This window comes from Paenibacillus sp. V4I5 (assembly GCF_030817255.1).
GTDB lineage: Bacteria > Bacillota > Bacilli > Paenibacillales > NBRC-103111 > Paenibacillus_E.
The window spans coordinates 5,273,700-5,389,042 of sequence record NZ_JAUSZB010000002.1 but is presented as its reverse complement, the minus strand read 5'-3'; the positions used below and the strand labels follow the sequence as shown (position 1 = coordinate 5,389,042).

Below are 115,343 nucleotides of genomic sequence, written 5' to 3'. Positions count from 1 at the left end.
TGATCGAGTAGAGATTCTAAAGAGACAAGAAAAAAGGGAAGTTGTCTTACCCTAAATGCTGCTTTTGCCTCTTTTAAAAAATCAATCAATATTGTTGGTAATTTTGTCAATGACTCAAGTTCCTTCAAGGGAAGTTCCCTACTAATAGTATAGAATTTTTCCTCTTTAATAGTACTAAATACCTTTTCATGTCTAATAATTTCCTCAGAATTTGATTCTTCATAATAACGAGTACTTTTTTTCAATTCTGATGCAGTTGAAGAATAGAATGCAATTTTCATATACTCCTCCAATAAATACTCTTAATTAATACTTTATGCCCGCCATCAAATACATTTATTATTATAAAGCAACTTCCTTAATTTGTATTTAAAAGTTAAAGCTCTTTATGTTACACAAAATAAGAGGCATAGCCAATCAAGGCTCGCCCCATGGGAATCTCAGTCATCACAAAGATCTGTTACAACTCAACAATCCATTTTATAACATCTTCTATTTCAATTGGTGTTACATTACTTAAATCGGAATTATACTCCGTATTTGAAACGCCTTCTGGCTGAGGTTCTAGAAATCTTGGGACATCCTTCGCAGAATAGAATTTTACATTACGTTTTAAATGATCCTCATCAAATTTAATTTGCTTCAAGTAATCTAACGGTATATTTTTTATTATTTTTTCAATAATCAAAAGCGATACGTAATTTAAATCTATTAAATCTCTAACAGAATTTATTAGTTCATAAAGAGACAAACCTCGGTCATCTCTTTTTAGTAAACATGACATAATTGTTATTTCATATAAATCTGACAACAACTGTTCATGTTTAAAATGATGTATTCTATTCTCATTTTGAGTGGATTTGATTTCCATTCTTTTACTATTGGAAAATGAAAAATCAAATCTCATTTTCTCCTTACTCTGCCACGCTTTATGTATTGTTAACCCCGATACTGCAAACAACTTAATTGCATATAACTCGCAGTATAAACCCTGTAACTCTTTAAAAGAAACTTCCTTTTCTGATGAAAACAAATTGGAGAGCGATGCGAAAAGTTGATATATTTCTTTAGTATTACCTTGACCAGATAATGATGGGATAAAAGCTTCTGTTAGTCTAATAAACGCCGTTCTCTCTATAGTATTTTGACTTAAACATGTTAATACATGTACCACCTTTTCACTTTTTTCACCATCTACATTCATTAGAGATCTTATATTATATCTAAATATTAACTCTTTCGTTTTCTGAAATGTAGGAACCAGGCCAGGATTATCTGAGCATACAACAAAAACATAGCATCCTGCATCATCAACACCATAATAAACATCATCAGTATAAGTAAACAATTTATACTTTGCATCCAACTCTACATTAGACAACCCATTCAATCTTATCAAGACGGATTCGCTGCTCATTACTGTTTCACCCCTCGGTTACTTTATGCTCTTGTTACTAAATCAGTCAAAGCTGCAGAATATACATCTGGAATGAACAAAGCTATCATTGGGCTGATATGGTTCACATTATTATTCTTAGGCTGAACATAGTGTATCTGTAACTGCATTACATCTCTTCCATTTGCCATTGCACTATCACCTGCATAGTAAGTAGGACTATTTTTATTTGGATTATGGCCTTGAAATAACTGTGTAATTGTCTCGTCATCATTTATTGTCCGTGTTTCGCCAACGCCTTCTCTGATCCACATTACATCAATTAAAGGAACAAAGTTGCATTTGTGGAACAATTCTTCTACAGTATTAAAGAATTTTCTATTAATTTTACTATTATTAGGGAATTCAATCTTATCCAAGATATCACGTTTAAAGTCAAAGAAATTAATATTCCTGATTACTTTATGCTTATTAACACCATTATGATTAACTGATTCCAATTTATCTAACCAACTATTCTTATAATCTTCCAGAAGAAGAAGGTTATAATTCGATTGTGATTCATTTGATAGAAACTTATCTTGCTTAGTCCATTCGGAGAACTGATATCCATTTGTTGTCCTTGCCACATTCGTTCTAGTCAATCTCAACATTTCGTTAGCGAGTTTAAATATTCTAGGAATCTCTTTAAACGGAGTTCCTTTTTCTTGAGCTCTTTCAATTGTTGCCCAGAGATCTTCATCATGTTCAAGGATAGACTCAAAATCTTTTTTTATTACTTTGGTTGTATAAACCCTACATACATCCAAATATTCTTTTTTATATCCAAACCATCTAGCTCTTTGTTCGGTATTATCTACATTACTGATCCCCTTGGCTCTTCTTGTAATATAGGTAACAGCTAGACCCTTGATCGTAATACCACGCTCAATCATGTTCCCACCTACATAAATATTAAATTTGTAATATTTATCATTATCGTTGGCGGGCTCATCACTATTGTATAAGTGTACAGGCGAGCAATCTAATATATTCTTCATAATAAACATTTCAATATCTTCAAACTTTGGGAGATTAACACCCTCATTTGTTAGCAAGGAACAAGCATTAATGAGATGTCTTTTTAACACTTGATAATTAATATCTTCAATACCTTCTACTTTTATTGAAGCCATTGTTCTCCAGTCATCAAGAACGCTGGTAACCTTTTCAATTACAATCTTATGATCATACTTTTTTTGACTAGGATGTATTAACATAGAATGAGCTGAATGATCTCCTCTATATTGTCTTAATGAACCTCCAACAAAGTACACAGCAAGTGCTTCGAAAAAAGTACTTGGAAATTCATCATCAAGTAAAGAGGGTTCCTCATCGGGTATTTCTTTTATGTACTTATCTTGATCTTCCCCATGGAATGTTAATAGCCCACAATAGTTATCACCTGGATAAACAAGAACACCAAAACTCGGAGACAACAGATCTGTTATGTCGATTAATATATTGGCCTGGGGAGTGGCTGTTACAGATATAAAGCAATGGAGAAAAATCTTTTCTTTCAATTTTATTATCGATCCATAAACAGGACTTATTTTATTTCTGAATGCTTGTGTATTTAAAGACGCTTGATCTCCTTCATCATCAATGATAAGAGTAGGTACTTGCTTTAAAATGTTATCTTCAAATAATTCAGCAATAAAGTTAATATGCTTCTGATGCTTTAGACCCATAATAATTACTTTGCTGCCACGATCAAGAAATCTTCTTATAGTCGCTGGATTGAGAAGAGTTTTATTCCGATTTGTATCTAAGACAACTAATCTGTCGGATTCTCCGAAACTTTGTTCAACTCTAGCAGTATTTTGTGCTAGAAGATTGATTTTATTGCCGCCAAGAACAATCATAATGTCATAGTTATTGTCAAGCGCTAATGCCATTAGCGAGATGAAATTAGATGTTTTCCCACTTTGAACCTTACCAATTACAATACCTGAATTCCCTTTAGAACTTTTACTTTTAGGATCAGGACACTGCGAAAGTATATCTACAGCATTTAAAAAAATTGAATCAACAGCATCTTTAGGTATGTCATTATCAATTAGAAGCGATGAAATTCTATTTCTAAAATAACCATCGCTAACTATTGGCCACACTTCATTGTCAGACAATATTTCCATAGAAATAAGGGGCTCCATACTAATTATAATCCTCCATTTTGAGCTATGACCTCTAAGATTTTATTCATTTTTAATCTTATTGCGCTCGACTCAATTTTTCCATCTATATTAACTAAACTTGCTTCGATTTCAGCTAATGCCAATGCTACGACAAATCTTGTCATTAATACAACAAAATCACTTTTATCAATGTATGGTTTGAAAAAAGGATGCTTCATATTTAAATTTATTCGATACTGATTATTTTTTTCTAAAGAAATTATAACCCATTGAGATAAAGGATTCTGAGTTTCTAGTTCAATCACAAAATCATATCTTTTACCATTATGTTGGAAACTCGTATTCCATACTACAGGCCCTTGAACAATTATTCCTGTCTCAAGAGCATCTTTTGAATGATTTTGTGGTTGATCTGATTGAGGGTCTATTTCTTTGGTTTTTCGAAATTGTTGCTGATCGATACTCTCTTCATTTCCATCTTTTATTGCATCTTCTGCTGGGTTATCTTTTACTACATAATCTGCCGATGTATCAACATCAACTACAGAATCTTCAATTATACCTGAGTTTTGCAATCCATTTAGTGCCTGTGATATTAATTGATTTGTATCAATAATTGGTCTGACACGTATAACCTCTGCCTTGTCTCTATATGGTTTAGTGAATTCTTTCAACTTCTCAATAAAAATCTCCTCTAAACCACTGTTATGCCAGTCAAAATCATCCTTTGCCTGAGTGACAGGCCAGCTATCCATATGTAATTCACCAAATAGCCTCTGATATGCATAAGAGTTAGATTCACCGAACAGTTCAAAAGGACGGTAATTTTTTTCAGGTCCGCCAATTATTACTCTTCCTCTTCTTATTAAAGTGAATCCTGCTTCTTTTACGCTTCCAGGTATTCGTATTGCAATAAAGCCACTAATCCCTAGTTGCTTTCCTTCATGCTCAATATCAAATTCAATATGTCTAATCCATCGCTCTTTTGTTCCATCGGCGTTTATCTCTTCATATATTTCAGGATCATTAAACTTTAGCAGTTCGCCATTGTAAACAATTTCTATTTGGCCACTCCTCAAGTCTTCTCTATATATACTACGAAGTAAATCCTTCACTTTCATTTTGGTTCTAGAACCTCTAATTTTCTGGTTAAGCCTCTCAATTTTTATTACTGTATAATGCTCATTTTTCTCTGCTTCATAAAGATCAACATCAATTTCTTCATCTTTATCATTTTGGAGTTTATCAACGTCAACAGAAGCTTTATACAGGTTCTTTGATCCATATTGCGTTGATTCAACAGTCCAATATGAACCAAACCAACATGCAGCTGTCTTCAAACCCATTCCGAATTCATTTCTACCTCTCTTGTTAGCAGGGGGTTTATCTAGTATTATGGCTCTCTCAAATTCATCTATTTCCATTCCAAATGCATTATCTTTAATAGTGAGTACATCCCCGCCGCTAGCATGTTCCTCATAATGAATTTCGATCCTTAACTTATTAAAACTAGGCACATTCTTTAAGAGATCAATATGATCAAAAAAGCTTTGAGTTGAATTATCAACAAATTCTGCAATTGCTGACCATGGTTGATAACTCAATCTCTTATAAGTAGCATAAACTCCACTAGTCGGACGTATATTTAATTTTTGTCTTTGTTTCATCATTACACTTCACCATTCCATTCTATCAACTATATTATTCAATTAGATTGCAGATAATGTAGGTTCTTTTTCATTCTTTCTATTATTAACTGCCCCTTCTAAAAGCGCCTTTGCTATCAGCGAAACCACCTCTACATTTACCGCGTTGCCTAATGCTTGGTATGCTGCGGTAGGGGCAAAGGGAAGGTGTCTTAATTCATCCATACTTTGTAGACGTGCACATTCACGAGGAGTCATATACCTGTTTTCCCAAGAAATTATTGGCACTTGTGTTGCCGTCATTGCTACAAGTGATGGAGCAGTTGTTGGTCTCTTAGCTCGTAGTCCTGATGCACGACATTGGAGTACTAATTTACGCAAATCCCTTTCTGCACCTTTGCAATTCCACTCAAACTTTTGAAAACTTGAAGGAAAGGGCAAAATTTCAGGTAACCAGGAATTCATCCATTCCAAGTTCTCAGCATAGAGAGCACGATTCTGTTTAATAAACCTTATTTTCCAGTCAGGGAATTTGTCCTGTTCTGTCCGAGCATATGACGGTAACGATTGGAACACTTCCTCATCTGTTAATCCATCTAATGATTTTCCATGTGACCCTAAATATTTTCTTAGTTCAACTGCCCCTAGTTTCCACGGTGTTATTTCTTCATACGGATATGTAGCTCCAAACTCCATAGACCATATCGGGAAAGATGGAAGTTGCCTTTCTTTCGGGAAATGATTTAGAAAATTTTGCCACACTTCGATACATCTTACTACTTGATCTGATACTTGCCTAGCATCCGTTGGATTGGGATCTAATACTTTATTAATAGTAATTTCATTTTCATCAACTAATAGATCTGGCCATTTTTCATCAGGCCATATAAATCCATCAAGCCCTTTCTTTTTACCAACAATAAACACTCGTTCTCGGATTTGTGGAATTCCAAACCTATGAGGTGATAATTTTTTCAATTGAACATCATATTCTAGATCTCTTAGGAGTTTTTCTGCTATTCTCCAAGTCCTACCTTCGTCATGCTTTGCAAAGTTGGGTACATTTTCTAGAATTAAGTACTTTGGATTATGATGTTTCAATACCTTAAGTATGTGATGAAATAAATCACCAGACTTTTCATCTTCAAATCCATTTTGTTCACCAGCTTTTGAAAATGGTTGACAAGGAAAACCTCCACAAAGAATATCATGCTCAGGGATGGTTGCTGCACCGATATCCCTTATATCTCCACGTGGTCTTATTTTGAAATTTTCATAATAAAGTTCCCGAAGTTTTGGATCGAGTTCTGATGCAAATACACATGTATGTCCAAGACTGTTTAAGGCTAAATGAAAACCGCCAAGCCCTGCAAATAGATCTATAAATCTCATAATATTTTAACCCCCCATATCGTAGTAGCTCGAATTTTATGTTTATTATTTTGGGAGTAATGGATACATACGTTCTATATATTAACACTAGTTTACTACATTACATCCCCATTGTGGATAATAGATTTGGTTAATAATGGCTATGCATTAAAGTGATCAAATATCAGCACATCATCGACGGCAGGATTTATAGTGTGCGTACATTCTTTTAAGAAATATTAGGTATGGAGTTAATAATAGTTAAGTTTCATATCTTCATTCGACACTAGGTAGGGCTTCATAATTCTATTTATAAAGACTTTATGTCACATGTTATTCAATGCTTGCAGTTGTTCTGAATAGGAAGGGTCAATGTAAATCGCTGTTGTTGCAATACTTTCATGTCGTGCCAATTTTCTGATCTGTTCAATCTTAGCCCCCCCATTTGCTAAATTCTTGCAGAAGCTATGCCTAAATCGATGTGGCGTTATGTCTTTCATGTTTGCCATTTCTGCGTATTTTTTTAACATCACTTGTATTCCTCTTGCACCAAATTTGCCTGATCGTTCAGATATAAACAGATACGAAGATGTAGTATATTTCTCATAGCCTATTGATTGTCGGTATGTTAACCATTGTCTAAGGTGCTTTGAATGTTTATTTAATAGCGTTACAGCAGCATACTTTCCTTGTTTTCCTTCCCTAATTGTAATTATAATATTTCCATTAACCTTTATATCCTCAATTTTTAAATCCTCCACCTCTGATACTCTCAGACCACAGTAAAGCATCAAGTTAATAATTGCTATGTTCCGAAGTCGCTTAAAATTGTTATTTTCCATTTCAACATAGCCTACAAAACGCTCCTGCTCTGTTTTCGTTAGCCATTTAGCTACGCTTGATTCTCCGACTGTCTCATTTATTTGGACTTTTTGAATTTTTATTCGAGTCATTGGATTATCTTTGGTTATTCCTTCGTCCACGAGGTAAGCAAAAAAAGTTTTTAGGGCGGCTATAGACTTATTAACTGTAGCCTGTTTCCGATTCTTGATGTGTTTCATATATGAGATAAATTCTTTAACTGTAACAGGTTTAACATCACTTAAATTAACTTGACCTGTTGTTCCTATGTACCATTCGATAAACTGTCCTAATATCGTTCTATAAGCTTTGACTGTTTTTTCATCCCTTCCTTCATATTGCAACCATTTGAAGAACTGGTCTATCTGTTTCATAGCCAACGCTCCCTTATAAAAAGTGTTCTACGACTAATATACTACCATTTTCATGGATTATCAACGCAGAATAATAATTCTACGAATAATTAATTAGTTCAGTATTTATCGCAACTTATCTATGTACCCGAACGATAGTGAGGATGAAAATGTAAGAATTTAGTTCTTTCGTTTAACTACCACACTTGGAGGAATCGAACATGGCAATTTTTTTCAGAGCTACTATCTATTCAGAGAGTAGCCGACAATTCAGATGTAAGCTACTCATACGTTTTAGGATGTATTGAAAGGGGTAGTTACCCGCCAAGAAGTCCGGTGGTCGATGGAAGATACATATTGATGTTGCAAAAGAGCTTCACTATCACTACCAAGTTCTACCTGACGAAGAGTAAATTACGAATAGTATCCTTGTAAAACACAGGGATACTATTATTTGTAAAATTCGAGTTAAATTACCCTCGCCGCCATTGGTGGCGAGATTGCTTTATATGGATTGAATATTCTCTTGTAATTATTAATTGTTTCTTTAATAGTTATTCTTTAAGTACAATTTTACGTGGATATCTTATAGAAAATAAAAATAACCACGGGGTTTCATTTAAAATACCCATGGTTATTTTTATTGATTATCTGGTTTTTCCAGAGCCAGTGAGGATTCTACTTACTCAATAATAATCTCAACTTTAACCTATCTTTAACTTTTTGAATGACATATTCAATAAATTTATTCTGCACGTTACTAACCAGGTCTAGAAGAGATGTATCTTCATCAAGTGGTCCATATTTCGTCAAGGATAACGTTGATACCATCCGTTCCTAATCCTCAAAGATACATAGTTATTTAAGAAAACCCCGACATTATTGTGTCAGGGAAAATTCGTTCTCATAATAACAAACATGCGTTATTGCTTGACTTTTCATCTTATTGGAAAATAGGTGAATCTCTTTTCTAGCCATGTTTTAATGCTGCACTCAACCCGTGAATGTGTGATTCCAAGTATTCAATGTCACCTTGATAATCGTTTGCATTAACAATCTGATTAAGATAATCATTTTTAATTTTAGTGCCGTCAATTGCTCGCTTAAAAGTATTATTATCAATAATGGCCTCTCGAAAATATTTCTCCGTACAAACTTTAATATCTTCTCTGGTAATATGTTGGAAATGAGAAACTCCATTTAACTCAGCCAATGCTTGCTTTCGAACATCATTTCTAAACTTTCGTAACTCTGCCGTTATGTTTTCTTCATATCTTTCTTTAAGTTTAAACAGTTCTATAAAATTAGTAATCTTGTTCTTTAATAGTTTTGGAATTCCTTCATTTATCTTTATTTCAACCTTATATTTCATAAAATCGGTTTCATCAATAATAAATGTTATGTAATTTGATATCTCTTCATAATATGGGTGAGCTATAGGGATCTTAATATTTTCACCCTTTATAGTCTCATTACATCCCTTGCATGCAACGATCAAATTCTCTGGGTAAATCGATAATACTGGGAAATGTGCCTTTGGGAGAAAATGGTCAACGGATACTAAATCTTTTCTTGTTTTAGTCAAATCACAATACGGGCAAACTTTATTAAGGGACATCATAGCTCTAAACTCCGCCAAGGAACTTGATGTTTGAAATAAAGCTATATTAAAAGTTTTATAACCCAGCAATTCTTCATAAAAAGATATAAAGATATCTTTGAATTCAGTATGTGACTCACCAAGTAATTCACTCTTTCCCTTCCACTTTCCGTTAAGCAGAGATTTATATCTGCTGGCAAACTTCCCATATTCTTTGCACAAATTAATAGGACAATCTTTTAGCTTATAAATTTTTTGAAGGAAATTACCTCTGTTGATGAAGCTTTTAACGTTTGGATTAATCTGTGTTAGATTGGTAGCTAATTCATCCTTTGTATAATTCACATTCTCTCTAAATGATTTTCTCATTGCCTTTAAAATATCACACATAAAGCCATGGTATGGCTTTAGAAAATCAGTATTCTCTGTAACCCTATACATATTACTCTCTACTCTTTCTCTGTTCGTAATATTTTTTGATTTTTAGAAACAATTCATATTTTGTAGGACTATTCCCTAGTTGATCATATAATTTTATAGCGGAATCTAGATCATTTTCTTCCAAACATCTAACAATTTTTTGTTCGTATGTTTCCAGAACGGTACCATTTTTCTCGTCAACGTCAAATATCTTCTTTAGAATATCCTCATATTCTAGGCCAACTGTTTCTTCTTCAATTTGATTTTGGTTTATTAAATGTCCTTCTTTTTTTAATAAAATTATATTTTCTTTAGGAATGTCTGAAACTATTAGCGGAGCATGAGTAGCAATTATCACATGACAATTCACTCTAATAATACTCTTCAGTATTGAAATATAACTTTTAATCCATTTAGGATGCAGATGAGTTTCTGGTTCATCGATTAAAAGTAGGGAGTTCTCAGAAATTGAATCACTTATTTCTGAAAGTCTTAGAAATAAACTTAATTCACCAGAACTCCATAAAGATAAAGGAACGAAATCAGTTGTACCATCTGACATAAACCATAAATCATTAATTGCATATCTATCTAATTTCTCCAGAAAATGTAAGTCGTTTTCAAATCCATCTTTTCCAGTAAAATAACTGTTTAAGTCAAAAAGTGAAACAAGCCTTTGATCGCCACCTTTATAATAAGTTGTCATGCTATTAGAGAACCTGTTAGAAAATGACTTCATTTTTAAATTTGCATATAAATACTCAATATATATGCGTTCAATTTCAATTTTCGATAACCGTGAGCGATGATTGTGGTCATTGATCACATCAAGTTTTTCAAAGTAGTGAGATATAGTTCTCCGTAATCTGCCATAATCTCTTAACACATTTTCATATTCAAAAACTAAATTCCATGGATCAATGTTAAGGTCTAAATTTCTAAGGATACTCTCTGAAATATCATCATATTTGCCAGAATATAATCTCCTTAGAAATGTATCTAGAGATGAGCTATCTACTCCCTCATTAAACTCAAGGTACAATTGGTTAGGGTTATAACCAATATATCTTACGATATTACCTAGATTTTTACTTTCTCGAGTACTCTCAGTGACATATTTCACGATTATATCTTTTAATTTACTCACGCCCATCTGAGAATAAAAAACAGGACATATGGCAGCCTTCGAAAGCTTAGCTTGATTGTAAATCTTCTCGACAGGTGTAAAGGACGATATTATCAATTTACTAGGTAATTGTTCGGGTACGTTGTAATTAGTCAATGTATACGAATTGTCATTGATTTTATATTTAATAAAAGAATTTATCATTTTATCTTTTTCTCTAGATCTTGATAAAATGTTTACAATTAATTGTAAAATTGTTGTCTTTGATGTCCCATTTTCACCAATTAATACAGACAAGTTAAAATCCTCATTATCGATCTTATTAAATTTAAGTACAAAATTATTTAGCTTCTTGTACTTTTCAACTTTTATCTCTTCTATAAACATTAAAGACTCCTCGCTTTTAAGATCTCAATTATTGCTTAAAGTAACCGTAACATTTGCTACTATAGATTAATTGTTACACGCATTATTTAACAGCATTAGTTATTGAAGGAACACCTTATTTTTAATTTTCCATTTTTCCATCTAAAAGAATACACATTTTATTTTATAGTTCCTATTAGTCACTACACATTTATCGTAAGCTCTTCCTTATTTCGATGTCATCTCGATATAAGTACCATTATTTGGAATATTTGTGATAATATAAATGTACATTTCTGCAATTTTATATACTATTTTTTTGTTTTTAATCAAATAATCATATGTGTTTCTAATTTTCCTATCAACATTCATATTATTAGGTAATAATTCATCTATGATATCTTTCTTTTTATCTTTATAAAACTCGTGAACAATAACATTACGAGTTTTTCGAAGCTCATTGTCGACTAATTTAATAATCTTCAATTCTTCTTGATCGAATTTATTAATGTTGTCGTTTTAACTTTAATCACATATCGGAAATCCGAATATTTCTTCTTCCTATTTTCACTTCTTTTTGCTTGGATTAAAACCACCTCTAAGTTAAGATCTTTAATTAATTTCAATGTACTTGTCTCAATAAATACATAAATGTTAACATATTCTTCAGATAAAGTTCTATTAATAACTCCACAAATGCGATGATATCTTCTTTAATTTCTTTGTATTCTTCTTCGGAAGCAGCTATAAAATAAGTATCTATAACTTGTCTACTGTGCCAATCAATTTCTACTCCTCCTGGAATTACATCTGTTAAAGCATCAAGTTCACTTTCAAGATTTTTGATTTTAAAGTTAATGTTATTCAACAAGATACTTTAATTATCTAAAAAACTTTTTTCAATTATCTTCTCCTTTTTAAACATGTTAAGCTGAATTATCTTATTTAATAATACTACATATTTTTACAAATTCCTCTGTAAACAAGTAGTCACTGATAACTCAATCACTACTTTATTAGTTTTTAATAATAGTGAATATCCTGTCTCCACACGCTTAACATAAGGGCTTTCGTTTTTTCCGCGTGCCATTACGCCATTTCCCAAATTTCAAGTCCAAGAGTATATGTGAAAAATATCCCTTTATTTTTCTATCAAGATACCTAGCTAAAAAAAACAAACACCCGTATATCAGGTGCTGTCTACTAATAATCTATTGATTTCGTCAACAATCAGCCAACTCTGTTATTTTCTTACCTCTGTTTCACATTTCCATACTACCTGTATTACTCCCCAAACCCGCTTCACCACTGCAATCTCAGCCTTCTGTACCATCTCTTACCAACAAAGCTATCGATTCTACGTGCACGGTATGCGGAAACATATCCACCGGCTGCGCCTCGACGACGCCGTAACCGCCATCGACGAGCACGCGCAAGTCGCGCGCAAGTGTCGATGCGCTGCACGACACGTACACGACGCGCCGCGGCTGCAGCTCGAGGATTGTCGCCAGCAGCGCTGGGTCGCAGCCCTTGCGCGGCGGGTCCACCACGATCACGTCGGGCCGAACGCCCTGACGTGTCCACTCGGGGAGGACCACTTCCGCAGGGCCTGCCTCGAAGTGCACGTTCGTCATGCCGTTTAACTCGGCATTCTTCCGTGCATCCGCGATCGCCTCCTCGACGATCTCGACCCCATACACCTGTCCCGCCTTCTGGGCGAGGAACAGGGAAATCGTTCCGATGCCGCAGTAGGCATCGACCACCGTCTCGCCGCCAGACAGCGCGGCGTACTCCAAGGCCTTACCGTACAAGACTTCCGTCTGCACGGGGTTCACTTGATAGAAAGATCGCGCGGAAATTGCAAATTTCACATCGCCGATATAGTCATAGATAACCTCGCTGCCCCACAGGACGCGAGTCTCATCCCCAAAAATAACATTGGTCTGTTTCACATTAATGTTATGGCAAATGCTCTTCACGCCGGGCAGTGCAGCCCGAATGCCCGCAACCCACTCGGCGACGCGAGGAATCTCAGCGCCATTCGTAACCAGCACGACCATGATCTCTCCCGTGCGGAAGCCGACTTTGACGACGACGTGGCGAAGCAGACCGTCATTACGCTCTTCATTATAAGCGCGAATACCGAGCCGTGCGCCGATCTCTTTCACACGAGCAACGACTTCGTCGTTCGACTCATGTTGGATCAAACACTCATCCATATTGATGATGCGATGGCTTCCCTGCGCATAGAATCCACCGATGAGTCCGCCCTGCTCTTCCCCAAAAGGAACCTGCGCCTTGTTCCGATACCGCCACGGATCGGTCATCCCCAGCGTAGGATGAACAATAATCCCTTCATCTGAAGCACCAGCATCAAGATGACCTATTGCCGGCTCACCCGCAACCTGCAACTTCCCAATCCGCTGCAAATTATCCACCACCTGCTGGCGCTTCACGCGAAGCTGTGCCTCATAACTAAGGTGCTGCAGCTGACAGCCGCCGCATTCCTCATATATCCCACAATCCGGAACAACCCGATCCGGACTCACTTCCAGCACTTCCACAAGCGCAGCATAACCATACTGCTTCTTCAAATGCCCCACCCGCACAAGAGCACGCTCACCTGGCAGCGCACCAGCGACAAAAAGGGTAAAGCCGTTCACACGGCCCACCCCTTCGCCATCATGGCTGATCCCAATGATCTCAGCCTCATATTGCTGCCCGATCTGCACCGGCAGATCCGCCATCCAAGCCGGAGCCGCCTTCGCGACGGAATTCCCTATCTTTCCAGAATTCCCTATCTTTCCAGAACTCCCTGACTTCCCAGCCCTTACGGAATTCCCAGACTTCGCCGTCTTCCCAAAATCCCCAGTTCCTCTATGTTTACCTGACACTGAGCCAGAACTACCTTTTGCTTTCATATGACCCTCACTTTACTAAATCCCTGTTTCTTATTCTACCTAGGATGGCGTAGCGCACAGGGTAAGGGTTTTACCCCACCCTACTCAAGCTTCTCCTGCTCCTCATCCCCATGACCCTGCCCAGTTCCCTTCAAATGAAACGGCGTGGTCAACGTCTCTAGGAACGTCTTCTTATAAATCGACTGCCCCGACTGATCCACAACAATCTGCAAATGACTCTTCAGATTCGTCATCACACAAGGCAGCGTGCCCCCGAACTCCCCATCCAGATTCAACTGGACGTAGTCCGGCGAATTAATCTCGATATGATTCGTTTGGAAATAGATCAGATTCGGATCGCTCAAATGTTCGCCGCGCAGTGCGAGCGTAACCACTCTTATGAACTCAGCAAGATTACACTTGCGCAGAATGAGCACATCGAACAGTCCATCATTCATACTCGCTTCCGGAGCCAGCTTCTCGAAGCCGCCGACGGAGTTGGAGTTGCCGACGAGGAACATCATAACTTCTTCATGAAATTCCTTGTCGCCTGCCTTGACATACAGATCTATGGGCTTCAGCCTAGGCAGCTTCTCGAGTCCCTTCATATAATAGGCCAACTGGCCGATCATGGTCTTGAGCTTGCTTGGGACTTCGTACGTCAGCTCGGTCAGCGAGCCGCCGCCGGCGATATTAATGAAGTAGCGGTTGTTGATTTTGCCTACATCGATGTCGGTTGTGTACTGCTGAACGATCAGGTCGCAGGCGTACTCCAAATTCTTAGGAATGCCTAGCGCTCTGGCAAAATCGTTAGTCGTTCCCAGCGGCAAAATGCCAAGCGGGGGCCTGCCTTCCCTCTCGGCCATGCCGTTGACGACTTCACACAGGGTGCCGTCTCCGCCTGCGGCGATAATCAAATCAAAGCCTCGACTAACGGCATGTGCCGCTGCGAGTGTTGCGTCGCCTTCACCGATGGTAGCGTGCGTGGATGTTTCGAAACCACCGCGCTCCAGGCGCTGAAGGATCTCTGGCAAACGCTTTTTCATTTCTTCCCGGCCAGAAGTCGGATTATAGATCAGTCTTGCTCTTTTGACCATTGTGTCTCATCACCTGTTTCGCCTTCTGCGATTTCTGAAGCAATCTGCTTCTCGATCCATTTGGAAATTAGCGGACTAGGCAGCAGCGCCCGTCCATTGTACCGATATTCGAACCCTTCCATGCGGGAAGGGATGACTTGCGTCGTGAAATAGCCTTCACTTAGAAAAAGCGGTGCAACGACGACTGCATGGTCAGGCTTCTTCTGAGCCCACCCTGTCATCTTCTGTTTCACTTGATCTGGCAAAAGCATAGCGATATCCGCCTCGTCGTAGCCGCCTAACGCCTTCAACCGCTCTGCGAGCAGCTCTAAGCCTTGGCGCCACTTGAGATGGAAGCCCTTCTCTTTACTTCCGTGACCGATAAGCAGGACGATTTCCTGACTTGGCGATTCGGAAAGCTCTTTGATTTTCGCATAAATAATCTCAGCAATAACGGGGTCGTCATCAATTGGCGATGTGAAATGAATGCGCGCCTTGATATCAAAAGGTTCCATATCTGTCTCGAGCAGTGGCTCCTCAATCACACCTAAGGCATAGCTGATTTCATCAATATGTGTACTCCCAGAAGACACGAACAGTGGAACGACGATAATATCCGTCACGCCTTGCGCCTCTAAACTGTAAATACCATCTTGAATTAATCGGCCTTCCACCAACTCTAAATAAGAAGCGTAGATCGGAACATTCATCGGCATCTTGACGGCAGACACGGCCTCATCGACCAGCTGAACCCAGCCCTCATCCCGAGATCCATGGCTTATGACTAACACACCATACTCACTCATTTTGTTCTCCCCACCCGTTCTAACCATGCCTATAAATCCTATGCTAACGAATGTGTTCACACATGTCAATTGACCTGCAAATAAACAGGAAAAATCCCGCATTACGCAAGGTAACGCAGGATCTTGAATTCTTTTTTCGAACAAACATTAATTAACGACCTAAACGATCCAGCGTCAGCACATAGCCGTCGTTTCCGTAGTTCAGGCATCTTTTGACACGAGAAATGGTTGCTGTTGATGCGCCCGTCTCGGCTTCGATCTGGTTATACGTACAGCCCTTGCGCAGCATGCGAGCAACCTCAAGGCGTTGGGAAAGCGATTGAATCTCGTTCACGGTGCATAAGTCATCAAAAAAGACATAGCACTCTTCAATATCTTTGAGCGTCAGCACGGCTTCAAAAAGCTGGTCTATTGCTTTATCATTTAATTTTTTTAATTGCATAGGTTGTCAACTCCCGGTAGAAAAGCATTTAAGCTTATAAGATCTGTTTAAGCTCCTGTGTATCATTCGACACGTCACGTATAAATCCTTCCTTTAGGATAGCGAAACGTTAAAATTTCTATGCGTTAATGAGGTGAATTGTGACATTTAACTAGACCCGTGACATTCGTCCATACCAACGGTAGGCAAGTGACATATCCTGTAGGAGACAAATCTGATAAAAAGGATCGTGAATCCTAGTGAGCAACCAAAGACAAATCATTGGTAATGGCGGTAATCGTCCTGAGGTTTATACAAGAAGCTTAACTCTACCTACCCAACTCGGGGATGGCGGCTTCGGGCAATATCCGGGCTTAGGCGGTGGTGGCGGCAATCCGTTTGCACAAGGCGGAGGAGGATTTCCTACTCCTTTCGAAGGAGGCGGTAATCTCTTCGGTAGCCCTAGCGGTGGTAATGCTGGCGGCGGATTTTTTGGAGGCGGCAGCGCGAACCCCAGCGGTGCTGGCGGAGGTGGCGGAGGGAATTTCCTCAGCAACCTCTTAGGTGGTGGCGGTGGTGGAGCTGCAGGCGGTGCCTCGTCTAACCCGCTTAGCGGCTTGAATTTGAAGCAAATCTCCGGCTTCGTTGAACGTATGGGTGGTATTGACGGCATCCTCGGCACAATGGGCAAGGTTCAGAAGTTCATGAGCACCTTTCAACAAATGGCACCTATGGTGAAAACCATTTTGAGTTCGATTGGCAAAGGAAAAGTGAATTCATCGGATGACTTGGAAGAAATATTAAAACCAAAACGCAAACGCCGGAAGAAATCAAGCTCAGGCCCTAGAAGAAAAGGAGCTTCCAAAACCTCCTTAACCAAACGCAAACGCCGATAAGATTATCCTACACAGATCACTCTCAGGTCAACCTCTAGTCATACGCAGGTCAAAATAATTCCAAAAAAGCGCACGAGAAAGCCGCCTCGTCTTGGTTCTAAACCCAAGAAGGGCGGCTTCTCTGCGCCTATCTATTGCTATTCCATTTTCACCGCTGTGCCTTCCGGTACAATCTGAACCCAGGTGTTGCCTGGCAGCAGCGGCACTTCCTTGCCACCCTCCTCATAGGCGCGAAGCATGCCACCTTTGCGTTCCCAAGTGATTTGCTGAGATTTGCCCTCTTGCAGGATGAGACCTTTACCAGGTCCAAAAACATCCACCGTCCGGCGCCCCTCTTTGTCCACAATCTTATGCTTGCTCTCGAGTACGAGCAGATTTTTGGTTTGCAGCTGTTTGCCGGTCTCCTTGTCGAGATGCGGCTTGCCCTCCATACTGCGCTTGTACACACCTTCAGCGGCATTGTATTCATAGGAAGCGAAATACCCTTGGATATAAGGAATTTGAATATAGTTCACGGCTGCGCCGGTAAGCTTATTTTGACCATCCTTGGTAAAAGCGAGCAGCGGTCCGTTCCATTCGGAGCGGAATTTGCGCGCCTCGGCGCCCTGCTTCATTTTATCCACAGAGGTATAAAGATTGTGCGGTGCCTTACGATCCGTCGCGCGCCAGTAGTAGGCGCCATCGCCGTACACCTCATCGAGATGGGCCAGCTTACGGCCTGCCATCATATCCATCGCTTCCTGACTCCAGCCGGCATGGACGATAACCGCATCGAGTGCGTCGCCGATCTCCACGAAATAAGGGCGTATGCTGCGCACGGGACCAATAGCCTTCGCTGCTTGGCTCTGGAACACGGAGACGAATCTCGTAATCTCGCCTTCTGCGAGAATCTCATAGACGATGTCCGCCTGATCTAGGCCGGTTTGGGGCCTGGATTGCGGGGCATTTTCGACCATGACCATGAAGGGCCGGCTCTTCACTTCTTTATCGGTAGGCAAACCCGTTAGCGGGAATTTGAACGGCAGCTCCGTCTCCACAGCTGTGGCAGCAGGTTTGGTAGCTGGCGATGCGGCGGCGGACGTGGCTTCAGCGGTATTCGGGCTGGTCGATGGTAAGGAGGCAGGCGTATCGCTGCAACCGACAATGGCTATGACAGAGCATCCAAGGACGAGCCAGGAGCTAAGGTTTTTTTTACGGAATAAAGGCAATGATTTCAACAGGGCTGCACCTCTTCTCTTAATCGTTCTAGTAAATATATATGCTAGTGATGCGATAGGTAGAAGACTTTTTGTGCTAGAGGGTCAAAAGGTAGTTGGACCCGCGACTGTGATTAGGTATAGTAGGGAGAGAGATGCGTGATGAGTATGTTTAAAACAAGTTCATGCATTTTGTGCATCAAATTCTGCTCAAATAGGCGTTTCAGTAGATTTGCTTGCAAAAACTACAGCTAATTTGTCCAAAACAAGTTAAATTGACTAAAATGGGCCATTTTTGCTGCACTTTTTTGCAGCTTCTACCGTTATAGACGGCTGACCACCGGAATTGTATGCACTTTTTGCATCAACTACTCAACTATTCCCTACTCGCCATTAAGGAGGCAATTTCATGACCAAGCTCACCGATGACCAAGCCATCGTATTGTTCGACGGGGTCTGCAACCTGTGCAGCGGTGCTGTTCAGTTCATCCTACGGAACGATAAGAAGGGAATTTTCCGCTTTGCTTCCTTACAATCGGATAGCGGTCAAAAGCTGCTCGAGCAGCACAACCTGCCTACGGATATCATCAGCACGATCGTCCTGATCGAGGGCGGCCGCTTCTATACCCGTTCGACCGCTGCACTGCGCATTGCCCGGCGGCTGCGTGGTGCTTGGCCTCTGGCGTATGCGGCCATCATCATTCCCGCTCCGTTGAGGAATCTGGTCTATGCCTTCGTAGCGCGCAACCGCTATCGCTGGTTCGGCAAAGCCGAGCACTGCATGCTGCCGAAGCCTGAGTACAAGGCACGATTCCTAGAGTAGTGATCAGCATGATTTTCGCGCAGTTTTCGTTCGATCTCCTTACGGTTCGCTCTTAGTGTTCCACTGTTCCCCACTCATATCTGCTCGGCTCTTGCTTAGTTTTCCGCTGCCGCTCAGATCCCTTTCCGCTATACCCACTCAGATCTGCTCGGTTCTCGTTTTCCGCTACCGCTCAGTTCTGCACGTTCTTATACGCTTCTCGCACAGCTTTGTTCCAGCACGATTTGCGTAGCCCAATTTTGTCCCTAAGACTTCCTCATCCCGCCAAACATCCAACAGCACAGGCTCAGCGTGCCCATCTGAAAGCTATGATGCAACAGCTTCGCCCTGCGAGTAGTGTCAGCCGCACCTAGTGCAAGCAGCAAAGGCACAAAATGCTCCGGCGTCGGAACCGCCTCACGCGCGTTAGGCGCTCTTTCATCGTATCGAACTAGCGCGTCTAAATTCCACGTCTCCAGCTGCTCCGCCAACCACTCATCGAATTCCACCGCCCACACCTGCGGTACAGGATTATTCCGATCCAGCCTGCGCAAGTTGTGAACCGTCCCTCCGCTGCCGAGGATAAGAACATCCTCTTCTCGCAATGGGCCTAATGCCGCACCGATGCGATAATGCTCTTCCGCCGTCAAACGTGGATTCACCGAGAGCGCCACCACCGGTATCTGCGCATCTGGATACATAATGTGGAGCGGCGCCCACGCCCCGTGGTCCAAGCCTCGTTCATCATCGAGCTCACAACGAATGCCCTCTTCCTGAAACAATCGCTGTATATGTAAGCTTAGCGTCAAATCCCCTTTAGCTGGGTACTTAATATCATAAAGCTTTTCCGAAAAGCCTGAGAAATCATAGATCGTTTCCAGATGAATCGCCGTGCTAATCTTCTGCACGGGACTTACCCAATGTGCGCTGAACAGCACGATGGCTTTGGGCGCAGGAATGCTCTTGGCCAGCTTCTGCAAAAACTCGGTGTAAGCATGCTGCTCGATCGCCAAACTCGGTGCTCCATGGGCAATGAAAAAAGATGGCAGCATAGCAGATCCCCCTTCTTCCTAAATGGTAACTTTTTACCAATATACTATACATTATACGCCTTTGGGCACAAATAAAACCTGGCCGATGGCCAGGTTCTTGTCTAAAGCCTATGTTGGAGCATGGGGACGAACTTCTCTTTGCTATCACTCGCTCTTTTAGATAATCTTCTCGGCTGTAAAGATGAAATATATGGTTACAGATACGATTCCACATCCCCTCGCATCTGTAACGATGAAAAACATCTTTACAGCTTGTGCACTGGCTATAAAATGATAAGGGTGGCCGGCTTCAATATTAACACTTGTGCCTCATCGGCTGTTCAAAAACTGCTCAATCCCGTCTGCGATACCTTGGGCCAGCTTCTTCTGATATTCCGCTTCGGACATCAGCTCATCTTCTTCCGGATTGGTCATGAAGCCAAGCTCGACCAGCACGACTGGCACTTTGGACCAATTGAAGCCTGATAAGTCGCTGCGTGCTGATAGTCCTCTTCCAGCCATTTCGGTCGCGGCCTTCAGATGCTCTAGAATAAAGCCAGCTGCTTCATGGCTTTCTGCTGCGATGGGCTTTACCGCTGCTAAGGAAGCCGACGGATACAACACCGAAAACCCTTTGGTCTTCGGTGAACTATCGCCATCCGCATGAATGCGTACAGCCAGCGCTGCTCCTGCTTCGTTCGCCATTTCAGCGCGCTGCTTGTTGCTGATATCGACCTCATGCGATTCGCGGGTCATCGCAACCTCTATGCCGCGACGGACCAGCTCGTCCTTGATCAGCAGAGATACCTCCAGATTGAGCACATATTCCGGTTTTTTCGTACGTACACCGACCGTACCAGAGCTGACCTTTGGCTTGGTTTCCCGCGTATCTGGACCTACAGACTCAAGAGCATTATTCCCATAACGCTGATGTCCGGGGTCCAGCATGACGAGTCTTCCTTGTTGAGGCTTGGCTGCCGTTTTGGAAGCCTCGATCTCTGCTGTAGGCTTTGTTGTAGCCACTGGCGTAAGCTCTGATGTAGCCTCTGCTGCAGGCAACGGCAATGCTTTCTCAGCGGCAGGACTTTCCGCTAGCGGCTGCATGGTCGCGCTACTCGTGACCGCAGACGTTTCCTTCTTTACTGTTGGCGATTCCTGAGGTATAGCCAGTCTATCCAATACCTGCGACGTACAACCAGCCGCGATGAGTACAAAGACCATCCATACGGCAACACTCATGAAAGCCATCCACGGCTTCCGATTTTTTGCTACTTTCAATGCTCTCCGCCTTTCATGGTGCTGCTTCACAGGGTTTTTTCGCCTTTCAGGAGCTGCTTTCACAAGGTTCTCCGCCTTCATTTTACTGGTTCTTTGCCCTGCGCGAATCACCCGATGCATGAAACAAACATCTCCTGCCAAAACTATCCTTTATATAAATAAAATAGAAGGAGGTACTCACATGAATACCCTCTGGAGCTACATTTCTAACCACTGGTTACCGATTGCTTTGATCGTAGGTGTCCTTCTTGCCTTATGGTACGTTTATAAAAATAAGGACAAGTATATCAGGGGCAACGATGACAAATAACTTCGAACTGTCAAAACTTATTATACCTTAAATACTTTGACGACCTCTTGCAGCTCGTCAGCCATTTTCGACAATGATTGAGATGCTGCGCTAACTTCCTCCATGGAAGCAAGCTGCTGCTCAGCAGCTGCGGCTATGCTGTGAGTGCTCTCTAGCGATTTACTGGAAATGGCACAAATTTGCTCGACAACCTCAACCATATGTTTCGAGTCGGATTGAACGAAGACAGCCGATTGAGACACTTCTTTCACATGTCCAAAGTCAACTGGTTAGGTGCAAACTCAACCGTCCTGGCAACCACTTCTCCCACTTTACGATGCACAACAAGCTTTCCATTAATGCTGCTGGTCACACTTTCTAGCTGCTGCTGCATTTTGAGCCCAATCTCGTTATTAATCAATCCTTTACTATTCACGTATGCGAGCGCAACGATGCCAAACAGAGTAGCAACAATTAGAGGAACAAGCAGCAGCATAAATTTACTTTGAATACTTTTTAGCTTCAATATCTTCAACGCCCCCACTTATCTCTATGATTACAGATTATGAATAGAAATTTCGCATCATATCGACAAAAACCTCTTAATATCGACATTATTCATGTGAATTTTTAGTTCACTAGTAATCGACCTCGTTAGAAGTGGTTTATCACAAGATAAACTTAGTCTGTGACTATTACGAATCAAAATAAGCTTACTCAGATGAAGCTATTACGACCTGCTTCTGGTACAACTCGCATTCGCTCTTACCAGCTGTCTTGCACAACCCGGGCCTTCTACGAATAGCGGTTTAGCTAGAAATGAATAAGCAAGCTTACCTTGCTTATTCGTTCTAATATCGGAGCATCTCGTCAGATAAGACCACAGCGCATGCTTATTAGCTGTAAACGAGACTTCCATGGTGTATTAGCCAACAATAAGCAAGCCTAGCTTGCTAATGCAATCATAGCCGGGGTCATTAAGACAAATAAGCAACTTCAGTTGCCTTATCCGCACAATGAACTGCATAGATTACTCCAAAACCCAAAACATATAAATTCTTAATCTATTGAAAAAACAAAAAACACAGCCTTTTACCATGCAAAAGGTTGTGTTTCTGCTTTCAATCTATTTCAAGGTTTTCATCGCGTCGCGGATGCCGATATCCTTTTACTAGTCAAAATAAATCGGGTTCGTTAGCGCAGCCATAAGCGTCATGTTGACCTCATCGAAATGCCGCCATACTTCGGCGCGTACAAACGTTGTTCCCTGTGCGTCAAAATGGATGGCGAGCACCCCGTCTGAGGACACTAGTACTTCCTTTTCCAATCTAATGTTGCTAAACAGTTTGATCTTATCTCCGGCCATCAAATCCTCGGCGTACAAACACACTTCTCTGCTCCGCTCTCCTGCTGGAACAATATCTCCAACCCTATAAGAACCGCAGTTTAGCTCCACAAAAGGCCCGTTTGGCGCATAAGTAATCAGTACGTGACCAAGCCCAATGGCGCTTAAAATGCCATCCACGGTTTTCTCAGAAGCGTACACCCAGGTACATGGCATCGCATGCTTCACATACGGATCTGGACGATGGGTATCGCTGCCGCCAACAGCAACAAGCCTTCTGCCGGAGACGAGTTGACTATGCCACCAATTCAGCGCTCTAACATTCCGCTCCGTAAAGGGGCCATTCCATACTTCTACCCAGTCGTGATCTACACCCAAATCCCATTCCCACGGGCAATACTCGCAGTGCGGATGATTGATCACGATTTTGGCTCCATTAGCACGGGCTTCGGCAATCTTGGCGTTGACGTCTTCCTGACTCTTCACCCGAAAATCTCGGATCGGATCGATAACACCCAAGAAATTACTGTGTCCGAAATTCGTTGTAAATTCCATCCCCGGTATCATGACAACGCTCGTATGGCGCGGATAGGTCATGTTTTGGCTGACCGTATTGTGATCCGTCATGGCGATAAAATCACAGCCGAGTTCCTCTCATCCTTGCCGCATTTTCTTCCAGTGTAAAAGTACCGTCGCTGTGCACGCTATGTGTATGCAGATCGCCTTTTAGCCAGCGAGGTGTCTTATAAAGAAATTCGATCGTAACGGTAACGGAACAACCTTCGCTCGGTACCTTGTAGGCGTTATGCAGAACCGCCCAGTTTCCCGGCGTTAAATCACCCGATAAATAGCCTGGAGTTGATTGTTCCTTTCCAAGTCGAAATGCTTTGCGAGCTCCTCCGCTCCAGCCTCTCACTCTGCCGGTATCCCTCAGGCCCAAGTCGATCACGGCCTTCTGTTCACCGTGTGATTCGATCACGTAAGTGACCACAATTTCCTCAACATGCTCGGGCATTTCAAAAGGGACTTCGATATAAGTGCTTTGCTCCGAATTAGCAATTCTTTTCGTCATTGTCGTAACTGAACGTATTCTTTCCACATGTTTCATCTGTCGCTCTCCTTGATCTGCTCGGTTTTAAGTTAAGCGCAAAGAAGCAATAATCGGATAATGATCCGACGGGTAGCCCCCTTCAATCTGCCCTCTATCGACGATCGTTTCCAGTAGTTCCACCTCGGGAGATACGAAAATATAATCAATTGGCGCCTCGTCTGCTCCACCTTTGAAGTCGTGCGCAGTTCGGCCTACATGTCCTTCAATAGCGGTATAAGCGTCTTTCAGCCAGCCGTTCGGTCCTTCGTCCCCAGCTTCCCCCCTCAAAAAACGGATAGGCGGGTAGCTCGGATGGCTGTTCATGTCCCCCATTAAAATAGCGGGTAAAGAAAGCTCGGACTTATGCGACCGAATATAATCCCAAATCACTTTAACGCCATTTTCTCTAGCTTCTTGACTATGATGATCCAAATGGGTGTTGTACACGATAAATGCTTTCTGAGTGTATTTGTCCAGGAATCGAACCCACGTACACATTCTAGGGAACATGCTGTCCCAGCTTTTGGATGCCGTTACTTCCGGCGTTTCCGAAAGCCAGAAGTGGCCTTCCTCTAGCACCTCAAGTTGATCCTTCTTATAAAAAATAGCGCAATGCTCATTTTCATGTTCGCCAAATCGGCCCTTGCCGATCCAATTGTACGCTTCCAGCTCCCCATGAAGCTCGGTCAGCATGTCATAGTAGCCTTCCTGTGTGCCGACCAGAATGGGGTCGTGCTCTTGGATTGTATGGGAAACGCGCCTCACACGATGAGGCCATGCGTTGTCTCCATCCTTTGGCTCATTGTATCGCAGATTGAAAGTCATGACCTTCCACTCCATCGTATATGCACCTCTTCTTTGTTTATTCTTTTACAGAACCGAGCATGATGCCATGTATAAAATACTTTTGCAGAAACGGATAAACGATAAGAATCGGCACCATCGAAACTACGATTTTGGCAGCGTTAAGTGTCTTATCCGATACTTTCATCAGTAACTCAAGCTTCGTCGAATCAAGCTCCAACAACGCGTTCTGGTTGACGACGAGCTGCTGAATATACGTTTGCAGCGGATAATTTTCCGCACTGCGCATAAAGATCATACCGTCAAAGAACGAATTCCAGTGACCAACAATACTGAATAATGTGACAGTAGCCATCGCTGGCAGCGAAAGCGGCAGATAGACTTTGACCATCATATACCAAGGTCCTGCACCGTCCATGTAACCCGCGTCGCTCAGCTCCTTCGGCAAGTTTCGGAAGAAGTTCATTAACAAAATAACGTTAAAAACCGGCACCGCACCCGGCAGCACAAGAGCCCACATGGTGTTAAACATCCCTAATGCCTTGACGGTCAAATATAACGGAATAATCCCGCCGCTGAACAGCATCGTAAACAGCATGAACCACATATACACGTTCCGGTACGGGAATTCCTTGCTGCTTCTCGACAACGGGTACGCCATCATAACGGTCAATACGAAATTGATTCCCCCGCCCAGCAAAACCCGTTTGACGGAAACTAAAAATGCATTGAGAAAATGCGGTTCTTCCATAATTTTACGATATGATTCCAATGAGAAACCAACAGGCCAAAATTTAACGAATCCCCCAGCCGCTGCCGCGTTGTCGCTAAACGAGACGGAGAACACGTGCACAACAGGCGCAAGCGACATGGCTGAGATGACTAGCATCACCAAGATTAGAGCTGCTTCGGCTATACGAGCCGAAATCGTTTTATTGCGTACCACTGGCATTCACCTGCTTCATTAGAAAATTCTGTAATTCGCATACGTATAGGCGACTCTGTACGAAATAAAGATGAGAAGGAATCCGATTGCTGACTTCAACAAACCGACGGCCGTAGCTAAGCCATATTGAGCCTGTACAAGTCCTACCCGGTACACATACGTATCGATAATATCACCCGACTCGTAGACAAGAGGATTATACAAATTGAAAATTTGATCAAAACCTGCATTCAATATATTGCCTATGCTCAAAGTAGCCAACAAAACAACAGTAGTAACCAAGCTCGGCAGCGTAATATAAACCAATTGCTTCAATCTAGTAGCTCCGTCCATTTCGGCCGCTTCATAGAGGGAAGGATTAATGCCAGCTAATGCAGCTAAATAAATAATGGCAGCAAATCCGAATTCTTTCCAAATGTCTGTACTAACGACAATCCCGGGAAACAAGCTGTTTTTGGCCATAAACATAATCGGCTCGAAACCTAACGCTTTCAACGTATTGTTGATAATGCCGTCCAACGACAGCATATCTATCACAACACCCGCCAAGATAACCCATGAAATAAAATGAGGCAGGTACACAACTGTCTGCACCCATCTTTTGAATATGCTGAATCTAACCTCATTGAGCAAAATGGCAAAGGTAAGCGGAATGATGAGATGCGCGATAATTTTGCACACGGCAATAAATACCGTATTAAAGAAAATAACTTTGCTATCTCTCAGTTGAAACATGTACGTGAAATTTTCGAAGCCGATCCAGGGGGAGTTCCATATTCCTAAACCAATCTTGAAATCTTGGAACGCAATTGCGACTCCGAACATCGGCACGAGATGGAAAATAATGAGAAGCACGATACCCGGCAGAAGCATCAAATGGTAGTGCTTGTAAAACGATTTTATGTTCATGAACGATACACCTCTGTTCAACTTATCCGTTTTTGATTGTAGAAAGAGCGCACCACCATTCGGTCAGGTGATGCGCTCTTTACATGTACACGTTACTTTTTGGACTTACTGATTTCATCCGTTACTTCTTTCGTGATTTCGTCGCCGCCTTGCGCTTTCCAATCTGTAACGAACTTATCAAACGTATCAAGCGGCTTCTCGCCCATTACGATGCCGAAGAAAGTTTCAGTTTCTAACTTTTGTAGATTAGCCCATTTTCTTTCCATCGTCTTCGTATTCGCTGTAAATTCGCTGTACACCTTATTCATGTTTTGCTTCAGCAAATCTGCTGGAACGGTGTACCCGAAATATCCTGACCAATCTTTCAGATCTGCTTTCGGATTAGCTTTGTCGCGAGTTGCCTTTGCAAACATTTCTTTCATTTCCGGATTCAGCTCTTCAGGCTTGATCTGTCCGCTCATTGCCTTCTTCAATGTGTCTGATTTTCTTTCCACAGCATCCGCATAATCGTAAGTGGAGTTTCCGATCGGCCAATACTCTGCGCTTACCGTGAAGTCTAACTTCAAAGCGTCAGGATCTACTTTACGCTGAGCATTGATAAACGTGTTCGCATAAATCATAGCCGCTTCAGGATTCTTCATCCCTTTCTTCACAACAATAAACTGGTTACTTACCGGCACCATCATCGTGTTCACAGTCCCTTTGGCATCAGGGATCAAATAAGGCACGAAATCAACCTTCGGATTGAGCTTCATAGCATCAGCAGCCAACCCGCCGGACCACCATGGACCGAAGAACATACCCGCTTTGCCGGATACGATGTTCTCGTTCGGGTCTTTGCGCAAAGCAAATTCCTTATCAATTGCACCTGCCGCATACATGTCACGCAGCTTGCTGAGTGCTTGCTTCGTTTCAGGAAGGATCGAAGCGTAAACGACCTTGCCGGAGCTATCCTTGATCCAGTTGGAAGGATAAGCGCCGAATGCTTGGAAAATACCTTTAAAGTCCCCTCGCTGCGCTTTACCGCTTACCGTTAATGCTTTCTCGTAACCGGCGATGCCAATGGTATCCGCTTTGCCACTACCGTCTGGATCTTTCTCTACGAAAGCTTTGGCGATCGCAGCGACATCGTCCATCGACTTTGGCGGCTGAAGTCCCAATTTATCCATCCAGTCCTTGCGTACCCACGCCATACTTGAAGCATCCGCTTGTACGCTAATATTGGGAATACCCATCAATTTACCTTTATAGGTTGCTTTCTCAATCGCTTTGTTGTTCGTTGATGCATACAATTCCTTGGCTAATGGAGACGCGTATTTGTCATACACTTTGCTTAAGTCCTCAATTTGTCCGGCTTCGGCGAGGGCAAGGAAGATTTGCTCGTTTACAAGCATGACATCAGGTAGATCGTTGCTCGCGATGGCCAGTTTCATCTTTTGCTCATAGTCCTGTGAAGCTGCATACCATAAAATTTTAAAGTTGATATTTGTTTTTTCTGAGATATATTTCATATACTGATTGCTTTCTACGGTATCGCCAGCAGGTAACTTTGCACCTGGGCTCAAGCTTTTGAAGGTGGTAACTTCTATCGGATTCGGCATCTTAAACGGGTCCACCTTAACGTTCGGATCTGCAGCTTGCCCGCCGCCGTCCTTGCTGGCCCCTCCGTTATTGCTCGAACATGCCGTCAGCAGAACAACCAATACCATCATAGAAATTAGAGCTTTTTTCTTTTTCATATTGCCCCTCCTCATTAATTACCCTTCACTTACATCTTAAAGAAAATGAGAGGCATTCGGGTCAGTTAATGTCTTACGTTTAGGAGCAAATCGTCTCCTAAATCGGCATTCTGGGAACGATCAGGAGACAAAAGTGCACTTCTTTGGAGACGATTTGTGTTACTGTCTTTGGGTGAAAGCCCAATTTTAACTCTTGCTCTTGCGGAACTCACCGGGCAGCATCCCCGTCAACTCACGGAATACTTTGCCAAAATATTTTTCATTCGGATACCCAGCTTGTGCGGCGATCCAACTAATCGTTTTCCCTGTTTGACTAAGCAGATCTTTCGCGTGATTCACTCGCACTTCCCGGATATAATCGTTAAACGTTTTCCCGGCAATATCCCGAAAACAGCGGCTGAAATAACTGCGACTCATGTTGACCCTTTTCGCGATGTCCGGCAAAAGAAGCTCATTTTGAAACTCATGGCGAATAATATCTACTGCCTTCCAAATACTTGCCTTCACTTCGGGCGAATACGGCCCATCTTCCTCTTCGGCAAACGCAGGAACGCCATGGATCTCCACTTTCGTTTCCCTTGTTCGTACATTTTGCTCCTGCATTTTACCTACAATTCTTCTTAATATTTCGTCCATCTGCTCATGTTCAAGCTCGACCTTGGTCATATAATCCAGCGCCCCTAGGCGAAGCGCTTCCTGTATCAATTCAAAATCCTGATGAAACGTCAATACGACCATGCTAATATCCCGATAACGTTCTTTCACACACCTCATTAAATCTATACCTGACATGACAGGCATCGCTAAATCGGTAATGAGCAAGTCCACCTGATTATTCTCCAGAAACTCTAACGCTTTTTTGCCGTTACCCGCTTCACCTACGACCTCTAGATTATGCTCACGCCAAGGCATCATCGCGATGAAGCCTTTACGCACCAAGTGATCATCGTCCACAACCATAACTTTTATCATCCGAGTATACCTCCTATTGGAAGACGAAGTATGATCGTCGTCCCTGAGCCGATTGTGCTTTTTATATGAAAACTCGCAGCTGCTCCGAATTGAAACTTCACCATACGGTTTACATATTGCAGCCCGATTCCCATGCCTACCTTCTTTTTCTCTAACGTGTTCTCGCTCATTAATTGATCAATTTCTTCTTCTGTCATCCCGTCTCCATTGTCTCTAACTTCAATAATGACATGCGATTCACCGTCTTCGATGACACTAACTTCAATTACACCTTTATCCTCCAAGCCGTGATACAACGCATTTTCAACAAGCGGCTGTAGAATGAACCTTGGAACCGGCAGCTCAAGCGCCTCGGAATCGGCATGGATTTTCACATCAAATTGAAAGTTATAACGGATGCCCTGCAGCTCCACATAATTTTTGAGAGCCTCAATCTCATCTTTAATTCTGGCCGGTCCGCCTTTACCGAGATTATAGTAGAGCACTTTGTTCAACGTGGAAACCAAGCGGTCAATATCCTTCTGCCCATTGGCACGAGCCAGCCAGCGAATGGTATCGAGTGTATTATGAATGAAATGCGGATTGATTTGCGTCATTAATTTCTCAACTTCGAGAAATGCTTTGCCTTGTTCCTTCTGCTCCACCTCGCCGATTAATTCAAAGATGCGGCTTCTCATTTCTGCAAACTCTTTATAAATAACGGCAAACTCCAAGATCTGAGATTGTCTTCTCGGGAAAACCTCGTTGTTACTTTTTACATTACGAATATCCGTACTCAGCAGCTTGAGCGGACGGTATACCGTTCGCCAAATCAACCAGGCAATGAAGAAGCTTGCTATAAGGGTTAAGATAGCAAAGAAGGCGAACTGCTTGATCCACCTATTTACTTCGAGGTTGTATACCGATTTGGGGACGGCGGCCAGTACCTTCCAAGATTGATTGCTCGTCTCCTCAAACATCATATATTTGCCCGAAATGTCTTTATTCGATTGGTTATTGGCATGCAGCATGCCTACAGGAAAATCCGTTGAATTCTCGCTATAAACAATTTGTCCATGATTATCGACAATAAGATGTACCAAGTTGCCACCGAATTGATCGTTGTCTTTGAGTATGCTTTCTGCCAATTTAAAATTAGTTTCAATATAGACATACGCATCGTCACGATCCGGCAGCTCGACTTTGCGCAGGATGGACAGCACTTCATTGCCGTCGATCGGGTTTAAAGAAAGATGCGGTCCCATATAAGTAAGTTTATCGAACTTGATAAGTACTGGCAGCTGCTTAAGGTCATAATCTTCACGAACGTTAAAATTTTCAAATAATAGCTGCTTGTCTTTCTCAAAGTAATAAAACATTAATCCAAGCGTCGGGTTCGTAAAATGAATCAAGCCTAACTCGCTTCTGATCTCGTCGTTTAATCTTTTCTTTTCATATAAATCAGCTGATAAATAGTTCTCTAGGCTTTTGCCAACCCTCCCGTCAAAGGCGAGCTGTTGAGACGTGTGATTTAACTGACCGAGGGTATCTTCAAGCAACAGCCTTACCTGATGCAAATTGCTTTGGACCCCGCCCTCTGCTTTATTTTGTAAAATCGCATACATCGAGAAATAGGAAATACTCCCAATGAGAATTAAGGGTGCGAGTGAGCTGATAAACAGGATGAGAATGAGACGATATTTCAAGGAATGCGGCTTCGGTTGTAAACCCATCATTTTAAGTATTGTCATGATTCAGCCTCGCTTTGCTACTTGCCTAATACTGCCTAGTATACAAAACAAGTAAAACGCTTACAACGGTCAATTAATTTGAGAAAAATGAAAAAGCACAACCCTTTGATGAACAAAAGGCTGTGCTTTATACAATTAAGAGCAATCTTACTATTTCAAAGCTTTCATTGCAATATCCGTACGGTAATGCTTCCCGTCAAAATGGATCCGGTCCGCATCCGCATAAGCTTTCTGACGAGCTTCAATGATATCTTTGCCAAGGCCTGTGATTCCTAGAACGCGTCCGCCATTGGTGACAATTTGTCCGTCTTCGATGGCTGTCCCCGCGTGGAACACTAGCGAATCTTGCACTTGATCCAGTCCTGTAATCGGCAGCCCTTTTGGGTAAGGACCTGGGTAGCCTGGTGAAGCTACAATGACACAAACTGCCGCTTCCTCACTCCACTCGATCGACTGCTCAGCCAACGTTCCGTTGTTGATAGCTAAGAAAATATCAAGAAGGTCAGTCTTGAGGCGAGGCAAAATAACCTGCGTCTCTGGATCACCGAAACGTGCGTTAAACTCAATGGTTTTCACGCCATTCGGGGTCAAAATCAAACCGGCATAAAGGACGCCTTTGAAAGGACGGCCCTCTTTTACCATCGCATCAGCTGTAGGTTGAACGATGTTCACAAGTGCTTCCTGTACGATTGACTCAGGGATATGCGGCAGCGGGGAGTACGTCCCCATTCCGCCCGTGTTTGGCCCCTTGTCGTTATCAAAAACAGGTTTATGATCCTGTGATGGCACCATGAGGCGAACCGTGGACCCATCAACAAAGGCTAACAGTGACATTTCTTGTCCGGTTAGGAACTCTTCAATGACTACGCTAGCTCCGGATTTGCCAAACACTTGATCCACCATAATATCGCGAAGCGCGGCTTCCGCTTCCTCCATCGTTTGCGCAACGGTAACACCTTTTCCAGCAGCTAAGCCGTCCGCTTTAATAACAATTGGCGCCGACTGACTGCGCAAGTATGCAAGCGCTGGCTCATAAGCGTCGAAAGACTCGTAAGCTGCCGTAGGGATACTGTATTTCTTCAATAGCTCCTTCATAAACACCTTGCTGCCCTCAATAATCGCCGCATTCGCGCGAGGTCCGAAAGCCTCGATACCTTTGGACTCCAAGTGATCAACCAATCCAGCTGCAAGCGGATCATCAGGTGCTACCATCACGAGGTCAATCGCCTGCTCCTTCGCAAATGTACTGATCTCCTCGAATTGCAGTTCTGTAATCGGCACACATTCCGCTAAGCCAGCAATCCCGCCGTTCCCTGGTGCACAGAACAATTTGCTGATCTTCGGGCTTTTGCTGAGTGCCCATACAATCGCATGCTCGCGCCCGCCTCGTCCAATAACTAATACACGCATCGCTATGGAAACCCCTCTCATGGGGAATGCCCACGGTCTGGAAATCGAACGTGAGCATTCTCAATTGTTTTAGTGTTTAAAGTGACGAACGCCTGTCATGACCATGGCAATGCCATTTTCGTTCGCTACGCGGATAGATTCTTCGTCTTTAATGGAACCGCCTGGCTGAATCACCGCTGTGATTCCCGCTTTTGCTGCCATTTCAAGTGTGTCGCCCATTGGGAAGAACGCATCGGAGGAAAGGACAGATCCTTTCGCCTTGTCGCCCGCTTGCTCAATGGCGATTTTGGCTGCGCCAACACGGTTCATTTGACCCGCGCCAACGCCAACCGTCATATCGTCTGCAACGAGTACGATTGCGTTAGATTTAACGTGCTTAACTACTTTCCATGCGAAAAGTAATTGCTTCATCTCTTCAGCCGTCGGTTGACGCTCAGAAACGACTTTCAGATCAGCCTCAGTCAGCTGGTAAGCATCGCTAGCTTGTACGAGCATGCCACCTTCAACCGTTGTAATCACTGGCTCCGATTTGCGACCAGCTACTGTATCTAAGCCGCTTACTTTGAGTAGGCGAATGTTTTTCTTTTTAGAAAGGATATCAAGCGCTTCCGGTGTAAAATCAGGCGCAATGACGATTTCCAGGAAAATCTCATGCAGCAGTTGAGCTGTCGCTTCATCCACCGCGCGGTTCGCGGCTACGATGCCACCGAAGATGGAAGTCGGGTCTGCATTGTACGCTTTCGTGTAAGCTTCAAGCACATTTGTACCGATACCTACGCCGCAAGGATTCATGTGCTTAACAGCTACAACCGCAGGCTCGCTGAACTCTTTGACGATTTGTAGAGCTGTATTCGCATCATTAATATTGTTGTAGGATAATTCTTTACCATGTAGCTGCTCAGCCGTTGTAATGTTACCGGCAACCGCATTCGGCTTACGATAGAAAGCCGCGCTTTGGTGCGGGTTCTCTCCATAACGAAGCTCCTGCATTTTCTCATAAGTCACTGTATAGCGCTCTGGGTAAGGCTCGCCTTGCAGACCAGTCAAGTAGTCACCAATCAAAGCATCGTAAGCCCCTGTGTGACGGAACACTTTAGCAGCTAGTCGTTTGCGCGTTACCAGCGTTGTGTCGCCAGTCTCTTGCACTTCTTCCAGCACCTTCGCATAGTCGGTTGTATCCACGATAACGGAGACAAACGCATGATTCTTAGCTGCGGAACGAAGCATCGTCGGCCCACCGATATCGATGTTCTCAATCGCATCCTCGTAAGTCACATCAGGCTTCGCAATCGTTTCAGCAAAAGGATACAAATTCACGACAACCAGATCAATATACTCCAAACCGAGCTTCTTCATGCTCTCTTGGTGCTCCACGTTGTCACGAACGGCCAGTAGTCCGCCGTGAACATTCGGGTGCAGCGTTTTGACGCGGCCATCCATGATCTCCGGAAACCCTGTAACCTCGGAAATGCCGATAACCGGCACCCCTTTATCCTTCAACAAACTAAGCGTACCGCCCGTAGAAATGATCTCAACGCCCAGCTTCGACAGCTCGCTCGCGAATTCAACAATTCCCGTCTTATCGAAAACGCTGATCAGTGCTCTTTTGATTGCCACTATGCTTCCTCCCAGAAAATAATATTTGTAACTTCTCCCGCTCATCCCAACTTAGCGATGAAGAACAGCCTTAACTTCGATCAAGCTCACTCATATAGGGTAAAACCGTCGCGGTAACGATGTAAAACATCCTTACAGTAGCTAGTTCTCTCGCTCAAGCCACCCTAGTGATGAAAAACATCCTTACATACTCTCCGGTCGCGATCCACGCCACAGAAAAGTCTAATTTTTTTAAATCCCTCGCGCATACTGAAGAGTTATCCACAGATGACCTTATTTTGCGTGGTGGAGCTATAGCTCAAAACCCTACGACCGCACGCTAACCCTGCGGCCATCCAAGCTCACGCGATCCTCGCGCAGCCAGCGAATCACCTGCGGCAGCAGTACGTGCTCAGCCGCATGGATGCGCTCCGACAGCGAGTCCGCAGTCTCGTGCTCGTGGATCTCAACGGCACGCTGGGCGATGATCGGCCCGGAGTCCAACCCGCCGTCCACGAAGTGAACGGTCACGCCGGTCTGCTTCACGCCGTACTCGACGGCCTGCTCGATCGCACGTACGCCGGGAAACGACGGCAGCAGTGAAGGATGAATGTTGATCATGCGCCCGAAATACGGCTCAACAAGCACATTCGTAATAATCCGCATGTAGCCAGCCATTACGATCAAGTCAACCTGACGATCGTGCAGCTCTTTAAGGATAAGAGCCTCATAAGCCTCACGACTCTCGTATTCCTTCGGAACAAACGCGAATACTGGCACCTTCGCCTCTACAGCACGCTCCACCACATACGCTTGCGGGCGGTCACAGACAAGAAGCTCGATGCTGACATCAAGCTTCCCCTTCTGTACCTGATCTACGATGGCCTGGAAATTCGAGCCGCTGCCCGAAGCGAAAATCGCAATTCGGTAAGGCTGCATTAAACTTCAGCTCCTTGGAACGTCACTACACGCTCGCCTTCAGTAACAACACCTAAACGGTAAGCTTTCTCGCCTTGTGCTTCTGCTGCTGCAATAGCTTTCTCAGCATCGTCCGAACCAACGATAACAACCATCCCGATACCCATGTTGAACGTACGGAACATATCGTTGTTCGAAATGCCGCCCTCACGCTGCATCAACTCAAAAATCGGAAGGATCGGCCACGATCCATATTGGATTTCGACGTTCACGCCATCAGGCAGAACGCGAGGAATATTTTCGATAAAACCGCCGCCTGTAATGTGTGCCATTCCTTTGATCGCAACATCTTCAAGCATCGCAAGAACTGGCTTCACATAAAGCTTCGTTGGCTCAAGGAGCACGTTACCAAGCTTATCGCCCAACTCATCCACATGACCTTGAAGCGTATAACCGCCATCTTCCAGCAAAAGCTTGCGCACAAGAGAGAACCCGTTACTGTGTACACCGCTCGATGCCAGACCTAGAACCACGTCTCCAGGACGGATCGTTGTACCATCGATGATCTTTTTCTTGTCGACGATTCCAACCGTAAACCCGGCAATGTCATACTCCCCTGACGCATACATGCCCGGCATTTCCGCTGTTTCGCCACCGATGAGTGAGCAGCCAGACTGCGCACAACCGTCAGCGATCCCTTTAACGATAGCTTCAATTTTCTCTGGAATTACTTTGTCACAAGCAAGATAGTCGAGGAAAAAAAGCGGCTCCGCGCCTTGAACGATAATATCATTCACGCACATCGCAACAGCGTCAATCCCAATCGTATCATGCTTATCCATTGCAAAAGCGATCTTCAGCTTCGTGCCCACGCCGTCCGTACCAGATACGAGCACAGGCTCCTCGTACTTGTCTTTGTTCAAGCTGAACAGCCCGCCGAAGCCACCGAGGTCCGTTAACACTTCAGGACGGAAAGTCCGTTTGACGTGCTTTTTCATCCGTTCTACTGCTTCGTTCCCCGCCGCGATATCGACTCCAGCCTTTTTGTAAGCATCCGACACTTAGCAATCACTCCTTAGTTTGTCTATGTATCGGGCAGGTCGTCCGCCTAAGCGGGACCCACCCGTTGTGTCTATTTCAATTTATTCCATTTCCTTATCTATTAACCAATTAATCGCAAGCACAACCAACCTTAGTAACATCCACAATTTCTGTTGGATAACTGTTATCGAAGCATGCCGTACAGTAGCCGCTCTCCGCCCCTGCCGAACCTTGACCGATCGAATCTAACAGCCCTTCTTTTGTCAGAAAATGCAGGGAATCCGCGTTGATCGCTTTACGAATCTCTTCGATCGAATTCATCGCAGCGATCAGCTCTTTCCGATCCGGTGTATCAATCCCGTAGTAGCATGGATTCATAAAAGGCGGCGAAGAGATACGCACGTGCACTTCTGTTGCTCCAGCTTCTCTTAGTAAATTGACGATTCGAAGTGACGTTGTCCCTCGCACGATGGAGTCATCAATCATGACGACACGCTTGCCTTCAACGACTTTACGAACGGCGCTCAGCTTCATTTTAACACCTTGCTCACGAAGCTCTTGGCTTGGAATGATGAACGTCCGGCCTGTGTAGCGGTTCTTGATCAGTCCCAGCTCATAAGGGATACCCGTTTGTTCCGCATAACCAATTGCAGCCGAAATACTCGAATCCGGCACACCAGTCACAATATCAGCGTCAACGAAAGCTTCCATCGCCAGTTTCTTACCCATCCGCTTACGCGCGGAGTGAATATTCACCGTATCAATGTCACTATCTGGACGAGCAAAGTAGATATACTCCATCGCACAAATCGCGCGTCGGCCGCTTTCCGTGAACCGCTCCGAGCGGAAGCCGTCGCGATCAATCACGATGATTTCCCCTGGCTGCACATCACGGAAATACGTAGCTCCCACCGCATCGAAGGCGCAGGACTCGGAAGCGAACAAGTAAGCATCTCCCAGACGGCCGATCATGAAGGGACGAAGTCCGTTCGGATCGAGCGCAGCGATCAATTTGTCCTTGGTGACGATCAGGAAGGCAAAGCCGCCGATAACTTGATTCATCGCATCTTTAACCGCATCCACAATATCGTCGTGCTCCGAACGGGCAATCAAATGCGCCATAACCTCGGTGTCGCTCGTCGTTTGGAAGATCGAACCCTTCTTCTCAAGCTCGCGCTTGATAATATGCGCATTATCAAGGTTGCCGTTCGTCGCAATAGCAAGGTCGCCCTCACGGTACTTGAATACGAGTGGTTGTGCGTTTGCCAGCTTGCTTTCGCCTGCTGTTGAATAGCGCACGTGGGCGATCGCGGTAGAACCTGTCAGAGGATGCAAATTTTCATTGGTGAATACCTCTTTGGCAAGTCCCATACCGCGATAATAGTTAAACTTGCCGTCTTCCACCGTGCAAATGCCGGCACTTTCCTGTCCGCGGTGCTGCAGGGCATGCAGCCCGTAATAGCACAGAGAGGAAGCTTCGGGATGACCATACACCCCGAAAACCCCACACTCCTCATTCAGCTTATCAAACAATCCGCCTTGGCCGCCTACACCTTCGTTGAAATACTCGCCTGTCCAAAGTTCATGCTGTTTATCCCCTAGTTGAACTACGGGAGCAGCAGGGAGCTTTAGGGCCTTGGTTTTTTTCATGCCATTAGACATGGGATCGCATCCTTCCAGACTTTCGCCAGCTCGTTTACCGGAGACTGGAGACGCTGTTCGTTATTGATTTTAACGGTCAGATCTGAACCTGTTACTGTTCCAATTTCTTGATAAGGTACGCCTTGTGAAGCAATCCAGTGTTTCAGAGCGTCCGCTTTATCAGGAGAAGCACTGAGCAAAATACGGGATTGTGTTTCACTGAATAGCGTGAAGTCGGGACGAAGGTCAGACGCCACATTAACAGCTGCGCCCACTTTACCACCGATACAGCTTTCAGCCAAAGCAACGGCCAAGCCGCCTTCGGATAAGTCATGCGCAGAAGCAACAAGACCTTCTTGAATTGCTTTTAGAACCGCATTTTGCAGGCGTTTCTCTGTAGCCAAGTCCAATTCAGGAGGACGGCCTTCCGTTACACCGTGAATCACATATTGGAATTCGCTGCCGCCGAGCTCCGCTTTCGTCTCGCCGAGCAGGATGATGATGTCGCCTTCTTTTTTGAAGCTTTGCGTCGTGATGTGGTCGATGTCATGAACAAGACCAACCATCCCGATAACCGGAGTTGGGTAGATCGCACCTTTGGCATTCTCGTTGTAAAGCGAGACGTTACCGCCAATAACCGGCGTATCCAAGAAGCGGCAAGCTTCTGCCATACCGTCTGTGGATTTCTCCAGCTGCCAGAAAATTTCTGGCTTGTCTGGGCTGCCGAAGTTCAGGTTATCCGTAACCGCGAGCGGCTCAGCACCGGAGCAGACAACGTTACGCGCTGCTTCCGAAACTGCGATTCGTCCGCCTACTTCCGGATCCAAGTACACATAGCGTCCGTTGCAGTCGGTTGTCATCGCGAGGCCCTTACGGGTACCGCGAATGGTTACAACCGCTGCGTCCGAACCCGGACGCACTGCCGTATCTGTACGAACCATGTGGTCATACTGGTTGTACACCCACTCTTTGCTCGCTACCGTCGGAGACGCGAGCACCGATTTCAGCGCATCCGTCAATTTCGTTACCTCAGGGTAACGAGTCGTGTCGATCGATGCGCTAGCTTCGTAATAAGCCGGCACTTTGCTCGGCTTATTGTACACCGGGCACTCGTCGACGAGTGCGCCGACAGGCATGTTCCCCACGACTTCACCGTGGTGGATCAGCTTCAGGTAACCGTCATCGGTTACCTTGCCGACTTTGGCGCAGTGGAGACCCCAGCGCTCAAAAATGCCCTTAGCTTGCGCCTCATGCTTCGGCTCAACAACGAAAAGCATACGCTCTTGAGACTCAGACAGCATCATTTCATACGCTGTCATGCCTTCTTCGCGCTGCGGAACTTCATCAAGGTAAAGCTCCATGCCGTTGCCCGCTTTACTAGCCATCTCTGCGCTGGAGCAAGTTAGCCCCGCAGCACCCATATCTTGAATTCCGAGCACGATGCCGGAATTGATTAACTCTAAGCACGCTTCCAGCACAAGCTTCTCCATGAACGGATCGCCAACTTGTACCGCTGGGCGCTTCGCTTCGGACTCCGCCGTAAGCTCCTCGGATGCGAATGTCGCACCGTGGATACCGTCGCGGCCAGTCGCTGGTCCGACGTAGAAGACTGGGTTGCCAACACCTTTGGCAACACCGCGTTGAATCATGTTGTGGTCGATAAGACCCACACACATCGCATTAACGAGCGGGTTCCCCTCGTAGCTCTCGTCGAACATCACTTCGCCGCCGACTGTCGGAATCCCGATACAGTTCCCGTATCCAGCGATTCCGGATACAACGTGCTCGAACAAGTACTTCACGCGGTCGTTTTCCAGCTTACCGAAACGCAAGGAATTCAGAAGCGCTACCGGGCGTGCGCCCATTGAGAAAATATCACGAATAATACCGCCCACTCCTGTCGCCGCGCCTTGATAAGGCTCGATCGCTGAAGGGTGGTTATGACTTTCAATTTTGAAAACAACCGCTTGGTTGTCTCCGATATCTACTATCCCTGCGCCTTCGCCAGGTCCCATCAAGACGCGAGGTCCTGTCACTGGGAATTTACGAAGTACAGGTTTGGAATTTTTATAAGAACAGTGCTCGGACCACATAACGCTGAAAACACCGATCTCTACATAGTTCGGGTTGCGTCCAAGGAAGCCGCAAATTTTGGCAAACTCTTCGTCCGTTACGCCCATTTGCTTGTAAATTTTCTGCTCCGCGATTTGCTCGGCTGTTGGTTCATTAACGGATAGCTGCTGCGTCATGTTTCTCCCTCCAAGCGCTTAGAATTGATGTGAACATTTTCTTACCATCTGCGGAGCCAAGAATCTCATGAACGGCACGCTCCGGATGAGGCATCATACCAACGACATTACCAGCTTTATTGCTGATTCCAGCGATATCGTCAAGGGATCCGTTCGGATTGTTGCCCGCTTCATAACGGAATACGATTTGATTGTTTTCTTGCAATTCTTTTAGTGTAGCTTCGTCACAATAATAGTTACCTTCGCCGTGAGCGATTGGAATTTCAATCAGCTCGCCCTCCGCGTAATCACGCGTGAAAGCCGTCGTGTTGTTCTCCACTTTGAGGATCGTTTGGTGGCAGCGGAATTTCATTCCGTTGTTGCGCAGCAAAGCACCTGGCAGTAATCTTGCTTCCGTTAACACTTGGAATCCGTTACAAATACCTAGAATGTACTTGCCTTCTTCCGCAGCCTTAACCACAGCTTTCATGACGTTCGTAAATTGGGCAATCGCTCCGCAACGCAGGTAATCCCCATAAGAGAATCCACCCGGCACGAGGATGCAGTCGTATTTGGACAAGTCGCCATCTGTATGCCAAACATACTCAACCGGCTGACCAATGGTATCTTCGATTGCTTTATACAGATCGATGTCGCAGTTCGATCCCGGAAATACAAGAACCGCAAAATTCATGACGTTTTCCTCCTTATTCTGGTTTATTACGCCAACTCGTAGCGGTAGTCTTCGATAACCGTGTTCGCAAGCAGCTTCTCGCACATTGCTTTTACGCGTGCTTCCGCTTCTGCTTTATCCGTTGTATCCAGTTCTAACTCCAAGTATTTCCCGATGCGCACCTTGCCAACTTCCTCAAAACCCATGGAATGAAGCGCTCCTTGCACCGCAGTTCCTTGAACATCCAATACGTTCTGCTTGATCGTTACGTAGACCGTTGCTTTCATTTCAAATCTCCTCCTCGTATATGCTTGTCAAAATAGAAGTCCTTAGAGCCTCTTATAAGTCGTTTATTTCACTAAAATGGGAGGATAGAAGCCTCTAAAGGCTCTTATTTCTCCTAAAAAAGACAATTTGACCGATATTCCGGTAAATAAGAGACCTTAAAGGCTCTTATTTGCCGGAATATCGGCGATTCCCATGGAATAAGAGTCTCTAAAGGCTCTTATTCCTTTTGTCGCAGCCTAAGCTGCGGGGAGCCGGGGGAGTGGGGGAACCTCCCCTAATCCACCAAACGGTGTAAAATTTCTTTATAACGGTTCGAAGTTTCTTCTACAACGGAAGCTGGCAGCTCATCCGGCTCACTATTTTTATCCCAACCCGATCCCGCTAAGTACGTACGAACGGGCTCTTTGTCCATCGAATCAATCTCGATATTCAGGGCGTATTTATCTTCTGACCAGTAACGCGAGGAATCCGGCGTGAAAATTTCATCTATAATAATAAGTTCACCCGCATAAAAGCCGAATTCAAACTTGGTATCTGCTAAAATAATACCCTTTTGCTCACAAATCGCATGAGCCAGTGTGTAAAGCATAATGCTTCGCTCTTGCAGCTCATAAGTCAGCTTCTCACCGACTAATTCAATCATTTGTTCCACGGAAATGTCTTCGTCATGACCGACATCATTTTTAGCCGCAGGTGTGAAAATAGGATCTTGCAAGCGCTCGTTTTTGCGCAGGCCTTCAGGCAGTTTGCGACCGTTAATCTCGCCGGTTTTTTCGTACTGTCTCCAGCCGTTGCCTGTGATGTACCCGCGAACCACGCACTCAATGGAGATGCGCTCCGCTTTTTTCGCTACAATAATACGTTCCTTTAGAAGCTCTCTATCTTCCGCACTCGGAATAATCGCGTGAAGCTTTTCCACATCCGTATGCACAATGTGATTGCTCATGTAACCGCTAGTTATGCCGAACCAGTATTTACTAAGCGCGTTCAGAACGTACCCCTTATCAGGAATACCAGGCTTCAACATATAATCAAAAGCCGAAATCCGATCCGTCACCACAATAAGGAAATGTTCGCCTAGATCATACAGTTCACGTACTTTACCCTTATGAACCAGGGGAGCGTTAATCATTTCAACGGCTGAATCCACGATATTGCTTGCCACGAACCACACATCCTTTCCTGCTAAAAATGTTGTTTTCTATTTCAAGCCTAAGCGGTTAAAGATCGTGTCAACATGTTTCAAATGCCAGCTTGGATCGAAGCAATCTGCGATTTCTTCTGGGCTTAACACTTCTGTAATCACGGAAGCATTCTCTACGATTTCGCGGAACGAACGCTGTTCTTCCCATGCCTGCATCGCTCTTGGTTGAACCGTATCGTACGCTTGCTCACGAGCAAAGCCTTTGTCGATCAGCTTCGTCATAACGCGGCCAGAGAAAGGAACGTCATAGGTGCTGCGCATGTTGCGTTTCATATTTTCAGGGAACACAGTCAAGTTCTTGATGATGTTGCCTAGTCGGTTCAGCATGTAGTTAAGCAGCTGCGTCGCATCCGGCAGGATAATACGCTCAACGGAGGAGTGCGAAATGTCGCGCTCATGCCAAAGCGTTACGTTCTCGTAAGCGGAAACCATGTGCCCGCGAATCACACGGGACAGACCGGAAATGCTCTCGCAACCAATCGGGTTACGCTTATGCGGCATGGCGGAGGAACCTTTTTGACCTTTTGCAAATGGCTCTTCAACCTCGCGGAACTCACTCTTCTGAAGCGCGCGAATTTCAGTCGCGAATTTATCAAGGGACGTAGCAACCAACGCCAGCGTCGCCATGTACTCAGCGTGACGGTCACGCTGCAAGGTTTGTGTAGAGATCGGAGCTGCTTTCGTGCCCAGCTTGCCGCACACATACTCTTCAACGAATGGATCGATGTTCGCGTAGGTGCCTACTGCACCTGAGATTTTACCGAATTGCACGCCATCAGCAGCAAAGCGGAAACGCTCCAGGTTACGCTTCATTTCTTCGTACCAAAGCGCCATTTTCAAACCAAACGTCGTCGGCTCTGCATGCACACCATGCGTTCTGCCCATCATGGCTGTATCTTTATGTTCGATTGCTTTATTGCGAAGGATTTCAATGAAATTCTGAATGTCTTTGTCCAAAATCTCGTTTGCCTGTCTCAGCAAGTAGCCAAGTGCTGTATCGACAACGTCTGTCGAAGTTAAACCATAGTGAACCCATTTGCGCTCAGGTCCCAGCGTTTCGGAAACTGCTCTAGTGAAGGCGATCACGTCATGACGCGTCTCTTGCTCGATTTCATAAATGCGGTCAATGTTGAAGCTTGCGTTCTCGCGCAGTACTTTCACATCTTCCTTAGGAATAACTCCGAGTTCTGACCATGCTTCGCAAGAAAGAATCTCGACTTCAAGCCAAGCTTGGAATTTATTTTCCTCTGTCCAAATGCGTGCCATTTCTGGGCGTGTATAACGTTCAATCATGTTAGCCGTTCCTCCAATGAGTTCATTTACTTACTTTCCCCAAATGCTTGTCTGTTCTATCCAAGTTAGTGCTTTCGCGACATCGCTTGTAAGGAGATTGATGTGTCCCATCTTGCGTTTTTCTTTCGCTTCTTGCTTGCCATATAAATGAACCTTCGCAGAAACGCCTAATTCACTATGTTCCAGGAAATCGGGTCGGTCGATCAGTTCTTGCAGCGGTTCGATATGCTCACCAAGCAAATTAACCATCACAACAGGTGTCAGCAGCTCAGTAGAACCAAGCGGCAGGTTGCAAATCGCGCGAACATGCTGTTCGAACTGTGAAGTTCGGCAGGCTTCCATCGTGAAGTGACCTGAATTGTGCGGGCGTGGCGCAAGCTCATTAACGTAAAGCTGTCCATCCTTCGTCAGGAATAACTCCACTGCGATCAAACCAATCACACCGAGCGATTCTGCGATGCGCACGGCAAGCTCTTCAGCTTCCTTTTGCACCTCTACAGGAATTCGCGCTGGGACGATCGATTGATGCAGGATGTTATGTACATGTATATTTTCAGCAGCGGGAAAAGCCTTCACCTCGCCGCGTGGACTTCTTGCCGCAATCACGGATAATTCTTTGTCAAAATGAATGAATTGTTCGAGAACCAGCTCTGTTTTGGCGCGGCTGAGCGTTTCGTAAGCTTCCTCCACCTCGTCCAGCGAGCGAAGAACCCATTGCCCTTTGCCATCGTAGCCACCGGTTGCTGTTTTGAGGACACACGGTGTCCCGAAGCGCAGTACCGCTTCTTTTAGTTCTTCTGCACTCTTGATTTCAGCATATGGAGCAACAGGTACGCCCGCTGCTTCAATCGCTTTCTTTTCACGCAGACGATGCTGGGTCGTGTATAAAAGCTCACTTCCTTGAGGAACATAGGACTCATTCATTAATATGTTGGTCACATGTGCATCGACGTTCTCGAATTCGTAGGTGATGACGTCCGACAAGGCTGCGAGTCTTCTCGCCGCTTCAACATCGTCAAAGTCCGCTTGAATTTGCTCATCTGCGACTTGACCGCAAGGCGCGTCATCCGTAGGATCGAGCGTCACGAAGCGATACCCCATGTTGCGTCCTGCCAAGGCCAACATGCGGCCTAGCTGCCCACCGCCCAAGATGCCGATGGTACCGCCTGGCTTGATGACCTTATCGCTTAAGTTTGAGGTTTCGCTCATAACAGGTCACTGCTTTCAATCACGGTCTGTGCAATGCGCTCGCGACGCGCTCTGACCTTCGCTTGCAGCTCCGGCTCGAATGCGCCCAGAATTTGCGCTGCCAAGAGGCCTGCATTCGTTGCGCCCGCATGTCCGATTGCCACAGTCGCGACTGGAATGCCACCTGGCATTTGCACGATTGAAAGCAAGGAATCAAGCCCGTTCAGCGTCGACGTTTTGACCGGAACACCAATAACCGGAAGCTCCGTTTTGGCTGCTACCATCCCTGGTAGATGCGCCGCCCCTCCTGCTCCGGCAATAATCACTTGAATGCCGCGGCCTGCCGCCGAGGCTGCATATTCGAACATAAGGTCCGGCGTTCTATGCGCAGAAACCACCTTTTTCTCATAAGGCACTCCCAGCTCTTCCAACATGTCGCATGCGTGCTTCATCGTTTCCCAATCCGATTGGCTTCCCATTATTACACCAACACGTACCGTCATCACTTCAAACCTACTCTCATCTTATATGGTAGTGTTAAAACCATGTTTACAAATACATCATCTATAACCTTAAACCCAAAAAACGCCCAGAGCTAGAATACATGATTCTATCCGCTGGACAGCAAAAGAACCGAATGCAAAAAGACCATCGTCTTCCTATGGTTTCCCTCATTCGCTTCCTCGTAGTCCAAAAATTCATGGTTTTTGGGTAGAAACTTTCAGGCCTTATCCCTGATTTTATACGAGTTGATTCGACATTTTCAATTAGTGCGGCTTCATTTCCCGCTTCCCTAGTTTACTACCAACTAACGTGCGATGTCAATTTCAAAAAACGAACAATTTTCGGATAATTCTTTTAAATAGTTCGCTTTTTGGTGCATTTTCTATCTTTTAAACGGTTTGCGACCTAAGATGCGATTCTCATCTTCCCTGAGACCACATCTGTCAGCAATAATTACTTTCGATACGCAGACGTTTATTGTGCTAATATTTTTCGACAAGACCTTTATATATGACTTATCAGCATAAAATAAACGTCTTACGTTGTCCTTTGAATGAATCCATATTCGCGGTTGAATGATGTTGTAGAAAGTGCAACAATTTCTGCCTATACCTCGCTTTCTCCCTTTGTTGTTGCATCATGTACAACAATTTGGTCCTGTTCAGGCCATTTCGCAACAAATAGGCTCAAAAATGTTGTACAAACTGCAACTTCAAGTTGCGATATAGCCTTTAGGCGTGTGAATTGTTGTAGAAAATGCAACATTGGTAACCACTATAGCCCATATGCCCTCGCGTAAACTGAATGACTCTCAAATCGGATTTTGGAGTTTTGAATACCAGTTGTGAGGAGGCATAATGAAACAATCGACAGTCTCCAACATACAGCATCCTTAGCGTGCCCAGAGAAATCAAGGGAATTGTTGTAAAAAAAAGGGTATTCCATTAAATGGAATACCCATAGCCAATTTACTTTACACAGCAGAAACTTCTTTCACAGATCCCGTTTGCAGCGACATATCTGTTTCTTCTTGATTTGATTGATTCGGATTAAACTGCTTCTCACTCTTGGCAATAACTATTGTCGCTACGCTGTTGCCGATAATGTTTGTAATCGCTCTCGCTTCGGACATGAATCGATCCACGCCAATGAGAAGTGCCATACCTTCGACGGGAATAACGTTATTCGGAACTGCAGCCAGCGTTGCAGCCAGTGTTACGAAGCCAGACCCGGTAATTCCTGCTGCGCCTTTAGAAGTCAGCATGAGTACGCCCATGAATGTCAATAATTGCACCCAGTTAAGCTCAACACCGTAAGCTTGCGCAATAAACAATCCCGCCATAGACAGATAGATGGAAGTGCCATCCAGGTTGAACGAGTAGCCGGTAGGAATTACAAGACCTACGACCGGCTTGGAAGCGCCGAACTTCTCCAGCTTTTCCATGACGCGCGGCAGCGCAGATTCTGATGAGGAAGTTCCCAGAACGAGCATCAATTCTTCCTTGATGTGACGCAGCAGCTTGAGAAGACTGAATCCGTAGAACTTACAAATAGATCCCAGCACAATAAAGATGAAAAGCGCCATCGTAATGTATACAGAACCCATCATTTTTCCAAGGGAGAACAAGGAACTAACGCCGAACTTCCCGATCGTATAGGACATCGCGCCAAAAGCGGCTATCGGAGAAAACTTCATAATAATTCCCACGAGGCGGAAGAATATTTCGTTCGCTAGCTCCAAAAAGCTCATGACTGGCTTCACTTTGTTGCCTATACCCGCCATCGCCAGTCCGAATAATATGGAGAAGAATAGGATCGGCAGCATATCCGCTTTGGAAAAGGCCGCTATCACGTTATCTGGAACAATGCCCACGAGGAAATCCATAAAACTATGGCTCGTTGCGGCAGCTTGCTTCGTAAATTTGTCTACATCCCCTGCCTTCACGCCGCTTGTGCTCATGCCCGCGCCCGGTCTGAAAATGTACATCACGGCGACTCCGATGACCATGGCAAGGGTCGTAATAATTTCAAAGTAAAGCAATGCCTTGCCGCCGATACGACCGATTTTCTTCATATCGCCCATACCTGCAATTCCAATCACGATCGTAAAGAAAACGATTGGAGCAATCACCATTTTAATCATTTTAATAAACACATCGGAAAGCACCTTTAACTCGGCTGCTTGTGAAGGAAAGAACTGCCCAAACGCGATCCCCAGTACAATCGCTATCAACACCTGCAATGTTAGGTTTTTTCTAAGTTTCATCATCGTAAAATCCTCCTTCTTTCTATATCTGAACTAGGCTTGGACTTTCTCTCTGCGTCTTCTGGCTACCCCGTCTTCATATGCTGCTTGGACGACCGCATCTCTCACGCGTTCTGCGACCGATTGATTAAAAACACTTGGAATAATGTAAGACTCATTCAACTCATCCTCTTGAACAACCGATGCAATCGCCTTGGCTGCGGCAAGCTTCATATTCTCTGTCACCCTGGACGCCCTGCAATCCAGAAGCCCCCGGAACAAGCCTGGGAAGCACAGCACATTGTTGATTTGGTTTGGATAGTCCGAACGGCCGGTAGCCATAACCCGTACATAAGGCTCTGCCTCTTCGGGGAGAATTTCTGGCGTCGGGTTTGCCATTGCAAAGACGATCGGATTCTCCGCCATTTTGGCTACGTCTTCCCTTTTAAGTACGCCTGGACCCGATACGCCGATAAAAATATCTGCTCCTTCAATAACTTCCGAAAGCGATCCTTGAATCTGCTTCGGATTCGTATGTTCTGCATACCATTGCCAAAACGGATTGTCGTAAACGCCTTCACGTGTGATGGCTCCCTGCCGATCGACACCAATAATATTTCGAACACCTGCCGCCATCAGCATTTTGGTGCAAGCCGTTCCTGCCGCACCAATGCCGCAAAGCACGACTTTGCAATCCTCAAGCTTCTTGCCCACGATCTTAACGGCATTAAACAATCCTGCCAAAAGCACCACAGCTGTACCATGCTGATCATCATGAAATACGGGAATATCCAGTTCCTCGATAAGACGCTGTTCAATCTCAAAGCATCTAGGTGCAGATATATCCTCAAGATTGATTCCGCCAAACGTCGGAGATAGCGCTTTCACAATACTTACAATTTCATCTGTATCCTGTGTAGCCAGACATATTGGGAATGCATCGACACCAGCTAACTGCTTAAACAACATTGCCTTTCCTTCCATAACAGGCATCGCTGCTTCTGGTCCAATATTGCCCAGACCAAGTACGGCAGTTCCATCGGATATGACCGCAACCGTATTCCGTTTGATTGTCAGCGTATGGGCAAGGGATGGCTTTTCGTGGATCGCCATACATACCTTTGCAACACCCGGCGTGTAAACCCTGGAGAGGTCATCTCGATTTTTAATGGGATACTTTGGACTCATTTCAATTTTCCCGCCCAAATGAAGCAGAAACGTTTGATCCGAAACATGAACGATTTTTACTCCCGACAATGTGCGGATGGCCGCAGCAATCAGTTCAGTATGCTTGTTATCGTATACATTGATGGTGATATCTCGAACCGTGATGTTTTTGTCCGTTCTAACGACGTCAATGGCGATAATATCCCCACCTGCATCACTAATGGCCGTAGCAACACTGCCGAACGACGCTTTCTCCTTATCCAATTCCAGTCTCAAAATAATACTTGTATTAACTCCCGAAGGGATTGACATAATTGCACCTCAAGCGATATCAGACTTTGTCACATCTATTTCTGTTTTCATGATATCGCTTTCAAAAGAAGACGTGAAGAATTTGACCATATTGGTACTTATGGTCTTTTTGGTCTTCACTTTGACTTATGATCTTTTATCCTCTGTCATCCATACATACCTATTGATCGGACGCCCTATCCCGCCGTATTCAAGGTCTAGCTTCACCTGCTTATTCTTCTCCAAAAACTCCAGATACCTTCGTGCCGTAACTCTTGCCAATCCTACGCCCTCGGCTACTTCTTCAGCGGATAAAGATTTGTGCTGCTGCATTAGAAATAGCATGACTTGTTTCATCGTCAGTGCTTGCAGACCCTTGGGCAAATCCATTTGCAAGCTGACGGCAGGTGTTCCAGGAATCGATTCTCCCACGGTTCCATGTAATAATTGATCCAATTCAACTTGTGATAATGTCGATTCCTTACCTAATCTCCGTTTCATCATTCGGTAATTTTCCAATGCCTCTCGGACTCTTTCAAACTTAAAAGGCTTCATGATATAGTCCACTGCCCCCTGATGAAGCATCCGCTGGATCGTTGGAATGTCATTAGCGGCCGTAATTACAATCGCATCTGTATGTAACTGTTCATTTCGAATTTGCTGCAGCACTTCGGTTCCATTTTGTCCCGGCATATAGATATCTAGAATTACGAGGTCTGGCTTCAAATCACGAACTTTATCGATTCCATCTACACCGTTAGCGGATGTCCCTACAATTTCAAAGCCGGGAACCCTCTCAATAAACTGCCTGTTCACTTCAAGAACCATCGGATCGTCCTCAATCAGTACGACTCTGTACATGAGTTTCTTCCTCTCTTGTATGCATAGGGAAAGTGAGAATAAAGCTCGTCCCCACGCCAACCGTGGACTCCACTTCCAGATGAGCACCGCATTTGTTCACAATATTATGGATTAAATACAAACCAATGCCCCTGCCTTCGTCAGCATTTGTTGAGAAGCCTCGCTCAAAAAGGCGTTGTTTGGTTTCCTCCCCCATGCCTTTCCCATTATCCTCGACCAAAATTGATAATAGGTCATCATCCTGCTCGATACTGATAAAGATCTCTTTCTTCCCATCCTTCTCCTTCAGAGCATCAAAAGCATTCTCAATCAGATTGCCCAAGATGACCACAATGTCGTGCTGATCCATATTTTCCGGAAATCGCACCAACCTGCTTGCCCGGTCCAAACGAACATCGATGCCCAACTCTCTGCCGCGGCTGATTTTCCCCAAAAGTAAACCGGCCGCGCTTTCATTCGCGATCTTGCTCGAGACAAAGCTGCTGAGCTCGGATTGAGCTTCCATCGTTTCGAACAAATAATCCAGCGCCTTCTGCTTATGATCAAGTTGGATCAAACCGCCGATGGTGTGCAGCTTGTTCATATATTCATGATTCTGCACACGAAGTGCGTCAACAAATGCCCTTACGCCGGTCAACTCTTCAGCGATTTTCGTCACCTCCGAGCGATCTTGAAAAATAGCTACGGCGCCAACCGTTTGATGGCCTACTTTAATAGGAACCCGATTACTCAAAATATCAGCAGGTCCTATATGCAGCTCTTGGTTGTAAATAGCATGATTAAGCTGCAAAATTTCTGGAAGTCTCGTGTCCGGCAGTACTTCTCGAATAGGACGTCCAAGTACGTCCCCTTCGATTTGCAGCATTTTTTTGGCTTTATCATTAAATACCGTTACGTATTCCTTACTGTCTATCGCAATAACCCCTTCATGCATCGCATTGAAAGTAGCCGTTCGTTCAACGAGCAGCTGCGCAATCTCAACAGGCTCTAAACGAAACATCTGCTCCTTAATATGCCTAGAGAGCATCCACGAACCTAGAATACCAAAAAGCAAAGACAAGAGGACCGTTACATAAATTTGCCCCCTCATATCAAGAATAATTCCTGTCAATCCCGGAACCAGCTTTCCCACCAACACGACACCAATTTGCTCGTGCTGCTCATTCATAACAGGTACAAAGGCTCTGAGAGCTGTCCCTTGCTCTCCTTTTGCCCTGGAAAGATACGTATGCTCGGCAAATGCGGAATGCTCGTCCTCTCCCTGAGAAAGCTCCCCTATTCGGGAGGATGATGGGTGAGACCAACGAATGCCGTTCATATCCATGACAACAATATAGTCAACGTCATTAATGATTCGAAGACGTTCAGTAATTGGATTAATTTCCTGCCTTCGGCTCTGTTCCGTCAGCCCGCTGAGAATAGAAGGCAATTGTGTAACTGTACGCGCAGTCACAAGCAGTCTCTGTCCTAGTTCTTGTTCCTGGAGGTGAATAACACGGCCTATTAAATTGATACCGCCGATACAAATCGCAAATAAAACAATGCCGAACGACAGGATCGTAATTTTCCAATTCATGCGAAGTCCCTTGATCCTCAAAGCCGATCACCTACTTTCTAGCCTAACGTTTATTTCTAAGATTATCATACATTATGTTACACTGAATTTATTATCCATAACAAATGGGGGTCCATATGAGAACGTTTATCGGTATCACTATGTTTCTTTTAATCGGCCTCCTAACAGCGGTAGGATTCGGCTTTTCCTGGCAATTTAATAGCGGACCGCTCGTTAATGATGATGAGCAGATCGGACTCGGTCGACAAACGGTCATTCGATTCAGCTTTAGTGTAGCGGAGAATACACCCAAAGGATTAGCGGCTCAAAAGTTCGCCCAACTAGTCAAAGAAAAGACTAACGATACCCTCAAAGTAGAGTTGTTTCCGAACAGTACTTTATACAATGAAACGGAAGAAGTTGCTGCTTTGCAGGGAGGCAGCATTCAAATGATTGCTCCTAGCTTCTCTAACATATCCGAAGTCGTTCCCGAATGGATGGCAATGGACCTCCCCTTCGTTTTTCAAAACGATGAGGATGTAGCAAAAGCTTTTCAAGGCAAGATCGGGAACATTTTGATGCGTAAATTAGAACCAAAGGGCATCGTTGGTCTCGGTTTTTGGGCCAATGGCTTTAAGCAAATGACGTCAAACCGCGGTACTCTTGCTCATCTGGAAGATTTTCGGGATTTGAAGTTTCGAATTCTTCCAAGCAAGGTTATTGAATCCCAATTTCGTCATCTGAATGCGAAGTCCGTCCCTATTCCTTTTAACCAAGTATACCGCAGCATGGAATCCGGTCTGGTAGACGGTGGAGAGAATACAATTTCGAACATCTACTCTAAAAAGATGTATCAAGTCCAAAAATATCTAACCATAAGCAATCATGCTTATCTAGGTTATGGTGTGCTAATGAATAAAGTATTTTGGGAGAAGTTATCCGCCGATCAGCAAAAAACGATCAATGAAGCCATGCAGGAAACAACGATCTGGGCTAATCAAAATGCGATTGAGATCAACCGCAAACAATGGAACGAGTTACAGAAGATTGGACAGATGAACGTTCATATCCTAACCAATGAGGAACAGGATGAATGGCAGCAGGCGCTTGAGCCTGTTTATGAAGAAGCTCGATCCTACATTAGTAAAGAGCTCATGGATGCCGTGTACGAGCTTAGACGGGAATACGAATATTACGAACCAGATCGGACATAATATCTTTCGACGGTGAAAACAGCGAGGTGTAGTGTCAAAGATCATTCAATGATAAAACACCAGGGAAGTTGTTATTGAATCGATATTGAAGCGAGGCGATGTGCCGTGGGCTCATTAATGTAGTCATGTACTGCAATAGTGTGTTAAGGTAAAGACCGAGCAAAGTAAGGTTCAAGGCAAAAGTACCATCAATCTATTCACCGTCGAAGAGGACTCCGAAAGGAGTTCTTTTTTAGTTTTGATGTAAGCGTCAAAAACCCTTGCCTTAGGAAAAATCAGTGCTTCGAAGCAAATCCATTTAATCACTGTTGATATATACGATTTTTCGAACATAATTTGCGGGATTCATGCAAAAAGACAAATTATATACGATTTTTCACATAGATTTTTCACTTTAGCTATGGCCGCGTTTCAGAGCATCCAGACGTTCCCCTCTTCTTCGCCTAAGATGATCACCTATCCATTTATCGTGTTCGATCTCAAAACCCATTCCCTGATCACCCGCCTCTTCATATTCGTTTTAAAAAACACAAAACCCCGACTCCTTTCCGATTTAGAAAGGAAGCGGGGCATTCTTTGCTACTCGGTTATTTCGTGATATCCATAGTGTGCCACAATATTGTCAGAGAGCGCAACAGGAAAATAGATAACTACAAAATCCGACTGAACAAGCCCATGATCGCGAAATACTTGCTTCAGCTCTAAGATGGAGTGGCCATGAGTAAGGAGGTGTCCGAGCTGCATATCGCCTTTTTCCATTTGGTACGGCCTCTGAAAGTTATGGAAAAGATCAAGCACAACAGCGGGAGTCAGTGGAACCCTTGTTGTCGTTACAGGGATGTCTTCAGGATCAATGACGATGTTGTTTCCGTTTATCGTTACAAAACCCGGACCGGACGCAGCAAATCCCTCCAGCAATGTAGTCATGGCATTGTACAATTCGACCGAAGCCGGAACTTCGGAGCGAGAGAGCGCAGCCAGCATGTAATACGCATAGATCACATCATGACCCAATGCATGGCAAGATTGATCTTTTTTGACGAGCAAGCTCAAAATACCATTACGAAAGCCTGCGTATTCCTTGTGGGCACGATACTGCTTATCGTTTGGGTGTTCCTCCACCGTTTTTTCGAGATGTTTGCGAATCGTGGCTTCCAGCGTTCCCGGTACCAGGTTTTCTTCCAAAACTCCAATCAAGGCTAAAACCGCGCACGCCCAGTGGCCTTCCCAAATGTTCGTCTGCGATGATTCAATCATTTTTTGGCATGCCCATTTCTTGTAAAAATCGATACCCAGAGCGGATCCCCTCCATTTTACCGTCAGCCAGTCAAAGTATCATAGCAATAGTAAACATACTTTGTTCTATAGATAGTGCATCGTTATCTCACTTCTGACTAGAAATCTTGCATTAATACCCGTCTGCCCAATCCCCTTAGATATGTAGTAAGTGCCAAATCGATTTTTATGGAGACCCTTATAAATCCCCATCCTAGGCAATTTACCCGCATTTTTGATTCTAAAGAAAAATGGAACATTAAATTGTTTACCATGTAGATGCCCAGCCACTAAATAGTCATATTGTATATTTAAATGTAAGACTACGTTAGGATCGTGGGTAATAACGATTTTAGTTTTACTATGATCAACATTTTGAAACGATCTTTCTATATTGCTCTTGCCTGAATCAAAATCATCAATTCCAATTAACTCAAATTGCTCTAAATGTACCGATTCATTAGTTAACAAATGCAAACCATATTTTCTTAGTAGATTGATTAAATCCTGTACATTTTTTTGCTGATAATCATGGTTTCCGAGAACACAATAAATGGGTACGTTACATATAACCAAAGCTCTGAGATACTTTTCTAGTTTAAAGAGACTTTTTCGATATTTGGTAAAATCACCTGTAACAAAAATATAATTTGGTTTCTCACGATTAATAATAGTTGTAATTTTAGATGGACTTATCCTTAATCGTTCTACATGCATATCACTAATCTGTAGGATTTTCAATCTTAAATCCAGAGGGTATTTAATCCGCTCAACTTTTAGCCATTGTGTAGGTAAAATGAAAATTATATAAAATAAGAGTATTAGAATCAATATGGATAAATAAGTCAAATAACTTCACCATCCTCCTCTTAGAAATTTATTTTGTCGAAGTTAACATATATTCTAGATATTTCGGAATATTCCTTTACAGTTAAAAAAGGCGCTGCAGTGGTGCTAAGAAGTAAACACTTCCCACCCTGCAGCGCCTTACTATTTTTTTACGAACAAATTGCGGCTTCATATCGTAAGGAGGCACCGATAACAGCCAATTCATTAACCAATCCTAACTGCTTGAATACGTGCAAGCTGCTGTTAACTGTCATAGCATTAATATGAGGATATTTTACACTGAGCGCTTCACATATGTCTTTGACCGTTGTGTAACTCCCCTGTGCATAAAGATATTCCAATAACGCACGCCGCTGCGGTGTTAAGGTAATATTTTTGGCCCGCATCTTCTGCAGCGCTAAATTCAGATCATGTTGTATCATCATGGAAACCTCCTCTACGATTTATTGACATTTATTTATGATGACCTTTAACGTTTCAAATGTTGTAAGTAAGTCGATATGTCCACGTTCAAGCCTGCCGCCAAACTTTCTCCCAACTTCGCATCAGCTCTATAAAAGTTACAAATCGCAAGCAATTTCGATTTCTCATGTACAGAGGAGAGATCGCCTACCAGATTGGAAATGAAGTTTGCTTGCTCCTGTTCAGTGAAGCTGCGGAATGTGTCTCCGGCTTGTGCGAAATCATTGGTTTTCGCGATTTTTTGTCTAACAACAGTTCCGCCCAGTGGTGCGCTGCTATCGCGGAATTCAGGCGCTTCTTTTGGTGCATCAGCATGACGAGTCGGCTCATAATTTACACTGCCAGTCTGCTGCTTCATTTGCATAGCGCCATCGCGTTGGTTATTTTGCACGGTTGCATAAGGGCAGTTCACCGGAATTTGCAGGTAGTTGGCACCGAGACGGTGTCTTTGTGTATCTGGGTAGGAGAAAAGTCGGCCTTGCAGCAGCTTATCTTCCGAAGGCTCGATCCCTGATACCAACACACTTGGCGCAAAAGCTGCTTGCTCCACATCTGCAAAAAAGTTCTGAGCGTTGCGGTTTAACGTCATCGTCCCTACTTTTTGCAAAGGTATCAGATCTTCTGGCCACACTTTTGTAGGATCCAGCGGATCAAAATCGTAAGCATCCAGATCTTCTGGCTGCAGCAGCTGCACATGCAGATCCCATTTCGGGAATTCACCGCGATCGATGTGGTCGTACAAATCTCTTGTCGCATGGCTGAAATCCTCGCCCTGAATGACTGATGCTTCGGCTTTGCTCAAATTGCGAACGCCTTGATGCGGTTTCCAGTGATATTTCACATACACATAATTCCCTACGGAATTGATCCATTTAAACGCATGGACACCAAATCCATTCATTTCACGGTAATTCGCCGGCGTTCCGTAGTCTGAGAATACCCAAGTCAGCATATGCGTCGATTCCGGTGTCAGTGACATGAAATCCCAATAGCGGTCAGGTGTCTGAACATTTGTGTCAGGCGCGGGCTTTAAGGAGTGAACCATATCAGGGAATTTCATCGCGTCGCGGATAAAGAAAACAGGAAGATTATTGCCAACTAGATCGTAGTTGCCTTCTTCTGTATAAAATTTAACCGCGAATCCACGTGGATCGCGTGCTGTTTCAGGTGACCCTTGACCGTGAATAACGGTGGAAAAGCGTACGAATACCGCCGTTTCTTTGCCCGCTTCAGCTAGGAATCCTGCTTTCGTATAGCGTTTCATGGAATTCTCGACCGTAAAGGTTCCAAAAGCTCCCGCTCCACGCGCATGAACCACACGCTCCGGAATACGTTCCCGATCAAAATGAGCGATCTTCTCTAATAAGTGGTAATCCTCCAATAGCGTCGGGCCGTTCTGGCCTGCTGTCCGTGAGTTCTGGTTATCGCCTACAGGCGCACCCTGGTTCGTTGTTAAGTGGTTATGGGACATCTGTATTCTCCTTCGTAGGTAAAATTGTAATAAAATAGCACATCACTTATTTAGAATAATTATTATGTAATACCTATTTTATTTTAATTGAGAAGAGTTGTCAATAACGCTTTCTACGCTTGTTAAACCTGAAATTGCTGTAATCTACAGAGGTGTGATCTTTAAAGGGAACGAGAATCTGCTATTTGTGCGGAAACACCCGAATTCAGGATTAAGAGGAACGTAGATCCTCTATTTCACAGTTACTCCCCCCTGTAAAGATGAAATATATCGTTACAGACACGACTCCACATCCCCTCGCGACTGTAACGATGAAAAACATCTTTACAGCTTGTTCGCTGGCTGTAGGTTATTGCACGCTTTGCAACAATATGAATATGAATTGGCTACATCCACTCCCATTGGGAAATGTGCAGTATTCTAAGGAATGGGTATATCATTATGAGGTGTAGATTGGATTATGTGCAATGGAATCATCTCAATCTCTCATGCCTCAGAAAACTTATACTTTCTTATTCTTAAAAAAAGCCGTTAAGTCCCACCGCACATGCGGACGAACTTAACAGCCTTCAAAACTAGTGATTACGCGATTATCTTCGAATCCATTCTGCAATTGGAAATCCTAATTCCTTCATACCATCTACAACTAAGTTAGCCACTTCAACCGCACCGGCTTCTGAGAAATGTGTATCATCTTTGAGCCCATCCGGATAATTGGCATATTCCGCAGGATTAAGCCAAAGAAACAACGATTTCGTCCGTTCTGCTCCCCATTTTATGAAAAGCTCTTTGCTCTTTTCCGCTAAATCTATAACGGCTACCTCGCATTCCTCCGCTAGTCGCTTCATAGCAGCCGGATATTCACCGTGCGTATCGGTGAATATTCCCTGCTCGTCAAAGCTGCGCCTTTGAACAGAGGTGATCAGAACCGGTGTGGCCCCTTTTGCCCTAGCCCCCTCCACATACTGCCGCAGATGATCCAGATAACTTGTCTGGGGATTGGTTTGTCTTTCTTTATCGGGTTTCTGATCATTATGACCGAATTGAATAAAGAGGTAGTCCCCTGTACGTATCCGTTTTAATATAGCGGCCAAACGCCCCTCATCGATAAAGCTTTTGGAGCTTCTTCCCGAAGCGGCATCATTGCTTACAGCTACACTGTTTTCAAACAAACGTCCCAGCACCTGTCCCCATCCAAGACGCGGATAGTAAGAGGACGCATAGCTCGACATGGTCGAGTCACCAGCCAAATAAAGGGTAATCGGTTGTATATCCGATGTCGGATTCCAACCGTCATGGCCCGCTAGAATATGCTGGGCAGTAAGCCGCTGCGCTTCCATGTGAGTGGGTGCCTTGGACCATTCTATGCGTCCTTGGTTAACAGCTCCAGGACCAACGCTTCCGTATTCCATGAATTCAAGCGCATCCACACTCTCCCGTTCGTTCCATCTGTCCCATCCTTCCACCTTGATATGGGGTCCCAACCAGCAGTTAATGAAAGCAACCTTTGCGTAATTCCTCCAGGGTCTTCCCAAACCAACCGATTGCTCAGGCGCATCACCGGTTAATTTACATCCAATAAACACATACCCAAATTGCACATCCTCTGGTGTTGATGCTGCCGTGATCCACCCCCGTCCAGACGAAGAAATTTCACAATCCTGAAAGACAGCCGTAGCCGATCCGAAAATAAAATCAACATCCCCTTGGATATAACAGCGCTCATAATATTGACGCACTGGGCGTGTAGGGACGCCATCTCTAGGGCCCCCGAAGCTAGCACGGTCTCTCGGTTTGGGTGGCAAAGGCCCCGTAAACAACGTATCCTGATGACCAAGAAATTTGCAATCTTTAAAGGAGACCCGATCACCGTCGACGTAAGCAGCCAGCGCTTGCCCGACGATTTCCCCTTTTCCGGCTGAATTCTCGAACGTGATGTTCTCGAACGTAACATCATCCCCACTAATAAATACAGTGTAAGAATGAAAGGTGTTGTAAAGCTCTCCGTTCGGGAACGTCTTATTGGCATAATCATCATAGGTGATGATCGTCGTCTCCGCTGATTCCCCGATCAAACTGATAAGCGGTTTATGGATGTGAAGCTTTTCTTTGTAAATACCGCTTTTTATGTAAATGATCATCCGTTCTATCTGTCCATCAGGAATTTGATTGACTGCCTCCTGTATGCTAACGAAATCTCCACTTCCATCTGCTGCTACTGTAATCATGATTTATCGCCCTTTCTGGTCGCTCTGTAGGCATCAAATTGTTTTTGAATTTCGGTCATGACATGATTCATACCTGCATCCTTCAACTTCGCTCTAAATCTCTCCATCGTTACTGCCCAATCTACCTTAGCGTCATACAAGAGAGGCAGGTACTCCGTAATAATAACGTTAAGCTGGGCAATCTCCGATTTGATTGGAGCCAGATCGGGTACAAAACCCAGCGTTGGCGATACTATCGCTTCCTTATCCCAGTTACGCAGCTGGTTGCTGTATTCGGGTGAGATATACTTACTGAAACGAACATATCGGATATCGTTCCAGCTCCAACTGATCGGCGTATATTGATGTTTAGGCTCAATCCCGTCATAATCGATGGCGCCGTCCTTCAACTTATAATTAACATCCTTAATCCCATAGGTGAACAGATCATAGTTTTCCTGACTGCTCCTCAGCCAATTGATGAAAGCTACAGATTCATTTACATGCTGACTCGTTGAAAAAACGGAAAGAATATTGTCCGCTCCGGTGAACAGGTACTTGGGTTTTTCCGGATGTAGATACACATTTTCCAGCTCTCCCTCTGGGTTCATTGCTTTAAAAGCATCGATTCTCTCTGTTTGCTTCAAAACAACGCTCCAAGTAGCGGCAACTTTACCCGAGTTAAAGGCAATTTCAGGGTCCGGATAACGAGAAGTATCTGAAGGTCCATACGGGATATATCCCTTCTTCTGCCAGTCATGCATCTTCTCCATGATATTCTGGAAAAAGTCCGATTCATACGTATTTCTGACCTTAAGCTGCGGATCCGCAGGATCAATATAAACGGGAGCATTCAGGTATCCGCCGGCAAAAAAAGCCACATCGCCATATTCTCTAAGCAAGAATCGGCCAGTATCATAAAAATAGGGTGTAATCGCCGGCTCATTCTTATGAATCGTTTCCAAATATAAATCCATGTCTGCTACTGTCTTGATTTCCGGAAGACCGTACTTCTTTCTCAAATCACCTCGGATCTGTACGAAGCTTTGAAATTCCGAAATCGGCATCACACGAGGAATACCGTAGATATGACCGTTAATCGTCACACCTTGAAAAGCGTAATCCGGTGTGCTTTTGACGATATTCTGACCATAATTTTCGAGTGCAGCATCAAGGGGAGCAAGCACTTTTTTGGAAACAAAATCCGATATATTGGAAAATGCCGATAAAGCTATGTCATAAGGCTCGCCACTCGCTGCGATCAGCCATACTTTATTCCAATACTGGTCATAAGGGATATACGTAAACTCCAGCTTAATCGGTAAACCATCCTTAGCCAGCTTAGCTTCAACAGCTCGAATGACTTCTTCCTGAGCAGCCGGTTTGTCCAAAGGAAACAATAGTTTAAGTGTTGTTGGCTGTATGTCCGATTTAGCTGGTGCCGGTGTGGAAACCATCGATGACTTATCAGGATTCGCCCTGCAATAGGTGATGATCATAACGAATAAAACTGTAGTTAATACGAAAAGCAATACATACATGGACTTTCTCATCTCGATCTCTCTCCTCCAGCCACCTTGAAATCGATTACAATTATGCCTTAGGCTGATCGGCTATCCCCCTATTTTAAGATAAACACAGCAGCCACGTAAACGGCTGCTGTGTTATCATCACTAATTATTTCTTACCAGCCGCTTGGTAACGGTCATATTGCGCCTGTCTGCCTTTAATAACATCTTCAGCACCCATACTCTTCAACGTCTTCAAGTAGCTATCAAATTTATCCAGGCCTTCTTTGCCTGTAATAAATTTAATATTCATTTCATTCACATACGTCGTGATATCAGGCATCACGGTATTTTCAGTATCCGCTTCAGCTTTCAGTGCGTATACGAAGGGGAACGGAGCTTTGATATATTTCTCCATCTCTTTATCAATCTTCGCATGCCACGGGGCTACCAGAACATCCGTTGCGTCAACGGACTGCTCGATAGGTAAATTAACCGGGTTGATGCCGAATTTCTGGATGAAGTCGTTATCTTTGCCTTTTTCGGTAAATTGCTTTTTACCATCGACAACGTCATAGGTTTGACCTTTAAGTCCCCAAACATAAATCTCTTTCGCTTCCTCACTGCTCGCGTAATCCAGATACTTAAACGCCAGATCCGGATCCTTTGCATTCTTGGAAATACCGAATATGCCAGTGATCGGGTTTCTGCCTGTGTAGAATTGATCGCCATGAGGTCCCTTGAATGGGGCAATCCCCTTAATAAGCGGTTTCGTTGGATCATAGTCCTTGAATAGCTTGCTGTATACCATTGACGTGTACCAACTGAAATTGAAAGTAGCGCCCGTGATATTTTGAGAGAACTTCGACGTAATCTGATCCCCTGTTACACTGGCGAAATCCGACTCTAACAATCCTTCCTTATAAAGTCCGTTTAAATACGCGAGGTACTCCTTATAGTTGGGTTCGTAGTAGGAATAATGCACTTTGCCATCTTTATCTGCATAGAAATTATTCGCTAAATCCAGACCAAATACCGGGCCGAAAGCATTCGCCAATTGATTGGGAGCAACTGAGAACGGGATTTCATCCTTCTTGCCATTCCCATTCGGATCATCGGACTTAAACTTGCGAAGCATATCCGTGAACTCCTCCAGCGTTGTTGGGTCTTTCAAGCCGAGTTTCTCCAGCCATCTCACGTTAACCATAAAGGTAGGCATATAATTTTTGGTCACCGCCAATTGCGGAAGATAATAAATCTTCCCGTCCGGTGTGGTCAAGCTTGCTTTGAGAGCAGGATATTTTTCAAATAACTTTTTGATATTCACGCCGTACTTATCAATATAGTCATTCAGCGGTTTGAATAAGCCGCCCTGAATATTTTTCATCGTCTGATCCTGATCAAGCTGGTAGATGACATCCGGCAAATCTGCTCCAGCCGCTAGACGTGGGCTAATCGCATCTTGATACGTAGATGGCGGCAGCAGCTCCCAATTGACGGTAATGCCCGCTCTTTTACTGATCTCCTGAACAATGGGAGCTTGGTTAAGATCCACATTATTCGTCCAGGCATTCGTAGCGAGAATTTTGAGTGTACCTGTTTTATCTGTAATCGGCCCAGTTCCTGTGTAGTTGAAGCCTGACGGTGCAGCTGTTGTGCCAGCATCCGTTTTCTTTGCTCCTGTATCTGTTGAGCTGGCAGTCGGCGTGCTGGAGCCTTCACTAGTACATGCTGCCGCCACAAGTGTAAATAGTGCAGCGGCCAGTGTCATACTTGCCGTTGTTTTTAGCATTCTTTTCATATTCATAACCCTCCCTAGTTTTAAGAAACTCGATTCTCTATCCAGCAAAGGTATCGCTACCCTTTTACTGCCCCCAGCGTAATGCCTCTCACGAAGTATTTTTGAATGAATGGATAGATCGTAATAATCGGTAAAATACTGACGACAATCGAGACATAACGAACTTGCAGCGTTGATACAGCGAGCGCTTTGGCCGCCGTCTCTCCGCCCATTTTCTGCAAAATTTCAGGTGAGGCCATAATAAGCACCCTGCGCAGGAAGATTTGCAGCGGCTGTAGTTCGGCTTTTCCTAGATATAAAAGGGCATTGAAAAAGTCATTCCAATGTGCGACCGCATAATACAAAGTCAATACAGCCAGCGTTGGTTTAGTAAGCGGTATGGCAATGCGGAACAATAAGGTGAAATCTTTGGCCCCATCGATATTAGCGCTTTCAAAAATCTCATTCGGGATATTCTCAAAGGCAGAACGTAGAATCATCACATTAAACGTACTGATAAGCACAGGAAGGATCATGGCCCATCTCGTGTTATAGAGGCCCAATTCCGTTATAATCATGTAAAGCGGGATCAGCCCTCCGGAGAAATACATCGTAAACGCAATGTAGAAATTGAGCTTCCTTCTAAGAAAAAACTTCTTTCTCGAAAGCGGGTAAGCCGCTAGGCAGGTAGCCACGAGATTGAAAATCGTCCCCACGACTGTGTACCAAACCGTATTGTAATAAGACCTCCATAATTCCGAGTAGCCAAGCACCATCTTGTAGCCATCAAAATTGATATCAACTGGAAACAGTGTAACCAGCTTATTATCAATTGCTTCCACCGAGCTCATCGAGATACTCACCACATAAATGAAAGGGTACAAGGTCACAAGGATCGCAATAATGACGACGCTGTAAACGAGCACATAGAAGCTTCGATCCACCCATGGTTTAACCATAACGGCCTCCTTTCTTGGGGCGCCATTACCAAAGCGACATATCGTTGACACGACGGCTCGCCTGGTTGGCAGCATACACTAATATAAAACTGATAATGGAATTGAACAGCCCTACTGCTGTGGCGAAACCAAAGTTTTGCGACTCGATCCCTTGTCTGTACACATAGGTGGAGATGACATCAGCAGTTTCATAGGTCGCCCCGTTGTAAAGCAGGTACACCTTTTCAAAATTTACGCTCATAATGCCTCCTATGGACAATAGCAGCAGGATAACAATGGTCGGCTTGAGACTTGGCAGTGTAAGGTGCCACACCTCCTGGAATTTGTTAACGCCATCAATTTTGCCCGAGTCATACATTTCCTGATCAATTCCCATAATAGCGGCGATGTAGATAATGGAACTGAAGCCGAAGCTCTGCCAGATCCCCGACACGGTGAAGATGGAACGAAACCATTCAGGAGCCATCATGAAGTTGATCTTTTCCATACCGAACGACGTGAGCATCGTATTCACTATTCCGTCTGTCGGCGATAGGAAGTTAATGATCATCCCTGCGATAACAACGGTCGAGATAAAGTGAGGCAGGTAGGTAACCGTTTGAGCAAAACGCTTGAAGATACCGTTCTTAATTTCAACTACACAGATTGCGAACAGGATCGGTATCGAGAATCCGATAACAAGCGGATAGAACGCCAGTAAGAAGGTATTCCTGAGCAGTCGCCAGAAATAACGGGAATGTACGAACTGGTTCAACCATTTGAGGCCAACCCACTCCCCTCCGAAAATGCCATGTCCTGGTGTGAAGTTTTTAAAAGCAATCAATATTCCCGGCATCGGCAAGTAACAGAAAATGAAATAGTACAGAAAAACCGGTAAAAACATGAGCAGAAGCAGTTTATCTCTGCGGATCAGCTTGATCAGCGGCGGTTTCTTATCCCCCAATATGTCCAACTCCTTTCGATCAGCAGCCCTATAACTGAATTTTAGCAAAAGCCCGACTCGGCAAATATCCAACATTTTTTCGATATGTAACACTTTCTTACGGATGTGTTGATTCGCAGGAAAATAAAAAAACACCTGCATCAGTCAGGCATCATCGCCTAACAAACAGGTGCTGCTTCTTCTGCTCGTGGATCGAGATCTTCCCACAATTACTCAAGCGAGGTCAGGTTTATATTTGCAAAACCAGTTTTCCGACCGTGTTCTTCTCTTCCAAAAGAGCAAGTGCCTCTGCGGCATTTTCCAGAGGATACACGCCTTGAATCTCCGCATGTATTTCTTTTCTTGCCAGCATACCTAACGCTTCTCGCGCCGCTTTCCCAGTCTCCACAGGATTACTGTCGCTGTATCCGCCTAATGTAAAACCTGCGAACTGTTTGTTGGAAAACCATATTTGATTATAAGAATGTATAACATCCTCTTCTCCGCTTGCGTTTCCAACTACAACCAGTTGGCCTAACGGACAAAGCACCTCTAAGCTTTGTTTGCGCATATTCCCCCCGACAGGATCAAAGACGGCATGAACGCCTTTTCGTCCGGTTGCCTGAAGGGTTTGCTCCACAAAATCGGATCGGATAAATAATTCATCGTATCCGAGGGATTCAGCCAGCTTTACTTTCCCGGCGCTTCCGACGGTTCCCAATACCTTGCCTGCTCCCAAACGTTTTGCCATTTGCCCTAGAAAACTGCCCAGCCCGCCAGCCGCTGCATGAACGAGTACACTGTCACCCGTTCTCATTCTATAAACATCTTTTATAGCCAGATAAGCGGTTGTCAGATTTACAATGGAGGCTGCGGCTGTCGCTAAGTCGAGGTCGGCTCCTAATTGATCTAACGGAACCGTCAGATCTGGTCGTACATTCGCCATTGATGCAAAGCCGTTAAGATCATGCAGTGTCATCGAGGCAACGGGTTGACCAACGTAGAAGCCCTCTACTCCTTCACCGATGGCACGTACATATCCCGACACTTCCAAACCGGGAGTAAGCGGCATCGGAAAAGCGGAAATGAAATCACCGCGGCTAAGCAATACTTCGAAATAACCTACTCCAGCATAAGCAACGTCAATGGTCAGCATACCGGGGACTGGTTGAAGATCCGGCTTTTCTCGCAGCTGCAAATTTGCAGGTCCTCCTGGTCGATCAATAATGATAGCTTTCAATTTCTGTATCCTCCTTGATTGCGAATAAGTCCATTATATTTGACGACCAAGGAGGTAACCAGTTTGCAGTTATACAGGTATCCAGACTAACAGGCTTATTTTCGAATATACAATAATTTTTGCTCAGTGTCGGTACCTGCAATGGGAGTAAATATACAGCAGTGTAGGTTTCCATTGCCGTTAAAATTAGAAAAGGAATTCAATTGAAAGTATAATCGCCCTCCGACGAGGTGATCAATTGTGAAATGTATGGCTTTCTTTTGCTGCACATCATGCAAACGCCATAGCGTTAGAAACTCCTCGTTTTCCTTGCACATCTGCAGCACGAATTCCTCAAACCAGGGATCGTCCGCCTTTTGGTCAAAATTCAAACGAAATACCCCTAACGTGTAATCGGCAAATTCCTTCCAATTCGCCAGCTGATTGCGTAGGTTTGGATCGGTAAATATCAATCGTGTCATCACGCGTTTCTCAAATGGAATCGCATGGAAATCCGCAATGATTTCAGAAGCCATCCGATTGTAGGCCAATACCTCGGTTCGATTGTTCGCGATGATCGCCGGATAGTGCAATTGGTCAATAATGTTCTGAAGGTCCGGATATATTTCCTTAGCGTTCGGGTAAGAGACTCCCCCTCCGCCATAATTTGCCAAACGAAGCAAATGAAGATGTTCTTCTGAAGATAATTGCAAGGCTTTGCCGACGCTCTCGATCACTTCCCTTGAGGCGGTGACGGCCCTGCCTTGTTCAAGCCAGGTATACCAAGTGATACTTACCCCCGCAAGATGGGCAACCTCTTCTCTGCGTAATCCCGGCGTTCTCCTTCTGCCAAACCGACCGACAATGCTGGCATGATCCGGCTTGATCCGTTCCCGGCGGGATTTTAAAAAGTCTCCGAGTATTTTAACTTTTTGATTTTCTGAAGACATTCCACAGCCTCCTTCTTCGCGATCAATTCAATTTATCAGCATGAACATTCTGAATCTACAATCTCTACGTGTCAGTTTTTATTATACAGATATTAATAAAAAAACGACATCTCTGTCGTTTCGCTTGTATCTCATTTATTGATTCAGAACCATCAATTTTAAGCACTCCGCATGTGTCGAGTAGACAGTGACAACAAACGTGTATGTGTCCGAAGGAATAGTGTTTGCTCTGAGTTTTTAGTAATAACAAAGCGCTTGCTATTTATTTGATACGGCGGTCAACGTACTGCTTTGTTTGATTTTTTGTATGGACAGATTCAAACTGTAGTTCCCATAATCGAGAAGTTTATTAAGAAAAAGGTTCAGTTGATCTGGGGATGAAACTTTTATCGTTAAATGATAACAGCCTTCACCAGAAATTCGGTGTGCTTCTACTACCTCATTTTGATCGGTTATAAAACGAATAAACGAATCGTGATTTGCTGTTTTCATATGAATAATTACAAATGCTGTAAAAACAAGTCCTAGTTTCATTTCATCGATTATAAGGGAGTAGGCTGTAATTACACCGCTTTCCTCAAGTTTTTTGATACGATTGCCTACTGCTTGTCCAGTCATATGAATTTGTTCCCCTAAGTCTTTCCATTGAATCCTTGAATTTTCGGTTAGTAACCGAAGGATCTGATAATCAGTTTGATCAAGTTGCATATAATAATCCTTTCACCGTGAAATGAAATAATGAAAAAGTGTTTCATTGAAGCATCGAATTTATTCAAGATGTCATTTATCATTTAATTATACATTAACCCTTATCCCAAAGTTGAGAAAGGGAACATGTATTTGATACTGACCGTTGAGCAAACTATACCCAAATCAAAAAGGAGTCCATTACACATGAAAATACAACTGATTCGAAATGCGACACTTGTTGTCCAGTATGCAGGGAAGAAGTTTTTAATCGACCCTTTTTTAGGGGAAAAAGGTATTTACCCACCTTTCCCTAATTCGTTGCGACAAGATCAAAACAATCCTTTGGTTAGCTTACCAATCTCGGTTGACAATATTATCAGCAACTTAGATGCTGTGATTGTTACTCATCTACATTTAGACCATTGGGACGACACGGCTAAAGAGGTCTTACCAAAAGATATTAAAATGTTTGTACAAAATGAAGAAGACGCAACAGAAGTAAGAAACTCTGGTTTTCAAAATGTAGAAGTGCTACAAGAAAATTCAGCCTTTGGAGATATTCAATTAGTTAAAACAAAAGGCGAACACGGAAGAGGAGAAATATTACAACTTGCTGGACATGTTTGCGGTGTTGTCTTTAAGCACCCAAGTGAGAAAACATTGTATATTGCTGGAGATACGGTTTGGTATGAAGCTGTTCAGGAAGCAATCGATAAACACAAACCGGAAATCATTGTTGTAAATGGAGGAGATAATCAATTCCTTCAAGGTGGTTCTTTAGTAATGGGGAAAGAGGATATCTACAATGTTTATACAGCCGCCCCTGAGGCGAAAATTATTTCTGTCCATATGGAAGCAGTTAATCATTGGACATTATCAAGGGAAGAATTGAAAAGTTATACAAACGAAAGAGGAATTTCCTCAAATGTCCTGATTCCAAATGATGGGGAATCTTTTGCGTTTTAGTGTTAGGTTAATGAAACCAAAACCCTACAAGACCCTAGCCTTCTAGGGTCTTGTCATTCTTTCCAGAGATTGATTACTTATCTATTAACCTGATCGTTCCTTTCAGAAGCCGCCCTGTACGTACAGCCTAAATGCGATAAAATTTTCTCGTAGGTAAAACGAGGTTAAACTCTAATGTTGCAATAAAAATTGAATGGCTAGGTACTGGGATAGGGTCTAGTTGTAATCTCGTACTTACCCGCAGACATACATAGAAGAGCCGCCCTATCCTTGTGGGTTGCTCTCACTAATATCAGTCCTCAGGCTCTCAAACTGTCTCTGTCACATGCGTTACTTCTTCTTGCTTCCTTCGATTAAGTTCACGATAAAGCGAACCCTTACTTACTCCTGTCATTTCCTCAATTTGCGTTACCGTAAACTCTTTACTTTCATGCAGCTTGATTGCTTTGTCTAGCTTCTTCTTATCCGTCATAGGGCGACCGCCCTTGCGTCCACGTGCTCTAGCGGCTTCTAGTCCTGGTAAAACTATTTTTCAGTTTTAGACTGCTCTTTATTAGCATAACTAAGTCGGAGTAACTACTGCCGTATAGGCAGGAAAAGTCAGGTAAACTTTCGTACCTTTGCCCACTTCACTATGAATTCGCAACCCATATCCTTGGCCAAAACGAATCTGGATACGGTCATGGACATTTCTCAACCCATACCCGGTTGTATGCATCCGAAGAACCTCTTCGGCAAGCTCCTCGTTCATACCCGGCCCGTTGTCTTCAATGCTAAATTCCAGATCTTCTCCAATCATGTAACCTCGGAGCACAATTCGGCCTCTTTCGCTTCCCTTGCGCAGCTGGTCGATGCCGTGCTCCAGCGCATTTTCGAGAATCGGCTGAAAAATAAGGTTAATCATGTCATAGCGCAGCAGCGCTTCCTCGACTTCACAACTAAAATCAAAATTATAATTGTGCATAATGCTTTGAATATGCATGTAATCCTTGGCATTCTCGAGCTCATTTCGGACAGGAATAAAGTCTCTCCCTTTATTTAGCACAGTCCGATAAAATCTGGATACGGTATTTGTAATTTGGCTGATTTCCATGGCATCGATTTCTAGCGCTTTCCAATTAATGATGGACAACGTATTATACAGGAAGTGCGGATTAATCTGAGTCTGCAGCGCCTTGAGCTCCGCCTCTTTTTGCGTAATTTTGCTTTGATAAACCTCTTCGATAAGTGTGTTAATATTGGTCAGCATGTTGCCGAAACGGTTGGTCAGCTGGCCGATTTCATCCTTGGACTGGCTGGTCACATCAATCTTTAAATTACCATTTTCAACGATCATCATTTTTTTATTGAGCTTAATAATCCGTTTGACGAATGTGTTGGAAAACATCCAAATAATAAGCAGCAATATCGCCAAACAAATCACGGTAATCAGCGCTGTCGCACTGACAATACTCTTGGCATCCACTGAAATCCCGTTCTTGGGTGTAAAATAAACGAGTTTCCAGCCCGACTCCGGGATGTCCGCCGTGATGTACATATAATCGGTATGGTTCATAGTAAATGAGCCCACTTTATCGCTTAACTGTTTTGGCATCAAAGTTGTTATAGGGAGCTTGGCATCCATTCGGACATTTTTGGACAGAATCGGATTTCCCTGTTTATCTAGGATCAAGACCCCGTAGGCGTTCGTTTTAATGTCATCCAAGTCTTGAAACATGCTATCCCCATCAATGCTGAGAAATAAAACAGCCGGAGGCTTCCCTACTTGCACACCCTCTTCACCAACAAACGCTCGGGTGGCAAACAGCTTGCCATTCCTAATGTTCCACTGAGTTTCTTGCGGCTTAACCTCTCGATTCACCCACTGCAAATCATTCGTCAAACCCAGCGGCAAGATATACTCCCCGCGCAGAATGGACGGATTATCGGTAAACACAGAAATTTGTAGAAGATCTGTATTAAAATCAAGAATATTACTAAAAAACGGATCCACATAATCGCGATACAGCACTGGAAAATCACCATCATTTGCGATGAAAATCCGCTTAAACACCACATTTTGCGTAATCGAATTAATGATCGATTCATGCTGCTTCGCCCGATAGTTTATCGTCTCGGCAATTTGACTGATCGCCCCGTCTAAATTTTGTTTTGCTTGCTGCAATAGAAAGCTGCTGGCTTGATGGTAAGAAAACAGCCCTAGCACGAGAACGGGAATAATAGAAACAATCATATAGGAAATAAACAGCTTTTGCTTGAACCTCAAGTTTTGAAAATAAGCAAGGAATCTTCTCATCATGAGCTCTTCATCTCACGGAATTTGGCTGGACTTTGCCCATGATACTGTTTGAAAATTTTGCAGAAATACGAATTATTCATGAAACCGACTTGGTGACTAATATCCGCAATCGTCAAATTCGTCTTGCGTAAAAGCTCCTCTGCCTTGTGCATGCGAACAAGCGTAATGTACTTAACAAGCGTTTGCCCCACTTCCTTACTGAACAAATAACTAAGATAGGTCTGGGTGAGGAACACCTTATCCGCAATCCATTTCAGACTGATATCCGACATATAGTTGTCATCAATAAGCTTTAAAATATCCTTAATCACTTTCTTACTAAACTCCGTACTATGCACATCAGTTTCTCTGCCTATCAAAGCCATAACAGATTGAATCTGCCCCTTCAATTCGGTTAAGGATTTACACCCAAAGATAGCCTCAACGACGGATTTAAACGCATGGTTGTCACTTTTTCCAGCCGTTTCCCACATTTTCTTGGCCAATTCAATGCACATGTACTTGATATAAATAGCTGAATGCTGCCCGCTGCCATCAATGGTCTTAAAAAACAGCTCAACGCCTTTGCGAAAACCAAAGTCATCCTTCATATCCAAATGCCAATAAACTGTTTCCATCAGCTTCGGGATGGTGTCGGACAAATCTTCTTTGCCCTGACTTTCATCCGTATATAACACCGTGCTTTCCTGAAAGAAAAACTTATATTCGAGCACGCTCTCCATCAGCCTAAACTCTTGCGCTAGTTCGCTTTCCGAGCATACATGTCTCCCCACAACAAGCGTGACCGTATCATCATACAAGCCCGTAATGCTATCTTTGAGCTTGCTCCCTAGAAGCTGCTGCTCTTCCCCATTCCATGCATTCCTATCATATAGAACGAAGAGTAAGCTCTGATGTTCATTCAAATTGACATATTCGATAGGTGCAGAAATGACTTCCTTAACCCTGTCTGGAAGTTCATCATGCTCGGCATCAAATACAGGCTGGGTAAAATCAATCAGAATCATCTGGATATGCTTCTGTCTAAAATCAATGCCTGATAAAGCAAGCTTCTGTGTTAGCCATGCATGTTGCTCACCGCTATTAATTAACTCCAGCAATAGATGTTCCTTCTCTTGCTCTTGGTCTTTTTGGCAAAGCTCAATCACATCGGTAAACTCACGAAGGAAGTCATTTACGTCAATCGGCTTAAGCAGATAAGCAAAAATGTGATAATGAATGGCTCTTTGCGCATATTCGAACTCCCCGTACGCACTGAAAATGATAATTTTCAACTCGGGAAACTGTTCCCTTGTCCTTCTGCATAATTCAAGCCCATCCATAAAAGGCATCTTGATATCTGTTAACAAAATATCGATGGGATGCGATGCCAGAATGTCCAATGCCTCTTCGCCATTCTCAGCTTCCATCACTGATAAGGGCAGCTTATATTTATGAATTAATAGCTTGATACCTTCTCTTTCGATGTGCTCGTCATCAACGATGAGGATCTGAAACACTGGATTCCTCCATTTCCAGGCATGCCATCACGAAAGGAGCAAACCCTTTAGGGTCATCCCTACGCACAGGCTCGCTGATATAATAGGCGTAAGAGCCATCACGGTAAGGTGTTCCTCCTAATCCCGCGACGCTGCAAATTTGGTTCACATGCAGTGAGCCGTCCGCATCCTTTTCCACGCAATGAGTTAACAGACCTTGGAAACCATTGCGCGCAACATGTAAAAAGGAATCGCTCAAATACCCTTTTCTAGCGCCCTTGGCTAAGGCGTACACGAACATCGCAGATCCCGAGGCTTCCAGGTAATTCCCCTCCCGCTCCCCTTCATCAAGCACTTGATACCATAACCCGGATTCCGGTTCTTGGACACGAGCAATAGCTTCCGCCAGCCGATAAAAGAGCCCTATCACGCGACCCCTTTTGGGATGATCGATCGGTAAAAAGTCCAACACATCCACAATCGCCATCACATACCAGCCGAGTGCCCGCCCCCAGAAGTGAGGTGAACAGCCCGATTCCTTGTCTGCCCAGGACTGTTCTTTGCTCTCATCCCAACCGTGATACAGCAGGCCAGTCTTTGGGTCTCGTGCATGTTTTTCCATCAGAAGAATCTCATGGGTCACGTCATCGAACCATTCCGAAGCGCCAAAGGCTTGGGCATACCGCGCTAGCAGCGGTGAAGTCATATAGACGCCATCCAGCCACATTTGGTAGGGATAGATCTTTTTATGCCAAAGCCCGCCTTCCGAGGTACGCGGATGGCTTTTCATCTGGGTCACCAATAGTTCTAGCGCTTTGCGATATCGCTCGTCACCTGTCTGCTCCAAAAGCAGGAACAGAGACTTACCTTGATTAATTTGGTCTACGTTATATTCTTCGAGACGATACGTCTCGATACTTCCATCTGGTTTAATAAATAAATCCATATTCGTCTTGATATAATCGAAATAGCGATAATCCCCTGTCTTGCGCCATACTTGTTCAAATGCAGTCAGCATACAACCGTTTTCATAGTTCCAGCATCTTCTTCGCTGAAACGGCATATCGGATACGAGCGGATATTGCTGCATGAATGATTCGGACATTTGAATTGACCATTTCGTAGACATATGAACTCCTCCTAGAAGAAACCGACTCCATCTAAATTTTATCAGACAATGCCAGCGATTGAAATTTAACATTTTTTCGTTCCGTGTGACTATTTTATGATTGAAAGGCGCTGCAATGTGCGAAGAGGCGAACTTACCTCTTGGCACCCTGCAGCGCCTTTCTTATTACCAAACATTGGCGCAAATGCCGCCTGCTCCATTGACCACTTAATCAGCATCCAAAAAATTCTCGTACGTAATTTGCTTAAACCTTTCTTTCCAAGGAGAGATAGCTTGCAAATTCTCATAAATCTCTTCCGCCTTTTGAATGCAGACGGATTGAACAATTCGTGCATATTCCATACATCCGGAATCATGAATCATTTGCAAAAAATCATCTTTCTCTTCCAAAAGGAAGTCTGCCGTAATTTCACCATCATAATACGCCTTCAATTGGCTAAATGCCGCATCTTCAATGGATAGTAAATACAACACAGGAAGCGTTTCGTTTCTTTCCAATCAAATCGTTTTTCACATCAAACCGAATTAGATCTCTCATATCATTTTGAATTTGATGAATAAGGCCAATACAGTCAGCTAATTGATGAAGCTGTTCAATGGTTTCCTCCGAGCACGCTAAAGAGGAATAGCCCATGAAACAGGCAAACCGGAATAAGGAACCTGATTTCTCTTGCGTCATCATCAAATAGTCATCTACCGTTGATATCGCATTGGTTATATCTTTTTGTTGACCATTAATCGATCTCGAAATGATTTTACTTACCTCGACTAGCATCTTATCTTTGACCTGCAAGTGCCCTAATTCACCTATAAATCCCATGAAAAGCGCCATAACAGCATTCAACGTAATGGCTTGTGGGCATTGCATCCATGGCTTAGTCCCTTGATCTTGATCCTGCAAATCATCCATAATATCCAAGGTTAGAATGACCAGTTCCGTCACCGCAGCAATGCGATGAATGTGAGGCGAATCTCCTCCTAACATCTTGTGTGCGCAAATCGTGATCTTAGACCATGTACAGTTTTCCTTTTCTTTATCGTCAATAAAAGATTTAAGATGAGCATTTAAATCTTCTACATAAATATAGTCATCAATAATACGGTGCATATGTTCCTTGATGTCCTGCATCATTTCCTCCCTGAGCTTATGTGTAATATTTGCTTTTAATAAACTTTTCTAATGCTTCCGTTCTCGATTTGGCGCCCCATTTGTCATAAATCTTGCGTAAGTAATTATCGACGGTTCGCTTACTCATAAAGATCCGTTCCGCAATTTGTTCGTGAGTCGCTCCCTTAACCAACATGTTCATCATGAGTACTTCTTCCTCTAGTAACACACAGTCATCCTTCGTATATTCCCCACTTAATTGCATCTGATGAAAGAATGATAACGGCAGCATCGTATGGCCATCCAACATACAATTCACCATATTTTTAATCGTTCGTTCACTCGACTCCTTCGATAGAACGCCGCTTACTTTGATTTCGATTAGTTTATTCAAGATGCCCGACACATCGATTCCCGTAAAAATAACAATATGCATATTCGGATACATGTCCTTTAACTGGGCAGCGACTTCTGTGCCGGATTGATCAGGAAGTTGATAATCTAGAAATACGAGACCCGGCTGATGCAGCTCCACTTGTTCCAAGCATTGCTTGGCATTAGAGACAACGCCGATAACTTCAATACCATCTATCTCTTCTAACAAAGATTTGGTCGCACGTGCAAATAAAGGATGGTCGTCTACAACTAATGTCTTAACGACTTCAATCATGCAGAAATCATCTCCTCGGTGGGTATCGTGATGATAAACTTCGTTCCACTTCCTTTTTGCGTGTTGAGCTCAAAGCGTCCACCCACGTGCAAGACTCTGCTTCTCATTTGTTCGATCCCCATGCCTGATGCGCCAATTTCCGGGTGAACTCCGTCTCTGTCATGAAATCCCACACCGTCATCCTCATAAATTAAACGAAAATTATTGTCTCTTTCCACGATCTGAAAGGTAACTTTAGTTGCCTGAGAATGCTTTTTTGCATTATTAAGCAGCTCTTGGACGATTCGAAATATATGCCGTTTAGTAAGCAAATCTTTGGTTTCGATGACAGCAGCATGTCCTGCTTGAAATTCAAGCTCAAATGGCGTTGTATAGGACTCCTTTTCCAAGTACATTTTCAACGTTTGAATCAGACCTACCTCTTTTAGCAAATGGGGATTTAACTCAAAGCAGCTTTGGCGCAGGCTAGCATTGATCATTTCCACAAAATTATTCATATTTTTCAACTGCAACTGATCTTCTTGATGCATCGTTGACTTATCTGCAAGAGAGGAAATTCTTCTTTTGAGAAAGAAAAGATCCTGCATCGTCGTATCATGAAGATCGTTAGCAATTCGAATTCGTTCCTCTTCCTGAAGTTCAAACATCACCTTACGAAACCATAAAATATCATTCGCAGCCGTTTCATGAGGGAGCTCGGAAGCAAATTGCTGCAGCCTGACCGTCAACTTGCGGATCAAGTGGACATTTTCCAAACTAACTTCCAAATAGGATGTAATTAAATGCAGCCATTGAATTTCTTCTTTTGACAGAAGTGTGTTCGTCTTTTTACGTGTCATAATCAAATAGCTCGTATACTCTTCATGACTATTCATCACCATGCATGTGTAAGATGGATGGTCGAGTATGGATGACGATTTGATAAGCTGCTGAACTTCTGAGGTATCTATTTCCCCTTCGTAAATGATCTCGTTATCATTCTTATACTGGAACACAATGGCTCCACCCATCACCTGAAGTGTCCCCACAATATCCACGAGAATAATCTCTTTCAACTCACGGAAACTGGAAATGGTTCCAAGGTTTTTGGAAATTTTCTTCAAAGCCGACTGCAGGGCGAATTTTCTCGGGAACAAAAAGGGTTCCAGTCGTGTAATCCCATATTCAGCTGCATACAGTACCGTGGAAACTAGCAGCATCAATCCGACGAAAATGAACAGAATTTGCTTTTCTTCCACGATATGGCGAAATAAGAAAACATAGGCCCCTGTAAACAGGCTTACCGGTAAAATGGACAGCAGGCCAGCGAACAAGAAGCGCCGGACAACAAGACCGATATCATACAACTGGTTGGAGGCGATCAAGTACGCAAAAGAGATGGGAAAAAATAAAATAATCCAGCTTGTGTATATCGCATTTAAAATGCGTTCTCCCATAATTAATTTTGGAAGAATAGAGAAGCAGATCACCGGTAAAAAAGAAATCAATAATGACAACCATACGCTATTGATAATACTGGACACGTAGGATTGTTGTTTCCGAACTTTAACATACAGGAATGTTAAGACACTCATATTAATAACAAAGCCAATAATGAAAAAAATCAAGGTTACAGAGCCATCATATTGGAAAAACGTGACCATCGAAGGGTAAAAGTACCCGCTCCTTAAACCAAGGGCAATAATTGCAATGGCATACAAATATTTTAAAATTCGAGTTGGTAATTCGATATCGCCTTTTTCCTTGAAAAAGACAATTAAGAAATGCAAAAAGACAATCGGCAAAACCATCATAAAGCTGGCGATCAACAGCTTTCCAATAGCATCCCCTCGAATAGAAGCGCCAAGACTCATAAAAATGATAGCCATAGTCAGAAAAACAGCCGAAAGCATCCTGGCTGATGGAGAATGGCGCATTTTCATAACAAGCAAACCAGCCATGAACAGACAAACAAATTCCTCTATTAGTGGAATCATATCACGGGCAATAGGGCTATCCACGTTCACTTCGACTTTATGCTCACTTCCGCCTCTTGAAATCAGCAAGTTTTGAGCACGCTCTGTAACTTTCCACTTTTGAACGTATAAGAATTCATCGGGAAGCTTGCCGTCCACCTGCTTGACGATATCCCCAACCTTGACATCAAGCTTCGAACTAGCGCTTTCGTGATCGATCTCCTTGATAACCCATTGCTGCTCTGGCGTATTTTCCAGATAAATACCGATATAAGGGAAATGAAAGGTAATGAACGAGCACCAAATCTGCAACACTATGAAAATTGACACGCACAAGCCTATTGCATATTTATTTCTCATCCTCCAACATCCTCCATTTATTTGCTATAATACTTTTGTAGTCCAATCGCTCGGGAAAGGAGTGACCCTATGCCTATCATTCAGTTAACCCCGCAATTGCAGCAAAACGTTCGCATGATGAAACGCGTTGATCGTCGCGAAGATGCAAACACTTTGTTAACTACACACTCATTATCATTATCTAAAGAAGAATTTTCCGCAGCGGTAAGAACATTTAACCGTCCTGCACATACTAGGCAGAAAGAACTAGTGGAACCCAAATGTGAATGGTGGTAGTTCCTAGTAGTATTTTACCAAATTAAAAAAGGATTGCATAATTAGCCTTCAGCTAATCATGCAATCCTTTTTTCGTTTTCTTGCAAAGATTTTTGCGTGTTTTGCACAAGAATGAAAAATAGGTTGAAATCAGTGAAATGATTTATGTGATGCCCTTACAACAAGTTAACTTTATGATAATAAGTATATATATGGAAAATGGCACTCGATTCTTTGAATGGATGAGAAGAAAGGAGTTCAAGGTATGAAAGATAAAATAATGAACCGATGGAGTACCTATGAGCCCTTCTATATCGAACTAGCTGATAAAAAGATCGTCGATATTGTTATCACGCATCATGCCCATAGTCGATGGATCACTCGTGTGGAAAGTGAACAAACACAGCTTGAGGAGATATGTAACTATTTATGGGATAAGCTTAAGAGTGGCAACATAGCGCCCTACTACCGCAACGAAGAAGAAGTATACGTTATCGATGATGATTTACTAATGGTTGTCCAATTTATTGAGGTAGAAAATGAAACGGATCTGATCGGCAAACCCTTACACAGAATGATTGTCATCACCTTCCTCGGATTTATGTCTAAAACCATGGAATTGCGTGACTTACGATCCTATTATTCTTGGTTGCGTCATTCCAGAAGAATGACGCTAATTAAGAATAACAGGAAGAAAAGATAACGAGGAAAGCCATCATGCCGAAGCGCGCACCTGCTTTCACGACCCTACAAGAATAAAAAACGCTGCGGCGCATGGGATAACCACTCCGGTTATTCTCCCATGCGCCGCAGCACTCCATTTAATCCTAAGCCGTCCCGAAGGTGACGCCCAGTTCCCGAAGCCGCTTGCGGTACGCGATACTCAAGCGATCTGTATTCAGATGCAGCTCCGCCTGAAGATCGAGCGGTAGCAGCTCTGGCTTCTGGTTTTCGACCATCTCACGATCCTGCTCAATGAGCAGATCCTGGAACTGAACGAAAACCTCGTCAGGTTCCTCATACGCATAGTTCCTCTGCTTCAACATGAACGCTTTGCTCATCTGCTCCGTTTCCGGCAGCACCATCAAGAACAACCGGAAGATATGATCCGTATCGCGATCTCTTTTGGTAAAAGCGACACTGAGCGGACCGAACACTTCGTATACGTATCGGCTATGTATGCCGCGCCCCATTCCATCCGGATCGGGTTGATAGACAACGATTTCCTCTGAAGTAAGGACTCCTTCCTCCTCGTAAACCTGATAATCCCCAATTTCGGCATATTCACTATCACCTAGCAAACCCTCATGTACAAACATCAAGTGGGATACGTCGAGGAAGTTCTCTATGATGCGAGGTCCTGCAGCCTGCAAGGTGTAAGGTCCCATGATGACTTCTTTGAAACCGTCAGGGATAAACGCATTCACTTTTGGCAGGGAACTAGTCGGTGTACCTAAGCTCACCCAGATGAAACCGTGTGCCTCTACACATGCGTAGACGAACGCTTTCGCCTTCGAGGGAATCGCTCGATCAGCGGGCAGAGACGGAATTCGCGTACATGTACCGCAGCCGTTGTATGACCAACCGTGGTAAGCACAGACGAGTTCATCCCCCTTCACTTTGCCCAGCGATAACGGTACACCCCGATGAATGCATAAGTCTTTGAAAGCGTGGACGCCTTGCGAGGTGCGGAATACAGCCACTTTTTCACCTAATACGATCACAGGTACCGGTTTATCTATCAGATCTGACGATAACAACACCGGATGCCACTCGTCCATCAAAGCAATATCTTGTATCGCCATCGTCCTAACGTCCTCTCGCGCTTATTTCGGAATGACACCTTTAATGCCCTTAACAAACCAGGTTGTACCCAGAATCTCTTCGTCCGTCATCTTTTTACCCTGTTCAAAACGTATCTTGCCATCTTGATCCACAATAGGTCCTTGGAAAACTTCGAAGGTACCCGCCAATATTTCCTGCTTCTTCTTCTCCACAAGAGCCTTGACGTCAGCTGGCACATTTTTACCTAGAGGAGCGATATCGGTAATGCCTTCTTTCATGGTTCCGAAATACGCGCTGGATTTCCAAGTTCCATCCATGACACTTTTAACCGTTTGTACATAGTAAGGTCCCCAGTTCCATTTCGGGTTCGAAATATAGGTCTCAGGCGCAAATCGTCCCATATCCGAATCGTTTCCGATCCCCCAAACCTTGCGTTCTGCTGCCGCTTGAATACTTGCAGGTGAATCTTGGTACGCAGCCAAAACGTCGACGCCTTTATCCAGCAAAGAAATCGCAGCTTGCTTCTCTGTCGCCGGATCGAACCAAGTATTACTCCAGACCACAGACACATCAATATCCGGATTAACGCTTTGAGCGCCAAGTGTAAAAGCATTAATGGTATAAATAACTTCTGGAATTGGGAATGCACCGACATAACCCATGTGATTGTTCTTAGTCATTTTACCGGCCGCCATACCTACGAGATAAGCACTTTGATATTCGCGCCCCATGTATGTCCCTAGGTTAGGCAGTGTTTTATAGCCAGTTGCATGTAGGAATGTGACCTTCGGGTGCTTTTGAGCTACATTGTACATCGGGTCCATATAACCAAAAGACGTTCCGAAAATAATATCGTTTTTCTGAGCTAACTCTTCAAAAACACGCTCCGCATCAGGACCTTCAGGAATATTCTCAACTACTGTGGATTTGATCCCGAACTCTTTTTCCATCATTAGACGGCCTTGATCGTGCTCGTAAGTCCATCCTCCATCACCGGGAGTTCCAATATAGACAAAGGCGACTCTTGGCAGTTTTTTCTCTGCTTGTGGCGTTATATTTGCAGCTTGGGTTGAAGCAGGGGATGTACTAGGTGCTGTCGTGGTGCTAGTCGTAGTTGATTGTCCGGAGCAAGCGGTTAGGAACATAAGTAAGATAGCTGTTAAGGAAAACATTAGTTTTTTGGTCATAATGGCTTCTGCCCCTCTCTTTTCATCGACAAACCACATTTTTCCACAGCTCTGAAAATGCCTTCATAGCCCGTGCATCGGCATATATTGCCGCACAGTGCCTCTTCGGCCTCCGCCCTAGTCGGGGTAGGATTCGTTTCCCAAAGTGCCGTTAGCGTAACGACCATCCCAGCGGTACAATAACCGCACTGCAGCCCCCCTTCCTCTAACATAGCTTGCTGAACGGGATGCAGCTCTTCCCCCGCCGATATCCCCTCAATAGTCGTCACTTCCTTACCCGCCGCTTGATAAGCCATGAGCAGACAAGAATTAACGGGTTTACCATCAAGCAGTATCATGCAGGCGCCGCATCGTCCAATCTCACAAGAAACTTTTGTTCCTGTCAAAAGCAAGTCATCGCGCAGGATATCCGACATCCGCTTGGAAGCAGGGACCGGTACCGCGACAGCCTTACCGTTAATGGAACATTCAAGCACATAAGTTGTATTAATCAATGGCCTCCACCCCTTCTAACCAATCGATGGACTGCACGATGCTTTCCGGTGAAATCGGAAGTCGATTCACCCAAATACCCGTTGCTTGCCGGACCGCTGCGGTAATGGCTGGAGCCAATCCGACGGAACCGATTTCGCCAACCCCACGCGGGCCAAATGTATCACCATCGGGCAAATCTTCGATCGCTTCTACCCGAATGGTATGAGGGCTATCTTTGAAGGTTGGAACTAGGTACGTGTCCAAATTATGCCGGACGTAATTGCTTTCCTTCATGACGGCATCCTCGGTCAACGTATATCCCAGCGCCATGACGCTGCCGCCCTCGATCTGTCCGAGGAACCCCATCGGATTAATGATAGGACCAGCTGCAATGACGTGATCGGTTTGCAGCACCTTCACTCGCCCCGTCAGCATGTTCACTTCCACTTCCACGATGACGGAGGCATAGGAGTATAAATAATGAGCGCCGACAAGCCCTTCCGGTGTCGTCGGATAGTCGAACTCCGTATGCGCGATGATCGGCTTGGCCGCTGCCTCAGCAGCCTCCGCCAACTCCGCATACGTCACAACCGGCATGCCCGATTCATCGCCCTTGCGATGAATCCCGCCTGCGCCGGTTGCCAGCTCTTCGGCTGCAAGGCCAGCGAGTGCAGACGCCTGCTGAAGCAGCGCCTGCACGAATGGCGGCTTCAGCCGCTGCAGGGCGCGCCACATCATCGTGGTGGCGCGCGAAGCGGTGCTGGATCCGCTGCTTGGCACGCGATCCGTATCGCCGATGACGATGCGGATGTCTTCGGCGGTGCAGCCGAAAAAGTCTTGCAGCATCAACGTCAGCGCTGCGTAAAGCCCTTGCCCGAACTCCTCGAAGCCGAAGGAGGCCTGGATCTTGCCCTCCGGCGTAAGCTCGATGCGGCCGCCGGAGTGATCCGGGATGCCTAAGCCGAGCCCGGCGCCGTGCATCACCATCGCTGCGCCGACGCCTCGGCGGATCCATGGGACTTGATCTTCGCACTTGTCATCCCGCTCTTCAGCCTGCAGCCTCTCCGCATGATCCTGCTGCTCCTCGCTCTCGCCTCCCCGCTTCAACTTCCCGCGCTTCGCCCAGAGCGGCGACTCCTTCACCTTGCTCCACACTTGGTTCGCGCCCTCGGTTTGCACAATCTGCTGGCCCATCGGCCCCGGGTCAACTGGAGCGCGCAAGTTCAACTTACGCAGCTCCCAGGAGTCCATACCGAGCTTCTCTGCTAACCGCTCGATTTGGCTCTCAACGGCAAAAATCACCTGATTGCCGCCAAAGCCCCGAAACTCACCGGATACGCCGTTATTCGTATATACACTCGTCCCCTGAACATCTACATTCGGGATATTATAAGGTCCTATCGCATGTTCCGTAGCAAAATTCAAAACCTCACAACCCAAAGTTGCATAGGCGCCTGTATCCGCAAGAATGCTGACTTGATGCGCGACGAGACGTCCCTCTTGATCCGCGCCGGTCTTCATCTTAATCCGCATCGGATGGCGTTTGATGCCAGATATGACCGATTCACGCCGTGAATTGTGCATTTTGATCGGAGAGCCTGTCTTCAATGCCATCAGAGCACCGAAGGGCTGCACATTGAGCTCATCCTTACCGCCAAAAGAGCCGCCAATCGGACTGGATACGACCCGAATCTGCTCCTCAGCCATCCCTAGAATCCTTGACAGCTGCATCCGATCCTTGTAACCATGCTGCGTCGGCGAGTAAACCGTCAATCGGCCATCATCCTCGGGGATAAATAAGCCGCCTTCCGTTTCCATATAGGTGTGCATTTGACGAGGCGTATAGTACGTCTCCTCTACAATATGTGCACACCCCTCAAACGCCGTTTCTGCCTCCCCATGCTTCAAGCTGGTTCGATGAAGCAGATTGCCATCGGGATGCAGCTTAATCGCACCCGCTTCTAGCGCTGTTTCTGGATCATCTACAACTGGCAATGGTTCATAAACAACCTCGATTAGGCTAAGCGCATATTCAGCGATCTCTTCGGTATCCGCAGCTACCGCCGCCAAAGCATCCCCAATATAACGAACGCGATCATGACAGAACACAGGCTGATGAGGGAAGGCAATGCCGAATAAATTCATCCCAGGCACATCCTCTGCCGTTACCACGACGCGCACACCTGGTGTCATTATCGCCTTGCTTGTATCGATGGAAAGAATCCACGCATGGGGGTAACGGCTGCGAAGCACCTTACCATGCAGCATGCCTGGTGCTGTTAAATCTGTGAGATATCGGAGCTTTCCGGTTACCTTCTCTTCACCGTCAGGTCGGATAATCCACTTTTTTGCATACGTATCACGACCTAGGAGCATCCGCTCCGCCCCCTTTTTGCCACGCTTTATAGCACTCAGAAACGATGAGATTGGCCGCTGTCTGCTTGCGATAAGTAACACCGGCATAATCATCAGCCACAGCATCAAATTCTGCGAACACTCCTTTATGCAGATACTTCAGAAGCTCCTTGGATAAAGGCTGACCCATAGCAGCGGCTTCCAGATCCTTAAACCTTGCTGGAACAGCGCTTCCTCCACCCGCAGCAAACGCAATACGAGTAAGGGTTCTATCCTTTCCTAGACACAGCCTTCCAGCTACCGTTACAACCGAAGGGGTGAACGCTTCTCTTCGTCCCACCTTTAGATAAAACTCAACCTTACTCTCCTCTTCCAACTGAGCCGGCGTTGGTACTACGATCCCTGTCATTATTTCGTTCTGAGACGAAATCGGACTTTCCAGCCACTCCGCCAGCGCCAGTGAATGTTCATTCTGTCCATCCGAGCAAATGATTTGGGCATCCATTACAAGCAATACAGGAATGAGGTCCCCCGTTCGCGACATTACGTTACCTCCGATAGAGGCTAAATTCCGTACAGAAGGCGCTGCGATCTCAGCGCAGGCTTGCACTAGAAGCCCGCATCTTTGCCTTACCAGCTCATTTTTCATCAAATCTGCTAAACAAAGAGCTGGCCCTATATGAATGTGACCAAGAGAATCAACCTTTAATCCCGATAGAGATGAGATATTCCCAAGGCTAATCAGATGCTGTGGGAGCGGTGAAAGTCCGTTTTCCCAGCGAGTGCGGAGCCAGGTGCCCCCAGCAATGAGTACCGATTCATCTCCCCATTTATGCTTCATCCGCATGGCTTCCGCTACGCTCGTAGGCTGCCATACTGAAGGCTGCTGCTCTGGCAGCTGATACAAAGGAACTGACATGAACAACCCTCCTAAGCGTTTTTCATTAGAAAAAACTTATTTCGTAAGCATTCCTGCATTTTTCGTAAAAAAGCTTACTTCTTAATTACTATTGTATTTTCCATATGAACTCTTGCTTCATAATCATTATTGAATATTTTATTGGAAGACATTGGATAATTCCAATAGAAGATGTAATCATGTAAGACGATTCATTCATCCAATCTTACTCTACATGGAGTTGTCTTAAATCGGGGTCAATCGTCATATAGGCATAATTGATGTTTCTGGATGAGTGAATCTCTAATCGCGGTTGAATGATGTTGTAGAAAGTGCAACAATTGCAGCCTAAATCTCACCTTTTTTCCTTCGTTGTTGCATAATGTACAACAATTTGGCCCTATACAGGCCATTTCGAACAAATGGGTTCAAAATGTTGTACAAACTGCAACTTCAAGTTGCTATATAGCCTTTGGGCGTTTGAATTGTTGTAGATAATACAGCATTGCACATGGCAGTTCATTTCAATTATTACTTCAAGCTGTTGCGTTTCAAAAAAAGCCATCCGCATATAAATTAGATCTACTATAAACAATTTTCAAAAACTGCGTCAACTTACTTAACACCATTTTGTTTTTTTGTATAAAAAAATAGCGCATTATTAGTAATAATGCACTCATTCCCTCTTTTATGTTATTTAAGTTCACATATATTTGTGCGAAAATACTTTTTTAGCCTGTTCATAACGATCCAATGTGTCAACATCCATAAATTTTAACTGGTTTTCCTCTTCCACAATTTGACCGCGGTACGCTGGCAAGTGAAACAAGGATCGCGCTCCGGCATCCCCTTCCAAAGCAGCCGCTGCCGGCCACATCCCTCGCCCCAAAATAACAGGAGGCTTCGGCATCCCCTGATCCCCGCTGGCGATATAATCGTAACCCGATTCCTTATTAAACGTATTCGTAAGGCGATATAGCATCTGACCATCTACGAAAGGCTGATCCGCCAACAGGACTAAGATGCCCTCTGCACTCATCTCTTCTGCCACTTTGATCCCTGTGCGCAGCGAGTGCGCCATCCCGTATTCAGCGTCTGCACATATCTCAATACGACATCTGCCTACTAATATATGCATGTGAGCTTCTTTCGGTAACCAATCCAAGGGATCCCCAACACGCACGACAACAACCACACTATGCAGTTCGGAATGAAGGGCTTGCCGCAAAGCAACCCCGCCAAGCCGTACGCCTTCAGCCATTTCTAGTGACTGCTTCGCTGTCCCCATTCGTCTGCTGCTGCCTGCCGCCAAGTACACGCCAATGATCTTCTTCTTCGCAGCGCTCACCATGGGCGGCAGCTTTGGATATCTTGCCCCATGGCTGCAGAGGAGCCCCAGTCTCCAGTCGTGCGAACACCACGCTTAATACGTATCAATTCAGCTACTATGCTGACTGCATTTTCAACAGGGCCTTCTGAACCAATGTTTAATCCAACGGGATAGTGCAGCCAATCCGGCCGCTCTAGTCCTTCAAGCATCTTCTCCGTTCGATCCCTTGACCCCATGATACCGAGGTAACGCAGGCTTGACACCATAGCTCCTCGTACGAATGCTGCATCCTTCTCAAACTGGTGACTCATGACAATGACATAATCCTGCGCATTCAGCTTTAGTTGTTCCACCAATTGCTCTGGAAAAGCCACGACCGTCTCCGATTCCGGAAAACGCTCCGCATTGCAGAAAGCTTCCCGCCAATCCGCTACCACCACGCGAAACCCAACACTTACCGCCATTTGGGCTAGCGGAATCGTATCTTGATTCGCACCAAACACAATTACCCTCGGCTTCGGCGTAAATAGTGAGGCATATACAGAGTGTCGGTCTGAAGACATGCCCTCGTCAGGATCACATAACGTATAGGTTATATTCGAATACCCATCCAAGAATGTACGCAGCAGCTGCATAGCCTCCCCTCGATCCAAGCTAGCTTTCACCACCAGCAGGTTAACAAGCAGCTCCCCGGTAACAGGCTCCAGCAGGATACGAATCAACCCGCCGCACCCAATCGTTTCACCCCAGCCGAAATCGTCTGCAGGTCTCATGTCGTACTCCACCATTTGCGGTTTTTGCGACTTCCATACAGCAGGTAAGTAGGCAGATAGATCCGCTTCCAAACAGCCTGGAGAAATACTGCCTAGCGAGCTTTCATCCGCCATCAGCAGCATAACTGCCCCTTGCTTGCGATAAGCATGGCCTTCCACATGAATAACCGTCGCTAATACACGCGCATGCGCATTACTCTCCACTGCTTGCAAAATGTCATAAGCCTCCATCACTCATCGCACCTCGCTTTATGGATTTATCGTCCTACCATCCAATGGCTAAACCGTCACCGCGAGGGTCCGCAGCACCGCTCATGAAGCCTTTCTCATCAATCACAATGCCCTGCGCTTGCCCCATAATCCCATCCCAAGGGTTCACAGGCTCAACACGATGTCCCCACCTTTTCAAACGTGCATATACCTCGCCATCCAGACGGTGCTCGAGCTTCAATGCATCGCCATCTTCCCCCCACGTACGGCCGTATACCCAACGCGGTAGCGAGATAGCTTCTTGAATGGACAAACCATAATCCAACACGCCTGTCAGTATGGAAAGCTGTGTTTGCGGCTGACCTTCTCCACCCTGCGTACCGAAAAGCATGAAAGGCTTCCCCTCTTTGCTCACCATGGCAGGCATTAAGGTATGAAATGACCTTTTATTCGGCTCTAGAACGTTCGCGCATGCGGGATCCAGTGAGAAAAAAGAACCTCGATTTTGCATAATAATGCCCGTATCGCCTGGTACATAAGCAGCACCGAAGTCGAAATATAAGCTTTGGATAAACGAAACCGAATTCCCTTCATCATCAACAACAGCCGCATAGGCCGTATCCTGCCCAATCGCTGGTGACAAGTGTTCACTCACCTTGAGCGGCTCTGCTTGAATCTCATTCCAGAGCTCCGCAGCGTAGGCTTTAGAAATCAGACGCTCCAGCGGAATTTCCCGAAAATGGGGATCCGTCAAGTAAAGATCTCGGTCTTTGAATGCCTTTTTGATCACTTCGGACATCAGATGATAAAAATTCGCGGAGGCCCGCGGAACCGCACTAACCTCTATATTTTCCAGCATATTCATCATCATTAGCGCTGTGAATCCTTGTGAATTCGGCGGCATTTGATAAATTTCATACCCACGGTAGGTTGTCGAAAGCAATTCCACCCATTCTCCCGAGTAAGTACGGAAATCATCTTCCAGCAGCAATCCACCATCCCGCTGAATGCTGTCAACAACTGTTTGCATCAACGAACCCTTATAAAAGGCATTCCTACCTTCACGTTGAACTAAACGTAACGTTTGGGCCATGTCTTTCTGAACAAGACGATCCCCTTCCTTCAAAAGCTCGCCGCCCGCCATATATAAGGCACTCAGCTGCTCAGAAGCCCGAATGAAAGCCTCGTCCTTACGCATCCAAAAAAGCAGATTACGCGATATAGGAAAACCCTTTTCCGCATAAGCAATCGCCGGATCGAGCAGCTTCTCCCACGGCAGCTTCCCGTACTTCTCCCATACTTGCCACCAGGCATCGACCATTCCCGGAACGGTTATCGCGCTTAGAATTCCTCTTTGGGGAATCGCATGTAACCCTTTATCTTTGTAAAAATCAAGCGTAGCCTGCGCAGCTGACTTCCCGCTTCCATTAAAGCCCGTAAAGGTGCCCGTCGCAGCATCGTGCATGAGGAAAAAGGCGTCCCCGCCAAGCCCCGTCATATGCGGGTAGACGACTCCAAGTGTCGCACTGATCGCAATCGCGCTATCAAACGCATTGCCTCCCTGCTGCAAAATGGCACTTCCCACACTGCTAGCCAAATAATGAGGCGTAGCAATCATGGCGCGCTCGGCTCGCGGCATGATATTTAACATGGCAGCTCCTCCTCATTACGAGCATATAACGTTAACGCTGCTTGCAAAGCCTTACCGACTGTAATATCGGCGCCGTGCCATAGGAGAACCGCCTCCAGTGCACCAAGCACGTGGAGCACGTTTTTCTGATTACAGCTAAAGCCCATCGTACCGATTCGCCAAATTTGACCCTTCAGAGGTCCGAAAGAACTGGCGATTTCAATGCCGAAACTGTTTAACAACATCGAACGCACAGATTCACCAGCGATTCCATCTGGAATATGGATGCAGGTCACAACCGTTAACTTACATTCAGGATTCCCGTACAGCGATAACCCCATTGCCTGAAGGCCTGCAACTAACGCAGCCTCATGACGCTGATGACGACGGTATCGATTTTCTAGGCCTTCCTGCAGGACAAGTCGCAAGCCCTCGCGCAAAGCGTACAACATCGAGGTTGCCTCCGTATGATGATTGAGCCGTTTCGGACTCCAGTAGTCCTGAAGCTGGCCGAGGTCGAAATAGTTGCTCGAAACTGGCTTCCCAGCCGATACTGCCGAACCTTTCTCACGCAGTCCCCGCTCAATCGTTTTGCGCCGCATTACCTTGGCTTCAACACGCTCGTTATACGTAATTGGCGACATGCCGGATGGGACGGATAAACACTTTTGCGTCCCGCCGATAACAGCATCGAGCTGCCACTCGTCTGTCTTAACCGGAACTCCGCCAATCGTAGCGACGGCATCAACAACAAGCAGTGCATCCACTTGGCGGCAAGCAGCGCCGATGCCATCAAACGGTTGGATACAACCCGTGGATGTTTCGCCGTGAACGATCGCAACAATGCTCGGCTTTTCGCGGTGTATGGCAGCGATGATTTCCTCTGGATCGAACACCGTTCCCCATTCTCTCTCCAGCAGGACGACCTCTGCACCGCAGCGCTCAGAGATTTCCACAAGCAGATGGCCAAAGCGCCCATAAATAGGAACAAGCACCTTGTCCCCCGGCTCAATCACACTTACTAGAACAGCCTCAATGCCCGAACGCGAGGTGCCATCTATTGGAAAAGCCCATTGATTTTTTGTTTGAAATACATCACGAAGCATTTCCATCGTCTCATTCATCAGTTCGGTGAATTCAGGATCGAACTGTCCCAGAATCGGATAAGACATCGCCCGCAGTACCCGCGGGTCGACCTCAACAGGTCCTGGGGTCATTATCGTTCGCAGCGAGGGCGACAAGTCTTTATAAGATTTCATCTACTTTCCCCCCATAGCCATATTGGTATAACACATGCACCAGTACTTGGAACCCAGCGACCAGTTCGGCCGGTTCCGTAAACTCATCAGGACTGTGGCTAATGCCCGCGCGGCTTGGAACGAAGATCATCGCTGTCGGACATATCGACCCGAACAACTGCGCATCATGCCCTGCCCCGCTAGGCAGCCGCATACTCTCGAACCTATGGGTATCACAGGCAGCTTCAATTTCTGCCGAAATCCCTTCATGCATAGCCACAGGCGAAGCATGTAAATTTAGGGTCGTATCTATTTGAAGATCTCTTCGCTTCGCGATTACTTCAAACTCAGCTAGCAATCTCGCACGAAAAGCATCCATCTTCCACTCGTCAGTATGCCGAATATCCAGCGTAAATTCAACTTCCCCCGGTACCACATTCGATGTTCCCCGCTTCACTTCCAAACGCCCAACGGTAGCAACAAGCGGTTCACCCTGATCCAGCGCCATCCGTTCTGTCAGAGCCACCATTTCTGAAGCTCCTGCAAGAGCATCTTTTCGCATTGTCATCGGGGTCGTACCGGCATGATTTGATGTGCCCGTTACCACTACCGTCAACCTAATTTGACCAACGATTGCTGTTACTACACCGATCTGTTTCTGCTTATACTCCAAAACAGAGCCTTGTTCGATATGAATCTCAATATACGCTCCTATATCTTCGCGCTTTGCAGGGTGTTCACCTACACTTGCAGTGTCGAAGCCAGCTTGCTGCATTGCCCCAAGCAGAGTCACACCTTCAAGATCAGCAATCCCCGAAGCTCCCGTCAGCGACTTCACACCGGTCACATGACCAGAGCCCCAATAAGCGGGCGGGAAGCGACTTCCCTCTTCCTCACAAAATGAAACCACTTCAAGTGTTCGTTTCGGCGTCCCATAAACCGACTTCAAATAACCAAGTGCCATCATGGAGGCAACTACGCCGTAAGCCCCATCGTATTTACCGCCGTTTTTCACCGTGTCTATATGAGAACCTGTGAGAACCGACTTCAAAGCAAGGTTACTCCCTTGCAGTTTTCCAAATACATTACCAACGGCATCGAAGCCAGCTTCTAGCCCCAACTTGTGCATTTTCCGGGTAAGAGCCTGCTGCGCCTGCAGCCATGGCTCCGTATATAGCAAACGAGTGACTCCTCCGTCTGGGTCAGCCCCATAAGAGGAAAGCCACTCCAGTACTTCCAGCATCTGCTCTGCGTATTTTGACAGCAAATCCAGCGAGTTCGGTGTCATTTTAGCCACCTTCCTCACCCCCGATCACTGCTGCGTGGAGCATCCAAATCCCGTCTGCTTTCTCCTCTACCCCTACACCAAGCTCATACACCTTAGCACCTCGTAAGAAGGTCGCCTTCACCCGACATCCGAACGCTTTCCCTACATAAGGGCTATGTTTATGGCGGTAAAGCAAATCACTCTCCTGAAGAGAGTAGCCCAGCTTCATATCCACTAGAGCTAAATCAGCATCCGCGCCTAAAGCGATTTCACCTTTGCGGGGATGCAGGCCAAACCGCTTGGCTGGCTCAAGGGATAGCATCCGCGACAACATAGGCAGCGGCACCTCTCTGCGTAGGTAGCCTTCGTCCAGCATAAGCTCCAGCGAGCTTTGTGCGCCGGATATCCCGCCCCACGCCTCGAAGAAATCCCCTTCCTTCATATGAGTAGGGCATGGCGAATGATCTGAGGCGAGAATGTCCAATTGCCCATCTGCCAGCACCGCCCACAGCCGAGCTTGATCTTCCGATGTGCGCAGCGGAGGCGCACACTTGGCAACCGCACCAAGCCGCTCCAAATCGGCGCTAGTAAGCACTAAGTAATGCGGGCACGTTTCTACCGTGACGTCCAGCCCTTTAGCCTTCGCCTCCGTGATGGCCTGCACAGCTTCAACGCTGCTGATATGCACGAAGTGCAGCTTGCAGCCCGTTTGCTCAGCGTAGAACAGTGCGCGGTTCACCGCCTCAAGCTCAGCTGCAATCGGTCTCGTCGCAACGAAGTTGAGCGCCCCGCGTCTGCCTTCCGCAAGTGCTTGCGCAGCCAGCTTGGATACGATCTCATCGCTTTCGGCATGAAGTGCAAGCACTAGCCCCAAGCGGGAAATTTCCTTCATCCCTTCGTAAAGAGTCAGGTCGTCCACCTCAACGAAAATATCTTCCCCTTCTCCGCCAGGACAAGACATGAACGCCTTAAATCCAATGACGCCAGCTTCCGCCAGCTCTTGAAGATTGCCCACATTGCCGGGAACAAGTCCGCCCCACAGGGCATAATCCACTACAGATTCGCCTTCAGCTGCTGCCAGCTTGCGTTCAAGTGCGCTCAAGCGAACGGTGGGAGGCACGCCATTCAGCGGCATGTCGATATAGGTCGTGCATCCGCCAGCCGCAAGCGCCGCGGATCCGGTAGCAAACCCTTCCCAGTGACCAAGTGCTGGTTCATTGAAATGAACATGTGCGTCAACCATCCCCGGCATAATGTGCAAATGCTCCGCATCATAGACAGGTGTATCCTCCGAGTATACGAGGTTTTCGCCTAGCGCAGCAATTTTGCCACCTTGAATACCGATGTCTAACTGGCGTACTTCATCTCTCAGGACTACAGTACCTTTCCGAATTACGAGGTCAAATTGATTAGTCATACGAATCCTCCCTCGGAGTCATTCATGCTCAGCCATCCTGTCAGCGTTAACTTCCTCGATATGTGTTATATCCCCATGGTGCGATTAGCAGCGGCACATGATAATGAGCATCTTGAGTCGATATACCAAAACGAACCGGTACTTGATCCAGAAACGCTGGCTCTGCAAGGTTAGTCGAGATTCTTCTGAAATAATCACCTATATGAAAGACCAGCTCGTAAACTCCCGGTGTCAAATCATCCTCACTAAGCATTGGCCCCTGAAGGCGACCATCCGCATTCGTAACCTCCGAGCGAAGCAGTTCTGAGCGCCCGTCTTGGAGGCGAAACAAATCAATCCTCACTCCACTAGCCGGTCGTCCACTGCTAATATCCAGTACGTGCGATGTTAAACCAGCGCTCATAGGCCCTCCAGGTCACTCTTTGTCATGGAAAAGCCTTGGAAACCATAAGGCGGTCTAGGCTCTGTAAACACCTTGCCCTCACCAACGGATGCTTGCTCCAAAATCGTTTCCCACGTACGATTATTAGATTCAAAACGAATTTCTTTTAATTGAGGGAAACGAATGAGCGAGCGCTGCCCAATTCGATAAATAAGATTTTGGATCGACGGTGAATGCTGCTCATGGAATACGGTATGCGCAATATCACGAATTTGCTCAGCAGCCACATAGCGTCCGAGGTCAGAGTCTAGGGCATCCGCCACTTCTTCATAACTCCAAGCAATATCTAAGAAAATAAATAAAGGACGGTCAAAAGATTCCGGAAGCGTCGTATACTCATCTCGAACGAAGCCCGCGAAGGAACTTCCTTTTACTTTAATCAGCTTCAAATCAGCGATGCCGCCCGCATGTTCCACTACAGCAATCCCCTCATCCATGCGCACGACTTCAACCAGTGCGGTCGGATGTTCATTTTGCGAATAACGGTAAACCAGATCACTGCCGGCGAATCCTTTTACCCCAGGAACAGGCAGCACTTCAAAAGAAACTTGATCTGCTGTCATCCTCACACCCGTCATTTGTGGGTACGTCTCTAGGAAGCGGCGGCCGGTGAACTCCAGAAACCCTTCAGCTGTAGCGCCTTCATATTCTCCGGCTTTGCGCAGAATGAAATTTTTCATCGAATCCGTAGCAACAACCATCGAGTTGTCCCCTTCGGTAAAAGAAGTGAAGAACTTCTCACCGCTAACCGCCACTTTGATATTCATTCCGAACAACACATTATCTCGTCCGGTGAAACCCGATTCCGGTATTAACGTCAGATTCGTCAGCGGCTTCGCATAGGAACGATATACCCATACATCACCTTTGCCGTAATACATGATTCTCTCTGATCCGTTCGCTTGTTTCATCGCTTTCGCCTCCGCTTCATTGATTAACACAGCTTCTAGGCGAAACCGCCCAATTTTACAAACCTCCTGCAATGCTTTCCCCAGCTCTTCTTCCTTATCTCGGTGTATCCGAGTGCGAATCGCTTCTCGAATGGTCTCTTTGGTCTGGCCTTTGATCGCCATTATAAAAGGAAATTCAAAGGCATCCGTATACTGCTTGTTGTAGGCTAGAAATTGCTCATATTCTTCAGCTGTTAATTGGTTCAAACCGGCCCCGGACTGCTCCTGAACAGAATGATCGGTCATCCGCACTCGCGTTCCTAAATCTGGATGCGCTCTAAGCAATGCTAGCTGCTCCATCCGATCAGCACGCCAAACCTCTCGTTCCAAAGCACTGATCAACTCCTGCTCCGTTGCAAAAGGCTGCGAGCTCCATGCCCGCTCTGCCACCCAAGGTGAGTGTTCAAATAGAGGGCCGAACATATTAATGAAATCTTCCTGATTCAATTCATTCACTTTATGCAGCGTCAGCTTCACTACCCGTCACCTCTATTTCTATGAAAATCTAACCATTCATTATCAAGATTTGTTTCATTGTAAATCCGCTGTGTATCATGGTCAATTTATATGAATAAAGTTTGTAAACTTTCATAACATCAGTAACTTTTTTTGTGAGCTTGCACCTTTTCATATCATCATGCAAAAAAATACACCTCGGCTCTTTGGTTCATAGGGCAGCTTAACGCTTCCATTTGACCATTTTCAGCTGAGGTGCATGCTTGTTATCATTACTTGGCGATTACGAATGCATGGTTCCTTCTTTGCGGTACTGATTTGGCGCTATGCCTACTACTTTTTTAAATGCTGTACTGAAATAATGTTGGGAGTCATAGCCTACTTTTTCGGAAATCTCAATAATCGTCATATCCGTTGTGCTCAAGTAATGAATTGCATGATTAATTCGCGTATGAGTAAGTAAATTCACAAAAGGAATACCTAATTCTTGTTTAAATATTCTTCCCAAATAGACAGGTGATACCTTCATTTCATTGGCGATCATTTCCAACGTGATCTCAGGGTTGCTATATCTCTGTGCAATGAAATCCTTCGCCAGACGAACAAAAGGAGACAGATGGGCTTCTTTATATAAGGAAGTTCTCGCTTGCTGGTACATGTTAGAAACACCTGTAACGCCTTCTATGCCCGTCAGGAATTGAGAAGCTATGGTTATTTTCAAATACGTTTGCACAGCTGCATCCATTTTCTCGATAGCATCGGCTGGCACCGGATCCCATAATAGTACAACCAGCATCCCCAAATGATCTCGAAATTTGACCAGCGTGTAGGGAGATAACAGCTCTTCAACGATATTCTCAATGGCAAACAAGTATAGCTGACGGTCTCTTTCTGATAAAAGCTCCTTACCTCTTGAATTCCCGGACCATTGAATAACGCCTAGCGTACTCGGCGCTCGATCGGGTATTTTGAGAAACGCAAGCTGCTCTCTAATCTCAACCTCACTAAGTCCCCCATCCATCCATTCCAGGCAGAAGCGTTCTCTTAATAGCGAGAAGTTCCTTTCGATCTGTTTGGAAGCCATTTGCAAATGCTCCTCTTTCTCTAAGGAAGAAGCCATCTGCTTCGTTATTTTGGTTAGAACATCGGCAAGCTGCGCGGGATTCACTGGTTTGAGGATATAATCGTCCACATTCATACGAATGGCTGCTTGTGCATAGGTAAACTCATCATGTCCGGTTATGATGATGATCTTGCAATCCGGAAGCTCCTCACGCATATGTTTGATCAATGACATACCGTTCATTATGGGCATATTGAGATCAACAAGCAGGATATGAACACTATGCTTACGTGCCAGCTCTAAGGCCTCTTCACCGTCCTCAGCCTCTGCCACAACCTCCAGGCCAAGCTGCTGCCAATTCAATGAACTTAGTATTCCTTCGCGTATGATCGATTCATCATCTGCAATCAATACTTTCCAGGGCGGACTTACGATCATACGGACACCTCTCTTTTTAACACAGGATGTGTAATCGTTACGGTTGTTCCCTCTCCCCTTATGCTTTCAATGGATACCCCATAAGCATCTCCGAAGCTGATCACAATTCGTTCATGTACATTCGTTAATCCATACCCCTCACCCGATTGAGGATTTGTTACTATAAATGATGATTCCTGCTCGCTTACATGCGGCGTATCCTGCTTATATTCACTTGCTGCCGGATTCGATTTAGAAGCAGCAGCTTCCAAGGTTCGTCTTAAGCGTTCCAGCTTTTCCTCGGACATTCCAGCTCCGTTATCGCGAATGGTGATAACCACTCTTTCATTCTCATTCCGAGCGTGTATGTCGATATTACCAGGTCCACGGCGCTCTTTAATCCCATGATAGATAGCATTCTCGACAATCGGTTGAAGAATCAACTTGAGCACATAAAGCTGATGGAGCGAAGGGTCAATGACAATGGAATAATTCAATTTTTCCTTGTACCTTGTTTTTTGAATGATGAGATAGCTCTTCACGTGCTCGAATTCTTCCATAAGCGAAATGACCTCATTCCCCTTGCTAAGACCAATTCGAAATAGTCTCGATAGGGAATCGACCACTTCTGTCACTTCATGCGCCCCGCTTTTACGAGCTAACCATAGAATCGTATCGAGTGTGTTGTATAAAAAATGCGGCTTAATTTGCGCTTGCAGACTTCGCAGTTCCGCTTCCCTCTTCTGCCGCTGCTCCTTTTCGACCAAACCGATCAGCTTCGTAATTTGCATCAGCATATGGTTGAAGCTTCGCCCCAGCATGCCCACTTCATCTGTTCTTTTGTCCTTGAAACGTATAGATAGATTACCATCCTCTGCTCTTCTCATGAATGACGTTAGCTGCCAAATGGGGAAAGAGATGGTGTAGGATAAATAATAGGAAGCCGCAATACCGAGCAAGCATACAACGAAAACAAACATGATCAAATAAAGGCGGATTTCTCTGACCTCTCGAACCGACTCTTGCGTTGAAAATACCCCCACCGTCGTCCAATTCGTAAAAGCGGATTTCCGATAAATGAACTGCATATAGGTGCCATCGATCGTTTTTGAAAATGTACCCGCGGGATTCTCATCAATCCAACTTCGCTGAAACTTGCTCACAAAGGGATGCTCCGGTGTATAGATACTTTCACCTTTATCATCAATGACCATCAAGTAGCCCGATTTCCCTAAACTTACGTCCTGCACGGTTTCTGCGATGACTCTAAGCTTTAAATCAATTAAGATGACACCTTTAACCGCTTGGGTTTCGGGATCCAGAATCGCTCTGACCACAGAGACAATATCCTCATCCTTATAGTCAACGTGCGTGGTGACATTTCTTCCAGAGGGATGACCCACGATACTGAATATCCCCTTATGATCAACAGCTTCCTTATACCAACCTTCTTCGGTTAGACTCCGGGTTGTTCTGGCATACATTTCGTTACTGATGTAATCCCCCTTTGCATTCACCACCAAGATACCCGCCACTTCCGAGTACAGGGTTGTAAATCCTTGAAGGAATATCCGCATATCGTAGGCTTCTGAGGGTTGGATGGCGGGCTCACCACTTAGAAACCGCTTCACTTGTGGGTTAAAGGAAGTGAAATAGGTAATATTCTGCAAATTCCCCGCATAAGCTTCAAGCGATTTATTCACATTTCCGATTAATTGAGACGTATGCTCATTAACCTGTTTTTCGATAATCCGATCTGTCGCTAACGCGATCAGAATACCCAAACAAATAGCAGGCAAAATGCTAATTAGTAAGAAGTGCATGATTAACTTATAACGGATTGGCCAGTTATTCAGTGTAATCCATTTGAACATCTTCATGCGCTTCACCTCATCATTCGCCTCTAAGCTGTCATTTGGCATAATAGATATCGACATTTTCTTTCGTTACGATTGTAATTCCCGTATCCACATAGGTAGGAACAAGCGGCTCCTTGGCATTTTGCAGAGGTAAATGCGATTTCTGGGCCTCCTTTTGAAGATGGAGCAAATGCATCAGCGACCAATACCCCATATTCCAGGTACCTTGCGCAAGCGTTGCCGAAATCGTCTCGTTCTTTACCATATCGAGCGTCCCTTTATCCGTATCAAATCCAATAATTTTCACTCGAGAAAGCCGATTCAAGCCTTTCACTGCATTACCTACACCCACACCGCCATTGGCCTCAGTGGCAAATATACCGTTCAAATCCGGATGATCCTTGAGAACTTTAACCGCAATCCGTTCGGATGCCAATTGATCCCCCTTACCATCTTCTATCGCAATAATTTGAAGATCTGGGTAACTGCTTCTGATCGTATCCTGAAATCCGGCCATTCGATCCTGATGATTCAGTTGATTAGGCAGTGTAATAATCGCAAGCTTACCATTGGTCCCGGTCAATTCTGCCATTTTATGAGCTGCGCTTACGCCAGCATTATAATTATTCGTTCCCAGAAAAGAGTAAGCTTTACTCTTAGGTGCGCCAGAATCGAATAATACGACAGGTATGCCTGCTTCGACAGCTTTATTAATGGTCACAACCAGTGCGTTTGGATTGATCGCCGAGACCGCAATACCTGCCGGCTTCTTAGCGATTACCTGTTCCAATACGGTTATCTCTTCGTAGACATCGTACTGTGTAGCACCCCGGTACTCAACGGAAACATTCAATAGCTTCGCGGCATCTTCGAAGCCTTTGAGGCAACTTTTCCAATAATCAATGCCGGACTGGAAGTTGACCATCACATACTTCTCTTCGATTTTTCCTTGGAGACCACGATTCATTTGCTTAAGCGATTGATCCGTAGGCTCCCTGTATTGATAAAAATAAAGGAAAAGCAAAAAAGTTGCGATTAGTATCGCATACACCATCAACAGCTTTTTCATACTTGTTCCTCCTATAACCTTTTTCAGGCAGATGAGCCCTATATGACATTCGATCTTAATTGAAATCTACCAATTAATTCATCTAATTCTTCCGCCATCCCGCTTAAAATGTTAGCAGAAGAAACGATTTCTTCCATGCTCCCTAATTGCTCTTCCATGTTAATGGACACATCTCTCGTACCTGAAGCTGTATGCTTGGCCACTACTTCTATCGAACGAAGAACCTCTAGAGCCGTTTGCGACTTCTGAGAAATGTCAGCGGATTGCAGGGATACTTGGCTAATTTGCTCGCTAACCTCTTCGATTTCTTTTTTTATTCGTTCAAACGCCACGTTCGCTTCATTTACAACTGAAATCCCTGTGCTCACCTCTTGTGAACCTGCCTCACAGGAATGTACGACTTCAACCATTTCCTCTTGAATAGCATTCACCAATCTCGCTACTTCATCTGCAGCCTCTGTTGTTTGCTTAGATAAATGACGAACTTCTTGCGCAACAACCGCGAAGCCCTTGCCTGCTTCACCTGCTCTAGCCGCTTCAATCGATGCGTTAAGTGCAAGCAAATTGGTTTGCCTGGAAATATTGGCAATAAGATCGTTCGCCGCGAGGACATGCATAACGTGAGTTCCTAAGCGCTGTACGGATTCCGAAAGCACTTTCATTTTATAATAAATGGCGTTCATTTGGCTAATGGATAAATCGATAGAATCCGTCCCCCTACTAACAGCTGCCAATGCGTGAGACGACGTTTCATTCGTTAATTCCGTAATCTTGGCAATTTGCAATACGGAATGATCCATCTGCGTAAGGAAAGAGACACCCGTCATCATTTGCTGTACCTGAGATTCCGAACCTGCGGATATCTCTTGCACAACCGTCGTAATTTGCTCCGACGCTTGGCTCAAGTGCTCGGAGTTGCCGCTGAGCTCTTCCGCTGCTGCCGATACATGCTTTGCATGATAGTCAACCTGGCTAATGATTTTATACAAATTGCCTTTCATTTGATTGAAAGCCTCCGCCAAGTCATGAAGCTCATCGCGGCTGCGGACTCTAATATCTCGGCCCGTTAAATCACAAGAAGCTATATCTCTCGCCGCTTTAACAATCATCCTAAGAGGGGCGATAATCATTCTGGACACCATCCATCCTATGGCTAACGCGATCACTAAAGCCGTGATGCTTACCCATATGAGCTTGTAAATGGTTTGATCCATCATATTGCCATTTTCCACTTTCCTCAATTCCATGATGCTCTTTTGCTTTTTCTGAATCTTCTCAGCAAGCTTGGTTAAATTTTGAGTGAGGGGTACGGTCCTTTGAAAACTGGATTTCGTCTTCTCAAGATCATGCACCAATCCGGCAATCGTCTCGATAGACTCACCCATTACCTTAAAGTAAGTTTGATCTTCCGCATTCTCGTCGATACCCTTGATGTCTTGCACCAAAGCAGAAAGCTTCTGATTACTTTCGAGAACAGATTGAACTTTCTCCGGAGAAGGATCAATGACATAGCTGGACATAAGGCTATACTGCAATTGTGTTTGGTATTGGATATCCGAAGCAAGCTGCAGAATCATGGCATTATGATTTAACAAATTCACATAAGATAGATTGATTTTTTTCAGAAAATAGTAAGATAATCCGCTAGTCACTGCGACCAATAAAGCGATAACCACAAAGGCTATCATAAGCTTTGAACGCAAAGAAAGAGAGAGCACCTTGAAGGGATTGCTTCTTAGCCATGTCATACGTTTACTCATCATTTTATCCCCCACTCCGTAGGTTAAGCCGCAAATAAGACCCTCCCCTTCAGGAAAAGTCTTATTTGATCTATTGCCTGGATGTCATCCGACTAAGCAGTTTTGGATTTATTGTAAATATCAAAACCTACCGCAAATAACAGCACCAAGCCCTTGATACCTTGCTGCCAGTCAATACCAAGACCGACTAAGGACATCCCGTTGTTCATGACACCCATCACTAGTCCACCGATGAGAGCACCAATAACCGTACCGATTCCGCCAGTCGCGGAAGCACCGCCAATGAAGACAGCAGCGATAGCATCCAGCTCAAAGTTCACACCTGCTTTAGGCGTAGCCGCATTTAATCTTGCCGCAAATACGAGACCGGATAGCGCTGCCATTACCCCCATATTTACGAACACCCAGAAAGTGACATGTTTCGTTTTGATTCCTGATAATTTAGCCGCTTTTTCACTTCCGCCGAGCGCATAAATATGGCGTCCCATGACCGTTTTATTCATGACGAAGGTATAAATAACAACGAGCACAAACAAAAGAATCAGGATGTTAGGAATACCCTCATAGCTAGCCAGTACATATGTGAATACGTTAATGATCCCAACCATCACAACAATTTTGGCTATCAGGAATCCCATTGGCATGACATCGAATTTATATTTGAGTTGACTCTTTCTTTTTCTAAGTTCGCTCCACACCAAAATAAGGGATAATACAACTCCGACGACCAGTGTAGTGTTATGCAAAGTGCTTCCATTTAATACATCAGGAATAAAGCCAGAGCTGATTTTCTGAAAAGTCTTCGGAAATGGCGCGATAGACATCCCGTTCAAAACGATCATCGTCAACCCCCGGAAGAGGAGCATCCCCGCCAGTGTAACGATAAAGGATGGAATTCTCACATAAGCGACCCAAAAGCCCTGCCAAGCCCCAACCAATGCTCCAATGACCAAAGAAATGATGACTGCTAAGACAAAAGGAACTTTCAAATCGACCATCAAAACGGCGGATACTGCTCCTACAAAAGCGGCTACAGATCCTACAGAAAGGTCGATATTTCCAGTGATAATGACCAATAACATGCCTATAGCCAGCACCAAAATGTAACTATTTTGCAAAATCAAATTCGTTACATTCAGAGATTTCAACAGAACCCCATCCGTCATAATTTGAAAAAATACCGTAATCAAAACTAGCGCAATAATCATGCCATATTGTCGGATATTGCTTTTGAACATTTTACTCAGTGTTTCCATGCATGTGTCCCCCTGCTCTCGTTATGCATTTCATGATTTCTTCCTGTGAAGCTTCCTCTTTACTTAATTCGCCAACCATTTTCCCCTCATTCATCACGTAAACACGGTCACACATCCCTAGAATTTCGGGAAGCTCCGAGGAAATAAGCAGGATCCCTTTGCCCTCCATCGCTAATTGATTGATGATCGTATAAATCTCATATTTGGCTCCAACATCGATACCCCGTGTTGGCTCATCAAGAATAAGAATATCCGGCTCTGAAAAGATCCATTTGCTTAAAACAACCTTCTGTTGATTGCCACCGCTCAAATTCCCTGTTTTCTGTAGAATGCTCGGTGTTTTAATATTCATCTTTTGCCGAAAGCTTTCCGCATGGACAATTTCTTCATTCTCGTTAACGACCTTATTTTTCGAAATCTTATCCAGTCTTGCCAGCGTTATGTTTCTTTTAATATCATCAATCAAGATTAACCCATAGTTCTTACGGTCTTCCGTTACATATGCCACACCATGATTAATGGCCTTGTCAATCGTTGGCAGGTGAATTTCCTTGCCATCTTTATATAAATGACCGCTGATTTTCTTCCCATAGGATTTGCCGAAAATACTCATTGCCAGTTCCGTTCTACCTGCTCCCATTAACCCGGCAATACCGACAATTTCACCTTTACGAATGTTCAAATTTACTTGATCGATGACTTTACGATTGTCTTGCAGAGGATGATAGACATTCCAATCCTTTACTTCAAACAACGTCTCGCCGATTTGCGGCTCCCTGATTGGATAACGATGTGTTAAATCCCGGCCCACCATGCCTTTAATAATGCGGTCTTCGGTAATCTGGTCTTTTCTCATATCCAACGTTTCTATGGTTTGACCATCCCTAAGAATGGTAATGGAATCTGCCACCTTAGAAATTTCATTTAATTTGTGGGAAATCAGAATGGAAGAGATCCCTTGTTTCTTAAATTCCAACAATAAATTCAGCAGATTATCGCTATCCTCTTCATTTAGGGCAGCTGTAGGTTCATCCAAGATCAGCAGCTTCACCTTCTTTGATAACGCTTTTGCAATTTCCACCAATTGCTGCTTGCCGACACCAATATTGAGCGTCAAGGTCGTAGGCTGCTCACTTAATCCAACCTTTTGCAGCAATTCCCTCGTCTTCATAATGGTTTCGTTCCAATTGATGATCCCTCGTGAAGCTTGTTCATTCCCCAAAAAGATATTTTCTGCAATCGATAAATAAGGAATAAGAGCTAATTCTTGGTGAATAATGACGATTCCCAGATTTTCGCTTTGTTTGATATCCTTGAACTCACATACTTGACCCTTGAATAAAATATCGCCATCATAGGACCCGTGTGGATATACGCCGCTTAATACTTTCATAAGCGTTGACTTGCCTGCACCATTCTCACCAAGCAAGGCGTGAATCTCACCTTCTTGAACACGTAAATTCACATTACTGAGCGCTTTCACACCCGGAAATGTTTTCGTAATATTTTTCATTTCCAATATGGCATCCGACATGCGATCACCAAGCCTTCCATGTAATAAATGATCTAGCGATAGTCATACTCGGCTATCACTAGATCATTTAGGCAGTTCCTAGATTGATAATAATTATTTACCTAATTTATCTTTTGTGTAATAACCGCTGGTTACCAAGATGGATTCATAGTTGGATGCATCTACAGACACAGGCTCAAGCAGGTAAGCAGGAACAACTTTAACGCCATTATTATATGTTTTCGTATCGTTCACTTCGGCTTTGTTTCCTTTTAGAACACTGTCTGCGATCGCAACCGCTTTTTTAGCCAACTCACGAGTATCTTTAAATACCGTTTGTGTTTGTTCCCCGGAAATAATCGATTTGACGGACGCCAACTCTGCATCTTGACCCGTAATAACCGGAAGTGGCTTGCTTGCTGTCCCATAGCCAACACCTTTTAAGGAAGATAGTATCCCGATACTGATACCATCATAAGGAGACAACACAGCATCAACTTTCTCAGAAGCATAGTTTTTGCTTAGCAGATTATCCATTCTGGATTGGGCAACTGAACCATCCCATCTTAATGTTGCTACTTGCTCGAACCCCGTTTGCTTGCTCTTCACTACTAATTTACCGGAATCCAGGTAAGGCTTCAGTACGGAAATGGCTCCATCAAAGAAGAAATGTGCATTGTTATCATCAGGTGATCCAGCGAAAAGCTCAATATTGAATGGGCCTTTGCCATCTTTCAAACCAAGCTTTTTCTCGATATAGGAGGCTTGCAGTACGCCTACCTTGAAATTATCGAAAGTAGCATAGTAGCTGACAAACTCACTCTTTTTGATTAGACGATCGTACGCGATAACCTCAACTTTGGCATCATGCGCTTTCTTCAGAACATCTGTCAAAGATTCTCCGTCAATCGGTGCGATAACGAGGAGATTAACACCTTTGGTAATCATATTTTCAATTTGAGCTACTTGGTTCTCAATCACGTCTTCCGCATATTGCAGGTCAGTTTTATAACCTAATTTTTCGAATTCCTTTACCATGTTAGCTCCGTCGCTCACCCATCTTTCCGATGATTTCGTCGGCATCGAGATTCCTACTTTACCTCCGGCTTTCGCATCCGTTTTGGCTGCTGTTGTAGGCGCCGCTGTGCTTGCCGCATCTTTTTGTTCCGTTGTAGCGGTTTTAGCACCGCAAGCGGAAATCACTAATATCAAAGACAATAAAATAAATACAGATAACCTTCTTTTCATCTGAATTACCCCTCTCGTTTATCTCAGGTTCGTGTTTCATAGACCTAAGTATAGGGCTGAAGGCATTCAGCGTCTTTTCAAAAAAACAACTCGTTTTTATAAATATTAAACTTATTTAAACGCTTTCATATGTGCACAATACAAAGAAAAGCCACCAGTTTATCATCCTGACGGCTTTCTTTTACACGTTTAAGACCAATATCCAGCATGCGCTGCTACAGCTTCCTCTTCTACCTCGGGGAAAGGACCAAGGACTTGAATCGTCTTGTTTCCTCTGGCAAATACCTCACGACACGGTAGATCGAGTGTAGGATTCTGCTCATCATCACCTGTCAGTGAGGCTAGACGTTTTTCCGATATTCCGTAGACTACACGCCCAACGTTCCCCCAATAAATGGATCCAGCACACATCGCGCATGGCTCTGCGGATGTATACAAGGTGCACTCCCACAATTCTTTCTTGCTATACCGCTTAGAGGCCGCCTCCATCAATGTTGTCTCCGCATGACCGGTGCAGTTCGACTCCGTTATCTCGATATTCCCCTGCTCCAGCAATATTTCTCCATTCGATCCAACCAGTAGCGCACCAAACGGGGTATTCCCCGATTCTCTGGCAAGCACAGATAGCTCTATACATCTATTCAAAAATGGAATATGCCCATTACGATCAGTTACCACGTACCTCCACCCCTTGTGCTCAACTTTGAAATCTTTGCTCCCTGATGTAGGGAACGCCTAGCGCTTCCGGTGCACCCGAAGGCTTATTGCGATTACGCCAACCTAGGAACATCAGAACCAGAATGGTCACGATGTACGGAATCATTTTAAGAAAATAAGAAGGGATATGACTGCCAATAAGCTGAACGCGGAACCCCAAGGTATCCAACACACCGAAGAAATAAGCGCACACCAAAGCACGAACCGGATTCCATCTCGCGAAAATAATGAGCGCCACCGCAATCCAACCGCGTCCAGAGGTCATGCCTTCGTTCCAAGTTGGCGTGTACACGAGCAGCAAATCAGCCCCCCCAATGCCGATCAATATGGAGCCAATAATGATACAAAAGTAACGAATCGCGATAACAGGAATGCCCATAACGTCAGCTGTTGCCGGGTTATCCCCTACCGCTCTGAGATGAAGCCCCCACGATGTACGATGGATGAACAGATGCATGACAATAACCAGCACAAAACTAAACCAAGTGAAAAGATCTAAGTGCGCAAAAATCTTCCCAATAAACGGCACATTCTCAAGCCATGGCAAATCTAACTTTGGTACCGCTCCGGGTAATGGGATGCCGCTAACGCGCTTTCCAAGATAAGCGCTAAGACCTGCGCCGAATATCGTCATGGCCAGACCACTTACGACCTGATTGGCGTGCAGGGTTATACAAAGAAATCCATGAAGCAAACCCAGAATACCGCCCACTGCCAGTACACAGAGAAGGGTCAGCGCCAAACTCCCGGTTTGAATAAAAACGAGACAAGAAGTCACTGCCCCCATCAACATCAGTCCTTCTGCGCCCAGTTGCGTGATGCCTGATCTTTCGATAAGAATTCCACCCAATACAGCTAACAGCAGCGGCGTACCGGAAGAGATAGCGGAAACAATTAATTGTGTGACAATATCCATGACATTCCCTCCCCTTTCAGCATGATTTCAATCCAAGCTCACCCATTAGCTCACCTCTCACCGATTGCGGCGAATGCGAATTTTCCCAGCCATACCACCCGCAATGAGGAAAAATAGGATAGCCCCTTGAATCATAGAAGAGGTGGATGAAGGAAGACCGATCGTCTGCACACTGTATCCTCCCACAACGAGCCCTCCGAACAGCACCGATGATATCACAAGCCCTACCGGATTCAGCTTCGCAAGCCAAGCTACAATAATGGCTGTATACCCATACCCCGGCGAAATACCATACATAAGTCGGTGCGCCACACCGGAAACTTCACTCATCCCCGCTAATCCAGCCACCCCGCCGCTAATGATCATAACAACGAGAACATGTCTGGAAATTCGAATTCCTGCATTCCGCGCAGCCTCCGCATTCGCACCAATGAGGCGCAGCTCATAACCCCAACGTGTATATCGGATCACAAAGGCGTAGAACAGCACGGCAACTATAGCAAAAACGATCCCGAAATGAAGTCGGGTAGCTCCAAAAGTAGGTAATGACTGCGCCGCGGTGAACATCGGGGATCCTGGGAAGTTAAAGCCCTTCGGATCTTTCCATGGACCGAATACCGCATAATTCAAGGCAAGAAGAGCCACATAATTCAACATTAAGGATGTAATTAGTTCATTTACTTGAAAATAGGTCCTAGGGATCGCCGTCAGCAATCCCCAGACCCCACCGGCTACGATGCTCGCTACCACCATAGATGGAATCGAAATGTACATCGGCAGCTGCGGAAAATAAACCGTAATTGCGGTAGCCGCCATCGCTCCAGCCAAAAACTGCCCCTCGGCACCGATGTTCCATACCGAAATCCGGTACGCGATCGATACGCCAAGACCGCAAAGCAGCAGAGGAATCGCCTTCACGAGGGTCTCCGTAATGCCAAAGGAAGAACCAAAGGCACCTTTGAGCATTTTGGCATAGACCATAATCGGATTCATGCCATTTAAAGCTATAAAAATACCGCAGGCCAACAGCGCCAAGACGATAGATACGATCGTCACCCACCACGGACTGGCTGGCCCTGCAGGATCAATCTCAAAACGGTAAGGCATACGAAAACTAGCTTCTCGCTTAGGCACCTTTTTTTCTATCGGAATGGTTCCCGCCGTTTGTTGTTCACTCACCCTGCATCCTCCTCAGACCCCGCCATCAACATACCCATATATTCACGGCTCGCTTCCTCTCGGGGAATATTGCCCACGATGCGTCCGTCGTACATGACCAGTATACGGTCGGCTAGCTGCAGCACCTCATCCAAATCTTCAGATATTAAGAGAACAGAACTCCCCTTGCTGCGCAATTCCTCTAGCAATTGGTGCACACCCTCAGTTGCGCCTACATCTAGCCCCTGCGTTGGATGCACGGCAACCATCAGCTTCGGATCTTGATCAATTTCCCGGGCAAAAAGCAGCTTCTGCTGATTGCCCCCTGACATGTACTGAACGGGGGCATCAATCCCCGATGTCCTCACATCGAACAGCTCAACAAGCTTCTGCGCCCAGCTTCGATTGCTTCCTGTGCGCAGTAAACCGAATCGAGATCGTTCCGGAGAACGATATGTCTTGAAGAGCAAGTTATCTACGGAGCCCAAACTGCCCGCTAGACCACTCTTCATGCTGTTTTCCGGCACATGGGCAATCCCCAGCTCTATGGCCGCGCGCACTGAACCGTTACGCAATGCCTTGCCGTCAAATTGGACATCGCCTTGTTTCCATACGCGAAGTCCTGTTAACACCTCCGCAAGCTCCTTCTGCCCGTTTCCAGACACCCCGGCAACTCCAACAATCTCGCCTTCATACACTTGAAACTGAAGCCCATCCAGCACCTTGCGTCCATGATCCGCATACACATCCAAACCACCCACCACAAGCATCGGCTTACCTTGCGGTTTATCTCTAACAACCGTGCGGCTTTCTAGGCTCTCCTTGCCGACCATGAGCTGCGCCAGATCCCTCTCGTTCGTTTCCGACTTCGCCATCGTTGCGATCATCTTGCCTTTACGCATGACGGATATGCGATCCGAAGCAAACATAACCTCCTTGAGTTTATGCGTCGTCATAATCACGGTCTTACCTTCTTTTTTCATGCGATTCAGTGTCTCAAACAACTGATCCACCTCGCCTGGTGTCAACACCGAGGTAGGTTCATCCAAAATAATTAAATCCGCTCCCCGATAGAGTGTCTTCACGATTTCAACACGCTGCTGTTCCCCAACCGACAGCTGCCAAATGGGCCGGTCCACCGGAAACAGTAGACCAAAATGTTTCGAAATAGCCTCGATCTCTTCGGACTTTCTAGCGAGCCATCGCGGACCGCGCCAGAACGAAGACGACTCCCCAAGAACGATATTCTCCGCGGCTGTTAACGTTTGAACTAGTCGAAAATTTTGAAAGACCATCCCAACCCCTAGATTCATCGCATCCTTCGGCGAACGAATTCGCACCTTTTCACCGTGGATAAGAATCTCTCCGCTTGTTGGGCGATATACACCTGAGAGCATACACATCATTGTACTTTTGCCGGCGCCGTTCTCACCTAACAGTGCATGAATCTCTCCAGCTTTTGCCCGGAAATCAACATGATCATTAGCTACAACAGAACCAAACTGCTTGACGATCTGGTTCATCTCAACTGAATAACCCTCCGTTTTATGCAATAAGCCCCCTCCTTCTCGTCCTTTAAACCCCCCTATATATTCAAAACAGCATCTCCCATTTTGGGATCTGCTGTTACTGGAAACTATATGTTGGATATCTCATAAGTCCATACTTTTAGGAAATCAGTTTATGTATCTTTCCTCACTATACTGTTGGGCTGACTTTCACGTCAATTAACATGACATCAACTTTGGGTATCTAACGAAAAATGAGCATTCATTTGTGCTTATTGCCAAAGATAACGTTAAATTAACTTACGAAAAATCTAAAAAGGAGCACTTCTTTTACAAAGAGTGCCCCTTTAGCTATGCATTTCTTTAAAATTAAGAAAGAAATATACCACCATAAATGAAACCAGCCACAATCACAAACGCAGGGTGAATCTTCCTCTTTTGAATGAGATAGAAAGCAACTGCGGCAATACCAATAAACTGCAAGTATCCTATTGTTTTCGTTGATTCCACCATACTGCTCCATGTGACCAACACCATCATGATCGCGATAACAGGCTGGACAAGCAGTGTCATTCCTTTGATTACCGATGATTGCTTATATTTCTGCAGGATATTCAGCAAAATGATGAGTGCAATAATGGAAGGAACAACCGTTGCAGCCACTGCAATTAGAACACCGACCCAACCACCGATTTGAAAGCCAACATATGCGGCAATTTTCGTAGCAATCGGTCCAGGCAGCGCATTCCCTAACGCTAACATGTTCGAGAATCCACTGCTGGTCATCCAAGCATGATTAGGAACAATCTCTTGATACATGAGCGGGATCGACGAAGGCCCTCCTCCGTATCCGAACACATTAGCTAGAAAGAAGCTAACAAGCAAATGCCACCACTCACTCATATGCCATCACCTTTGCCAAGCCGCTTCTTGTTCTTCGTCCACTTGTCCTTTAGCTTATGATGGAAAGCCCCATATAGTAAAAACATAAAAATTAGAATAGCCGGATGCACAGAGAAAATCTGCAGCAGCAAGAATGAAATAACAAAAAATGTGAGGCCTGCCGCCCAACCCAAGCCTTTAATCGCCTTCTCCCCGAACTCATACGCCATGACCCCTAACATCACCGCGACAATAGGCACAACCGCCGCAATCATACCTTTAATCACTTGGGATGTACTAAAGAAATTAATGAACGAATACAACCCCACCATTGCTGCACAGGTAGGAACGATGTGAGCTAAAACACCAATCGCTGCTCCCCATCCCCCTTTGAGCCGATACCCAAGATACCCTGCTAGTTTCGTTGCTATCGGTCCGGGAAGTGTATTAGCTATCGCCAGCACTTCCATGAATTCCTCATCCTTCATCCATTGAAACCTCGTGACCGCCTCGTACCGTATCAACGGCACAATCGACGGCCCGCCGCCATATCCCAATATCCCCGTCCGAAACATCGCCATACCTATCTGAACATAGGCATTTCCCACTATGTATCACTCCTATCTCTGTAACACCATTAACAATAAAGTAAACTAAGCTTTATTGTAATATAAGTTGAAAGGATTCATTCGATTCTTTTCTCATCTTTGTAAAAATGACAAAGATTCTTCAAATTCTTGGGACTTGGCTTGAAATTGTGTAAAAGCTGTAAATGGGGGGGGAATGTGCTTAGTGTGGGTAGACGTTAAACAAGATTAGAGTCTCTAGAAACTGCTATTTTTGAATTTATGGTACTTTCTGTGGAAATAGGAGTCTTTGAAGACTCTTATTTGTAGGATGGGGCTTGATTTGCGCTACTTTGCGCAGAATAAGAGCTTTTAGAGACTGTTATTTATGAATTTTTGGTGATTTCTGCGGGAATAAGAGTCATTAGAGACTCTTATTCTCAGGATGTGGCTTGGTTTGGGTAGATCTTGAGCAAAATAGGAGCTTCTAGGGTTTTAAATATATAAAAAGAAACCTTACGAGGATTTCTCCTTGTAAGGTTTCTTTTGTGCTTGGCAACGTTCTACTCTCCCAGAACCCTGCGGTTCAAGTACCATCGACGCTGGAGGGCTTAACGGTCGTGTTCGAGATGGGAACGCGTGGGTCCCCTCCGCCATCATCACCAAACAGTCAAAGCGTGTTTGCGCCTTGAAAACTAGATACGAAACTTGCGTAAAGTTAGAATTTTAGGTTTATTGGTTAAGCCCTCGACCGATTAGTATTCGTCAGCTGCATGCATTGCTGCACTTCCACCTCGAACCTATCAACCTCGTCGTCTACAAGGGGTCTTACATACTGGGAAATCTCATCTTGAGGGGGGCTTCGCGCTTAGATGCTTTCAGCGCTTATCCCCTCCGTACATAGCTACCCAGCGATGCCTCTGGCGAGACAACTGGTACACCAGCGGTACGTCCATCCCGGTCCTCTCGTACTAAGGACAGCTCCTCTCAAATTTCCTACGCCCGCGACAGATAGGGACCGAACTGTCTCACGACGTTCTGAACCCAGCTCGCGTACCGCTTTAATGGGCGAACAGCCCAACCCTTGGGACCTACTTCAGCCCCAGGATGCGATGAGCCGACATCGAGGTGCCAAACCTCCCCGTCGATGTGGACTCTTGGGGGAGATAAGCCTGTTATCCCCAGGGTAGCTTTTATCCGTTGAGCGATGGCCCTTCCATTCGGTACCACCGGATCACTAAGTCCGACTTTCGTCCCTGCTCGACTTGTAGGTCTCGCAGTCAAGCTCCCTTATGCCTTTGCACTCTGCGAATGATTTCCAACCATTCTGAGGGAACCTTTAAACGCCTCCGTTACATTTTAGGAGGCGACCGCCCCAGTCAAACTGCCCACCTGACACTGTCCCCATACCGGATCACGGTACCAGGTTAGAACTCCGATACGATCAGGGTGGTATCCCAACGATGCCTCCACCCAAGCTGGCGCTCAGGCTTCAAAGGCTCCCACCTATCCTGTACAGATCGTACCAAAGTCCAATATCAAGCTGCAGTAAAGCTCCATGGGGTCTTTCCGTCTTGTCGCGGGTAACCTGCATCTTCACAGGTATTAAAATTTCACCGGATCTCTCGTTGAGACAGCGCCCAAGTCGTTACGCCATTCGTGCGGGTCAGAATTTACCTGACAAGGAATTTCGCTACCTTAGGACCGTTATAGTTACGGCCGCCGTTTACTGGGGCTTCAATTCATAGCTTCGGGCTTGCGCCCTAACCACTCCTCTTAACCTTCCAGCACCGGGCAGGCGTCAGCCCGTATACTTCGCCTTGCGGCTTCGCACAGACCTGTGTTTTTGCTAAACAGTCGCTTGGGCCTTTTCACTGCGGCCCCCTCGGGCTATTCACCCTACCGAGGCACCCCTTCTCCCGAAGTTACGGGGTCATTTTGCCGAGTTCCTTAACGAGAGTTCTTCCGCGCGCCTTAGAATTCTCTTCTCACCCACCTGTGTCGGTTTGCGGTACGGGCACCTTCGCCTGGCTAGAAGCTTTTCTTGGCAGTGTGAACTCATGACCTTCGGTACTTAAATTTCCCTCCCCATCACAGCCCAGCCTTACGATGTGCGGATTTGCCTACACATCAGCCTCACTGCTTGGACGAGCATCCATCAGCTCGCGTCACTATCCTTCTGCGTCACTCCATCGCTCATAACGGCTACGGTGGTACAGGAATTTCCACCTGTTGTCCATCGACTACGCCTTTCGGCCTCGCCTTAGGTCCCGACTTACCCTGAGCGGACGAGCCTTCCTCAGGAACCCTTAGGTTTTCGGCGGATCAGATTCTCACTGATCTTTTCGTTACTTATACCGGCATTCTCACTTGTATGCGCTCCACCTGTCCTTACGGTCAGAATTCTACGTACATACAACGCTCCCCTACCCATGCACTAAAGTGCAAGCCATAGCTTCGGTGGCGTGTTTAGCCCCGTTACATTTTCGGCGCAGAGTCACTCGACCAGTGAGCTATTACGCACTCTTTCAATGGTGGCTGCTTCTAAGCCAACATCCTGGTTGTCTGTGCAACTCCACATCCTTTCCCACTTAACACACACTTGGGGACCTTAGCTGATGGTCTGGGCTGTTTCCCTTTTGACAATGGATCTTAGCACTCACTGTCTGACTCCCGGATTTAAGTTTGTGGCATTCAGAGTTTGACTGGACTTGGTAACCCTTGGCGGGCCCCGCACCCAATCAGTGCTTTACCTCCACAACTCAACATCCGAGGCTAGCCCTAAAGCTATTTCGGGGAGAACCAGCTATCTCCGAGTTCGATTGGAATTTCTCCGCTACCCCCACCTCATCCCCGCATTTTTCAACATGCGTGGGTTCGGGCCTCCAGTGAGTGTTACCTCACCTTCACCCTGGACAGGGGTAGATCACACGGTTTCGGGTCTACGTCCACGTACTAAAGCGCCCTATTCAGACTCGCTTTCGCTGCGGCTCCGTCTTTTCAACTTAACCTCGCACGGGAACGTAACTCGCCGGTTCATTCTACAAAAGGCACGCCATCACCCATATAGAGGGCTCTGACTTCTTGTAAGCACACGGTTTCAGGTTCTTTTTCACTCCGCTTCCGCGGTGCTTTTCACCTTTCCCTCACGGTACTGCTTCACTATCGGTCACTAGGGAGTATTTAGCCTTGGCAGATGGTCCTGCCGGATTCCGACGGGGTTTCACGTGACCCGCCGTACTCAGGATACCTCTAGGGGTTTCGTTCGATTTTGGCTACAGGGCTTTTACCTTCTATGCCGGACCTTTCCAGATCACTTCGCCTACCGAACTAACCCCATAACGAGGTCCTACAACCCCAAGGAGCAAGCTCCTTGGTTTGGGCTATTCCGCTTTCGCTCGCCGCTACTGACGGAATCACTTTTGTTTTCTTTTCCTCCAGGTACTTAGATGTTTCAGTTCCCTGGGTATGCCTCTACTATTGCTATGTATTCACAATAGAGTAACTGCGCATTACCACAGCTGGGTTCCCCCATTCGGACATCCCCGGATCAAAGCCTGCTTACGGCTCCCCGAGGCATTTCGTCGTTCGCCACGTCCTTCTTCGGCTCCTAGTGCCTAGGCATCCTCCGTGTGCTCTTTCTAGCTTAACCATTTATAGGGACCTTTAGCGTTAGCTAAAGTCTCTCCTAAGCTGAAAAAACTTTAAAGATTTTTGCAAGATTCGTTAGAATCAAGCAACCTAAGTTCTTACTTTACGTTTTGTTTCGTTATCTAGTTTTCAAGGAACAACTGTAATGCTTTTGAAAGATTGCTCTTTCAAAACTGAACACGAGTGAGTAAGCTTGTTTGTGCTTTCGCACTTGACTGGATCTATCAGATCCGAGTCTCCATAGAAAGGAGGTGATCCAGCCGCACCTTCCGATACGGCTACCTTGTTACGACTTCACCCCAATCATCTACCCCACCTTCGGCGGCTGGCTCCCTTGCGGGTTACCCCACCGACTTCGGGTGTTGTAAACTCTCGTGGTGTGACGGGCGGTGTGTACAAGACCCGGGAACGTATTCACCGCGGCATGCTGATCCGCGATTACTAGCAATTCCGACTTCATGCAGGCGAGTTGCAGCCTGCAATCCGAACTGAGATCGGCTTATAAGGATTGGCTCCACCTCGCGGCTTCGCTTCCCGTTGTACCGACCATTGTAGTACGTGTGTAGCCCAGGTCATAAGGGGCATGATGATTTGACGTCATCCCCACCTTCCTCCGGTTTGTCACCGGCAGTCATCTTAGAGTGCCCACCCAAAGTGCTGGCAACTAAGATCAAGGGTTGCGCTCGTTGCGGGACTTAACCCAACATCTCACGACACGAGCTGACGACAACCATGCACCACCTGTCTCCAATGCTCCGAAGAGGGAACCTATCTCTAGGTGTTACATCGGGATGTCAAGACCTGGTAAGGTTCTTCGCGTTGCTTCGAATTAAACCACATACTCCACTGCTTGTGCGGGTCCCCGTCAATTCCTTTGAGTTTCACTCTTGCGAGCGTACTCCCCAGGCGGCATACTTACTGTGTTAACTTCGGCACCGAGGAATCGAATCCCCGACACCTAGTATGCATCGTTTACGGCGTGGACTACCAGGGTATCTAATCCTGTTTGCTCCCCACGCTTTCGCGCCTCAGCGTCAGTTATAGGCCAGAAAGTCGCCTTCGCCACTGGTGTTCCTCCACATCTCTACGCATTTCACCGCTACACGTGGAATTCCACTTTCCTCTCCTACACTCAAGTCAACCAGTTTTGGATGCGAACCGGGGTTGAGCCCCGGGCTTAAACACCCAACTTAATTGACCGCCTGCGCGCGCTTTACGCCCAATAATTCCGGACAACGCTTGCCCCCTACGTATTACCGCGGCTGCTGGCACGTAGTTAGCCGGGGCTTTCTTCTCCTATACCGTCACACAAAAGGCAGTTACTCCTCTTGCTGTTCGTCTAGGGCAACAGAGCTTTACGATCCGAAAACCTTCATCACTCACGCGGCGTTGCTCCGTCAGACTTGCGTCCATTGCGGAAGATTCCCTACTGCTGCCTCCCGTAGGAGTCTGGGCCGTGTCTCAGTCCCAGTGTGGCCGTTCACCCTCTCAGGTCGGCTACGCATCGTCGCCTTGGTAGGCCGTTACCCTACCAACTAGCTAATGCGCCGCAGGCCCATCTATAAGCCACAGATTGCTCCGTGTTTCATGATTCTCTCATGCGAGAAAACCAGTTATCCGGTCTTAGCTATCGTTTCCGATAGTTATCCCGATCTTATAGGCAGGTTACCTACGTGTTACTCACCCGTCCGCCGCTAACTTATCCCGAAGGATAAATCCGCTCGACTTGCATGTATTAGGCACGCCGCCAGCGTTCGTCCTGAGCCAGGATCAAACTCTCCATAATAGTAAAACTATTTGAAAGCTTAATTGCTCATTGACTTGCTAGCGAGATTTTGCAATCTCTTTTTTGAACGATTTCTCGTTCGTGCTTACTCACTCGTTGTTCAGTTTTCAAAGATCAATTTCTTTCGTTTTAATCCTTCGCCCCTCAAAGGCGACTCGATTAATATACCACATCAGCCTACTCGATT

At 45.2% G+C, this 115,343-nt stretch carries 95 protein-coding genes, 3 rRNA genes and 1 riboswitch (1 of these 99 only partly in view); of the genes, 7 read left to right on the top strand and 91 right to left on the bottom strand.

Annotated elements, in window-relative coordinates; genetic code table 11:
- The 13 genes from QFZ78_RS26545 to QFZ78_RS26485 form a co-directional block, all read right to left on the bottom strand.
- A protein-coding gene (locus QFZ78_RS26545; RefSeq protein ID WP_307552043.1) for an esterase/lipase family protein crosses the window boundary here: on the bottom strand, positions 1–281 show its 5' portion. 1,246 nt of this gene lie to the left of the window's left edge; the window shows 281 of its 1,527 coding nt (coding positions 1–281); its start codon is at positions 279–281; the stop codon falls past the left edge of the window.
- A gap of 179 nt (positions 282–460) precedes the next feature.
- Entirely contained in the window at positions 461–1,417 is a 957-nt protein-coding gene (locus QFZ78_RS26540; RefSeq protein WP_307552042.1) for a PD-(D/E)XK motif protein, read from the bottom strand.
- Between the two features lie 23 nt (positions 1,418–1,440).
- On the bottom strand, positions 1,441–3,591 hold the full coding sequence (locus QFZ78_RS26535) for a Z1 domain-containing protein (RefSeq protein ID WP_307552041.1): 2,151 nt from the start codon (positions 3,589–3,591) through the stop codon (positions 1,441–1,443).
- Positions 3,592–3,596: 5 nt separating this feature from the next.
- Complete coding sequence (locus QFZ78_RS26530) at positions 3,597–5,243, bottom strand: ATP-binding protein (RefSeq protein WP_307552039.1); 1,647 nt, start codon at positions 5,241–5,243, stop codon at positions 3,597–3,599.
- A gap of 39 nt (positions 5,244–5,282) precedes the next feature.
- Positions 5,283–6,611, bottom strand: a complete 1,329-nt coding sequence (locus tag QFZ78_RS26525) for a DNA cytosine methyltransferase (protein WP_307552037.1) — start codon at positions 6,609–6,611, stop codon at positions 5,283–5,285.
- 305 nt (positions 6,612–6,916) lie between these two features.
- Positions 6,917–7,825 carry a tyrosine-type recombinase/integrase gene (locus QFZ78_RS26520; protein ID WP_307552035.1) on the bottom strand — a complete coding sequence of 303 codons (909 nt, stop codon included), beginning with the start codon at positions 7,823–7,825 and terminating at the stop codon, positions 6,917–6,919.
- Positions 7,826–8,774: 949 nt separating this feature from the next.
- On the bottom strand, positions 8,775–9,845 hold the full coding sequence (locus tag QFZ78_RS26515) for an HNH endonuclease (protein ID WP_307552030.1): 1,071 nt from the start codon (positions 9,843–9,845) through the stop codon (positions 8,775–8,777).
- A 1-nt stretch (position 9,846) separates the two neighbouring features.
- Entirely contained in the window at positions 9,847–11,337 is a 1,491-nt protein-coding gene (locus QFZ78_RS26510) for an AAA family ATPase (RefSeq protein ID WP_307552029.1), read from the bottom strand.
- Positions 11,338–11,938: 601 nt separating this feature from the next.
- On the bottom strand, positions 11,939–12,184 hold the full coding sequence (locus tag QFZ78_RS26505; RefSeq protein WP_307552027.1) for a hypothetical protein: 246 nt from the start codon (positions 12,182–12,184) through the stop codon (positions 11,939–11,941).
- A gap of 448 nt (positions 12,185–12,632) precedes the next feature.
- On the bottom strand, positions 12,633–14,063 hold the full coding sequence (gene rlmD / locus QFZ78_RS26500; protein WP_307552025.1) for a 23S rRNA (uracil(1939)-C(5))-methyltransferase RlmD: 1,431 nt from the start codon (positions 14,061–14,063) through the stop codon (positions 12,633–12,635).
- A gap of 254 nt (positions 14,064–14,317) precedes the next feature.
- On the bottom strand, positions 14,318–15,313 hold the full coding sequence (locus QFZ78_RS26495) for a diacylglycerol kinase (RefSeq protein ID WP_307552023.1): 996 nt from the start codon (positions 15,311–15,313) through the stop codon (positions 14,318–14,320).
- Positions 15,292–16,125 (bottom strand): sirohydrochlorin chelatase, encoded by an 834-nt coding sequence (locus QFZ78_RS26490; RefSeq protein WP_373461072.1) that lies wholly within the window; start codon positions 16,123–16,125, stop codon positions 15,292–15,294. Before QFZ78_RS26490 ends, QFZ78_RS26495 begins: the two co-directional genes overlap by 22 nt.
- 124 nt (positions 16,126–16,249) lie before the next feature.
- Entirely contained in the window at positions 16,250–16,540 is a 291-nt protein-coding gene (locus tag QFZ78_RS26485; protein ID WP_029198698.1) for a YerC/YecD family TrpR-related protein, read from the bottom strand.
- Between the two features lie 239 nt (positions 16,541–16,779).
- On the opposite strand from QFZ78_RS26485, the gene QFZ78_RS26480 reads away from it, so the two are divergent.
- Complete coding sequence (locus QFZ78_RS26480; protein ID WP_307552021.1) at positions 16,780–17,415, top strand: aminotransferase; 636 nt, start codon at positions 16,780–16,782, stop codon at positions 17,413–17,415.
- Positions 17,416–17,552: 137 nt separating this feature from the next.
- Here QFZ78_RS26480 and QFZ78_RS26475 read toward each other — a convergent pair whose 3' ends face one another.
- Positions 17,553–18,632 (bottom strand): DUF3048 domain-containing protein, encoded by a 1,080-nt coding sequence (locus QFZ78_RS26475; RefSeq protein ID WP_307552019.1) that lies wholly within the window; start codon positions 18,630–18,632, stop codon positions 17,553–17,555.
- 388 nt (positions 18,633–19,020) lie between these two features.
- Between QFZ78_RS26475 and QFZ78_RS26470 the strand changes: the two genes are divergently transcribed.
- A complete protein-coding gene (locus QFZ78_RS26470) occupies positions 19,021–19,434 on the top strand; it encodes a thiol-disulfide oxidoreductase DCC family protein (protein WP_307552018.1) in 414 nt (137 codons plus the stop codon).
- Between the two features lie 245 nt (positions 19,435–19,679).
- On the opposite strand, the gene QFZ78_RS26465 is transcribed toward QFZ78_RS26470, so the two are convergent.
- Both QFZ78_RS26465 and QFZ78_RS26460 read right to left on the bottom strand, forming a co-directional pair.
- Positions 19,680–20,465 carry a DODA-type extradiol aromatic ring-opening family dioxygenase gene (locus tag QFZ78_RS26465; protein ID WP_307552016.1) on the bottom strand — a complete coding sequence of 262 codons (786 nt, stop codon included), beginning with the start codon at positions 20,463–20,465 and terminating at the stop codon, positions 19,680–19,682.
- Between the two features lie 309 nt (positions 20,466–20,774).
- Positions 20,775–21,842 (bottom strand): N-acetylmuramoyl-L-alanine amidase family protein, encoded by a 1,068-nt coding sequence (locus tag QFZ78_RS26460; protein WP_307552014.1) that lies wholly within the window; start codon positions 21,840–21,842, stop codon positions 20,775–20,777.
- A gap of 61 nt (positions 21,843–21,903) precedes the next feature.
- On the opposite strand from QFZ78_RS26460, the gene QFZ78_RS26455 reads away from it, so the two are divergent.
- The gene (locus tag QFZ78_RS26455; protein WP_307552012.1) at positions 21,904–22,032 is read left to right on the top strand and encodes a hypothetical protein; all 129 of its coding nucleotides are present in this window, start codon (positions 21,904–21,906) and stop codon (positions 22,030–22,032) included.
- Between the two features lie 20 nt (positions 22,033–22,052).
- On the opposite strand, the gene QFZ78_RS26450 is transcribed toward QFZ78_RS26455, so the two are convergent.
- From QFZ78_RS26450 to QFZ78_RS26325, 26 genes are all read right to left on the bottom strand, one after another.
- The gene (locus QFZ78_RS26450; protein WP_307552009.1) at positions 22,053–22,283 is read right to left on the bottom strand and encodes a hypothetical protein; all 231 of its coding nucleotides are present in this window, start codon (positions 22,281–22,283) and stop codon (positions 22,053–22,055) included.
- Complete coding sequence (locus QFZ78_RS26445; RefSeq protein WP_307552007.1) at positions 22,280–22,537, bottom strand: hypothetical protein; 258 nt, start codon at positions 22,535–22,537, stop codon at positions 22,280–22,282. Before QFZ78_RS26445 ends, QFZ78_RS26450 begins: the two co-directional genes overlap by 4 nt.
- A 645-nt stretch (positions 22,538–23,182) precedes the next feature.
- Complete coding sequence (locus tag QFZ78_RS26440) at positions 23,183–23,983, bottom strand: CehA/McbA family metallohydrolase (RefSeq protein ID WP_307552006.1); 801 nt, start codon at positions 23,981–23,983, stop codon at positions 23,183–23,185.
- A 10-nt stretch (positions 23,984–23,993) separates the two neighbouring features.
- Positions 23,994–24,464 (bottom strand): hypothetical protein, encoded by a 471-nt coding sequence (locus QFZ78_RS26435; RefSeq protein ID WP_307552004.1) that lies wholly within the window; start codon positions 24,462–24,464, stop codon positions 23,994–23,996.
- A gap of 27 nt (positions 24,465–24,491) precedes the next feature.
- The gene (locus QFZ78_RS26430; RefSeq protein ID WP_307552002.1) at positions 24,492–25,271 is read right to left on the bottom strand and encodes an endonuclease/exonuclease/phosphatase family protein; all 780 of its coding nucleotides are present in this window, start codon (positions 25,269–25,271) and stop codon (positions 24,492–24,494) included.
- Positions 25,272–25,308: 37 nt separating this feature from the next.
- Positions 25,309–26,196 carry a carbohydrate ABC transporter permease gene (locus tag QFZ78_RS26425; RefSeq protein ID WP_307552000.1) on the bottom strand — a complete coding sequence of 296 codons (888 nt, stop codon included), beginning with the start codon at positions 26,194–26,196 and terminating at the stop codon, positions 25,309–25,311.
- An 18-nt stretch (positions 26,197–26,214) separates the two neighbouring features.
- The gene (locus tag QFZ78_RS26420; protein WP_307551998.1) at positions 26,215–27,105 is read right to left on the bottom strand and encodes an ABC transporter permease; all 891 of its coding nucleotides are present in this window, start codon (positions 27,103–27,105) and stop codon (positions 26,215–26,217) included.
- A 92-nt stretch (positions 27,106–27,197) separates the two neighbouring features.
- Positions 27,198–28,844 (bottom strand): extracellular solute-binding protein, encoded by a 1,647-nt coding sequence (locus tag QFZ78_RS26415; RefSeq protein WP_307551996.1) that lies wholly within the window; start codon positions 28,842–28,844, stop codon positions 27,198–27,200.
- A 186-nt stretch (positions 28,845–29,030) separates the two neighbouring features.
- On the bottom strand, positions 29,031–29,816 hold the full coding sequence (locus QFZ78_RS26410; RefSeq protein WP_307551995.1) for a response regulator transcription factor: 786 nt from the start codon (positions 29,814–29,816) through the stop codon (positions 29,031–29,033).
- Entirely contained in the window at positions 29,813–31,546 is a 1,734-nt protein-coding gene (locus QFZ78_RS26405; RefSeq protein ID WP_307551994.1) for a sensor histidine kinase, read from the bottom strand. The genes QFZ78_RS26410 and QFZ78_RS26405 overlap by 4 nt, the downstream gene beginning before the upstream one ends.
- A gap of 150 nt (positions 31,547–31,696) precedes the next feature.
- Complete coding sequence (gene purD / locus QFZ78_RS26400) at positions 31,697–32,956, bottom strand: phosphoribosylamine--glycine ligase (RefSeq protein WP_307551992.1); 1,260 nt, start codon at positions 32,954–32,956, stop codon at positions 31,697–31,699.
- A gap of 69 nt (positions 32,957–33,025) precedes the next feature.
- Positions 33,026–34,573, bottom strand: a complete 1,548-nt coding sequence (gene purH, locus QFZ78_RS26395; RefSeq protein ID WP_307551991.1) for a bifunctional phosphoribosylaminoimidazolecarboxamide formyltransferase/IMP cyclohydrolase — start codon at positions 34,571–34,573, stop codon at positions 33,026–33,028.
- A 306-nt stretch (positions 34,574–34,879) separates the two neighbouring features.
- Positions 34,880–35,491 carry a phosphoribosylglycinamide formyltransferase gene (gene purN, locus QFZ78_RS26390; protein WP_307551989.1) on the bottom strand — a complete coding sequence of 204 codons (612 nt, stop codon included), beginning with the start codon at positions 35,489–35,491 and terminating at the stop codon, positions 34,880–34,882.
- Positions 35,491–36,531, bottom strand: a complete 1,041-nt coding sequence (purM, locus tag QFZ78_RS26385; protein WP_307551986.1) for a phosphoribosylformylglycinamidine cyclo-ligase — start codon at positions 36,529–36,531, stop codon at positions 35,491–35,493. The genes purN and purM overlap by 1 nt, the downstream gene beginning before the upstream one ends.
- 109 nt (positions 36,532–36,640) lie before the next feature.
- Positions 36,641–38,173 (bottom strand): amidophosphoribosyltransferase, encoded by a 1,533-nt coding sequence (purF, locus tag QFZ78_RS26380; protein ID WP_307551984.1) that lies wholly within the window; start codon positions 38,171–38,173, stop codon positions 36,641–36,643.
- Complete coding sequence (gene purL / locus QFZ78_RS26375) at positions 38,158–40,401, bottom strand: phosphoribosylformylglycinamidine synthase subunit PurL (protein ID WP_307551983.1); 2,244 nt, start codon at positions 40,399–40,401, stop codon at positions 38,158–38,160. Before purL ends, purF begins: the two co-directional genes overlap by 16 nt.
- The gene (gene purQ, locus QFZ78_RS26370) at positions 40,379–41,074 is read right to left on the bottom strand and encodes a phosphoribosylformylglycinamidine synthase subunit PurQ (protein WP_307551980.1); all 696 of its coding nucleotides are present in this window, start codon (positions 41,072–41,074) and stop codon (positions 40,379–40,381) included. Before purQ ends, purL begins: the two co-directional genes overlap by 23 nt.
- A gap of 26 nt (positions 41,075–41,100) precedes the next feature.
- Positions 41,101–41,340 carry a phosphoribosylformylglycinamidine synthase subunit PurS gene (gene purS, locus QFZ78_RS26365; RefSeq protein ID WP_056830702.1) on the bottom strand — a complete coding sequence of 80 codons (240 nt, stop codon included), beginning with the start codon at positions 41,338–41,340 and terminating at the stop codon, positions 41,101–41,103.
- Between the two features lie 275 nt (positions 41,341–41,615).
- Positions 41,616–42,473 carry a phosphoribosylaminoimidazolesuccinocarboxamide synthase gene (locus QFZ78_RS26360; protein WP_307555910.1) on the bottom strand — a complete coding sequence of 286 codons (858 nt, stop codon included), beginning with the start codon at positions 42,471–42,473 and terminating at the stop codon, positions 41,616–41,618.
- Between the two features lie 69 nt (positions 42,474–42,542).
- A complete protein-coding gene (gene purB / locus QFZ78_RS26355; protein WP_047676348.1) occupies positions 42,543–43,838 on the bottom strand; it encodes an adenylosuccinate lyase in 1,296 nt (431 codons plus the stop codon).
- A gap of 30 nt (positions 43,839–43,868) precedes the next feature.
- Complete coding sequence (gene purK / locus QFZ78_RS26350; RefSeq protein ID WP_307551978.1) at positions 43,869–45,047, bottom strand: 5-(carboxyamino)imidazole ribonucleotide synthase; 1,179 nt, start codon at positions 45,045–45,047, stop codon at positions 43,869–43,871.
- Positions 45,044–45,529 carry a 5-(carboxyamino)imidazole ribonucleotide mutase gene (gene purE, locus QFZ78_RS26345; RefSeq protein WP_029198283.1) on the bottom strand — a complete coding sequence of 162 codons (486 nt, stop codon included), beginning with the start codon at positions 45,527–45,529 and terminating at the stop codon, positions 45,044–45,046. The genes purK and purE overlap by 4 nt, the downstream gene beginning before the upstream one ends.
- Positions 45,530–45,692: 163 nt before the next feature.
- Positions 45,693–45,794, bottom strand: a riboswitch (purine riboswitch).
- Positions 45,795–46,503: 709 nt separating this feature from the next.
- Positions 46,504–47,799, bottom strand: coding sequence for a C4-dicarboxylate transporter DctA (dctA, locus tag QFZ78_RS26340; protein WP_307551977.1), 1,296 nt, complete (start codon positions 47,797–47,799; stop codon positions 46,504–46,506).
- A 30-nt stretch (positions 47,800–47,829) separates the two neighbouring features.
- Positions 47,830–49,254 (bottom strand): NAD-dependent malic enzyme, encoded by a 1,425-nt coding sequence (locus QFZ78_RS26335; RefSeq protein WP_307551975.1) that lies wholly within the window; start codon positions 49,252–49,254, stop codon positions 47,830–47,832.
- A 126-nt stretch (positions 49,255–49,380) separates the two neighbouring features.
- A complete protein-coding gene (locus QFZ78_RS26330) occupies positions 49,381–50,094 on the bottom strand; it encodes a response regulator (RefSeq protein ID WP_307551974.1) in 714 nt (237 codons plus the stop codon).
- Positions 50,072–51,670: an ATP-binding protein gene (locus QFZ78_RS26325; protein ID WP_307551972.1), complete on the bottom strand. Its 1,599-nt coding sequence runs from the start codon at positions 51,668–51,670 to the stop codon at positions 50,072–50,074. The genes QFZ78_RS26330 and QFZ78_RS26325 overlap by 23 nt, the downstream gene beginning before the upstream one ends.
- Before the next feature lie 116 nt (positions 51,671–51,786).
- Between QFZ78_RS26325 and QFZ78_RS26320 the strand changes: the two genes are divergently transcribed.
- Positions 51,787–52,863, top strand: a complete 1,077-nt coding sequence (locus QFZ78_RS26320) for a DctP family TRAP transporter solute-binding subunit (protein WP_307551971.1) — start codon at positions 51,787–51,789, stop codon at positions 52,861–52,863.
- Between the two features lie 579 nt (positions 52,864–53,442).
- Here QFZ78_RS26320 and QFZ78_RS26315 read toward each other — a convergent pair.
- The 12 genes from QFZ78_RS26315 to QFZ78_RS26260 all read right to left on the bottom strand — a co-directional run bounded on the left by QFZ78_RS26315 (position 53,443) and on the right by QFZ78_RS26260 (position 67,173).
- The gene (locus tag QFZ78_RS26315) at positions 53,443–54,120 is read right to left on the bottom strand and encodes a hypothetical protein (protein WP_307551970.1); all 678 of its coding nucleotides are present in this window, start codon (positions 54,118–54,120) and stop codon (positions 53,443–53,445) included.
- A gap of 105 nt (positions 54,121–54,225) precedes the next feature.
- The gene (locus QFZ78_RS26310) at positions 54,226–54,987 is read right to left on the bottom strand and encodes a metallophosphoesterase (protein WP_307551969.1); all 762 of its coding nucleotides are present in this window, start codon (positions 54,985–54,987) and stop codon (positions 54,226–54,228) included.
- 149 nt (positions 54,988–55,136) lie between these two features.
- A complete protein-coding gene (locus QFZ78_RS26305) occupies positions 55,137–55,412 on the bottom strand; it encodes a Fur family transcriptional regulator (protein ID WP_307551967.1) in 276 nt (91 codons plus the stop codon).
- Between the two features lie 44 nt (positions 55,413–55,456).
- Positions 55,457–56,920, bottom strand: a complete 1,464-nt coding sequence (locus QFZ78_RS26300; RefSeq protein WP_307551965.1) for a catalase — start codon at positions 56,918–56,920, stop codon at positions 55,457–55,459.
- Positions 56,921–57,510: 590 nt separating this feature from the next.
- The gene (locus tag QFZ78_RS26295) at positions 57,511–59,148 is read right to left on the bottom strand and encodes a pectinesterase family protein (protein WP_307551963.1); all 1,638 of its coding nucleotides are present in this window, start codon (positions 59,146–59,148) and stop codon (positions 57,511–57,513) included.
- Positions 59,145–60,680, bottom strand: coding sequence for an ABC transporter substrate-binding protein (locus tag QFZ78_RS26290; RefSeq protein ID WP_307551961.1), 1,536 nt, complete (start codon positions 60,678–60,680; stop codon positions 59,145–59,147). The genes QFZ78_RS26295 and QFZ78_RS26290 overlap by 4 nt, the downstream gene beginning before the upstream one ends.
- A 124-nt stretch (positions 60,681–60,804) precedes the next feature.
- Positions 60,805–62,436 (bottom strand): extracellular solute-binding protein, encoded by a 1,632-nt coding sequence (locus tag QFZ78_RS26285; RefSeq protein WP_307551959.1) that lies wholly within the window; start codon positions 62,434–62,436, stop codon positions 60,805–60,807.
- A 56-nt stretch (positions 62,437–62,492) separates the two neighbouring features.
- Positions 62,493–63,374, bottom strand: a complete 882-nt coding sequence (locus QFZ78_RS26280) for a carbohydrate ABC transporter permease (RefSeq protein ID WP_307551958.1) — start codon at positions 63,372–63,374, stop codon at positions 62,493–62,495.
- Positions 63,375–63,399: 25 nt separating this feature from the next.
- Positions 63,400–64,317: an ABC transporter permease gene (locus tag QFZ78_RS26275; RefSeq protein ID WP_307551957.1), complete on the bottom strand. Its 918-nt coding sequence runs from the start codon at positions 64,315–64,317 to the stop codon at positions 63,400–63,402.
- A 229-nt stretch (positions 64,318–64,546) separates the two neighbouring features.
- On the bottom strand, positions 64,547–65,536 hold the full coding sequence (locus QFZ78_RS26270; RefSeq protein ID WP_307551956.1) for a quinone oxidoreductase family protein: 990 nt from the start codon (positions 65,534–65,536) through the stop codon (positions 64,547–64,549).
- A gap of 95 nt (positions 65,537–65,631) precedes the next feature.
- Positions 65,632–66,465, bottom strand: coding sequence for a helix-turn-helix transcriptional regulator (locus QFZ78_RS26265; protein WP_307551954.1), 834 nt, complete (start codon positions 66,463–66,465; stop codon positions 65,632–65,634).
- A gap of 258 nt (positions 66,466–66,723) precedes the next feature.
- Entirely contained in the window at positions 66,724–67,173 is a 450-nt protein-coding gene (locus QFZ78_RS26260; RefSeq protein WP_307551952.1) for an Lrp/AsnC family transcriptional regulator, read from the bottom strand.
- A gap of 186 nt (positions 67,174–67,359) precedes the next feature.
- Between QFZ78_RS26260 and QFZ78_RS26255 the strand changes: the two genes are divergently transcribed.
- On the top strand, positions 67,360–68,121 hold the full coding sequence (locus QFZ78_RS26255) for an MBL fold metallo-hydrolase (protein WP_307551950.1): 762 nt from the start codon (positions 67,360–67,362) through the stop codon (positions 68,119–68,121).
- A gap of 307 nt (positions 68,122–68,428) precedes the next feature.
- Here QFZ78_RS26255 and QFZ78_RS26250 read toward each other — a convergent pair whose 3' ends face one another.
- From QFZ78_RS26250 to QFZ78_RS26215, 8 genes are all read right to left on the bottom strand, one after another.
- The gene (locus tag QFZ78_RS26250) at positions 68,429–68,593 is read right to left on the bottom strand and encodes a hypothetical protein (RefSeq protein WP_307551947.1); all 165 of its coding nucleotides are present in this window, start codon (positions 68,591–68,593) and stop codon (positions 68,429–68,431) included.
- Between the two features lie 90 nt (positions 68,594–68,683).
- Positions 68,684–70,420 carry a sensor histidine kinase gene (locus tag QFZ78_RS26245; protein WP_307551945.1) on the bottom strand — a complete coding sequence of 579 codons (1,737 nt, stop codon included), beginning with the start codon at positions 70,418–70,420 and terminating at the stop codon, positions 68,684–68,686.
- Positions 70,417–71,919, bottom strand: a complete 1,503-nt coding sequence (locus QFZ78_RS26240) for a response regulator transcription factor (protein WP_307551944.1) — start codon at positions 71,917–71,919, stop codon at positions 70,417–70,419. Before QFZ78_RS26240 ends, QFZ78_RS26245 begins: the two co-directional genes overlap by 4 nt.
- Complete coding sequence (locus tag QFZ78_RS26235) at positions 71,897–73,027, bottom strand: glycoside hydrolase family 88/105 protein (protein WP_307551942.1); 1,131 nt, start codon at positions 73,025–73,027, stop codon at positions 71,897–71,899. Before QFZ78_RS26235 ends, QFZ78_RS26240 begins: the two co-directional genes overlap by 23 nt.
- 207 nt (positions 73,028–73,234) lie before the next feature.
- Positions 73,235–73,501 carry a hypothetical protein gene (locus tag QFZ78_RS26230; protein WP_307551941.1) on the bottom strand — a complete coding sequence of 89 codons (267 nt, stop codon included), beginning with the start codon at positions 73,499–73,501 and terminating at the stop codon, positions 73,235–73,237.
- Positions 73,479–74,159, bottom strand: a complete 681-nt coding sequence (locus tag QFZ78_RS26225; RefSeq protein WP_307551939.1) for a polyprenyl synthetase family protein — start codon at positions 74,157–74,159, stop codon at positions 73,479–73,481. Before QFZ78_RS26225 ends, QFZ78_RS26230 begins: the two co-directional genes overlap by 23 nt.
- Positions 74,160–74,172: 13 nt before the next feature.
- On the bottom strand, positions 74,173–74,805 hold the full coding sequence (locus QFZ78_RS26220; protein ID WP_307551937.1) for a response regulator transcription factor: 633 nt from the start codon (positions 74,803–74,805) through the stop codon (positions 74,173–74,175).
- Complete coding sequence (locus tag QFZ78_RS26215; protein WP_307551935.1) at positions 74,802–77,120, bottom strand: sensor histidine kinase; 2,319 nt, start codon at positions 77,118–77,120, stop codon at positions 74,802–74,804. Before QFZ78_RS26215 ends, QFZ78_RS26220 begins: the two co-directional genes overlap by 4 nt.
- A gap of 69 nt (positions 77,121–77,189) precedes the next feature.
- On the opposite strand from QFZ78_RS26215, the gene QFZ78_RS26210 reads away from it, so the two are divergent.
- Together QFZ78_RS26210 and QFZ78_RS26205 are read left to right on the top strand one after the other, a co-directional pair.
- Positions 77,190–77,396, top strand: a complete 207-nt coding sequence (locus QFZ78_RS26210) for a hypothetical protein (RefSeq protein WP_307551933.1) — start codon at positions 77,190–77,192, stop codon at positions 77,394–77,396.
- A 244-nt stretch (positions 77,397–77,640) separates the two neighbouring features.
- The gene (locus QFZ78_RS26205) at positions 77,641–78,078 is read left to right on the top strand and encodes a hypothetical protein (RefSeq protein WP_307551931.1); all 438 of its coding nucleotides are present in this window, start codon (positions 77,641–77,643) and stop codon (positions 78,076–78,078) included.
- A 124-nt stretch (positions 78,079–78,202) separates the two neighbouring features.
- Here QFZ78_RS26205 and QFZ78_RS26200 read toward each other — a convergent pair whose 3' ends face one another.
- The 29 genes from QFZ78_RS26200 to QFZ78_RS26060 all read right to left on the bottom strand — a co-directional run bounded on the left by QFZ78_RS26200 (position 78,203) and on the right by QFZ78_RS26060 (position 115,156).
- The gene (locus QFZ78_RS26200) at positions 78,203–79,180 is read right to left on the bottom strand and encodes an aromatic ring-hydroxylating oxygenase subunit alpha (protein WP_307551928.1); all 978 of its coding nucleotides are present in this window, start codon (positions 79,178–79,180) and stop codon (positions 78,203–78,205) included.
- A 21-nt stretch (positions 79,181–79,201) separates the two neighbouring features.
- On the bottom strand, positions 79,202–80,347 hold the full coding sequence (locus QFZ78_RS26195) for a BMP family ABC transporter substrate-binding protein (protein ID WP_307551927.1): 1,146 nt from the start codon (positions 80,345–80,347) through the stop codon (positions 79,202–79,204).
- Positions 80,344–80,841, bottom strand: coding sequence for a (2Fe-2S)-binding protein (locus tag QFZ78_RS26190; RefSeq protein ID WP_307551925.1), 498 nt, complete (start codon positions 80,839–80,841; stop codon positions 80,344–80,346). The genes QFZ78_RS26195 and QFZ78_RS26190 overlap by 4 nt, the downstream gene beginning before the upstream one ends.
- Positions 80,834–83,197 (bottom strand): xanthine dehydrogenase subunit D, encoded by a 2,364-nt coding sequence (gene pucD, locus QFZ78_RS26185; protein ID WP_307551924.1) that lies wholly within the window; start codon positions 83,195–83,197, stop codon positions 80,834–80,836. The genes QFZ78_RS26190 and pucD overlap by 8 nt, the downstream gene beginning before the upstream one ends.
- Positions 83,181–84,095 (bottom strand): FAD binding domain-containing protein, encoded by a 915-nt coding sequence (locus tag QFZ78_RS26180; protein WP_307551923.1) that lies wholly within the window; start codon positions 84,093–84,095, stop codon positions 83,181–83,183. The genes pucD and QFZ78_RS26180 overlap by 17 nt, the downstream gene beginning before the upstream one ends.
- 682 nt (positions 84,096–84,777) lie before the next feature.
- On the bottom strand, positions 84,778–85,425 hold the full coding sequence (locus tag QFZ78_RS26175; protein ID WP_307551920.1) for a nucleotidyltransferase family protein: 648 nt from the start codon (positions 85,423–85,425) through the stop codon (positions 84,778–84,780).
- Positions 85,419–86,408, bottom strand: coding sequence for an XdhC family protein (locus QFZ78_RS26170; protein WP_307551917.1), 990 nt, complete (start codon positions 86,406–86,408; stop codon positions 85,419–85,421). The genes QFZ78_RS26175 and QFZ78_RS26170 overlap by 7 nt, the downstream gene beginning before the upstream one ends.
- A 34-nt stretch (positions 86,409–86,442) precedes the next feature.
- On the bottom strand, positions 86,443–88,038 hold the full coding sequence (ggt, locus tag QFZ78_RS26165; RefSeq protein ID WP_307551914.1) for a gamma-glutamyltransferase: 1,596 nt from the start codon (positions 88,036–88,038) through the stop codon (positions 86,443–86,445).
- On the bottom strand, positions 88,032–89,276 hold the full coding sequence (locus QFZ78_RS26160) for a pyridoxal-phosphate-dependent aminotransferase family protein (protein ID WP_307551912.1): 1,245 nt from the start codon (positions 89,274–89,276) through the stop codon (positions 88,032–88,034). The genes ggt and QFZ78_RS26160 overlap by 7 nt, the downstream gene beginning before the upstream one ends.
- Complete coding sequence (locus QFZ78_RS26155; RefSeq protein WP_307555907.1) at positions 89,263–90,543, bottom strand: Zn-dependent hydrolase; 1,281 nt, start codon at positions 90,541–90,543, stop codon at positions 89,263–89,265. The genes QFZ78_RS26160 and QFZ78_RS26155 overlap by 14 nt, the downstream gene beginning before the upstream one ends.
- 1 nt (position 90,544) lies before the next feature.
- Positions 90,545–91,939, bottom strand: coding sequence for an allantoinase (locus QFZ78_RS26150; RefSeq protein WP_307551911.1), 1,395 nt, complete (start codon positions 91,937–91,939; stop codon positions 90,545–90,547).
- A 46-nt stretch (positions 91,940–91,985) separates the two neighbouring features.
- Positions 91,986–92,342, bottom strand: coding sequence for a hydroxyisourate hydrolase (gene uraH, locus QFZ78_RS26145; protein WP_307551909.1), 357 nt, complete (start codon positions 92,340–92,342; stop codon positions 91,986–91,988).
- Positions 92,339–93,808 carry a factor-independent urate hydroxylase gene (gene pucL / locus QFZ78_RS26140; protein WP_307551906.1) on the bottom strand — a complete coding sequence of 490 codons (1,470 nt, stop codon included), beginning with the start codon at positions 93,806–93,808 and terminating at the stop codon, positions 92,339–92,341. The genes uraH and pucL overlap by 4 nt, the downstream gene beginning before the upstream one ends.
- A 262-nt stretch (positions 93,809–94,070) precedes the next feature.
- On the bottom strand, positions 94,071–95,288 hold the full coding sequence (locus QFZ78_RS26135; RefSeq protein ID WP_307551904.1) for a response regulator: 1,218 nt from the start codon (positions 95,286–95,288) through the stop codon (positions 94,071–94,073).
- The gene (locus QFZ78_RS26130) at positions 95,285–97,147 is read right to left on the bottom strand and encodes a cache domain-containing sensor histidine kinase (RefSeq protein WP_307551902.1); all 1,863 of its coding nucleotides are present in this window, start codon (positions 97,145–97,147) and stop codon (positions 95,285–95,287) included. Before QFZ78_RS26130 ends, QFZ78_RS26135 begins: the two co-directional genes overlap by 4 nt.
- 31 nt (positions 97,148–97,178) lie before the next feature.
- Complete coding sequence (locus tag QFZ78_RS26125; RefSeq protein WP_307551900.1) at positions 97,179–98,195, bottom strand: substrate-binding domain-containing protein; 1,017 nt, start codon at positions 98,193–98,195, stop codon at positions 97,179–97,181.
- Between the two features lie 38 nt (positions 98,196–98,233).
- Positions 98,234–99,958 (bottom strand): methyl-accepting chemotaxis protein, encoded by a 1,725-nt coding sequence (locus QFZ78_RS26120; protein WP_307551898.1) that lies wholly within the window; start codon positions 99,956–99,958, stop codon positions 98,234–98,236.
- A gap of 89 nt (positions 99,959–100,047) precedes the next feature.
- A complete protein-coding gene (gene mmsB, locus QFZ78_RS26115; RefSeq protein ID WP_307551896.1) occupies positions 100,048–101,211 on the bottom strand; it encodes a multiple monosaccharide ABC transporter permease in 1,164 nt (387 codons plus the stop codon).
- The gene (gene mmsA / locus QFZ78_RS26110) at positions 101,195–102,745 is read right to left on the bottom strand and encodes a multiple monosaccharide ABC transporter ATP-binding protein (protein ID WP_307551894.1); all 1,551 of its coding nucleotides are present in this window, start codon (positions 102,743–102,745) and stop codon (positions 101,195–101,197) included. The genes mmsB and mmsA overlap by 17 nt, the downstream gene beginning before the upstream one ends.
- A gap of 93 nt (positions 102,746–102,838) precedes the next feature.
- Positions 102,839–103,972: a multiple monosaccharide ABC transporter substrate-binding protein gene (gene chvE, locus QFZ78_RS26105; RefSeq protein WP_307551892.1), complete on the bottom strand. Its 1,134-nt coding sequence runs from the start codon at positions 103,970–103,972 to the stop codon at positions 102,839–102,841.
- A gap of 189 nt (positions 103,973–104,161) precedes the next feature.
- On the bottom strand, positions 104,162–104,650 hold the full coding sequence (locus tag QFZ78_RS26100; protein WP_307551891.1) for a nucleoside deaminase: 489 nt from the start codon (positions 104,648–104,650) through the stop codon (positions 104,162–104,164).
- 19 nt (positions 104,651–104,669) lie between these two features.
- Positions 104,670–105,605 (bottom strand): ABC transporter permease, encoded by a 936-nt coding sequence (locus QFZ78_RS26095; RefSeq protein ID WP_307551890.1) that lies wholly within the window; start codon positions 105,603–105,605, stop codon positions 104,670–104,672.
- A 57-nt stretch (positions 105,606–105,662) separates the two neighbouring features.
- Positions 105,663–106,712 (bottom strand): ABC transporter permease, encoded by a 1,050-nt coding sequence (locus QFZ78_RS26090; RefSeq protein ID WP_373461140.1) that lies wholly within the window; start codon positions 106,710–106,712, stop codon positions 105,663–105,665.
- 68 nt (positions 106,713–106,780) lie between these two features.
- Positions 106,781–108,286 carry an ABC transporter ATP-binding protein gene (locus tag QFZ78_RS26085; RefSeq protein WP_307555905.1) on the bottom strand — a complete coding sequence of 502 codons (1,506 nt, stop codon included), beginning with the start codon at positions 108,284–108,286 and terminating at the stop codon, positions 106,781–106,783.
- Between the two features lie 354 nt (positions 108,287–108,640).
- Positions 108,641–109,174 carry a chromate efflux transporter ChrA gene (gene chrA, locus QFZ78_RS26080; protein ID WP_307551886.1) on the bottom strand — a complete coding sequence of 178 codons (534 nt, stop codon included), beginning with the start codon at positions 109,172–109,174 and terminating at the stop codon, positions 108,641–108,643.
- Positions 109,171–109,761, bottom strand: coding sequence for a chromate efflux transporter ChrB (gene chrB / locus QFZ78_RS26075; RefSeq protein WP_373461070.1), 591 nt, complete (start codon positions 109,759–109,761; stop codon positions 109,171–109,173). The genes chrA and chrB overlap by 4 nt, the downstream gene beginning before the upstream one ends.
- 508 nt (positions 109,762–110,269) lie before the next feature.
- Positions 110,270–110,386 (bottom strand): 5S ribosomal RNA (gene rrf, locus QFZ78_RS26070).
- A gap of 68 nt (positions 110,387–110,454) precedes the next feature.
- Positions 110,455–113,371, bottom strand: a 23S ribosomal RNA gene (locus tag QFZ78_RS26065).
- Between the two features lie 243 nt (positions 113,372–113,614).
- A 16S ribosomal RNA gene (locus tag QFZ78_RS26060) occupies positions 113,615–115,156 on the bottom strand.
- Together the 16S, 23S and 5S rRNA genes form the textbook arrangement of a ribosomal RNA operon.
- Positions 115,157–115,343: the final 187 nt, after the last annotated feature.

Excerpts from the sequence above, each read along its gene's own strand:
- purB (WP_047676348.1), bottom strand. The coding sequence starts at position 43,838 with ATGATTGAACGTTATACACGCCCAGAAATGGCACGCATTTGGACAGAG.
- QFZ78_RS26265 (WP_307551954.1), bottom strand. The coding sequence starts at position 66,465 with ATGTCTTCAGAAAATCAAAAAGTTAAAATACTCGGAGACTTTTTAAAA.
- chvE (WP_307551892.1), bottom strand. The coding sequence starts at position 103,972 with ATGAAAAGAAGGTTATCTGTATTTATTTTATTGTCTTTGATATTAGTG.
- purK (WP_307551978.1), bottom strand. The coding sequence starts at position 45,047 with ATGAGCGAAACCTCAAACTTAAGCGATAAGGTCATCAAGCCAGGCGGT.
- QFZ78_RS26440 (WP_307552006.1), bottom strand. The coding sequence starts at position 23,983 with ATGACGGATCACAATACGGTCAGCCAAAACATGACCTATCCGCGCCAT.
- QFZ78_RS26125 (WP_307551900.1), bottom strand. The coding sequence starts at position 98,195 with ATGAAAAAGCTGTTGATGGTGTATGCGATACTAATCGCAACTTTTTTG.
- QFZ78_RS26210 (WP_307551933.1), top strand. The coding sequence starts at position 77,190 with ATGCCTATCATTCAGTTAACCCCGCAATTGCAGCAAAACGTTCGCATG.
- QFZ78_RS26120 (WP_307551898.1), bottom strand. The coding sequence starts at position 99,958 with ATGATGAGTAAACGTATGACATGGCTAAGAAGCAATCCCTTCAAGGTG.
- QFZ78_RS26410 (WP_307551995.1), bottom strand. The coding sequence starts at position 29,816 with ATGATAAAAGTTATGGTTGTGGACGATGATCACTTGGTGCGTAAAGGC.
- QFZ78_RS26320 (WP_307551971.1), top strand. The coding sequence starts at position 51,787 with ATGAGAACGTTTATCGGTATCACTATGTTTCTTTTAATCGGCCTCCTA.
- QFZ78_RS26435 (WP_307552004.1), bottom strand. The coding sequence starts at position 24,464 with ATGAAACATGTGGAAAGAATACGTTCAGTTACGACAATGACGAAAAGA.
- QFZ78_RS26470 (WP_307552018.1), top strand. The coding sequence starts at position 19,021 with ATGACCAAGCTCACCGATGACCAAGCCATCGTATTGTTCGACGGGGTC.
- QFZ78_RS26530 (WP_307552039.1), bottom strand. The coding sequence starts at position 5,243 with ATGATGAAACAAAGACAAAAATTAAATATACGTCCGACTAGTGGAGTT.
- QFZ78_RS26335 (WP_307551975.1), bottom strand. The coding sequence starts at position 49,254 with ATGTCAATCCCTTCGGGAGTTAATACAAGTATTATTTTGAGACTGGAA.
- purQ (WP_307551980.1), bottom strand. The coding sequence starts at position 41,074 with ATGAATTTTGCGGTTCTTGTATTTCCGGGATCGAACTGCGACATCGAT.
- QFZ78_RS26205 (WP_307551931.1), top strand. The coding sequence starts at position 77,641 with ATGAAAGATAAAATAATGAACCGATGGAGTACCTATGAGCCCTTCTAT.
- QFZ78_RS26155 (WP_307555907.1), bottom strand. The coding sequence starts at position 90,543 with ATGACACCGAACTCGCTGGATTTGCTGTCAAAATACGCAGAGCAGATG.
- QFZ78_RS26245 (WP_307551945.1), bottom strand. The coding sequence starts at position 70,420 with ATGATGAGAAGATTCCTTGCTTATTTTCAAAACTTGAGGTTCAAGCAA.
- QFZ78_RS26135 (WP_307551904.1), bottom strand. The coding sequence starts at position 95,288 with ATGATCGTAAGTCCGCCCTGGAAAGTATTGATTGCAGATGATGAATCG.
- QFZ78_RS26300 (WP_307551965.1), bottom strand. The coding sequence starts at position 56,920 with ATGTCCCATAACCACTTAACAACGAACCAGGGTGCGCCTGTAGGCGAT.
- rlmD (WP_307552025.1), bottom strand. The coding sequence starts at position 14,063 with ATGGCGGATCTGCCGGTGCAGATCGGGCAGCAATATGAGGCTGAGATC.
- QFZ78_RS26325 (WP_307551972.1), bottom strand. The coding sequence starts at position 51,670 with ATGAATTGGAAAATTACGATCCTGTCGTTCGGCATTGTTTTATTTGCG.
- QFZ78_RS26175 (WP_307551920.1), bottom strand. The coding sequence starts at position 85,425 with ATGGTGAGCGCTGCGAAGAAGAAGATCATTGGCGTGTACTTGGCGGCA.
- QFZ78_RS26200 (WP_307551928.1), bottom strand. The coding sequence starts at position 79,180 with ATGGCGATACAAGATATTGCTTTGATGGACGAGTGGCATCCGGTGTTG.
- QFZ78_RS26250 (WP_307551947.1), bottom strand. The coding sequence starts at position 68,593 with ATGACGGATAAGAAGAAGCTAGACAAAGCAATCAAGCTGCATGAAAGT.
- QFZ78_RS26415 (WP_307551996.1), bottom strand. The coding sequence starts at position 28,844 with ATGAAAAAGAAAAAAGCTCTAATTTCTATGATGGTATTGGTTGTTCTG.
- QFZ78_RS26460 (WP_307552014.1), bottom strand. The coding sequence starts at position 21,842 with ATGCATCGGGTGATTCGCGCAGGGCAAAGAACCAGTAAAATGAAGGCG.
- QFZ78_RS26150 (WP_307551911.1), bottom strand. The coding sequence starts at position 91,939 with ATGACTAATCAATTTGACCTCGTAATTCGGAAAGGTACTGTAGTCCTG.
- QFZ78_RS26430 (WP_307552002.1), bottom strand. The coding sequence starts at position 25,271 with ATGACTTTCAATCTGCGATACAATGAGCCAAAGGATGGAGACAACGCA.
- QFZ78_RS26215 (WP_307551935.1), bottom strand. The coding sequence starts at position 77,120 with ATGAGAAATAAATATGCAATAGGCTTGTGCGTGTCAATTTTCATAGTG.
- QFZ78_RS26255 (WP_307551950.1), top strand. The coding sequence starts at position 67,360 with ATGAAAATACAACTGATTCGAAATGCGACACTTGTTGTCCAGTATGCA.
- QFZ78_RS26495 (WP_307552023.1), bottom strand. The coding sequence starts at position 15,313 with ATGGTCAAAAGAGCAAGACTGATCTATAATCCGACTTCTGGCCGGGAA.
- QFZ78_RS26485 (WP_029198698.1), bottom strand. The coding sequence starts at position 16,540 with ATGCAATTAAAAAAATTAAATGATAAAGCAATAGACCAGCTTTTTGAA.
- purF (WP_307551984.1), bottom strand. The coding sequence starts at position 38,173 with ATGTCTAATGGCATGAAAAAAACCAAGGCCCTAAAGCTCCCTGCTGCT.
- QFZ78_RS26305 (WP_307551967.1), bottom strand. The coding sequence starts at position 55,412 with ATGATGATACAACATGATCTGAATTTAGCGCTGCAGAAGATGCGGGCC.
- ggt (WP_307551914.1), bottom strand. The coding sequence starts at position 88,038 with ATGTTAAATATCATGCCGCGAGCCGAGCGCGCCATGATTGCTACGCCT.
- chrA (WP_307551886.1), bottom strand. The coding sequence starts at position 109,174 with ATGAGTGAGTGGTGGCATTTGCTTGTTAGCTTCTTTCTAGCTAATGTG.
- QFZ78_RS26160 (WP_307551912.1), bottom strand. The coding sequence starts at position 89,276 with ATGAAATCTTATAAAGACTTGTCGCCCTCGCTGCGAACGATAATGACC.
- purD (WP_307551992.1), bottom strand. The coding sequence starts at position 32,956 with ATGCGTGTATTAGTTATTGGACGAGGCGGGCGCGAGCATGCGATTGTA.
- QFZ78_RS26130 (WP_307551902.1), bottom strand. The coding sequence starts at position 97,147 with ATGAAGATGTTCAAATGGATTACACTGAATAACTGGCCAATCCGTTAT.
- QFZ78_RS26535 (WP_307552041.1), bottom strand. The coding sequence starts at position 3,591 with ATGGAGCCCCTTATTTCTATGGAAATATTGTCTGACAATGAAGTGTGG.
- QFZ78_RS26465 (WP_307552016.1), bottom strand. The coding sequence starts at position 20,465 with ATGCTGCCATCTTTTTTCATTGCCCATGGAGCACCGAGTTTGGCGATC.
- QFZ78_RS26315 (WP_307551970.1), bottom strand. The coding sequence starts at position 54,120 with ATGATTGAATCATCGCAGACGAACATTTGGGAAGGCCACTGGGCGTGC.
- QFZ78_RS26225 (WP_307551939.1), bottom strand. The coding sequence starts at position 74,159 with ATGATGCAGGACATCAAGGAACATATGCACCGTATTATTGATGACTAT.
- QFZ78_RS26510 (WP_307552029.1), bottom strand. The coding sequence starts at position 11,337 with ATGTTTATAGAAGAGATAAAAGTTGAAAAGTACAAGAAGCTAAATAAT.
- QFZ78_RS26090 (WP_373461140.1), bottom strand. The coding sequence starts at position 106,712 with ATGCCTTACCGTTTTGAGATTGATCCTGCAGGGCCAGCCAGTCCGTGG.
- QFZ78_RS26235 (WP_307551942.1), bottom strand. The coding sequence starts at position 73,027 with ATGTCTACGAAATGGTCAATTCAAATGTCCGAATCATTCATGCAGCAA.
- pucD (WP_307551924.1), bottom strand. The coding sequence starts at position 83,197 with ATGCTCCTAGGTCGTGATACGTATGCAAAAAAGTGGATTATCCGACCT.
- QFZ78_RS26280 (WP_307551958.1), bottom strand. The coding sequence starts at position 63,374 with ATGGTTAAACCATGGGTGGATCGAAGCTTCTATGTGCTCGTTTACAGC.
- mmsA (WP_307551894.1), bottom strand. The coding sequence starts at position 102,745 with ATGTCGGATGCCATATTGGAAATGAAAAATATTACGAAAACATTTCCG.
- QFZ78_RS26540 (WP_307552042.1), bottom strand. The coding sequence starts at position 1,417 with ATGAGCAGCGAATCCGTCTTGATAAGATTGAATGGGTTGTCTAATGTA.
- QFZ78_RS26180 (WP_307551923.1), bottom strand. The coding sequence starts at position 84,095 with ATGTCAGTTCCTTTGTATCAGCTGCCAGAGCAGCAGCCTTCAGTATGG.
- QFZ78_RS26520 (WP_307552035.1), bottom strand. The coding sequence starts at position 7,825 with ATGAAACAGATAGACCAGTTCTTCAAATGGTTGCAATATGAAGGAAGG.
- QFZ78_RS26290 (WP_307551961.1), bottom strand. The coding sequence starts at position 60,680 with ATGAGAAAGTCCATGTATGTATTGCTTTTCGTATTAACTACAGTTTTA.
- QFZ78_RS26295 (WP_307551963.1), bottom strand. The coding sequence starts at position 59,148 with ATGATTACAGTAGCAGCAGATGGAAGTGGAGATTTCGTTAGCATACAG.
- QFZ78_RS26525 (WP_307552037.1), bottom strand. The coding sequence starts at position 6,611 with ATGAGATTTATAGATCTATTTGCAGGGCTTGGCGGTTTTCATTTAGCC.
- purE (WP_029198283.1), bottom strand. The coding sequence starts at position 45,529 with ATGACGGTACGTGTTGGTGTAATAATGGGAAGCCAATCGGATTGGGAA.
- QFZ78_RS26285 (WP_307551959.1), bottom strand. The coding sequence starts at position 62,436 with ATGAAAAGAATGCTAAAAACAACGGCAAGTATGACACTGGCCGCTGCA.
- purN (WP_307551989.1), bottom strand. The coding sequence starts at position 35,491 with ATGCAGCCTTACCGAATTGCGATTTTCGCTTCGGGCAGCGGCTCGAAT.
- purS (WP_056830702.1), bottom strand. The coding sequence starts at position 41,340 with ATGAAAGCAACGGTCTACGTAACGATCAAGCAGAACGTATTGGATGTT.
- QFZ78_RS26085 (WP_307555905.1), bottom strand. The coding sequence starts at position 108,286 with ATGAACCAGATCGTCAAGCAGTTTGGTTCTGTTGTAGCTAATGATCAT.
- purL (WP_307551983.1), bottom strand. The coding sequence starts at position 40,401 with ATGACGCAGCAGCTATCCGTTAATGAACCAACAGCCGAGCAAATCGCG.
- QFZ78_RS26330 (WP_307551974.1), bottom strand. The coding sequence starts at position 50,094 with ATGTACAGAGTCGTACTGATTGAGGACGATCCGATGGTTCTTGAAGTG.
- QFZ78_RS26490 (WP_373461072.1), bottom strand. The coding sequence starts at position 16,125 with ATGGTTAGAACGGGTGGGGAGAACAAAATGAGTGAGTATGGTGTGTTA.
- mmsB (WP_307551896.1), bottom strand. The coding sequence starts at position 101,211 with ATGGAAACACTGAGTAAAATGTTCAAAAGCAATATCCGACAATATGGC.
- dctA (WP_307551977.1), bottom strand. The coding sequence starts at position 47,799 with ATGATGAAACTTAGAAAAAACCTAACATTGCAGGTGTTGATAGCGATT.
- QFZ78_RS26260 (WP_307551952.1), bottom strand. The coding sequence starts at position 67,173 with ATGCAACTTGATCAAACTGATTATCAGATCCTTCGGTTACTAACCGAA.
- QFZ78_RS26405 (WP_307551994.1), bottom strand. The coding sequence starts at position 31,546 with ATGACAATACTTAAAATGATGGGTTTACAACCGAAGCCGCATTCCTTG.
- QFZ78_RS26095 (WP_307551890.1), bottom strand. The coding sequence starts at position 105,605 with ATGGATATTGTCACACAATTAATTGTTTCCGCTATCTCTTCCGGTACG.
- uraH (WP_307551909.1), bottom strand. The coding sequence starts at position 92,342 with ATGAGCGCTGGTTTAACATCGCACGTACTGGATATTAGCAGTGGACGA.
- QFZ78_RS26195 (WP_307551927.1), bottom strand. The coding sequence starts at position 80,347 with ATGACCAAAAAACTAATGTTTTCCTTAACAGCTATCTTACTTATGTTC.
- QFZ78_RS26455 (WP_307552012.1), top strand. The coding sequence starts at position 21,904 with ATGAATACCCTCTGGAGCTACATTTCTAACCACTGGTTACCGATTGCT.
- QFZ78_RS26420 (WP_307551998.1), bottom strand. The coding sequence starts at position 27,105 with ATGAACATAAAATCGTTTTACAAGCACTACCATTTGATGCTTCTGCCG.
- QFZ78_RS26170 (WP_307551917.1), bottom strand. The coding sequence starts at position 86,408 with ATGGAGGCTTATGACATTTTGCAAGCAGTGGAGAGTAATGCGCATGCG.
- QFZ78_RS26220 (WP_307551937.1), bottom strand. The coding sequence starts at position 74,805 with ATGATTGAAGTCGTTAAGACATTAGTTGTAGACGACCATCCTTTATTT.
- QFZ78_RS26360 (WP_307555910.1), bottom strand. The coding sequence starts at position 42,473 with ATGATTAACGCTCCCCTGGTTCATAAGGGTAAAGTACGTGAACTGTAT.
- QFZ78_RS26515 (WP_307552030.1), bottom strand. The coding sequence starts at position 9,845 with ATGTATAGGGTTACAGAGAATACTGATTTTCTAAAGCCATACCATGGC.